Annotated in this window: 74 protein-coding genes and 1 tRNA gene (2 of these 75 cut by a window edge); 40 read left to right on the top strand and 35 right to left on the bottom strand. The window is 63.7% G+C overall.

All coding sequences use genetic code 11. The features are described 5' to 3' along the window. The 4 genes from HAHE_RS09505 to HAHE_RS09490 all read right to left on the bottom strand — a co-directional run. Positions 1 to 123, bottom strand: the 5' end (the start) of a protein-coding gene (locus HAHE_RS09505) for an FG-GAP-like repeat-containing protein (RefSeq protein WP_338690506.1). 6159 nt of this gene lie to the left of the window's left edge; 123 of the gene's 6282 nt are visible here — the first part of the coding sequence; the start codon lies at positions 121 to 123; its stop codon lies beyond the left edge, outside the window. A gap of 68 nt (positions 124 to 191) precedes the next feature. After that, positions 192 to 4562: a hypothetical protein gene (locus HAHE_RS09500; protein WP_338690505.1), complete on the bottom strand. Its 4371-nt coding sequence runs from the start codon at positions 4560 to 4562 to the stop codon at positions 192 to 194. 220 nt (positions 4563 to 4782) lie between these two features. Beyond that, positions 4783 to 6135, bottom strand: a complete 1353-nt coding sequence (locus HAHE_RS09495) for a hypothetical protein (protein WP_338690503.1) — start codon at positions 6133 to 6135, stop codon at positions 4783 to 4785. Further along, complete coding sequence (locus HAHE_RS09490) at positions 6128 to 6751, bottom strand: sigma-70 family RNA polymerase sigma factor (protein ID WP_338690501.1); 624 nt, start codon at positions 6749 to 6751, stop codon at positions 6128 to 6130. The genes HAHE_RS09495 and HAHE_RS09490 overlap by 8 nt, the downstream gene beginning before the upstream one ends. Positions 6752 to 6956: 205 nt before the next feature. Here HAHE_RS09490 and HAHE_RS09485 point away from each other — a divergent pair, with 205 nt between their 5' ends. From HAHE_RS09485 to HAHE_RS09475, 3 genes are all read left to right on the top strand, one after another. Further along, positions 6957 to 8402 carry a sulfatase-like hydrolase/transferase gene (locus HAHE_RS09485; RefSeq protein WP_338690499.1) on the top strand — a complete coding sequence of 482 codons (1446 nt, stop codon included), beginning with the start codon at positions 6957 to 6959 and terminating at the stop codon, positions 8400 to 8402. 1 nt (position 8403) lies between these two features. Continuing rightward, positions 8404 to 10983 (top strand): Ig-like domain-containing protein, encoded by a 2580-nt coding sequence (locus tag HAHE_RS09480; RefSeq protein ID WP_338690498.1) that lies wholly within the window; start codon positions 8404 to 8406, stop codon positions 10981 to 10983. Positions 10984 to 11077: 94 nt separating this feature from the next. Beyond that, entirely contained in the window at positions 11078 to 12682 is a 1605-nt protein-coding gene (locus HAHE_RS09475) for a sialate O-acetylesterase (RefSeq protein WP_338690497.1), read from the top strand. 9 nt (positions 12683 to 12691) lie between these two features. On the opposite strand, the gene HAHE_RS09470 is transcribed toward HAHE_RS09475, so the two are convergent. Continuing rightward, positions 12692 to 16759, bottom strand: a complete 4068-nt coding sequence (locus tag HAHE_RS09470; protein ID WP_338690495.1) for a hypothetical protein — start codon at positions 16757 to 16759, stop codon at positions 12692 to 12694. 337 nt (positions 16760 to 17096) lie between these two features. Between HAHE_RS09470 and HAHE_RS09465 the strand changes: the two genes are divergently transcribed. From HAHE_RS09465 to HAHE_RS09445, 5 genes are all read left to right on the top strand, one after another. Then, positions 17097 to 17741 carry a PEP-CTERM sorting domain-containing protein gene (locus HAHE_RS09465; protein WP_338690493.1) on the top strand — a complete coding sequence of 215 codons (645 nt, stop codon included), beginning with the start codon at positions 17097 to 17099 and terminating at the stop codon, positions 17739 to 17741. A gap of 115 nt (positions 17742 to 17856) precedes the next feature. Then, positions 17857 to 18204 (top strand): PadR family transcriptional regulator, encoded by a 348-nt coding sequence (locus tag HAHE_RS09460; RefSeq protein WP_338690492.1) that lies wholly within the window; start codon positions 17857 to 17859, stop codon positions 18202 to 18204. Further along, entirely contained in the window at positions 18197 to 19162 is a 966-nt protein-coding gene (locus HAHE_RS09455; RefSeq protein WP_338690491.1) for a permease prefix domain 1-containing protein, read from the top strand. Before HAHE_RS09460 ends, HAHE_RS09455 begins: the two co-directional genes overlap by 8 nt. A 131-nt stretch (positions 19163 to 19293) precedes the next feature. Beyond that, positions 19294 to 21195 (top strand): sulfatase-like hydrolase/transferase, encoded by a 1902-nt coding sequence (locus HAHE_RS09450; RefSeq protein ID WP_338690489.1) that lies wholly within the window; start codon positions 19294 to 19296, stop codon positions 21193 to 21195. 96 nt (positions 21196 to 21291) lie between these two features. After that, a complete protein-coding gene (locus tag HAHE_RS09445; protein ID WP_338690488.1) occupies positions 21292 to 23544 on the top strand; it encodes a peroxiredoxin family protein in 2253 nt (750 codons plus the stop codon). Between the two features lie 10 nt (positions 23545 to 23554). Here HAHE_RS09445 and HAHE_RS09440 read toward each other — a convergent pair whose 3' ends face one another. The 4 genes from HAHE_RS09440 to HAHE_RS09425 all read right to left on the bottom strand — a co-directional run bounded on the left by HAHE_RS09440 (position 23555) and on the right by HAHE_RS09425 (position 28968). Further along, positions 23555 to 25993 (bottom strand): sialate O-acetylesterase, encoded by a 2439-nt coding sequence (locus HAHE_RS09440; protein WP_338690486.1) that lies wholly within the window; start codon positions 25991 to 25993, stop codon positions 23555 to 23557. A 68-nt stretch (positions 25994 to 26061) separates the two neighbouring features. Then, entirely contained in the window at positions 26062 to 26838 is a 777-nt protein-coding gene (locus HAHE_RS09435) for a PEP-CTERM sorting domain-containing protein (RefSeq protein WP_338690484.1), read from the bottom strand. A 112-nt stretch (positions 26839 to 26950) separates the two neighbouring features. After that, positions 26951 to 28435: a hypothetical protein gene (locus HAHE_RS09430; RefSeq protein ID WP_338690482.1), complete on the bottom strand. Its 1485-nt coding sequence runs from the start codon at positions 28433 to 28435 to the stop codon at positions 26951 to 26953. After that, positions 28432 to 28968 carry a sigma-70 family RNA polymerase sigma factor gene (locus tag HAHE_RS09425; RefSeq protein ID WP_338690480.1) on the bottom strand — a complete coding sequence of 179 codons (537 nt, stop codon included), beginning with the start codon at positions 28966 to 28968 and terminating at the stop codon, positions 28432 to 28434. The genes HAHE_RS09430 and HAHE_RS09425 overlap by 4 nt, the downstream gene beginning before the upstream one ends. 188 nt (positions 28969 to 29156) lie before the next feature. Between HAHE_RS09425 and HAHE_RS09420 the strand changes: the two genes are divergently transcribed. The 4 genes from HAHE_RS09420 to HAHE_RS09405 all read left to right on the top strand — a co-directional run bounded on the left by HAHE_RS09420 (position 29157) and on the right by HAHE_RS09405 (position 40551). Further along, positions 29157 to 32567: a hypothetical protein gene (locus HAHE_RS09420; RefSeq protein ID WP_338690478.1), complete on the top strand. Its 3411-nt coding sequence runs from the start codon at positions 29157 to 29159 to the stop codon at positions 32565 to 32567. Positions 32568 to 32604: 37 nt separating this feature from the next. Then, positions 32605 to 33288: a hypothetical protein gene (locus tag HAHE_RS09415; protein ID WP_338690477.1), complete on the top strand. Its 684-nt coding sequence runs from the start codon at positions 32605 to 32607 to the stop codon at positions 33286 to 33288. A 54-nt stretch (positions 33289 to 33342) separates the two neighbouring features. Beyond that, positions 33343 to 33873: a DUF3592 domain-containing protein gene (locus tag HAHE_RS09410; RefSeq protein ID WP_338690475.1), complete on the top strand. Its 531-nt coding sequence runs from the start codon at positions 33343 to 33345 to the stop codon at positions 33871 to 33873. Positions 33874 to 34137: 264 nt separating this feature from the next. Next, the gene (locus HAHE_RS09405) at positions 34138 to 40551 is read left to right on the top strand and encodes a hypothetical protein (RefSeq protein WP_338690473.1); all 6414 of its coding nucleotides are present in this window, start codon (positions 34138 to 34140) and stop codon (positions 40549 to 40551) included. 81 nt (positions 40552 to 40632) lie between these two features. On the opposite strand, the gene HAHE_RS09400 is transcribed toward HAHE_RS09405, so the two are convergent. Beyond that, positions 40633 to 43809 (bottom strand): lectin-like domain-containing protein, encoded by a 3177-nt coding sequence (locus tag HAHE_RS09400; protein ID WP_338690471.1) that lies wholly within the window; start codon positions 43807 to 43809, stop codon positions 40633 to 40635. Positions 43810 to 44266: 457 nt separating this feature from the next. Then, positions 44267 to 44341: transfer RNA gene (locus HAHE_RS09395), tRNA-Glu, on the bottom strand. Between the two features lie 417 nt (positions 44342 to 44758). Between HAHE_RS09395 and tkt the strand changes: the two genes are divergently transcribed. Both tkt and HAHE_RS09385 read left to right on the top strand, forming a co-directional pair. Beyond that, positions 44759 to 46735, top strand: coding sequence for a transketolase (tkt, locus tag HAHE_RS09390; protein ID WP_338690469.1), 1977 nt, complete (start codon positions 44759 to 44761; stop codon positions 46733 to 46735). 205 nt (positions 46736 to 46940) lie between these two features. After that, positions 46941 to 49847 (top strand): PVC-type heme-binding CxxCH protein, encoded by a 2907-nt coding sequence (locus HAHE_RS09385; protein WP_338690467.1) that lies wholly within the window; start codon positions 46941 to 46943, stop codon positions 49845 to 49847. An 88-nt stretch (positions 49848 to 49935) separates the two neighbouring features. Here HAHE_RS09385 and tsaB read toward each other — a convergent pair whose 3' ends face one another. Then, positions 49936 to 50571, bottom strand: coding sequence for a tRNA (adenosine(37)-N6)-threonylcarbamoyltransferase complex dimerization subunit type 1 TsaB (gene tsaB / locus HAHE_RS09380; RefSeq protein WP_338690465.1), 636 nt, complete (start codon positions 50569 to 50571; stop codon positions 49936 to 49938). 125 nt (positions 50572 to 50696) lie between these two features. Here tsaB and HAHE_RS09375 point away from each other — a divergent pair, with 125 nt between their 5' ends. Both HAHE_RS09375 and HAHE_RS09370 read left to right on the top strand, forming a co-directional pair. Beyond that, positions 50697 to 51830, top strand: a complete 1134-nt coding sequence (locus HAHE_RS09375) for a citrate/2-methylcitrate synthase (RefSeq protein ID WP_338690463.1) — start codon at positions 50697 to 50699, stop codon at positions 51828 to 51830. A 3-nt stretch (positions 51831 to 51833) separates the two neighbouring features. Next, positions 51834 to 52583 (top strand): M14 family metallocarboxypeptidase, encoded by a 750-nt coding sequence (locus HAHE_RS09370; protein ID WP_338690461.1) that lies wholly within the window; start codon positions 51834 to 51836, stop codon positions 52581 to 52583. Between the two features lie 3 nt (positions 52584 to 52586). Here the strand turns inward: HAHE_RS09370 and HAHE_RS09365 are convergent, their stop codons facing one another. Beyond that, a complete protein-coding gene (locus HAHE_RS09365) occupies positions 52587 to 53414 on the bottom strand; it encodes a hypothetical protein (RefSeq protein WP_338690460.1) in 828 nt (275 codons plus the stop codon). 154 nt (positions 53415 to 53568) lie between these two features. On the opposite strand from HAHE_RS09365, the gene HAHE_RS09360 reads away from it, so the two are divergent. Further along, complete coding sequence (locus tag HAHE_RS09360) at positions 53569 to 55740, top strand: transglutaminase domain-containing protein (protein WP_338690458.1); 2172 nt, start codon at positions 53569 to 53571, stop codon at positions 55738 to 55740. Positions 55741 to 56069: 329 nt separating this feature from the next. Here HAHE_RS09360 and HAHE_RS09355 read toward each other — a convergent pair whose 3' ends face one another. Beyond that, positions 56070 to 56417 (bottom strand): P-II family nitrogen regulator, encoded by a 348-nt coding sequence (locus tag HAHE_RS09355; RefSeq protein WP_338690457.1) that lies wholly within the window; start codon positions 56415 to 56417, stop codon positions 56070 to 56072. Positions 56418 to 56599: 182 nt separating this feature from the next. On the opposite strand from HAHE_RS09355, the gene HAHE_RS09350 reads away from it, so the two are divergent. Then, positions 56600 to 57934 (top strand): radical SAM protein, encoded by a 1335-nt coding sequence (locus HAHE_RS09350; RefSeq protein ID WP_338690456.1) that lies wholly within the window; start codon positions 56600 to 56602, stop codon positions 57932 to 57934. Positions 57935 to 58040: 106 nt separating this feature from the next. Here the strand turns inward: HAHE_RS09350 and HAHE_RS09345 are convergent, their stop codons facing one another. From HAHE_RS09345 to HAHE_RS09300, 10 genes are all read right to left on the bottom strand, one after another. Beyond that, complete coding sequence (locus HAHE_RS09345; RefSeq protein ID WP_338690455.1) at positions 58041 to 59915, bottom strand: ankyrin repeat domain-containing protein; 1875 nt, start codon at positions 59913 to 59915, stop codon at positions 58041 to 58043. 60 nt (positions 59916 to 59975) lie between these two features. Next, the gene (locus HAHE_RS09340; protein ID WP_338690454.1) at positions 59976 to 60317 is read right to left on the bottom strand and encodes an SH3 domain-containing protein; all 342 of its coding nucleotides are present in this window, start codon (positions 60315 to 60317) and stop codon (positions 59976 to 59978) included. A 519-nt stretch (positions 60318 to 60836) separates the two neighbouring features. Further along, positions 60837 to 62201, bottom strand: coding sequence for an arylsulfatase (locus HAHE_RS09335; RefSeq protein ID WP_338690453.1), 1365 nt, complete (start codon positions 62199 to 62201; stop codon positions 60837 to 60839). A 142-nt stretch (positions 62202 to 62343) separates the two neighbouring features. Continuing rightward, positions 62344 to 63339 (bottom strand): hypothetical protein, encoded by a 996-nt coding sequence (locus tag HAHE_RS09330; protein ID WP_338690452.1) that lies wholly within the window; start codon positions 63337 to 63339, stop codon positions 62344 to 62346. 32 nt (positions 63340 to 63371) lie between these two features. Next, a complete protein-coding gene (locus tag HAHE_RS09325) occupies positions 63372 to 66380 on the bottom strand; it encodes a tetratricopeptide repeat protein (RefSeq protein ID WP_338690451.1) in 3009 nt (1002 codons plus the stop codon). Between the two features lie 151 nt (positions 66381 to 66531). After that, positions 66532 to 66996 (bottom strand): biopolymer transporter ExbD, encoded by a 465-nt coding sequence (locus HAHE_RS09320; protein ID WP_338690449.1) that lies wholly within the window; start codon positions 66994 to 66996, stop codon positions 66532 to 66534. 35 nt (positions 66997 to 67031) lie between these two features. Then, the gene (locus tag HAHE_RS09315; protein ID WP_338690447.1) at positions 67032 to 67490 is read right to left on the bottom strand and encodes a biopolymer transporter ExbD; all 459 of its coding nucleotides are present in this window, start codon (positions 67488 to 67490) and stop codon (positions 67032 to 67034) included. Positions 67491 to 67558: 68 nt separating this feature from the next. After that, positions 67559 to 68344 carry a MotA/TolQ/ExbB proton channel family protein gene (locus HAHE_RS09310; protein WP_338690445.1) on the bottom strand — a complete coding sequence of 262 codons (786 nt, stop codon included), beginning with the start codon at positions 68342 to 68344 and terminating at the stop codon, positions 67559 to 67561. Positions 68345 to 68479: 135 nt separating this feature from the next. Next, positions 68480 to 69133 (bottom strand): endonuclease III, encoded by a 654-nt coding sequence (gene nth, locus HAHE_RS09305; RefSeq protein ID WP_338690443.1) that lies wholly within the window; start codon positions 69131 to 69133, stop codon positions 68480 to 68482. A 27-nt stretch (positions 69134 to 69160) separates the two neighbouring features. Continuing rightward, positions 69161 to 69799 (bottom strand): 3D domain-containing protein, encoded by a 639-nt coding sequence (locus HAHE_RS09300; RefSeq protein WP_338690441.1) that lies wholly within the window; start codon positions 69797 to 69799, stop codon positions 69161 to 69163. Positions 69800 to 70035: 236 nt separating this feature from the next. On the opposite strand from HAHE_RS09300, the gene HAHE_RS09295 reads away from it, so the two are divergent. Continuing rightward, entirely contained in the window at positions 70036 to 71016 is a 981-nt protein-coding gene (locus tag HAHE_RS09295; RefSeq protein WP_338690439.1) for an alkaline phosphatase D family protein, read from the top strand. A 4-nt stretch (positions 71017 to 71020) separates the two neighbouring features. Here HAHE_RS09295 and HAHE_RS09290 read toward each other — a convergent pair whose 3' ends face one another. Next, positions 71021 to 71938: a M28 family metallopeptidase gene (locus HAHE_RS09290; RefSeq protein WP_338690437.1), complete on the bottom strand. Its 918-nt coding sequence runs from the start codon at positions 71936 to 71938 to the stop codon at positions 71021 to 71023. A 300-nt stretch (positions 71939 to 72238) separates the two neighbouring features. Here HAHE_RS09290 and HAHE_RS09285 point away from each other — a divergent pair, with 300 nt between their 5' ends. From HAHE_RS09285 to HAHE_RS09245, 9 genes are all read left to right on the top strand, one after another. After that, positions 72239 to 73336 carry an acyltransferase family protein gene (locus HAHE_RS09285; protein WP_338690435.1) on the top strand — a complete coding sequence of 366 codons (1098 nt, stop codon included), beginning with the start codon at positions 72239 to 72241 and terminating at the stop codon, positions 73334 to 73336. A 458-nt stretch (positions 73337 to 73794) separates the two neighbouring features. Further along, positions 73795 to 74112, top strand: coding sequence for a hypothetical protein (locus tag HAHE_RS09280; RefSeq protein WP_338690433.1), 318 nt, complete (start codon positions 73795 to 73797; stop codon positions 74110 to 74112). Then, on the top strand, positions 74109 to 74642 hold the full coding sequence (locus HAHE_RS09275) for a hypothetical protein (RefSeq protein WP_338690431.1): 534 nt from the start codon (positions 74109 to 74111) through the stop codon (positions 74640 to 74642). Before HAHE_RS09280 ends, HAHE_RS09275 begins: the two co-directional genes overlap by 4 nt. Before the next feature lie 123 nt (positions 74643 to 74765). Continuing rightward, on the top strand, positions 74766 to 75635 hold the full coding sequence (locus HAHE_RS09270; protein ID WP_338690429.1) for a helix-hairpin-helix domain-containing protein: 870 nt from the start codon (positions 74766 to 74768) through the stop codon (positions 75633 to 75635). Positions 75636 to 75774: 139 nt separating this feature from the next. Next, a complete protein-coding gene (locus HAHE_RS09265) occupies positions 75775 to 76458 on the top strand; it encodes a 3'-5' exonuclease (RefSeq protein WP_338690427.1) in 684 nt (227 codons plus the stop codon). Positions 76459 to 76795: 337 nt separating this feature from the next. Beyond that, positions 76796 to 80269 (top strand): hypothetical protein, encoded by a 3474-nt coding sequence (locus tag HAHE_RS09260; RefSeq protein ID WP_338690425.1) that lies wholly within the window; start codon positions 76796 to 76798, stop codon positions 80267 to 80269. A 162-nt stretch (positions 80270 to 80431) separates the two neighbouring features. Further along, the gene (locus HAHE_RS09255) at positions 80432 to 81412 is read left to right on the top strand and encodes a J domain-containing protein (RefSeq protein ID WP_338690423.1); all 981 of its coding nucleotides are present in this window, start codon (positions 80432 to 80434) and stop codon (positions 81410 to 81412) included. 1 nt (position 81413) lies between these two features. Then, positions 81414 to 81701: a MerR family transcriptional regulator gene (locus HAHE_RS09250; protein ID WP_338690421.1), complete on the top strand. Its 288-nt coding sequence runs from the start codon at positions 81414 to 81416 to the stop codon at positions 81699 to 81701. Between the two features lie 25 nt (positions 81702 to 81726). After that, entirely contained in the window at positions 81727 to 82662 is a 936-nt protein-coding gene (locus tag HAHE_RS09245; RefSeq protein WP_338690420.1) for an endonuclease/exonuclease/phosphatase family protein, read from the top strand. 15 nt (positions 82663 to 82677) lie between these two features. On the opposite strand, the gene HAHE_RS09240 is transcribed toward HAHE_RS09245, so the two are convergent. After that, the gene (locus tag HAHE_RS09240; protein WP_338690419.1) at positions 82678 to 83631 is read right to left on the bottom strand and encodes a hypothetical protein; all 954 of its coding nucleotides are present in this window, start codon (positions 83629 to 83631) and stop codon (positions 82678 to 82680) included. Positions 83632 to 84089: 458 nt separating this feature from the next. Between HAHE_RS09240 and HAHE_RS09235 the strand changes: the two genes are divergently transcribed. The 3 genes from HAHE_RS09235 to HAHE_RS09225 all read left to right on the top strand — a co-directional run bounded on the left by HAHE_RS09235 (position 84090) and on the right by HAHE_RS09225 (position 89712). Continuing rightward, positions 84090 to 85454, top strand: a complete 1365-nt coding sequence (locus tag HAHE_RS09235; RefSeq protein WP_338690416.1) for an MFS transporter — start codon at positions 84090 to 84092, stop codon at positions 85452 to 85454. Between the two features lie 97 nt (positions 85455 to 85551). After that, positions 85552 to 88074, top strand: a complete 2523-nt coding sequence (locus tag HAHE_RS09230; RefSeq protein WP_338690413.1) for a hypothetical protein — start codon at positions 85552 to 85554, stop codon at positions 88072 to 88074. A gap of 69 nt (positions 88075 to 88143) precedes the next feature. After that, positions 88144 to 89712 (top strand): MFS transporter, encoded by a 1569-nt coding sequence (locus HAHE_RS09225; protein ID WP_338690411.1) that lies wholly within the window; start codon positions 88144 to 88146, stop codon positions 89710 to 89712. A 42-nt stretch (positions 89713 to 89754) separates the two neighbouring features. On the opposite strand, the gene HAHE_RS09220 is transcribed toward HAHE_RS09225, so the two are convergent. Further along, a complete protein-coding gene (locus tag HAHE_RS09220) occupies positions 89755 to 90732 on the bottom strand; it encodes a substrate-binding domain-containing protein (protein WP_338690409.1) in 978 nt (325 codons plus the stop codon). A 194-nt stretch (positions 90733 to 90926) separates the two neighbouring features. On the opposite strand from HAHE_RS09220, the gene HAHE_RS09215 reads away from it, so the two are divergent. Continuing rightward, positions 90927 to 94337 carry a hypothetical protein gene (locus HAHE_RS09215; RefSeq protein WP_338690407.1) on the top strand — a complete coding sequence of 1137 codons (3411 nt, stop codon included), beginning with the start codon at positions 90927 to 90929 and terminating at the stop codon, positions 94335 to 94337. 120 nt (positions 94338 to 94457) lie between these two features. Then, positions 94458 to 95804: a PQQ-binding-like beta-propeller repeat protein gene (locus HAHE_RS09210; RefSeq protein WP_338690406.1), complete on the top strand. Its 1347-nt coding sequence runs from the start codon at positions 94458 to 94460 to the stop codon at positions 95802 to 95804. A 14-nt stretch (positions 95805 to 95818) separates the two neighbouring features. Here HAHE_RS09210 and HAHE_RS09205 read toward each other — a convergent pair whose 3' ends face one another. Both HAHE_RS09205 and HAHE_RS09200 read right to left on the bottom strand, forming a co-directional pair. After that, positions 95819 to 96256 (bottom strand): TA system VapC family ribonuclease toxin, encoded by a 438-nt coding sequence (locus HAHE_RS09205; RefSeq protein WP_338690405.1) that lies wholly within the window; start codon positions 96254 to 96256, stop codon positions 95819 to 95821. Beyond that, a complete protein-coding gene (locus HAHE_RS09200) occupies positions 96253 to 96504 on the bottom strand; it encodes a CopG family transcriptional regulator (RefSeq protein ID WP_338690404.1) in 252 nt (83 codons plus the stop codon). The genes HAHE_RS09205 and HAHE_RS09200 overlap by 4 nt, the downstream gene beginning before the upstream one ends. 114 nt (positions 96505 to 96618) lie before the next feature. Between HAHE_RS09200 and HAHE_RS09195 the strand changes: the two genes are divergently transcribed. Continuing rightward, the gene (locus HAHE_RS09195) at positions 96619 to 98367 is read left to right on the top strand and encodes a heparinase II/III domain-containing protein (protein ID WP_338690402.1); all 1749 of its coding nucleotides are present in this window, start codon (positions 96619 to 96621) and stop codon (positions 98365 to 98367) included. Here HAHE_RS09195 and HAHE_RS09190 read toward each other — a convergent pair. Continuing rightward, positions 98364 to 98714, bottom strand: coding sequence for a helix-turn-helix domain-containing protein (locus HAHE_RS09190; protein ID WP_338690401.1), 351 nt, complete (start codon positions 98712 to 98714; stop codon positions 98364 to 98366). The genes HAHE_RS09195 and HAHE_RS09190 overlap by 4 nt on opposite strands. 302 nt (positions 98715 to 99016) lie before the next feature. On the opposite strand from HAHE_RS09190, the gene HAHE_RS09185 reads away from it, so the two are divergent. From HAHE_RS09185 to HAHE_RS09160, 6 genes are all read left to right on the top strand, one after another. Continuing rightward, positions 99017 to 101383 carry a Calx-beta domain-containing protein gene (locus HAHE_RS09185; RefSeq protein WP_338690400.1) on the top strand — a complete coding sequence of 789 codons (2367 nt, stop codon included), beginning with the start codon at positions 99017 to 99019 and terminating at the stop codon, positions 101381 to 101383. A 169-nt stretch (positions 101384 to 101552) separates the two neighbouring features. After that, a complete protein-coding gene (gene modA / locus HAHE_RS09180; RefSeq protein WP_338690398.1) occupies positions 101553 to 102299 on the top strand; it encodes a molybdate ABC transporter substrate-binding protein in 747 nt (248 codons plus the stop codon). Beyond that, on the top strand, positions 102296 to 102970 hold the full coding sequence (gene modB, locus HAHE_RS09175; RefSeq protein ID WP_338690396.1) for a molybdate ABC transporter permease subunit: 675 nt from the start codon (positions 102296 to 102298) through the stop codon (positions 102968 to 102970). Before modA ends, modB begins: the two co-directional genes overlap by 4 nt. 151 nt (positions 102971 to 103121) lie before the next feature. Continuing rightward, positions 103122 to 104249, top strand: a complete 1128-nt coding sequence (locus HAHE_RS09170; protein WP_338690394.1) for a HAMP domain-containing sensor histidine kinase — start codon at positions 103122 to 103124, stop codon at positions 104247 to 104249. Positions 104250 to 104457: 208 nt separating this feature from the next. Then, positions 104458 to 105924 carry a DUF1593 domain-containing protein gene (locus tag HAHE_RS09165; RefSeq protein WP_338690392.1) on the top strand — a complete coding sequence of 489 codons (1467 nt, stop codon included), beginning with the start codon at positions 104458 to 104460 and terminating at the stop codon, positions 105922 to 105924. 97 nt (positions 105925 to 106021) lie between these two features. After that, positions 106022 to 107098 carry a substrate-binding domain-containing protein gene (locus HAHE_RS09160; RefSeq protein WP_338690390.1) on the top strand — a complete coding sequence of 359 codons (1077 nt, stop codon included), beginning with the start codon at positions 106022 to 106024 and terminating at the stop codon, positions 107096 to 107098. Positions 107099 to 107107: 9 nt separating this feature from the next. Here HAHE_RS09160 and HAHE_RS09155 read toward each other — a convergent pair whose 3' ends face one another. The 5 genes from HAHE_RS09155 to HAHE_RS09135 all read right to left on the bottom strand — a co-directional run. Beyond that, complete coding sequence (locus HAHE_RS09155) at positions 107108 to 108034, bottom strand: pepsin/retropepsin-like aspartic protease family protein (RefSeq protein ID WP_338690389.1); 927 nt, start codon at positions 108032 to 108034, stop codon at positions 107108 to 107110. A 145-nt stretch (positions 108035 to 108179) separates the two neighbouring features. Then, on the bottom strand, positions 108180 to 108878 hold the full coding sequence (locus tag HAHE_RS09150) for a type II secretion system protein (protein WP_338690388.1): 699 nt from the start codon (positions 108876 to 108878) through the stop codon (positions 108180 to 108182). A gap of 97 nt (positions 108879 to 108975) precedes the next feature. Next, the gene (locus HAHE_RS09145) at positions 108976 to 109638 is read right to left on the bottom strand and encodes a response regulator transcription factor (protein ID WP_338690387.1); all 663 of its coding nucleotides are present in this window, start codon (positions 109636 to 109638) and stop codon (positions 108976 to 108978) included. Next, a complete protein-coding gene (locus HAHE_RS09140) occupies positions 109635 to 112415 on the bottom strand; it encodes a sensor histidine kinase (RefSeq protein WP_338690385.1) in 2781 nt (926 codons plus the stop codon). Before HAHE_RS09140 ends, HAHE_RS09145 begins: the two co-directional genes overlap by 4 nt. Positions 112416 to 112475: 60 nt before the next feature. Next, positions 112476 to 115343: the 3' portion of a family 78 glycoside hydrolase catalytic domain gene (locus HAHE_RS09135; protein WP_338690383.1), read on the bottom strand. Its footprint extends 1965 nt past the window's final position; only the last 2868 of its 4833 coding nucleotides appear in the window; the start codon falls outside the window, past its right edge; the stop codon is at positions 112476 to 112478.

Below are 115343 nucleotides of genomic sequence, written 5' to 3'. Positions count from 1 at the left end.
CGCCCGGTAGGCACCGAGGTTCTTCGCGACGGTTACATCCTGGAACACCGGGTTGGCGCCAGCGGGAAACGCCGCGAGTGCCAACCAAGTGGCTGCCGTCCATCGGTTGAGAAGGTCAGACATGTCGTCGGGGGGTTGAGAAAAGAACGCCCGGATCCCCCCGAGGAGATCCGGGCGCCTGGAGTGGCTTGCTATTGATCCTCGACCCGGAAGAAGTCACGACCCGCATTGAGCTGTGCGGCCGGGATCCGGAAGCGGTTGGGCTGGCCACCGCCATCGTTCTCCTCGATCACACCCGGAACATCGGTGAACGGTGCGCTGAGGTCGTCGGACGACGTCACCTTGCGCCCGGCGGTTCCGCTGTTCACGTCGATGAAGAAGTCGGAGCCGATGAAGCCGGAGTCCACCACCTTGAGTTCGGTTCCGCTGCCGAAGACCTCGTTGGTCATCCCATACATGTGGTAGGACCCCGTGGCGAATGATGGCACCTCGGCATCGAGGGTGATCGACGTCGCGTTGGCGGTGTATTGGTAGGAGATGTAATAAGCGCTCATCGGCTCGCCGTTGTTCAGCACGAAGTCGGGTCGATCGAGCGGGATCGGGGCCATCGGATCGAAGACGTCGCCCCCATTGGTGACCACGAAGTTGATCAGGCGTTCGACCGCTGGATCCCATGAGCGGATATAAAGCCGCAGCTCGTAAGTCTCACCGATCGTCAGACCGGACAGTGTGTAGGTCTGGAATGATCCCGACGAGCCCGACGAGAATGTGAACGAGTCCAGCAACTGCTGCATGTCCGTTCCATCCAGGCCCACCGTAGCCGGGGTCCACTGATTGAGGTTGTTGTTCACCACCGACCGTGATCCGCCGTTCGTGTTCCAGTCGAAGTTCGGAGGCGTCAGGGTGTTCGTCAGGGTGTCGAAGGCCACACCATTGACCGTGACCGGATCGACCCCGCCGCAGATCTTGTGGGTGTAGGTCTTGCCCGGATCGAGCCCCGAAGTCGCATCGCTAGTGATCTCGACAACCTGGATTGCGCTCGGAAGGAAGCTGTTGATGTCGTTCGGGTCGGATCCGTTGTTCACTTCGACCCCGTCCTCGACCAGATCGCCATCGGTATCCACCTGGGTCGGATCACTGCCGGTGTCGTTGCCATCGACGAAGGTGCCGGTATTGGTTTCCTGAAGGTCGGTGAGACCGTCGTCGTCCGTATCCGCCAAAGTCGGGTCGGTTGCCGGCCGCGATCCGGTCGGGAAGACTTCCTCTCCATCGAGAAGGCCGTCGTTGTCCGAGTCATCGTCCATCGGGTCGATGAGCGGGTAGGTCGACTGGCTGAGCTCATATTCCTCGAAGTCCGAAAGACCGTCCGAGTCGAAGTCCGCCGGATCAGGACCAAGGGTCGTGATATTGCCCGCGAACGAAATCTCCCAGTCGTCCGGAAGGTCGTCGAGGTCATCGTCCTTGCTGACCGTGAGGACCAGTTCGAGGTCGGACGTCTCAGTCATTCCCACGCCATCGGTGCCCTGCACGCGGACGAAGAACTGCTGGCCTTCGACGGAAGCCCCGCCGGTGAAGTCGGCATTGACCTGAAGCTGGCTGCCGACGACCTGGAACAGTCCGTTGTCGGTATCGCCGGCACCGGCCACTAGAGCGAATGTGGAGCCCGGGTCGGGCACCGCGTCGAAGTAGCCGGAAAGGTCGGCAACCACGGTGCCGACCGGGTCTCCGGAAACGAAGGTATCGCCAACCGCTCCGATGGCATAGACTTCGTCTCCCGCGACTTCGTTGGTCAGGCCATACATGTGGAAGCTGCCGGTCGTTCCCTGCGCGGACTCATGGATTGCCGTGTCGATGACAAGTTCGGTGCCCTGTGCCTGGTAGGCGAACTCAAGGTAGTAGGCATCCTGATTGTCACCGGTGCCCAGGACGATTCCCGGGCGGTCCTCCGGCAGCGCTTGATAAGGCGTCACGACCTGAGCCCCGTTCGTGAGGGTCAGGTCAATCGGACGGCCGGAGCCCGCCGTATCCCACGCCCGGATGTAGAAGCGGAAAATGTAGTCCTCACCCGGGGTCAGGCCGCTCAGGGTGAAATGCTGCGCGGCGTTCGCGACGTTGCCATTACCGCTGTAAGTGAAGCTGTCGAAGAGGTCGAGAAGCCCGCTACCGGTGACGTTCGGCACCCAACCGCCATTGTTGTTGTCGATCTGGCTCCGCTGATACGTCTCAGTATCCCAATTGAAGTTGGGCGGTGTTAGACCCGGGTCGAGGACATCGAAGACCACGCCGTTGACCGTCGCCGGTTCGCTACCGGCGATGGCGTGGGTGTAGGTCTTGGTGGGGCTGATGCCCGAGAGTTCCTCGGAAAGCAGCTTCTGCACCGAGACACCCGCACCGACGATGGCCGGGAACGAGACCGGATCGAAGGGGTCGGTCCCCTGCACAACCTCGTAGGAATCGCGAGCGCCGTCGTCGTCCGTGTCGGGGTCGGTCGGATTCGTGCCGGTATCGGACGGGTCGACGTAAGTGAGCGTGTTGCTCTCGATATCGTCGTTGAGACCGTCGAGGTCGGTGTCCGCGAGCAGCGGATTGGTCGGCGGGCGGAAGCCGGTCGGGAACAGCTCTTCGAGGTCATCGAGATTGTCCGAGTCCGTATCCGCCAAGGTCGGGTTGGTCCCGGCAGCGACCTCCTCGGCGAAGGTCAGCGTGTCGCCATCGGTATCGCCATCGGCCGAGTTGTCGACGACCGGGCTGTAGGGACCACCCCAGCCGACCTCGTCGCCATCCGAAGCTCCGTCGCCGTCGGTATCGGCGAGATTCGGATTGGTGATGAAAGTGTCGGCACCGGCGACGACTTCCTCGTCGTCATCGATCCCGTCGCCATCGCTATCCGCGACGAGCGGATTGGTCGGAGCGCCGGGCGCGACGGTCGGAGCGTCACCCGCGACAGCGCCGATCTGATAGGGGTTCTGGAGGCCGTTCACCTCGTCCCCATCGATGAGATTGTCCGAATCGGTATCGTCGAGCAGCACGTCGGTTCCCGCTGCAAGCTCGGCCGTCACGTCGAGGCCATCGCTGTCGAAATCGTCCGCCGAGTTGTCGACATTCGGATCGTAGGGCGGATTGTTGTTGGTCTCGAAGAGATCACCCAAGCCGTCCGAGTCGGAATCCGGAAGGGTCGGATCGGATCCGGTATCGGAGGCGCTGACGAAGGTGTCGGTGTTGGTCTCCACATCGTCATCGAGGCCGTCGGCATCGGTATCGGCCAAGGTCGGATTGGTCGGCGGCCGCGAGCCCGCGCCAGCGACCTCGGCACCGTCGAGCAAGGTGTCGGCGTCCGAGTCATCGACCGAAATGTCGAGGAATGGGTAGGTCGAGACGATCAGGTTGTACTCGTCGATGTCGAGCAATCCGTCGCCGTCGAAGTCCCCGGAGGTCGCGCCCGGTCCGGGCCCCGCACCGAGACCGTTCAGGTCGGTGATGTTGCCGCGCTCGGCCAGTTCGAATGGATCCGGGATGCCGTCGAGGTCGTCATCCTTCGTCACCGTGAGCACCAGTTCGACCTCGGCGGTATCGAGCGAGCCGTTGTCGGTGCCCTGCACACGGACAAAGAACTGCTGGCCGTCGACCGAGTTGGCGCCGGTGAAATCGGAATTCACCTGGAGCTCGTTGCCGGAAATCTGGAACAGGCCGTTGTCGGTGTCGCCGGCACCCGCGACCAAAGCGAACGTCGTCGGCCCCTCCAGTCCGCCGATCGCACCGGTCAGTGTGCCGACGGGCGTGCCGATCGGATCTCCCGAATCGAAGGCGGTGTCATCGATGGAAACCGGATCCCGACGCCAGACGGTGAGGTTGTCGACAAAGTGGCCACCGAAGTTAGTGCCCAGTTCCATGTACATCGAACCGGACGGGCCGTCTTCCCACAGACGCGTGTCGTCGACCAGCACCTGCCCATCCACTTCCATGATGGCCCGGACACTCTGGCCAGTCGCGAAGGAGTCGGTGATGTAGGTGATTTCCACATGCCGGGTCACTCCGCCGGCAGGGGCCGGGGTCAACGTGCCTCCCACATTCCCTCCCGGAAAGTACTGCGTAGCGCCATTCCCCCGGAACAGGATCCCGAAGTCATCATTGGTCAAGTTTGCGCTGTCCGCGTTCACCGTCCCGACCTGGAACGAGACCCAATCGCTCGTCGTGTTGTTCGGCGGTGTCCAATCGAAGCTGACGACGAAGTTCGAGTTGTCGAGAATCAGAGCGCCGATCGCTCCTGCGCCCCAGTCATAGCGGTTGCCGCCGCCAAACGGGCCCGGCTCGGCCTCGAAACGCACTCCGTTATTGCCACCGGCCGGCAGATAGAGCTGCTGGTTGTTGATATCCTGTTGGAAGCCCCAGGAACGGAGCCGGATGTCGGCCGCGCCGAGTCCCGACCGGCGGCCGGTCAGCGGTGCGGCGTCGAAGTTGGTGGTATTCGCGACGTTGAAATTGTCCGCGAAGAGGATGGTTTGCGCGGGCGCGACGGGCGCCAGCGCCCCGGTTGCCGCGAGGGCAAGGATTCGAGGTTTCATGGGTTTTGGGTTCGGGTTTGACGACGGTTTGGGCGATTCACCGGCACGTCTGCGACATGGCAAGGCGACTCCACCTATAACAAGTCATCTCCCGAAACCCCCATTCCTGACAAGAAATGTTTCGTATGTGGACCGAGCGCCTCAGGGATCGGCCTCAGACAGGCCACGATCGATGATATGGCCATCTTAACCACATAGCTCCGAAGCCCTGATTTTCCGGTCAGTTCGACGTGCCTCGCCAGCCCGTCTCCTCGATTCGGGCGAGTTCGGCATCGAGGTCCTCGCCCTCGAAAAATGACAGCCAGCCCGTCACCGATACCGTTTCCCCCGGAGCGATGTCGGGGAAACCGGGATCGGCGTGCATGCAGGGACAATGTTGGATGGCGTTGAAGCGATCCGTCGGCTCCCAAGCGGTGATGATCCAACGTTTGCGGCTTTCGTCGTGGCACGCCACATAGCCGTTCTTGGTCACCTTGTTGGCATTCGTCTGCCCGTTGAATCCATCCAGGCGTGCCAGCAGGACGCACACCTGCCCGCGGAGCTTGGAGATTTTCTCAAGAGTTCCGTTGGTCACGCTGAGACTCATTCGAACGGCCTCATCCTCGACGCGCACCTTCGCGCCGAAGGCGAGCTTGTTGGGAAGCTCGCGGCGATAAGACAGGCTTCCGTCCGGATCGCGGGTCCACTCGAGCGGCTTGAGGTGGACATTCATCTTCGTCCACACCGTCGGCACATCGGTATGGGCGAGGTAGTAGTATCCGCCCGGATCGTGGAGCGCCTCCGGGAGATCGACAACCGCGTAGCTCCTCCGATCCCAAGGCGCGAACACGCTCACCTTCGTTTCCCGTTGCGGGTTGATCGCCGCCGCCTTGTAACCGGTCCTCGGGTGGCGTCCGCCGGGATAGGGCGCAATTCTCAGACCAGACCAGCGTTCCGGGGCATTGGCTTCGAAGATTTCCAGCGACGAAAGGGTGCTGCGGATCTCATCCCCGGCCATGCCGGTCGCAGCCTCGATTTCCTCGATGGAGTAATGGTGATTCCACACCATGTTGCGCATCCAGAAGCGCATTTCGTCCGGACCCGAAGGCTTGCGTACCCAAAGCGGTCCGTCCGGTCCCCCGGACTGCATGACGATGGTTCGGGCGTGCTCCCATGGCTTCAGGAGCAGCAGCGCGATCACCGCCGCGAAACCGACCGCCAGCGCGATACCGAGTGCGGGACCGCGACGTGCCGAACGTTTCGATTCGGACTGCTCAAGCGGCAGCACCATCTCGGAGTGGCGGTTGCCCAAGCGCGCCACATGGGTTTCCCCGATCACCACTCGGCGACCTTCTCCACGACCCTCGATCAGAAGGTGTCGGTGCTGGCTGAGTTCCAGGCGCACCGGATCGCAGGCCTCCTCAAGCTCGACATGGAAACGAAGGCGTTCAGCGCAGTAGTCGACGGCTGACTTGTCGCGACGGAGGCGCTCCTCAAGGCGTTCCCGGTCACCGGGGCTCAGCGTGTCGTCCAGCAGTCCGTCCACCAAGCGCCGCAGTTCCGGTTCCTGCTCGCCCGGAATCAGCTCATTCATGCTGCCCGAGCCTGGTCTGGACGCACTTCCGGAGCGCGGTCCGCAGGCGCTCCAACTGCTTGTAAAGCGCCGCCATCGTAGTCCCGGTTTCATCGGCAAACCGCGCCAGATCCTCACACCCGCTTGAGGCGTAGCGGGCATCCAGAAGCGCCCGCTGGCGTTGGGGCATGCCCTCGATGCACGCCTCGATCGCCTCCACCCGGCCGTCCGACCTCCGTTCCTGAATACTCAGGCTTTCCACCCGCTCGCAGACACGGCGGGCCACTTCCGGGTCCATGAAAACCATGCCGCGGGATTCGTGCTTCTTGATCCAGTTGAGTGCCTTGTAGCGGGCGCAGCGGAACGAGAACCGACGGAAGTCCTCCTCATTCCAGTTGGGATCGAACTTCTCCCACACGACCAAGGCCGTTTCCTGGAGGCAGTCTTCGACCGCTTCGCGACCTTTGACGATGGTCATCAGGTAGGCCCTCAACGACGACCGGCACGCGAGCAGATGCTGGGAAAAGCGCGATGCCCGCTCCGCTCTTGCCGAAACGATCTCCCGTTCCGGTGCTGAGACCGGCAGCGGAGAGACCAGAGGGAGGGCATTCCCTGACCATTCGGAAGAAAGGGCCATGTTGAGAAAGCCTAGCGGACCTTCAGGCCATGTCAGCCCAGAATTGCGCCAGTTTCTTCGCCCGCCGGGGAGCCGAGCTGGACTGATCGACTCGAATGGCGCTTCCCGGGTGGCGGGACAGCTGGATAGCATCGCCGCTGCATCGATGACCCCGGAACACCCGGGCGTCCGCCTCTCGTTCATCCCGGCAGCCCATCCCGACGAAATGAACCCACAACCCTCCCGCCTCACGCGGCTCGCGGCCGTGGCTGTCGCGCTACTTGCGTCCGCCTTCCCGCCCGAGACCGCTGCCTCACCGAACATCCTGTTCTTCTTCCTCGATGACATGCGCTGGGACGCGGCTGGGTTCACGGGAAACGACGTCATCACCACGCCGAACATGGACACCCTCGCGGCGCAGGGGACGGTGTTCGAAAACGCCTTCGTCACCACCGCGATCTGCATGGTGAGCCGCGCCTCCGTCTTCTCCGGGCAGCACATGGCGCGACACGGCATTTCGTCTTTCGGCACCAACCTGTCAGCCGCGCAATGGCAGGACAGCTACCCCGACCGGCTCGACGACGCCGGATACTACATGGGCTTCATCGGCAAGCACGGCCTCGGCAACGGCTTCACCGGGCTCTACGGCACCTATGACTTCGACAAGGGGTGGAACGGGCAGGGAAACTACTTCAATCAGACGATCGACGGTGAGTCCGCGAACGGGCGGCACATCTCCGAGTTCGTCGGCGACCTTGCCATCGAGTTCATTGGCGACACCGTCGATCCGGCGAAGAACCCGACCGCCGCGCCTTTCTGCCTGCAGATCAGTTGGAAGGAACCCCACGTGCAGGATAACTCCAGCGGCGGCGACTTCCTTCCCGACCCCGTCTACGACTCTCTCTACTCCGGCGACCTGATCGCCCATGCCAAGACCGACACGCAAGCCCAGTTCGATGACCTGCCTTCCTTCTTCAAGGCCTCGTCGGCCGAGGGAACGAGGCGCTGGGACCACCGATTCGGCACCGAACAGAAGCATCAGGACAATATCAGGAAGCACCACCGGCTGATCCATGGCGTCGATGTCCAGATCGGCCGGATCCTTGCCGCCCTCGATGATCCCGATGACAACGGCGATCCGGCCGACAGCCTGGTTTCCAACACGATCGTGATCCTCAGCTCCGACCACGGGTTCTTCCTCGGCGAGCGGCAGCAGGCGGGAAAGTGGTACATCCAGGAAGAGTCGATCCGGGTGCCGATGATCGTCGTCGACCCCCGCCTGTCCGCGGACCAGAAGGGCAAGCGGGTTTCCGAGATGGTCCTCAATATCGACATTCCCGCGACCATCCTCGACTACGCCGGAGTCGCACCGCCGGCCGTGATGCAGGGACGGTCGATGAAGGAAATCGTCGATGGCAGCCCGCCGTCGGACTGGCGCACCGCCTATTTCCACGAGCACCCGGCGGTCGGCGGCGGGGTCTTCCTCAACGAAGGGGTGCGGACAGGTTCGTTCTGCTACACCCGCTACCCGAACAACGGCAACGTTCAACAGCTCTACGACGTCACTCTGGATCCCTACCAGCGGACCAACCTCGCCGACGACCCCCGCTACGCCTCGGTCGTCACCGAGCTCGACGCGCTGACTTCCCAACTCAAGACCGAGGCCCAGTAGGATGACGGCGAGGCAATTGCTGCTCTACCTCACTTTCACCGGAGCTACGGCTTCGGCCGTAGAAATGTCGGCGGGAGGCTACCATGCCGTCCGTGTATCGGACGGCTCGGTGGTCGGTCTCGGCGACGGCACCTACGGCCAGCTCGGCACCGCACCCGCCGGCTCACCGGCTACGGTCGCCGGCCTGTCCGACATCACCGCGGTGTCGGCTGGCGGCTTCAGCACCCTCGCTCTGAAGTCGGACGGCACCGTGTGGTTTCTCGGCGAGAGCACGCTCCAGCACACCACCCCCCACGGCACCCCCGATCCTGTTTCGACCCCGATCCAGATTGCCGGACTCGGCGGTATCGATGAGATCGCTGCCGGACACCGGCACTATCTGGCGCTCGATGCCGACACCGGTGACTTGTTCGCGTGGGGTCACAATGGCAGCGGTCAGGTCGGCAATGGCGGCCGGCTCGACGTGACGGCTCCGGCTCTGGTGCTCACCGGGGTTTCTACCATGGCGGCCGGCGACGGATTCACACTGGCGGTCCGGTTCGACCACACACTTTGGGCCTGGGGCCGCAACCGGCACGGCCAGCTCGGACTGGGCGACACCGCCGACCGGACAAGCCCGACGCAGGTCGCCGGCATCACGACCGCCGAAGCTGTGGCCGCGGGCGGGCAACACGCGTTGGTCCTTCTTTCGGGAGGCTCGGTAAGCGCGGCCGGCGACAACTCTTTCGGGCAACTCGGGCTCGGACACACCGATCCGGTCTCCGGCTTCACGCCGGTCCCGGGTCTGAGCGGTGTTTCCGAGGTCGCGGCAGGCTACCATCATTCAGCCGTCCGAGCCGCGACCCAGGTGTCGGTCTGGGGCCGGAACTTCGAAGGCCAGTGCGGTGGCGGGAATGTCTCGGCCGTGAAGTTCTCCTCTCCCCAGGCCCTAGCGGGAATCACGGGAACGCCGGTCGGCATCCGTTGCGGCTATCACTTCTCCCTGGTGGAGCTCGCGGACGGATCGGTGATCGGGACCGGCAGCAACGGGGACGGCCAGCTCGACGGAGTGTCGGTCGCCGACCAGGACGACAGCCGGAAGATCCTCACACTCCAAACCGTTCCGCTCTCGCCCGACACCACAACGCCGGAGCTCGACTCCCTGAGTCCTCCAACCGGAAGTACGAGCATCGCCGTAGCCTCCGACCTCGTCGCTACTTTCAACGAGCCTGTCATGAAGGGATCAGGCGACCTTGTAATCAAGGAAGCGACCGGAAACCAGGTCGTCGCTTCCATCGACGTTTCCTCCGCGGCTGTCAGCATCAGCGGTGCGGTCGTCACCATCGACCCACCCTCTCCATTGGCCAACGGAACCAGCTATTATGTGGAAGTTCCGGAAGGTGCCATCGAAGACCTGGCCGGCAACGCGTTCGCCGGCACCGGGGGATCCTTGGCTTGGCATTTCTCCACCGCGGTCGATACCGGCGCATCCGCGTCGTTGCTCTCCCACTACACCTTCGACACCGAGAGCGCTGGCACCACACCTGACACCATCGGTTCAGCCTTCGCCACGCTCGGCAACCGAGTGCAGATCAACAGCAATCCGGGTTTGCCCATGGCCGGCAGCGGGGCGTTGGAAATTCTCGGATCCGGAGTCACCACTGGCCCGGGAGACGGGGCGGTGACCAGCAACAGCTTCGCGTGGGCGGGCGACGCCCGCACGGTGACATTCTGGTGGCGGGCGAGGACTCCGAACGTCGATGAAGGCGACGGCACCTTCGTTTCCTTCGGCGACAACTCCGCCAACGGCACGCGTTTCGACATCAAGGAGCAAGGAGCGTCCAACACACAGCTCCGCGTGGAGGTCCAGGGCCTAGGGCAGAACACCAATCCGACGATCGACGACGGCGACTGGCACTTCGTGGCCGTCACGGTTCCGGATGACGCTACCTTCGGTGACATCGCATGGTATGTCGACGGCGACCCGACCGATCTCAATCCGAGCACCAGCACGCTCGACATCGCGACCGGCACCGGCCCGATCGCCTTCGGAGACAGCATCCTGACCGTCGGTTCCAACACCCGGGTGCCCAACGGCTACATCGATGACTTCCAACTCTACGACGTGGTCCTCGATTCGACCCAGATCAGCTTCCTGCACGACAACCCGGGCATGGTGATCGGCGGCCCGGTCGAAAACTTCCTCAGCTATATCACCGATCCGGCATTTGCCCTCGATGTGGGCGAGCAGGACTTCACCGACGATCCGGATAGAGACCGTCTGGCAAACGGGCTGGAAGCATGGTTCGGCACGAATCCGGGCGACTTCAGCTCCGGGCTGGCGAATCTCACGACGGATGGTACCGTTACCATCTTTACCCACCCGTTGAATCCGACCCGTCCGGCCGACGTGACCGGATTCTACGAATGGTCACCGAACCTGACCGATTGGTTCCCCGGAGACGGCGTGGCCGGACCACCGGGAGGACCGACGCTGACCTTCTCCGTGGCCACGATTGGGGACACTTCCACCGTGACCGCGACGACCAGTGAGCCGGTGGGTCGCATCTTCCTCCGTGCCGGGGTCCGGCAGTTGCCGTGACACCTCCACGACTGGCGGATTGATTTCATACCATCCGCTGGCTAAAGCCGTTCGAACCACATGCCGCTCCACGGGCGGCGCATTTGCTCCTCCCATGCTCCAGCCCATCCACCTCCTCCACCACCTGTCCGTCTTCCTGCTCGTCGCTTTTGCAATCCCGGGGCTCGCGTGTGAATTGTGCGTCGACGAACCCGGAGGTCCGCCAGATGACCTCCAGCTCTTTCTGCTGATCGGCCAGTCGAACATGGCCGGCCGTGCCAAGATTCCGGACGACGCCGCGGGAGTCATCGACCGCTGTTTCCTGCTCAATGAGAAGAACGAGTGGGAGCCCGCCCGCAATCCGCTCAACCGTTACTCGACGACCGGCAAGGGAGCCGGGATGCAAAAGTTGGGGCCGGGCTACGGGTTCGTCCTGAAGATGCTGGAAGAGGATCCAAATCTCAAAATTGGCCTGATCGTCAATGCCCGCGGCGGTTCGAAGATCGAGTCATGGGTCGGCGAGAAACCCGACCTCTACTGGGCCGCCCGCAAACGGATGAAGGTCGCCATGAAAAGCGGCACGCTGAAGGGCGTGCTCTGGCACCAGGGCGAAAGCAACAGCGAACGGCCTGACGGCTACCTCGACAAACTGAAAACGCTGGTCGGCAACGTGCGCAACGACTTCGGCGACACCGACCTGCCCTTCGTCGCCGGCCAGATCAACAACGTGCCCGCGATCAACGACCAGATCGCCAAGCTGCCGGAAGTCTGCCACGCGACCGCCTTCGCCAGTTCCGAGGGCTTAAAAGCCACCGACCGCTGGCACTTCGACACCAAAAGCCAGCTGCTCCTCGGCGAGCGTTACGCCGAGCAAATGCTGAAGCTGCTGGCCGAGCAGCCGGCCGCCGCCAAACCGCCCGAAGACGTGAAGTTCATCGACACCCACGTCCATGCGATGGCGGTCAATGAAGGCGGACTGGACGCGGTCGCGAAGTGGATGGACGAGCGCAACGTTGAGCGCTGCGTCGTCAGTCCGCTCAACCACAAGGGGTCGCGTGCATGGACCGAGGAAGAACGGAGCGCGATGCTCGCCAACTACGCCAAATACAAAGGCAGGATCGATCGCATGTGCATCATCGACCCGGGTGAGGTCGGAACGGTCGACGAGGCGGTCGCCATCCTGAAGCGCGAGATCTCCGATGGTGCCATCGCCTTCGGTGAGCACTACGGCCGCGACCTAATGTTCGACGATCCGAAGAACCTGCTTCTTTACGAAGCCTGCGAGAAGGTCGGGCTGCCGGTGATGTTCCACATCGACCAGAACAAGAACATGGTCGAGCCGGGCATGAAGCGGGTCGACCGCGTGCTCGAGATGTTTCCCGACTGCAAGGTCATCGCGCATGCCTACTGGTGGCGTCAGCTCGGCAACGGAAGCTGCGACCGCCAGCTTCAGGAGCACCCGAACCTTTACGCCGACATGTCCGGTCACGTGGTCGTCAACGTGCTCAACCGTGACCGCAAGTACGCCCGCGAGTTCCTGATCCGTAACCAGGACAAGATCCTGTGGGCCACCGACGAAGGCTGGTGGTCGTTCGGCAGCCGAGACAAGCAGATGAACCAGCACTACACCTTCTTCGAGGAACTCGATCTCCCCGAAGCGGTCCGCTACAAGATCTACCGCGGCAACGCCGAGAAGCTGTTCGGGTGGGAGAAGGAGTAGCGCCGGGCGTCACGACCCCGGCACGAGCACCTTCAGTCGAACAAACAGCCGGGCGTCGGCTGTGAGCGTGCTGCGCTTCAGGCTGACTTCGACGGTGTCGGACGGTGAGCCGTCGGTGACGTTAATGATGACATTGTCGCCGTCATCGGCAGCGGCCGTCCAGCCGACGAGGTCGTTGCCGTACTCGACGGTGATCGTGGCATTGGAGTTCGCGACATCCAGCCGGTTGAAGGTGTAGGTGAAGTAGGTCGGGTCGCTGTTGTCGAAAGTTGGCAGCAGGCCGGTGGCATCCAAGTAAGGGCTCGCCGCACCGAGGGCCCAGGCAACCGCGTTTTCAACGCCGTCACCGTTGGTGTCGCTTTCGGCCGGCTCACCGCCTGACCAAGTGTCGTAGGGATTCCCGGGCGGCGTGCCGTTTTCCTGAAGTTCGATCATTCCCCGGGCGAGAGCATCGCCGGCGAGCATGTAGGTCTCCGCGTTCCAGTTGTAGTGGAATCCCTGGCTGTTCGGCGACTCGCTGGCATCGCGCCAGAAACCGCGCGCTTCCATGGTCTTCACGTTGCCGGCGAACTCAGGGTAGATCCCGGCATCACCATCGACGTCGAGCTGGGCCTGCGCGACCGCGGCATCGAGCGGTTGCGTGTTGCTCCAGCCGCCGTCGGCCGCGAGCGTGGCGAGCACGAAGGGTGCGGCGCCAGCGCCTTTGCCCGGATAACGGTTTTCATAGTAGATGCGGATCTGCTTGATGAAGCGCGCCATGTTTTCCCGGTAGCGTGTCGCGGCCGGTTCGCCGCGGTCGCTGTAGCCCTGCCACCAGACGAACCCGGCGATCTCGTATCCCTGCGCCGCCCAGTCGCCATACTCGGTGCCGAAGTTGTCGAGGACATCGGCCGCATTGAAGATGGTGAAGACTTTCCAGACCGTCGCCCAGTCGGCGCCGGCGCCCGGCTCGGTCGCGGCGCTGGCGGTGTGGTTGACCGTGCATTGGTACTCCACACCGTTATGGCGGACCTGGGTGCCGATGTTACCGCTCGCCTGATAGGCGCTGCCGTCGATCCACGGGCCGAAGGCCATCTCAGACTCGGCGACGAAACAGTCGTCGAACTGCTTGCCCGCATACCACACATACGGACTCGGCCCGCCAGTCGCGGTGTCCCAGTTTCTCGGCGACTGGCCATAGCCGGCATAGGTGAGGCCGTCGGTGTAGTCGAAGCTCGGCGTCGTCGGCGGCGCGTAGTCCCACATCAGGCTGCGGTTGCCGATCGAGCTCTTGATGAGAAGCACCGGCTCGTCGTGATACCAGCCCATCACGTAGCCGAAACCGATCTCCGGACCGATGCTGTCACTCGCGACATCGGGGCGCAGGTTGCCGTTTCCGGTATCGGAAACCACACCGCGGTATTTCACGTCGTTGCGGGTCGTCCAGCCGCCGCCGGATGCGACGAGATTGGGGAACTTGCTCTCGGCCCCGGTGACGGTGACCAGGGTGCCGGGCTTGGTGCCGTTGATCTGGCCGAAGCCGACCATGTTCGACTGGCCTGACATGATGTAGACCTTCACCGGCTTGTCGGTGACACCGGTATCGGCCGGATCGGGATCAGGCAGCGGGTAGCCGATGATCGGCTTGAGACCCGGATCGTTCGGGCTGTTCGGCAGCGGACCGACCACCGGGTCGACATCGATGATCGCGACTTCATACCAGTCCTCCGCTCCGTCGGCATCGGAGTCGGCGAGAAACGGGTTGGTGCCGGTCTCGGTGAGGCTGACCAGCACACCGGTGTTGGTTTCCACCGCGTCGCCGAGGCCGTCCGCATCGGTATCCGCAGAAGTCGGATCGGTGCCGGTGTCGGAAGTGCTGACATAGCTACCCGTGCCGGTCTCCACGAGGTCATCGAGTCCGTCGCCGTCGGTATCCGCTTCAAGCGGATTGGTCGGCGGACGGCTCCCGACACCCAGCATTTCGGGACCGTCGTTCAGCGTGTCGTCGTCGGTGTCGGCATCATTCGGATCGGTGCCGATCAGGAATTCCTCATAGGTCGTCAGGCCGTCAGGCTCCAGGTCGACCGCGGGATCGAGCGAAGTCGTGGAAGGCGGCGTGGTATTGGCGAGTTCGTACTCGTCCGGCAATCCGTCGAGGTCGGTGTCCGGCGGTGCGGTGGTCACTGCAACCTCATCGAATCCGACCCGCCCGCCCTGGGCGCCGTCGCCGTGGTTCGAAAGGATCTCGATGGCAAGGTAGCGGGCGGTCACTCCCGGCAGGTCGACTGCGGTGACGTCGGCCTGCGTCGCGCTCAGCGGACCGGTCGCGTTGAAGAGCGTCCAGCCGCCGCCGCTGAAGTCGTAGTCGCCCTGCGGACTCAGGCCCGTCACGGCCGCGGTGCCTTTGACCGGCGGCGTCGGCAGTGCGACTCCCGGGGCGTTGGCGTAGTAGATATTGAAGCTGTCCGTGCCGGAAACGCCGGACGAGTAGTTGGTGTTGAAGAGATACAGGGTGCCGAGCGCCTGCCCCGAACCGAAGTCGAGGCAAGTCCACGCCACCTTGCCATTCAGGCCCGGCGTGACCACGCCGCCGACCTTCAGGAAAGTGCCCATCCACTCGTCCTGGTAGGCGGCGCCGTCAAAGGACCACGTCTCCGGATCGTCTGGATCGACGGAGGCATCGATGCCCGAGCCGTTGTTCAGCGAAACCAGTCCGTTCGCATACTGGTCGCCGCCGTGAGAGCCCGTGATGCCGGTGATGGCAACGAGGCTGCTGGTCGCGATCTCGACCGTCAGTGTGGTGTCGTCGAGGATGGCCGGATCGTTATCGAGCAGGTTGCCGACGGTGTCCTCGATCGAAGCGGAAACCGGAACCCGAAGCTGAAGCGACCCGGTGGTGGTCGGCGTGACTTCCACCGTGAACTCTCCCGGCGTGACTTCGGTGATGGCGCCGAAGGCAATCGTTGAAGTACCCGCATTGTCGAAGTCTGCGTCGCTCACCGTGGTTTCGTCGATGTCCTCGCTGAAACTCACCGTGTAAACGACCACCGAGTTCACCGCTACGGTGCCACCGCCTTGGTCGTCGACGATGTCGACCGACGCCAGGGTCGGCGCCGTGGTGTCGGAGGTCACCGTGATCGTTTCCGCATCGACGATTGCCGCACCCGTATCGAGCGGATTGCCGGCGACATCGGTCATCGTGGCTCCCGCCGGCACCTGGAGTTGCAGCGTGCCGGTGCCGGTCGGAGTGACCTCGACGTCGAACACGCCGGGAGCTGTTTCCAAGATCGAGCCAACGCTGATCGGTGCGCTTCCCACGTTGCTGAAATCGGCAGGTTCCACCGTCGCTTCGTTCATGTCCTCGCTGAAGGTCAGCGTGTAGGTGACCACCGTGTTCTCGGTCACTCCGGCACCGGCTTGGTCATCGACGATGTCAGCCACAGCGAGAGTGGGTGGATCCGTGTCGACCACCCCTTGGGTGATGGCCACCTCGTGGAAGCCGACCCAGTTGCCGCCGTCGTTCGAGAGAATCTCCATGCCGATGTAGCGCGCGGTGGCACCACCGAGCGAGACCACCTCTTCCGCCGCCGCCGGCGAGGCACCCTTGTTCGGCATCGTCCGTGTCCCACCGAACTGGGTCCATCCGCCGCTGGCGAAATCGTAGTCGGTGATCGTCGTGGTCGCGGCCGGAGGAGCCACCGTGGGACTGGTGGCGAGATAGAGGTTGTACGCGTTGACGTTGTTCGACGCGCTCGAGGAATGCCGCCATGCCCAGAAGTAGGCCTCCTCAAGGCCGGCGACTTCCGCGCCAAGGTCGATCACCACCCATGCGATCTTGCCATTGGCCGCGCCGCTGAGTTTCCCTTGCTGGTTCCATCCGTCGGCGTAATTGTTCGTGGTGGTGGTCCAGGTCGACGGATCGTTGGCCGTCGGCTTGGTCATTTCCTCGCCCGAAATCAGGTCGGACAGCGTGCCGCCGTAGTTGTTCTTGTCCTGCGACGCGGTGACCGTGGTCGTGACCAACTGGCCGTTGGCCTGAACAGACGTGAACATCACGGTGGCTGCTGCGACCGCGAGTGCGAATCGTGGAGAAATCATGGATGGGTTTTTTGTTTGAGGATCGCGCGAATACCGCCGTGCCGAACGTCGCCTGCAAGAAGATTCCCGCAGCCCTGCCTGACCCATGAAGGTGCAGGTTTCCATCGGCCGGTGAAGAATCGCGTGGAGTATCAGCGGAGCTTCAAAGCGAGGCCGGAACCTGCTCCGGGCAGCGCACCTGCGATCAGGGACAAGACTCATGTCCTCCGGGAGGCTTTGGCTGCGGGTCGACGTTCCGACCGATCACAACTTGACTCCATGCCTCTGCGGATGAATATGGCGGGCTGTGAAGTTGGTTCATCGGCTTCTGTTTTTGTGCGCGGTGTTGGCGGCGGGCTTGCCCGTTACCGAAGCCGCTACGGTTCGCCTCGTCGCAGCGATTCCCGAAACGAGGATTGCGATCTCAAGCACCGCCGGAGGCGGTACTGCCCGCACCGACAGGACGGCTCCGAATCAGTATGAGGCAGCGGGCCAGACCATCCCGAGTGCCGCCCTCGACGGCGACGAACTCGATATCAAGACGCTCTACCTGACGGTGTCTGCGGGAGGTGCGATCCCGGCGACCGGAATCCACGAACTCGAAATCTGGATCGGCGAGTGGTCCTCGGCTACCAACACCGCGGGAACCGAACTGATGCGCGAGTCCTTTGATGTGGCTGGGATCCATTTCATCGACGACGGCATCTACGCCTTCGACTTCACCACGGTGTTCAGTTTTTCGGCCGACACGGATTACGCGATGCAGCTCTGGTGGACCACGGATGATGCGAGTCACTCGATAAGCTGGGCCCGGGACAATGGCGGCAACAGTATCGAAGGAGGATTCCTTTCGTTGAAGGACAGCGGACTCTCGCTGCCATTCGATGCGGCTCCGCAGGAGGTCAACGACCTCTTCTTTGCCTTCGAAACGGTCCCCGAACCGTCTGCCGTTTTGCTTGCGGGATTGGGCATCGGGCTGCTCGCGAGCCGCCGACGGAGATGAGCCCGGTTGCCTCGCTTTCGCCTTCCAAGAGCCGAGGAAGCTCGTAGTCGACGTGAACAATCCGATGGGAGAAACTGTCTTGCCTTTATATTATGCCTCGCATAGTATGTGCCGCATGGGTGGGTCGCGATTCTCGTCGGAGCTTGTCCGCAGCAGCACGGATCTGGTGATCCTCGCGCTGTTGCGGGACCGGCCGATGTATGGCTATGAGATCCTCGTGAGCTTGTCGGACCGCGGAAACGGCGAGTTCGAGTTCAAGCAGGGCACGCTTTATCCGCTCCTCTACCGGCTCGAGCGCGAGGACTGGATCCGGGCCAAATGGGAGACTCCCGCCAGCGGCAAAAAGCGGAAGGTCTACTCGGTGACCCCGGAAGGCACGAAGGTTCATGAAGCCCGGGTCGCGCAGTGGCACCGCTTCACCCAAGCCGTCAATTCCCTCCTCAAAGACTGCAACCATGAATGAGACGAGCCATCAACGCATCGACGGATTTCTGTCCCGACTCGAAGGCGCGCTCACCGGGCCCGCTTCACGGTCGCGCGACATCGTGAACGAGGTGAAGGCGGATCTCGATGACCACATCGAGCGGTTCCGCGCGAACGGGCTTTCCGAGGACGAGGCGGTGGACCGCGCGCTGGAGGAGATGGGAAACCCCTACGAGCTGGCGCATCAGGTTGGGCGTGAGGTTCCTCCGTTCGGCGGCGAGTGGCTCACCGTGATCCGCTACCTGGCGGCGGGCGGCCTGGCGATCTGGCTGCTCGTCCTGATGTGGACCTTCCGGGCTTGGTCATATGGAACCGACGGCGTGCGGGCCGTGTTCTGTGTCGTTTGTCTTCACGCGCCCGTGATCCTCCTGCTGTGGCCGCGAATCATCTGGCGCCGGAACTGGCTCTTCGGAGTGATTCCCGCCGGCGCTGCGTTTTTGGCGGCGCTCGTTCTGGGCGCCGGCGGAACGACCCACAGCTCGGAACCCGTCCCGCTTCCCCAGCCGGGCGATCCGGCTGTCGAACTCGCTTCGACCCCGGAGAGCGGTTTGCCCTTGGCCGGGATCATCCTCTTCACCACTGCCGCCATCCTCACCGCGGTGCTGTTGCTTGCGATCCAACAGCGGGTTCAAAGGCGGCGGGTGTTCCTGCTGCTGGTGGGCGGAATCCTGCTTGTCGAGATTCCCTTCGAGATCGAGGAGTTCCTCTTCAGAAAAGATCGTGAACTCGTCCGCGAGCACATCGCCGGCGTGGTCGATCGGACGGGCAGCTTTCCCAACACCGACGAACTTCGCAATGACGGCCCGGAGCTGCATGCCAAGGGCGTCTCGGTCTATAGCACCGAAGACGACTTCTCCCTGTTCTGGAACCGACCGCTCAGCTCGGGATTCGCGATCTGCTTTTCCGCCAAGGACAACCGCGTCTGGATCCAGGACTAGGGAGCCGATCGCCGCCGGTGCGACATCCACCGGCTCCACGGCTTTCAGATCCATGACGCCGAGGTCATGGCGAACCGGTTCCCCGGAACCATGCCGAGAAATCCGGTGCCAGACGGTCGTAGAGTTTCGCCATGTCCTTGTTTTCCCGCTTGGGTCCCGCGCTCAAGAGCTTGCTCGCGGTCGTGTTGGCTTCGGTCACCACGCTGATAACCACGGCTGCCTCGGAGCGGCCGAACATCCTCTGGCTGTCGGCCGAGGACATCTCACCGCACTTCGGATGCTACGGAGACCCGCACGCCGTCACACCGAATGTCGATGCGCTGGCGGATCAGGGAACGCGTTTCACGCACGTGTTCACCGCGGCGGGAGTGTGCGCGCCATGCCGCAGTTCGATCATCACCGGCATGTATCAGAACAGCGTCGGCACGCACCACATGCGCTGCAACGCCCGCATGCCAGAATGGCTCAAGCCGTTTCCCATCTATCTGCGCGAAGCCGGATACTACTGCACGAACAACAGCAAGACCGACTACCAGTTCAAGAAGCCTTCGACCGGGGAAATCTGGGATGAAAACGGTGGCAAGGCCGGCTGGCAGAACCGCCCGGACGGTTTGCCGTTCTTCGCGGTGTACAATTTCACCGGCTGCCACGAGAGCGGGATCGCCAGCAAATCGAAGTATGAAAGTGTGACGTCCAAGCTGAAGCCGGAGGAACGGCAGGACGCGGCCAAGCTCACCACCTTGCCACCGTACTATCCGGACACACCGGTGGTTCGGGAGGATTGGAAGCGGAACTACGAGTTGATCACCGCGTTCGACCGGTGGGTCGGAGAGCACTTGCAGCGATTGCGGGACGCCGGGCTGGAGGATGACACCATCGTGATGATCTGGTCCGACCACGGCGTCGGGCTGCCTCGGGCCAAGCGCTGGCTCTACGATTCGGGCACCCGGATCCCGTTCGTTGTGCGAATCCCGGAAAGGTTCCGGGTCGGCGGACAAGGCGAGCCGGGAACCACGAGCGATGCTCTCGTGAACTCGACCGACTTCGGACCGACGGTGCTGAACCTCGCCGGACTACCGGTGCCGGATCACATGCATGGCAGGGCGTTTCTCGGATCGAAGCTAACCCCGCCGCGCGAGTATGTCTTCGGAGCGCGGGACCGGATGGACGAGAGGTACGACATCATCCGGGCGGTGAGGGACAGGCGCTATCGCTACATCCGGAACTTCGAGGCGACCAAGCCCTACTATCAATACATGAACACGCCCGAGAAGGGTGCGACGATGCAGGAGATACGACGCTTGGAGAAATCCGGCGAACTGCCCCCGGCGGCGGCGTTGTTCACGGCCCGGAGCAAGCCGGCGGAGGAGCTGTATGATTTGGAGAAGGATCCGCATGAGATCAACAACCTGGCCATGGACCCCGGGTACGGAGAAATAAGGAAGCGGATGCTGAGCGCCATGACCGCATGGCAGGAGAAGGTCGGAGACATGGGTCTGATGCCTGAATCGGAAATCGAGCGCCTGGTGCGGACAACGGACTCAACCTACGAAGTTCTGCCCCGCGATGCCGATGCATTGAAGCAAATGACCCGGGCCGCGGTGCTGGCATCGACCGGTCCGGAGGTGTTCCCCGAATTGCTCAAACTTGCGGAGTCTCCGAATCCGACCTTGCGCTACTGGGTCGCCACTGGGATCGGGAACTTTGCAGAGGAGGCAGGCGAGAACGAAGTGTCGGTCGCGAGGCGGATGATCGCTGACAAAACTCCGGCGGTGCGGATCGCGGCAGCTCGGGCACTTTGCAGAAGCGGGGAAGTTGAAGCCGGCTTGCCGGTTCTCGTCAAAGAGCTCGGTTCGGACAACCCGTGGGCGCGTCTGGAGGCGGCGATTGTCCTGGACGAGCTGGACGAGGCGGCCCGCCCCGCCCTGCCGGCCCTGCAGAAGGCCCTCAAGGATCAGCCGAACAAGTACATCGTCCGGGTCGCCAACAAAGCGGTGAACGACTTGCTCGGAACCGATCATCAGGTCCCCTGAGAAGCCGGGAGCGACCCTGCGGAAAAGGTCGGGCGGGACCGGAAGTCGCGCGACTTGCAAGATCCGGCCGATTCGCGAGGTTATAGGCGCCACGCCATGTCCCGCCTCCTGATTGCATTCCTCTGCCCCGGCCTGCTCCTCGCGGAACCGGAGGCAATCGAGCCCGGCCACTCGCACCAAGGTGAGTCCTTCAACGAAGGCCCGCGTCAGGCATCCGGGTTGATCGGAGGGACCGGCGAGGTGACCCTGCCGATCCGTACCCAGTGGGACCAAGGCCAAGCCTACTTCGACCAAGGGCTCGGGCAGCTTCACGGATTCTGGTACTACGAGGCCGAGCGGTCGTTCCGCCAACTCGCCGCGAAAGACCCGGACTGCGCGATGGCCTACTGGGGCATGGCGATGGCCAACTGGGAGAACGAGGAACGCGCCAAGGGATTCATCAACAAGGCGGTCGAGTTGGTGGAGCACGCCAGCCCGCACGGCCAGGCCTACATCCGGGCGCAGGCGAACTACCTCGATGGCAAACCGGACGACGACAAGAAGCGGCGTCAGGAATTGCTCAATGACCTCGAGTCACTCGTCCACGACTACCCGGATGACATCGAGGCCAAGGCATTCCTCGCCTGCAGGATCTGGCAGTTTTCCTACAAGGGAGCCATCCTTCCGATCCACAGCCACGAGGCGGTCGACGCGCTGCTCCAGCAGGTGCTTGCGAAGGCCCCGCTGCATCCGTCGCACCACTACCGCATCCATCTCTGGGACAAGCGGAAGGCGGAACGCGCGATCGACTCGGCGGCCAAGCTCGGCTTCACCGCGCCCGAGATCGCCCACATGTGGCACATGCCGGGACACATCTACTCGAAGCTCCAGCGCTTCGAGGACGCGGCCTGGCACCAGCAGGCATCGGCGCGGGTCGACCACGCCCACATGCACGAGCAGCGGCTGCTGCCCGACCAGATCTTCAACTACGCCCACAACAACGAGTGGCTGGCGCGGAACTGGGTGAACCTCGGCAACGGACCGGCCGCCCTCGAGATGGCGAAGTCGCTACTGGCCAATCCACGCCACCCGAAACTCAACTCGATGGATGGCAAGGCGCACTCGTACCGCTTCGGCCGGATGCGCCTGATCGAGATTCTCGAGAAGTTCGAGCTATGGGAAGACGCACTCGAACTCTCCCGCGGCGAGTGGCTGGAACCGCTCGAAGTCCCGGAGCACGAGATCCCCCGGCTACGGCTCATCGGCCTCGCGCATTTCCATCTCGGCGACGAACCGGCACTCGGCGAAACCTTGGCGCAGCTCGACGACCTCTCGGCCCGCGCCGAGAACGACCACGAAAAGGCTCAGGCCGAAGCCAACGCCAAAGCGGAGGAGGAAAAGAAGAAGCCCGAGGAAATCGAAAAGCTCGTCAAGGAAGCCGGCAAGCAGCCGGGCCAGCAGATCAACCGGATCAAGAAGGTGCGCGAGGAACTCGAAGGCTGCATGGCGGAGCTCGACGGCGACACCGAAGCCGCGCTCAAGGCCTTGGCGAAGTCCGGCCGACCGAAACATGCAACCGCCCTCCGCCACCTCGTGCTGGGCGAAAACGAGAAGGCCGACGAGCTGAGCAAGGCCGCGGTGTCGGGCGACAAGCGCGAAGCCCTGCCGCTGGCGGCACGCGCCGAAGTGCTGCATGCCCTCGGGCGCCCGGAGGAGTTGCGCGAATGCTTCGAGCGCCTTCGCGACGTGTCGTCGCAGATCGATCCCGAGGCACCGCCATTCGCCCGGATGGCACCGATCGCGAAAGCACTCGGATTCCCTGCCGACTGGACACGTCCCTACGAAGCTCCCGCCGACTTCGGCGAGCGCCCCGACATCGACACGCTCGGCCCGATCCACTGGGAGCCGCCCGTCGCTCCGTCCTTCACGTTGCCCGACGAGAGCGGCCTGCCGGTCAGCCTCGAAAGCCATCGCGGCAAACCGCTGATCCTCATCTTCTACCTCGGCCACGGATGCCTCCATTGCTCGGAACAGCTCAATGCCGTCGCGGACCGGATCGCCGACTTCAAGGACGCCGGCCTGCCGGTTCTCGCGGTGAGCACCGACACGATCGTCGAGCTATCCAAGTCCCAAGCCAACTATTCCGAAGACGGCGGGTCCTTCCCCTTCCCGCTCATTGCCGACCCCTCACTCACCAGCTTCCGGGCCTACGGCACCCATGACGACTTCGAAGGCAAGGCGCTCCACGGCACTTTCCTTCTCGATCCGAAGGGCCGCATCCTCTGGTCCGACATCGCCGCCGATCCATTCATGGACCTCGATTTCCTGATCAAGGAGTCGCACCGGCTCCTCCGTCTCCACGCCGACTGAAGTCGCGCGATCAGGGGAGCAACCGGACGCGGAAGTATGCCTTCGCGGCCGGATCCGTTCCGGCTGTCGGATTGGAAACGCCCTGAACCCGGATGTCGTCGAGGCGGATCCCGCCGTTCGCCGCACTCATGTCGTAGCCGGAAAGCCGGAACTCGATCGGGCCGGTGGAAGTGAAATCCGGGAAATCGATGGATTTGAACACCACCGGTTCATTCGTGCTCGCACCGGAGGTGTGGGACACATCGCCGAGCACGGTCAGGGACGATCCGTCCCAAGCCGCCAGTTGGACATTGTACTCTTCGTTCGCGAAATTGCAGTCCGTGTAAAACGAAAGGGATTCGAACGTGGTCTGATATCCCGAATCGGGCGTCACGGTGAATGCGAGGTAGTTGGTGGGCACCGTCTGGTTGGCACCGGCGAAATTCATTCCCACTCCGGGGGTCGCACTCGTCGAAAAAATCACGTAGTCGCCGCCATCGGGAACTCCGATCGTGCCCCCGTCAATGTCGCGTATGTAGAACGATGCATAACCGCCCCCCGTGTAGCCGCTGTTCGTGAGAATCGATGTCGTGCTGAAAGGATCCGTGTCCGCCGAGGGAGCGCTTGCGGCGAAGGTGGCGAAGTCGGGCTCTTTGGCAGCCGTCCACGGCGGCCCCGTAAAGGTGAAGTTCGAAATCAGGTTGCCGGCCGAATGCCCGAACAACGTGATGTCGTCGAAGCGGGTGCCATGGGTGGAGGTCGACGCACCGTAGAGATAGAACGTCCACGTGACGTCCTCGGTGGTCACGAAGTCGGGAAAGTCGATTTCTTCGAGCGACACGGCCGCGTTCCCAACCGTGGGAACCAGACCCTGAACCACGAACACCTCTCCACCTCCCGTGGTCGTGTAGCTCACGTCGACAACGCCCGTCGTCGCGTACTGGTTGGAGTAAAAGGAAAGCGACTCATACACGACCGCATCCCCGCCTGACTCGATCGTGAACGAAAAGTAATCGCCCGCAGCAGCAGCCGTTGCCTGGCTGGCTGTGGTCACGTCCGCGAGGTTGAATCCGGGGGATCCGGACTCACCGGAGTCGAAAAGCGTGTTTTCCAGAACGAACGCCGCGGCCCCGCCACCGGTCAAACCCCCGCCCTGCACGAGACGGTTCGCTGTGGTGACGATATCCGTATCCACCGAATCGAAGGCCGCCGAATTGAAGTCTCCGTTCGTCCCCTCCTGGGCATCATAGCGGGCCAGCACCCCGGGGCTGCTCTCTCCTCCTCCACCCATCGAATCGAGAGAAGCCGACCAGTTGGTGGTGGAGCCCGGATCACTTGCCGGGTAGCCGCTCTCAACCGTGGACCACGTCGCGAGGTTGGTGCTACGTTCGATGTCGTAGCTGTTTCCCGCGAGACTCGGCCAGGTGAGCGTGACCTGGTTCCCGGTCAGATCGAAGTCCGTGATGGCGAAAAACGAAGTCCCGCTGACCGGGTCGGTGCCCGCACCCACCTCGAACGCGTCGCCCTGACCGTCGCCATCGGTGTCCGCGTTGTTGGGATCGGTGCCCAACGTCGCTTCTTCGTCGTTGAGAAGTCCGTCGCGATCGGGGTCATTCGCTTCCAACGCCAGCATCTGGCTGGCAAACCCCTGACCCAGCGCGATCTGGCCGTTGTGATCGAAGTGGATCGTGTCACCCGAGCGGACATCGAAGCCGTCGGTATTGACGAAGCCGACCTGAACCATGTTCGCGGCCACCGCCTCCTGTGCTTGGCGAACCTTGTAAGCGCCGGTCCCCGGAGTCGTGATCTGCGAGCCATACTGGCTGTCGGAAAGACTACCGACGACGAAGGGCGCGACCTCGCCACCGAAGACGTCCTGCCGTACCCGATTGACCAAGCTCGTCAGGTTCGCCTCATACTGATCCGCAGCACCCCCGGTGTCCGCCTCCCCCTGGTGCCAGATCATGCCACCGAACTCGTAGGTGTCGCCGTTGGAAGTCAGCGCCGTGAGCGCCGCTTGGGCGGTGGCGACGAAAGTCGCATACATGTCGCCCGTCGCGGACCATTGCGTGTGCAGATTGGTTCCGCCGTGGGTGTACTTGACCACCGCGATGTTGACCGACGGATCGGCGTCGGCCATCGCCCGGCCGAATGCCACTTCGGAGCCGAACTCCTTGGCGAACACCGGGTTGGTGGTGCCGTGTCCGGAGCCCGGAGCCAGGTCCGTCCACTGGTCTTCGAGAATCCAGCCCGCATTGCTCACCGCTTGGGTGCGATGCCAATAGAACGCCACGTCCGTTTGTGCCGCTGACAACGGGGGCAGGAGTTGTGCGGCGTCGCCGCGGCCATTGCCGTTCGACTGGCCGCCGAGGAAGTAGACCCGGTAATGGGCGGCGATCGCCGGGGTGGTGGAACAGAGGCTGGCAAGCGCCAAAGAGACAGGCAGGAAGCCGCGGACGAGGCGTGACATGGCTGGGTTGGGTTCTTGGGAGCGTCCGGACGGCGAACCGACCGGCAGTGACCTGGAGCGAGGCTGGTTCAGGAAGCCGAACGGCGTCTGCGCATGAGGCCGAAGGTACCGAGCCCGAGCAAAAGCAGCGATGCCGGCTCCGGAACGGCAACGGTCTGGCCATTTAGCACGATGTCATCGAAGCGGATCCCTCCGTTGGACGCGCTCATGTCGTAGCCATAGAGCCGGAACTCGATCGCACCGGTGGAGCTGAAGTCCGAGAAGTCGATCGACTTGAACACCACCGGTTCGTTCGTACTGGCGCCGGAAGTATGCGACACATCGCCGAGCACGGTGAGAGATGAGCCGTCCCATGCGGCGAGTTGGACGTTGTACTCCTCGTTCGCGAAATTGCAGTCGGTGTAGAAAGACAGCGATTCGAAGGTGATCTGATAGCCCGAATCAGGTGTCACTGAGAAGGCGATGTAGTTGGTCGGGATCGTCTGGTTGGCTCCGGCGATGTTCATCCCGACACCTGCAGTCGCACTGGTTGAGAAGATCGCGAAGTCCCCGGCGTCGGCGACACCGACCGTGCCCCCGTCAATGTCGCGAATGTAGAACGACGCATAGCCACCGGAAGTGAAGCCGCTGTTCGAGAGGGTGGAGGTCGTGCTGAAAGTGTCCGTGTCGGCGGACGGGGCGTTTGCGGCGAAAGTCGCGAAATCAGCCTCCTTGGCAGCGGTCCACGGCGGGCCGGTGAACGTGAAGTTCGAGATCACTGCGCCGGGCGCGGTGCAAACGAGCGCGATGGATACAGCGGCAAGGCGTCTTGCAAGCGATGCTTCCGAGGGGGTTTTGATTGTCATGTTGGTCGGGGGGCCTGTTCGGTCCACCAACCAATAAGAATCTCTCTCCAAACGTTAACAGGTCGGCCGGAAAATCTCGGACGCGCTGCGGAAGATGCCTGCGGGAGGCCGGTCACCGCCCTCCTTCGTCCGCTCCGGACAAGGCCACGTTGCTTCCAGTGAGCGTGATGTCGTCGTAGCGGATCCCGGCGGACTCCCGACTCCCCTGAGGCGAGTCCACCCCGTATCCGTAGAGGCGGAACTCGATGGGGTCTCGGGAGGTGAAGTCTTCGAAATCGATGGTCTTGAAAGCCACCGGCTCGTTGGAGCTGGCCCCGCTGGTGTGCGAGACCGAACCCAGTCGGGCTTCGGACTCGCCGTCCCATGTCCGCAGTTCGATGTGATAGCGGTCGTTGGGTGCGTGCACACCCGTGTAGAACGTGAGCGAGGAAAAAGTGAGTTCATGCCCCGACCCGGGAGTCACCGAGAACGCGATGTAGTGGGTCGGCTCCGATTGCCCCGCATTGCCGACATTCATCCCGCTGCCGGGTGTGCCGCTCTTCGAGAAGATCAGATAGTCGCCCGGGTCGTCCACACCCACGGTTCCGCCATCGATGTCGCGGATATAGAAGGATCCGTAACCTCCTGCCGTGTAACCGCTGTTGGAGAGAAGCGAAGTCATGCTGAACGGGTCGACGTCCTCGGACGGCGACTGCTCGGCGAAGCTGGCGAAAGAACGCACGCGGGACGTCTCCGGTGGAAGGTTGGCGAACGAGAACCTGGAGATGGCTCCGGCGAAGCGGTCGATCCGTTTCCGAAACGAAGCGGATCGATGAGGGATCTCGGTCAGCTGACCGTCGGCCTCCACGCGGCGCGCCATGCCGGCCTTGAGGATCTCCTTGGCCCCTTCACCCGACCGCGCGGCGACCTCCACCGAGCCCGCCATCACATGAACCTCGTCCGGCGCGCCGGCCGCCGAGACAACTCCGAATTCAGTACCAAGATCGACAACCACAAGCTCCGGCGTTTCCGCGGTGAATCCCTTCGCCTGCGCCGGCACCCGGAACCACGCGCTACCCTGCTCCACCGCCACCCGGTTCGCCGCCATCACCTTCAGCTCGCAAGGGGCCTCGGCAACAAGACGAACGCCGCTTGAGAAGACCCCTTCGAATGCCCCTTCCGAAAGCACCAACCGGGATCCGACCGCCAGCTTCCGTGCCTCGGGGGGCTCGCCTTCGCCCTCGTAGGTCAGCCGGTAGCGGGAGTCAGGATAGGTATCGAAAACGGCGACCTGAGGCGGGGAGGATGGCGCCAGAATGATTGCCATGGTTGCCACCAGACCAAGCAGCACGGCAGCGGCCGCAAGCAGCGAACGCTTGGCATTCCGCCGTCGCTGACGGGCCATCACCCGGTCCGCACGCAGTTGACCCGCCCGGCCGGCGCTATCGGCGATGGAAAACCGCGTCTCGAGCGTGTTGTGCAGGTCCACCAGCTTGACGTAGGTCCGCAAGGCTTCGCGGTCGCTCCGCAAGACCGCCTCCAGTTCGGCGGCCTCCTCACGCGAAAGCTCGCCATCGAGTAGCGACAGGATTCTTTGCTCGATCTCTTGGCGATTCATGTCGACTGACCCTCAAGGGTGTTTTCGATGCACTGCTTCAGGGCCTGGCGAACCCGGTGCAGGGTCACGCGCAGCACTTCCGCGGATGTGCCGAGCCTTTCGGCATGCTCCTTGATCGACTTACCCGGCGTGTAGCGCACCATCAACAACTCCCGTTGCTTCTCGCCTAGTTTGCCCATGCATTGATCGAGTGCGGCGAAGATCGGTTGCTTGGAATCCTGTGGCACCAACTCTTCCGCCATGTCCTCGACGAACTCATCCGAGAACGGCAGAGCGCCCACGCGTGAGGCGATTCCGCGGTAACGCATCACTTGGAATCGCGCGATCGTCGTCGCCCACGCCAGGAAATTCGTGCCCGCCTTGAACCGCTTCCGCTTCTGCCAGAGGACGATGTTCGTCTCTTGCAGGACATCATCCACATCGGAACTCCCGGGCATCAGCAGGAGAATGAAGCCTCGCAACGCCCACTGGTGCCGCGCGATCAGGCCAACGTAGTCCTGAAGTGCTTCCTCCTCATTCCTGCGGCCCTTCATTCCCATCGGTTCCCCAACCAATAAGCGGTTGTCCCGAAACGTTAACAAAGCCCGACACCTCGTGTTGCGCAAATTGTAGGGCAAAAGCCGCATTTCGGAGGACCTTACGGCTTCAGTTCCCCCATAGCTGGCTTAGAATCAGTGCGTATTTACTATGTAATTTTGAATAGTAAACACGCCAAAGCCCAATGAATGCATCACGTTTTACCAAGCTCCGGGAGCGAGGATTCGCGTTGATCGTCACGGTTTCACTCCTGGTGGTCGTGGGTCTGCTGCTGGTCGGAATCCTCGGACTTTCGACGGTTGCCACGCGATCATCCAGCCAGACGCTGGCCGAGGCCGAGGCCCGGGCCAACGCGCGGATGTCGCTGATCATCGCCCTCGGTCAATTGCAGAAGACAATGGGCCCGGACGCCAGGGTGAGCGCCCGTGGCGAAACGCTCGCCCAGGACCCGAGACTCGGTGTCGAGGTCGCGAGCAACTCCCCCAAAGCCTGGTGGGTCGGCGTCACCGGCAGCGATCCCGGCGGCGGACTGGACGGAGACTCGGCGCCCGGACCGGGAAATCCGGCGGTGGTTTGGCTGGTCTCCGGACTGGATGCGGGCGGCGACCCCGCCAGCCAGATCGCAAATCCTTCGCCATTCGATACTCCGGTGCCCATGTATGGCGACAAGACGATCGACACCGACGCGCTGACCGGCGGCGCGCCGATCATGGCGGGCAGCGTGACGATCAAGAGCGACGTCAACAAGGACTCCGGCGGCTTCGCCTACTTCATCGACGACAACGGGATGAAGGCGCAGCTCGCGGCGTCGAATCCGAACGTCCGCAACGACGTCGAGCCGCCCTTGGGCAATGGCGCATTCCCGGGGACGTATGACCTCGGAATCCTCGAAGGCATGGAGGAGCTGAGCGGAACGCCCTTCGAGGAGTACGGGCGTCTCTTCTCGATCAATGATCTGCCCCTGATCGGCGCCGACCGGCGCATCGCCCGCGAGAAGCGACTCGGTTACACCACCCTTTCCCGCGGTGTCCTCTCGGACGTGCGCGAAGGCGGCCTGAAGAAGGACCTCACCATCGCCTTCGAGAACCGGCAGGTCTTCGATGCCGTCTTCCCGCAAGGGCGCACCGGCTTCGGAGAAGACTACCTGGTGATGGACTCCGAGAAATACGATCAGGCCCGGGACCTCCAGGACAACGGCTACATCCACTGGGAGATGTTCCGCGACTTCTACAACATCAAGAAATACATCAAGGGCGGCGGCCGCACGTCTCCCGAGCATCTCGATCCGATTTTGATCCACAAAGGAGGACTTTTCAGCGGCTACAACACGCCCTTCGGCCAAGGCCGTCTCGGTCCTCACACCATCGGCGACAACGGCAATGTCCACTCGCTGCACCGCGCGATGCCCTACGGCGACTACAGTGTGATGCAGACGAACAAGAGCGCGGAGAACTACAAGCACAGCCCGGTCATTCCCATCCTCCAGCGGATGCAGATGAACGCATGGCTGGAGGAAACGTCAGCCGGCCGCCAGCGGAAGCTCAAGACCAACGTCCAGCTCTGGACGTCCCACTACAATCCCTTCAACATCGATATCCGGCTCGTCGGCGATGCCAACAATGCCGGCCCCCGGGTGATCACCTACCCGCAGGTCCGCTTCTCCGTCCCCGGCCTGTCGGTCCGGAACCAGCAGGGCAAGGTGATGGCCTTCGACAACGTCTCCGGGCTCGGAGGAAAGCGTCAGTCACACGTTCCGCATGAGGTGATGCTCGGTGCCGGACGAAGCCATGTCTGCGCCTTCAAGAACGACGGCCGGATCGGTGCCGAGAACGACCGCGGCTTGTTCGAGGACAAGGTACGGAACCTGACTCTCGAAAGTGTCTATCAGGACTACGATCTGGTCAGCGGTACAACAGCGGGCAAGCAACTCGAGGTGGAGTTCTACCTCGCCGCGCCGTCCATGACCCACGGTGCCGACCACCTCGGCGGATCGCACGAGGTCTCGCAGGTGTTCTGGGCTCCGTTCGCATGGGACGCGGTCGACCGGAAGCCGGGCAAGTCGATGAAGTTCACCTCAGGCCGTGGCTTCAACGAGAACACGATGGCATCACTCGGCTTCAACCTGCGGACCACCCGCGAGGGCAGCGGCGCGTTGCGGCCGCTGATCGATTCCAACATCCGCGCGATGCTCTGCAACACGAAGTGGGACTCCCCGCTCGGGGTCGACCTGCTCGCCTCCTACTCGCCGGAGAACCTCGGTGAGATGGACGACCCGTTCATGCCGATGGACACCCGCGACAATCCGAAGGGCTACACTTACTGGGGCGCAGGCCGCGATCCGGTGGATGGCTACGACCGCGTGATCCTGTTCGACATTCCGCGCAACGACCTCGTGTCCCTCGGACAACTCCAGCACGCGAGTGTCGGGCGATTCAGCTACGAGCCGACCTACATCGTCGGCAACTCCTACGCCAACCTCCGGATCCCGCTCGAAGACTGGCGGGCCTCGGTGCGCGACAGCTTCAGCACGCGCGACCGTGGACTCGACACCTTCGCCATCGGCGGGAACTTCAACCTCTACGACGCGTCCTACATCGTGAACGAGGTGCTCTGGGACAGCTACATCTTCACCACCATTCCCCAGGTCGCCGACAACCGTGGCCCGGGGCCGGATCCCCAGCCGACCGACGCCCACTTCGCCGCGCTGCTGAATGGCGAGGAGACGCTCGCGAATCCGCGCTTCATTCCCTACGAACCGCCGGGCTCGAGCTTCAACAGGTCGACCCTCCAGATGTCGTCCCGTGGTCGCGGCGAAACCGGCGCCTTCTACCACAACGCCGGCCACCTGCTGGTCGACGGGCTGTTCAATGTGAACTCGACCTCGGTCGATGCTTGGGAGGCCTTCCTTTCGGGTACCCACAAGCTCCCCTACCAGAAGCTCGAGGCCAACGGATCGGTTCGCCGGTTCGAGACCGACGTCGAAGGCGTCCGCTTCCCGCGGGTGCAGTCGGTTCTCGGCGGCCCGATGGAAAAGGACAATCCCGACGAGAACTACTGGACCGGCTTCCGCGACCTCGAACAGGAAGAGGTTCGCGAACTCGCCGAAGCCATCGTCGCCGAGATCCGCGAGCGCGGACCGTTCCGTTCGCTCGGCGAGTTCGTGAACCGCAAGCTTGAGTACGGCGAACACGGGGAACGCGGAGCGCTGCAGGCGGCTCTGGACAAGACCGTGAACGCCGGCATCGACGACGATTTCGAGTCGGACGCCGGACACCCGCAGGTCCCCGCATACAGCACCCAGGGCGCCGGCTTCCCCGGACAACTGCTCCAGGGAGACATCCTGCAGGTCCTCTCTCCCTACATGTCCGTCCGCTCGGACACCTTCACCATCCGCTCCTACGGGGAGTCCCGTAGTTCTGACGGCAAGATCCGGGCCCGCGCGTGGTGCGAGGCCACGGTGCAGCGCTTCCCCGATCCCGTCCCCGACGAGGGCGCGACCGGCAACGCGCTCGCCCAGCTCGTCCGCCCGACCAGCAAGTTCGGCCGGTCGTTCCGGATCTCGTCGTTCCGCTGGCTGAGCGCGAATGAAATTTGACGTGGCACCGGGCTCCCGTGGTTTAAAACTCCCCCAGATGACGCCCCGCAGGATCCCGCTCGCCCTCGTGCTGACGCTATCGCTCGGAACGTGCGCCCTCGGGCAGGACCTGAATCTCCGCACGCTGGCGCTGAAGAAGGGCGAGATGCCGGAGATCTTCGTCAAGGCGGCGAAGAAGAACGAGATCGCCCACAAGCTCGACTGGCCGGCGCGCCAGCCGTCCGAAGTGCTCAAGGTCCCGGCCGCCGGCTCGATCGCGATGCTTACCCGGGAGGTCGATGACGAAGGCGCCGAAACCTTCAAGGCGGCGCAGCAGGTCGAGGTTCCGGCCGGCGCCAACGGCGTGCTGCTGCTCGGTTGGAAGGCGGGCGACAACACCCGCATCGTCGCGCTGAAGGACGACTTCGTCGGCGCCCGCTTCAACGACTGGCTGCTGGTCAATTCGACCGCCAAACCGATCGCCTTCCGCGCGGGTGAGGATTCGAAGACCCTGGTCGTCCGGCCGGGCAGCTCGGAGACCTACAAGCTCGATGTGAATGCCGAGCGAGGCGCCGAGGTGCTCGTCCAGGTTCCGGAAGATGGCGAAGCCAAGACGATCTACTCGACCTACTGGCCGGTCCGCGAAGGTCGCCGGGCGATCGTGCTCTTCGTCGACGACGGGAAGAAGATCCGCGTCAAACGGATCAGCGACCACCTGCTTCCGCCGAAGCCGGAGGAGTAAGCCGGCCTCCGGTGCCGACTTGCGAAGACGTCGGTTCTCACAAATGATCTGACCATGGGTAGGCACGGAGATCGGAACTCGAAGGGATCCCTCGGCTGCGGCTGCTTCCTGATGCTCTTCGTTCTAGCTGGATGGGGTTTCACCTTCCTCATCTTTCCGAAAATCCCGGACTACGACGAAGCCATGCGGGATGGCGAGCGGGTGCCGGGCACCGTGGTCCGCATCGAGACGGTCGAAAACGTGACGATCAACAACAAGCATCCCCGCAAGGTGGTGTACCGCTACGGTGAGGATCAGGAGGGCACGATGACCATGGCGCTGGATGAGTCGGCCAAGGAGGGTCAAACTGTGCAGGTCCGCGTTCTCGGGCAGTACGCCTACCCGGAAGGCATCCGGCCTCTCGCCCAGCCCGGCTGGCTGAAGGTCGTCCTGATCGGAGGCGCGCTGCTGGCCGTCCTTTTCATCGGTTTCGGCATCCTCCGCCTGCTCGTCATCGGAGGCGCTCTCTTCGCCGCCGGCCGTGGCCTTGCGAAGCGCCAGGACCCAAACCAGCCACCGCCCCCTCCGCCACCGCCAGCGGCGTAGAGAGTTTTTGGCAAAACAGGTGTCACAAACCGGCGCATTGCCCGCAAAGGCCCTCTGTGGACCTGTGCCGATTTGCGTCGAAAAACCCGGATCATCGGAGAGGTGGAGTCCAGCCGCCCTGCCGAAATGCCATCACCGGAACGTCGATCGGGAATTTCTTCCAAGAAACCGCCCGGTTGCGGTTCTATTCTCAGGATCCCCTCATGACCCGGCGTGCCCGGATTCCACGCTGACCTCCCACTCGCATCTCACCCCGAACCCACCATGAAACACGCATCGTTCCACCCACGCCGCCTGGCCCTCGGGCTCGTCACCGCGCTCGCCTTACCGACCGCGCTTGCCCAGCAGGAAATCGGCTACGTCGAGGACTTCGCCTTGGCCGTCGACCGCGAGGCGGCGCTGGCCCAGCTGATCCCCGGAACCGAGGATTACTATTACTACCACGCGCTCCATTTCCAGAATACCGGGCAGGCGAAGGAGCTGGGTGAGATTCTGGCGCAGTGGGACAAGCGCTTCCGCAATTCGGCCCGGCGCAAGATGATCCTGAACCGTCAGGCGCTGATCGATTACTCGAAGGACCCCAAAGGGTCGCTGGAATACCTGCGTCGGGAACTCGGCCTCCAGTTCAACCACCAGCAGGAAGGCAAGGCCAAGGCGGTGAAGCACCCGAGCGAACTCGACCAAGGGCAGATCGCATGGGACCGGTTCCTCGCCGACGCGCTCGCCTCCACCGATACCCTCAGCCCGCTCACCGAGGATGCGTTTTTCCAACTGCTCAAGAGCGGGCGGAAACTGAGCACCCAGGAGCGCCGCGACTTGCTGGCCCGCGCGACCCTGCCCGACCTCCCCGGGTTGGTGGCCTTGATCGCGACCGACCTCGCCGCGAAGGAAAGCCGAGGCTTCGGTGAGTTCCGGATCCACCGTGAACTGACGCTGGCGCAGTTGGAAGAGCTCGCACGTCTCCGGCCGGAGCTGCTGCGCAACGAGCCCTACGTCCACACCCGCCTGGTGAAGCTTCAGCCCGGCGCTGATGTCAACCCGGCGGCCGACCCGGACGCCCGCGAAGCCTACCTTGATGCCGCATGGAACTTCGTCGAGCCGCTCGACCCTGTCTTCAACTCGCTGAAGGCCCACCTCCTTTATCAACGTCTGGTCCATGACCTGTCGCGCGGCGTTTACGACCGCAACCGGCTGATGGAATATGTGAAGCTGCCGCGCAACTCGCCCTGCATCCGCTCCGAATGGCAGCGCGACAACAAGGAGCTGTGGAAGCATGCGGCCGACTGCAACCGCGACTTCAGCTCGGTCACCGGCATGCCGCCGATCGGGGGCGACGAGCCGCTGATTCGCAAGTACCTGCTGCACTTCCTCAAGGACGCCAACGATTTCAAACCGTGGGCACCCTACCTTTCCGAAAGCTGGCTCAAGGGCGTGATGGCCGAGACCAAGATCGTCAACGGCATCGGCGATCCGGAGCGCTGGGCCTCGATGATGAGCCCGGCGCAGTTCCAGGCGCTCAAGGACCGCGTCGACATCGAGTTCGACTCCGCCCACTGGAAGGCGGTGGCCAAGGGTGGCGATCCGGCGGCCAACGCGATGCAGTTCGGCGTCGAGGACCCGGTGAAGCTGAAACTCCACGTCAAAAACGTGCCGCAGCTCATCATCAAGGTCTTCGAGGTCAATCCGCTGAGCTACTACCTCGAGCACGGGCGCGAGGTCAGCACCGACCTCGAGTTGGACGGGCTGATCGCGAACCACGAGCAGACGCTGAAGTTCGACGATCCGCCGGCGCGCCGCATCGAGCGTGATTTCGACTTCCCGCAGATCGGCAAGCGCCGGGGCATCTGGGTAGTCGAATTCATCGGCGGCGGCAAGAGCAGCCGCGCGGTCATCCGCAAGGGCGGGTTGCAAACGCTGAACCGCATCGCGGGTGCGGGCGTGGTGGTCACCGTGCTCGACGAGGCGCTGCAGGCGGTTCCGGAAGGTGCCGTGTGGTTCGGCGGACGACGCTTCGAGTGCGACGACAAGGGCCGCGCGCTCGTTCCCTTCTCCACCGATCCGGGAAGCCGCTCGGCGGTCGTCGAGGACGGCACCGGCTTCGCGTCGCTCGCCAGCTTCGGGCACCCCTCGGAAAACTACGCGCTGCACGCCGGCGTGTTCGTCGATCGCGAAGCACTGCGGGCCAACGGCATGGCCAAGGTCGTGGTGCGGCCGAATCTGACCGTGGCCGGAGAGCCAATCACTCTGAAGCGCCTCGATGCGGTGCGGTTGATCCTCGTTTCGACCGACCTCGACGGGGTCACCAGCACCACCACCATCCCCGACTTCAAGATCTCGACCGACCGCGAGGCGGTGCACGAGATGCGCGTTCCGGACCGGCTGGCGCGTTTGGAGGTCCGGCTCGCCGCCAAGGTCAAGGTGGCGAGCCAGGGCGGCGCGGATCTTGAGCTCAGCGACGCCGCGGTGTTCGAAGTCAACAACCAGCTCCGGACCGAACGCATCGACGACCTCTACCTGAGCAAGATCGACGGCGGCTACGTGCTGGAACTGCTCGGCCGCACCGGTGAGCCGCGTGCGGGACAAAACGTCAACGTGCACGTCCGTCGCCGTGGATTCACCAACACCCGCAGCTTCACGCTGCGCACCGACGCCGCCGGCGGGATCGAGCTCGGCGCCCTCGACGGCATCCTTTCCATCGACACCGAAGCTCCGGGCGGCCACCGCCGGTCATGGCGGATGGATGCCGCAAGCCGCACCCACCCGGGTACGATGCATGTCGTAGCAGGCGCCCCGGTCCGGGTTCCTTACTTCGGCAAGCTTGAACGCGAACAGGTCGCGCTATTTGCCGTATCTCCGACCGGGATCACCGCCGATGCGTTCGATGAACTGAAACTGAAAGACGGATTCCTCGTCGCCGACAAGCTGAGCCCGGGCGACTACCGTCTGCTGCTCAAGCGGAGCGGGCAATCGGTCATGCTGCAGGTCGCCTCAGGCGAACAGGCCCTCGGCCATGTCTTCAGCCCTGCCCGGACGCTGCAGCTCAGAAACCGCCCGCCGGCACACATCGCGTCGCTGGAGACCGGCAAGGACGCGCTGTCGATCAAGGTGGCGAACCCCGACAAGCTGACCCGCGTCCACGTTCTCGCCACCCGCTTCCTGCCGGACCACGACGCCTACGCATCTCTCGGATCCGCTCCCCGCAGCGGCCTCTACGGCGGACGCCCCGGATGGTTGCCGAACCTCTACGTCAGCGGCCGCACCATTGGCGACGAGTTCCGCTACATCCTCGAACGACGCTATCAGGAGAAGTTCCCGGGCAACCTGCTCGAGCGCCCGGAGATCCTCCTCAACCCATGGGCGATCCGCGACACCGAAGCGGGAACAGAGACGCTCGCCGACGGTGAAGCCTACAACCGCGCCGCCCCGGGCGATGCGGCAGCAGGAGGCTTCGCCGCCAAGGAGAAAGGCCAAGCCGGCGGCGGAGCAGGCGGCAGCCCGCGCACGGTCGACTTCCTTGCGGAGGCGCCGCTCGCTCTCCTGAACCTTCAGCCCGACGAAAACGGCATGGTCCGCATTGAGCTCGATGCCCTGCGTGACCGTCAGTACGTGCAGGTGCTGGTCATCGATCCCGAAGGCGCCTCATGCGAGCAGGTCGCCCTGCCCGACCGCGAAACGAAGATCCGCGACCTGCGGCTCATCAACGCGCTCGATCCGCAGAAGCACTTCACCGAACAGGACTCCGTGACCCTTCTCAAGGAAGGCGACGAGCTCGTCATCCCCGACCTGCTCACCGCCCGTTTCGAGGTCTTCGATCACCTCGGCGCGGCTTATCGCTACCTGCTGGCGGTGCGCGAAGATCCGACCCTGCGCGAGTTCGAGTTCATCCTCAATTGGCCGAGTCTGACGCCCGAGCAGAAGAGCGAGAAGTATTCGAAGTACGCCAGCCACGAACTGAGCTTCTTCCTTTCCCGCAACGACCCCGAGTTCTTCAAGACGGTCATTCTTCCCTACCTCGCGAACAAGAAGGACCGGACGTTCCTCGACGACTACCTGCTCGAGCGGAAACTCGACGACTACCTCAAGCCCTTCGAATATGCGCGGCTCAACGTGCCGGAGCGGATCCTGCTCTCCCGGCGGGCGCCGAAGCGGATCGACGGCATCCGTCGCGACATCGGCGACCGGCTCTCGCTGCGACCGCCGGACCCGACACGCGACACCTTCCTTTTCGAGTCGGCCCTTTCGTCGTTCGGCATGAGCGGTGGCCGCCATGGCGCGGTCGACCGGGCCCGGCTGCAGCTGGCCGGTCAGATCATGGACGAGATGGCGCCAGCCGCCGAGGCTCCGGCGCCCGAAAGTATGGCGCGGCTCCGGCAAAGCCTGGGACGGAAGGCCGGCAACAACGTGGGGGCGGCATGGAGCAACGAAGCCCCAGAGGAGGAGCTAGAGGAAATGAAGCGCGAGCTCAGCGAGAAGCAGGACATGGCCGAGCGCGCCGCGGACAAGTCGGTCACGAAGGCCCTCCGGGACTACAAGAAGAACGCCGGCAAGGACGCGGACGACGCGTTCGCGGGCATGGACTTCTTCGCTCCGCCCGAAGCCCTCTACCGGAAGATCGAGACGACCAAGGAATGGGCGGAGAACAACTACTACCACCTTCCGATCGATCGGCACACCTACGAGCTGATCACCGAGAACAAGTTCTGGCTCGATTTCGCCACGCACGACGGCAAGGCCGGCTTCGGCTCGCGCCATCTCGGCGAAGCGGCACGCTCGTTCCATGAGGCGATGCTCGCCCTCGCGGTGCTCGACCTTCCCTTCAAGCCCGGCGAGAACAAAACCGAGATCGACGGTGCGCAGCTCACCTTCAAGGCCGGCGGACGGGCGATTGCGTTCCATCGTGAGATCCGGGAGGCCGAAATGGCCAAGCAAGCGCAGCCGTTGCTGATCAGCCAGAGCTACTTCCGCAACGACGACCGCTTCCGCGTCGAGGACGGCGAGAAGGTCGACAAGTTCGTCAATGACGAGTTCATCACCAGCGTGGTCTACGGCGGCCAGACGGTCGTCACCAACCCGACCAGCTCGCGCCGCAAGCTCGACCTGCTGGTGCAGATTCCCAAGGGCGCCATTCCGGTCCTCGGCCACCGCGCGACCGCCACCCATCGCCTCGCGCTCGAACCCTACACGACCCAGCGGCTCGAGGTGTTCTTCTACTTCCCCGCCGCCGGCCGCTATCCGTGCTATCCGGCGCACGCATCCAAGGCCACCGAAGTGGTCGCGAATGCCGACGCCTTCGAGTTCAACGTCGTCGACGAACCGACCAAGGTGGACGAAACCTCATGGGCCTACATCAGCCAGTGGGGCACCGAGGCGCAGGTTCTGGACTACCTGTCCAAGCAGAACCTCCACGCCATCGAGCTCGCCAAGATCGCGTGGCGCTTCCGGGAGAGCGCGGACTTCATGAAGAAGGCCCTCGTCGCGCTCGACCTGCGTGGCACCTACGACGCCACGCTCTTCAGCTACGGCATCCACCATAACCACGCCCCGGCGGTGCGGGAATACCTGCTGATGCAGAAAGGCTTCCTCGACCGCTGCGGTGTCTATCTCGCCAGCGAGCTGATCACCATCGACCCGATCCAGCGCCGCGCCTACCAGCACCTCGAATACAAGCCGCTGGTCAACAACCGCGCCCACGTCGTCGGAGCGAACCGCAAGATCCTCAACTCCGCGATCCTCGGCCAGTATCAGGGCTTCATGAACATCCTCTCCCAGAAGGCGACGCTGGATGACGAGGACATGCTCAGCGCCACCTACTACCTGTTCCTGCAGGACCGCGCGTCGGAAGCGATGGCATGGCTCGACAAAGTCAACGCGAAGGCCCTGCCGACGCGCATCCAGCTCGACTACTTCAAGGCCTACGCCGCCTTCTATCGCGCCCAGCCGGCCGCGGCCCGGACCATCGCCAAACGCTACGCCGACCATCCGGTCGACCGCTGGCGCGAGCGCTTCACCGCGGTGATTGCTCAGGCCGACGAGATCGCCGGCAAGGGCCCGGCGGTCGTCGATGACGAGAACCGCAACCAGCAACAGGAGGAACTCGCCGCACGCGAGTCGACGCTCCAGCTGAAGGTGGAGAACAACGAGGTCGCGCTCAACTTCGCCAACCTCACCGAAGTCACGGTCAACTACCACGAGATGGACCTCGAGTTCCTCTTCAGCACCAACCCGTTCGTTTCCAGCGACAGCGGCGGCTTCTCGGTCGTGCGCCCGAACAAGACCGAGCGGGTGCAACTGCCCGAAGGCGGCAAGGAGCACCGCTTCAAGCTGCCGAAGGAATATCAGGCGAAGAACGTCCTGATCGAAGTGGTCGGCGGTGACAAGAAGCGCTCGCAAGCCGTCTACGCCAACGAGCTGGACACCGCGGTCAGCGAGAACTTCGGGATCCTGACGGTCCGCCACGATGCCGACGGCCGCGCCTTGCCGAAGGTCTACGTCAAGGTCTACGCGATGACCGGATCGGGGCCGAAGTTCTACAAGGACGGCTACACCGACCTGCGCGGAAAGTTCGACTACGCCAGTGTTAGTACTACCGACATTGCCGATGCCTCAAACTTCAGCATCCTCGTGATGAGCGAGGATCACGGCGCCACCGTACTGCAGGCACCGGTGCCGCAGCGTTGAACGAAAAGGGGGACTGCCGGCCATGCGGCAGTCCCCGATGATGATACGGAGCCCTCGAGGGGTCGGATGTCCGACCCGTCGTCAGGGAACCGGCGTTTCCTCGCTGATCTGGAAGAAGAGGCTGTCGGGCGGGCTCACGAGTTCGATCGTCCGGCTGGTCTGATCCGTGCCGGGTTCACCTGCGATTCCGGTTTCCACATCGCCCCAGATCTCAAGGTCGGAACTCGACTGGATCGCATAGGTCAGCGTCGGATCCGAGGCCCACGTCAGCGTCACGGTCGGATTCGGAGTCGCATCGAAGTCGAACACGAAGTCGAGCAGCTCGAGTTCGACCGGAGGCGGACCCTCCGTCAGCACCCAGCTGGTGATGTCATGGTTCTCGGAGACTCCGCCGGTTCTCGACCCGAAGCCGACAAACGCCGTTCCGGTACCGTTGACCGCCCCGATGGTCGATAGGTCGACATCGAGATCCTCGACGATGGTCACTCCATCGAACGACACGTCGAGGTTCCCGGGGAAGTAGCGGATCTCGACGTTGTAGGGTGTGACGCTGAAGTCATCACTCGACAGATCGTTCGCCGATCCCCGCAGCGTGATGCCCGGAACAGCCGCAAGGTCGACCTCGGCCAGGACGGTCGTACCGGCACGGACCTGGAAGACCGCCGCGCTGGGCTGGCCCGCGTTCTGATAGCTGTCGAACGAGAAGTTGAGGGAGTTCGCGTCGAGACCTGCTTCCCCAACCGCCGGCGCAGCCCCGGTACCCGTCGGATCGTTCTGAACCATGAACGAGATGCCGTCCGCGCCGTTGACGCCGAGGAAGTGCATCCCGAAGTTGGTGACGAATCCTGTCGAGAGGTCCACGCGGCGCCGGAACCATGCCGTGCCGTTGGCATCCCCGAAGTTGGGCGTCAGACGGAGCCGGTCCGCATCTCCGGGCTCGGGCACGCTGAGGAAGTCGTTGAGAATGGAAGCATCGCCCAGCAGCGCGAGCTCGTCGCCCGCCAGATCGAAGTCCGGGTAGTTGATCTCGGTGATCGTCGAAGTTCCCGGATCGATGGTGAACGTCATCGTCACGAAACCCGCTGCCGTGGTGGCGGTGAGCGTGTAGGTCGTTGATACCGCCGGCATCACTTCAAGCTGCCCGGAGGCGCCGACCGTTCCGATGCCCTGATCGATTTCGACGCTCGTCGCACCAAGCACGTTCCAGGTCAGCACCGCGCTCTCGCCATCGAGAAGCACCGGGCTGTCACCGGTGAAGAGATCGATGTGCGGGATGATCGCGGAAGGCTGGGGCAGCGGAATGTCGGGAAGGGCCGTCAGCCGCGGAAGACCGGCGTAGAAGTAAACGTCGTACGCGGGGTCGAAGAGGTCCTTGTCGACATTGTCGATCATGGTCCAGCTGGATCCGTCGCTGCTTCCCTCGAGACGCCATGCGACCGGGTCGCGCTCGGGTCCATCGTTCGCCGTGGACCACGAGTAGGCATCGAAGGTGACCGGCGAGCCGAAGTCGAAAATGATCGGCTGACGGTTCTTGTCGTACCACTTGGTGGCCGTGCTCGAGTCGACGAGGAATTCCGGGCCCTCGGACACGATGGTGTCGCCGCCCGGGTTGGTAACCGTGACGGTGGACATGTCGATATCGACGCCGTCATTGGCGAACTCGAACTCGGACATCTGCACGCCGGGGGCGGCTCCGAATCCGGGCACGCTTTCGGCGAGACGGACCGGCGTGTAGCGGACGTAGCGATACGTCGCCTCGCCCTGGGCAATCGAGCGGACAAGCGTGCTGGCGCTGGCGCTGCCTGCGATGTTCCCGTTCTCGGCGTCCAGCACATAGTAGGTGTCCGAGTCAGCCGGAGGAATCACCGGCGCGGTGCCGGTATCCGGCGGTACGATCCCGACTCCGTTGTCGATCGTGAGGGTGTCGGCGTAGAGGGTGTCATAGGCGAGGTCGAGCGAAGTGCCGTTCGCCACGATTTGCGGACTGCCGGAGAAGGATTGGATCACCGGATCCGGAACCGCGATGACCGAAGGCAACGGAAACACCTGGGTGTCCACCTGCCGGCTGTTGGTCGGGATGTAGTTGAAGGGCGTCTGCGCATCCCCGATGAAGAAGTCGATCCGATCGATGACCGTCCAATCGAACTGGTCATCGCTGCCCTCGAGCAACCATGCGACCGGATCCCTTTCGACCGCATCGTTGCCGGTCGTGTAGCGATACGAGTCGATCGTAACGGAGGCTCCGAAGTCGAAGACGACATACGACTTGTTGAAGTCGAGCCACTTGTTCGTGTAGTCGCCGTCGATCAGGTTCCCGACGCCCTCGGCGCCCGGTGTGTTGCCGGCCGGGTTGATCGCACCGGTGGGAACGACCTCAACTCCTCCGTTGAAGAAGTCGAACTCGGTGACCTGGATGCTGTTCGCACCGCCGATTCCCGGGAGGGCCTCCCTGAGCCGGATCGGAGTGAAGCGGACGTAGCGGAACGTCCTCGTGGTCTGCGGAACGGAGCGGACGTTGAAGGTCTCGAAGTCGGTCCCCAGCGTGTTGTCCGCGTAAAGCGTGTACTGGGCGTCGGCACTGTCGTCGGGATCCACCGCCGTGGTTCCGCCGTCCTCCGGCGTGACGAAGCCGACGCCATTGTCGATCTCCACGGCATCGGCATCCGCCACCGTCCAGCCGAAGTCCAGCGTGCTGCCATCGGTCGTGATCTGCGGGGAAGCGCCGAAGGACACGACAGTCGGCGGCCCGGGCGGCGGATCGAGCGGAAACTCGGGAGTGAAGGTGTAACGGTCGGTCGTCGTGTCGTAGGCGACCTTGGAATCGATGAAGTTCCAAGTCACTCCGTCGCTACTTCCCTCGAGGGTCCACGCCACCGGGTCCCGCTCCGGGGAATCGTTCGCGGTGGCAAAGCGATACCCGTCCGTCAGCGTCGGCACGCCGAAGTCGTAAATAAAAGGCTGGGTGTTGAAGTCCAGCCACTTGGTTCCCGTGTCGCCATCATTCAGCTTGTCTTCCTCCTCGGCTGCACCGGGGCTGTTCCCCCCCACATTGGTGACGGTGGCGCCTGTCTGGAGAACTCCCTGATAGTAGAGTTCGAACTCGGCCATCTGAACGAAGGTCGCACCACGGGTCGCGTCGGTGGTGAAGCGGTAGTAGCGATAGGTTTCTTCCAGTGCCGCGTAGAGCGGAGCGGCCGTCACGGCCAGGGCCAGTCCAAGAGCGCCGACTGGCGAGAAGCGCGGGTCTTTCGCGTTCATTTGATTTGGTTTTTATTGGTTCAAGGTGGGCAAGGAGGGCGGCTATTCGCCGCGATGACCCTGCCTCTCCACGAAAGAAGACACGCCCGCCACTGCTCCCACGGTTGTGTCATCTTTGTCTGAAGTTTCATTTTTGTGCAGAAAACCGATCTAACGTTCTTCTAAGTGCCATATTTTTGCAAAATTGCGCCAACGTTCTCTGAGGTCTGAAAACTCAACGCGACCCGGAAGTGCCGTTCACACCCCGCACAGCCCCTTCGGCTACGGGGGCGCTAGTAGTTCAGACGTCGACTGCCTGCCTCATTCCCCTCTTTCCGGACCCCGCAAGATGGCGGAGCCCCCCTTCAACGGCCCGCATTACGGTTTTCAGCGAAGTCCCGCCGAAAACCGGAATCGGGCCCGAGTCTCCCGGACACGAAAAAGCCCGCCGGAAAGGCGGGCTGTTTTCAGAAGAGAGTGGCAACCCGTAGGGGAGTCGAACCCCTGTTGCCAGAATGAAAATCTGGAGTCCTAACCACTAGACGAACGGGTCACTTCTCTTCCAATCCGCCGGAGCGGGCTGGGCGGGCAAAATATTTGGGAGCGTCCGACTGACAAGGACAAAATCGGCCTTTTTCATCCGGATCGGTCACCCGTGGCAGGTCGGACATCGAAATTGGCGAAACAAGCGAAAACCGGACCCCGAGTAGAATGTCGTTGAGACGGTACACACCCACAGACGGCAGCTTTCGGTCCGCGGCGGCCGACCGTCCTCACAAGATTTTGTCCATTCCGACCTTTTCGTTGTTCCCCCAGCCCTCCGTGGGAGTCGCGAGATGCTTGACGCCGCATTTTCATGGCCCCGTTGCGAATTCTTCATCGAAGCTGCCAGATGCTGCCCCAAAGGCGGCTTGCCAGTGCGGTCTGTCCTCCTACGCTGCCCGCCCTGTCAGACAACTCCCTGATTGCTATGAACCAAGAGATCCTCTCCCAAGCTGCCACCCAGGCCCGCGGGCTGGCCATCGATGCCGTGCACGCCTGCTCGTCCGGCCACCTCGGACTGCCCCTCGGCTGCGCCGAAATCGGTGCCGTGCTCTTCGGCGGCGGCGGCCTCCGCTACAACCCGGAAGCCCCCAAGTGGCTCAATCGCGACCGCTTCATCCTCTCGGCCGGCCACGGCTCGATGTTCCTCTACTCGTGGCTCCACATGGCGGGCTACCACCTGTCGGTCGAGGAGGTGAAGAACTTCCGCCAGCTCGGATCCGAAACCCCGGGCCACCCGGAGTTCGGCGATACCGAAGGCGTCGAAGCCACCACCGGCCCGCTCGGTCAGGGCGTCGGCAATGCGGTCGGCTACGCGATGTCCGGCAAGCGCGCCGCGGCGAAGTTCAACACCGCCGACCACACGATCTTCAACCACCACGTATTCGCCCTGCTCGGCGACGGCTGCCTGCAGGAAGGCGTGGCCAAGGAGGCGATCGCCTTCGCCGGCCACAACGGTCTGGATAACCTGATCCTGATCTATGATTCGAACGACGTGACGCTCGATGCCATGGCCGAGCGCACCCAGAGCGAGGACGCGGAGAAATATTTCGCCTCGCAGAAGTGGGACGTTGTGACCATCGACGGCCACGACCTTGAAGCGATCGCCGGTGCCGTTGAAAAGGCAAAGGCCGATGACAACGGCAAGCCGAAGGTGATCATCGCCAAGACCCTGATCGGCAAGGGCATCCCGCAGGTCGCCGGCACCGCCGGTGCGCACGGCGAAGGCGGTGCAAACTTTGCCGACGAGGCCCGCGCCGGTCTCGGCCTGCCGGAAGAACACTTCTACGTCTCCGAGGAAGTCCGCAGCTTCTTCGCCGAGAAGGCCGAGAACTCGAAGCACGAGTTCCTTTCCTGGCAGAGCGACTACGAAGCGTGGGCGCAGGCCAATCCGGCCCTCGCCACCGAATTGCGCGCAGGCGTCACCGGCGAGATCCCGAGCGACATCGCCGACCAGATCCCGGCCTTCGCCGATGACGAAGGCGGCGCCACCCGCGCTTCGGGTGGCACCGTGATCCAGTCGGTCGCCAAGCTCGTGCCCCAGCTGGTCACCGGTTCGGCCGACCTCTACGGCTCGACCAAGAACTACATCAAGGACGGCGGCGACTTCGGCGCCGAGAATCCGGCCGGCCGTAACATCTGGTTCGGCATCCGCGAGCACGCGATGGGCGCCATCTGCAACGGCATCGCCTACGACGGCATCTTCCGCGCGTCGTGCGCGACCTTCCTCGTGTTCGCCGACTACGTCCGCCCGTCGATCCGCCTCGCCGCCCTCGCGAAGCTGCCCGTCACCTACATCTTCACCCACGACTCGGTGGGTGTCGGCGAGGACGGCCCGACCCACCAGCCGGTGGAAACGGTCAGCGGCCTGCGCGTGATCCCGAACCTCGACGTCATCCGCCCGGCCGACGCCGAAGAAACCGCCGGCGCCTTCGCCGCGGCGATGCGCCGCACCGACGGCCCGACACTTCTCAGCCTGACCCGCCAGAACGTTCCGGCCATCCCCGGACTTTCCTCCGGCGAACGCCGCGAAGGCGTGCTGCGCGGCGGCTACATCGTCCGCAAGGAGAAGGGTGAGCTGACCACGATCCTGATGTCGTGCGGCTCCGAACTTCAGCACTGCCTCAAGGCCGCCGAGGAACTCGGCGACGGCGTGCGTGTCGTCTCGATTCCCTGCTTCGAGCGTTTCGACCGCCAGGGCGACGACTACCGCGAGGCGGTCCTGCCGAAGTCCTGCACCAAGCGCGTGGCGATCGAAGCCGGCGTGTCCGGCCTCTGGTGGAAGTATGTCGGCAGCGAGGGCAAGGTCCTCGGCATCGACCGCTTCGGCATCAGCGCTCCGGGCGGCACTGTGATGAAGGAACTCGGCATGACCGCCGAGGCCGTCGTCGCCGCCGCGAAGTAATCGCGCTCCGCACCCGCTTCCTCACCAACGCCGCCCCACACCGGGGCGGCGTTTTTTTGCGTCAGCAAATGGACCGCGCGAGCCCACTCGCGCCCCGGAACCCCTGCCGCCTGGGATGCGCGAGTGGGCTCGCGCGGTCCTTCCGCCTGAAAGCCCCGTCCCGCCGGTTTCGTTCCCTCTCTTCTGCCCAAGCCCGCCCAAACCCATGAAAACCCTCGCTCTCCTCCTCTGCCTCGCCCTGCCCCTCGCCGCCGCCAAAGACCCGCGCGACGACCCGAACCGCCCGGTCGCGACGACCGAAGCCCTCTCCCCCGCCGAAACCGCCGGGCGCATGGAGCTTCCGGACGGCTTCCGTATGGAGTTGATCGCGGGCGAGCCGGACATCGTCCAACCCATCGCCTACACCATCGACGACCGCGGGCGGCTGTGGGTCGTCGAGTGCACCAACTACCCGAACTCCCCCGGCGAACCCAAGGACCGGATCGTCGTCCTTTCCGACAACGACGGCGACGGCACCTTCGAGGACAAGCGCACCTTCTGGGACAAGGCGCACTTCAGCAGCGGTATCGCGGTCGGCTTCGGCGGTGTCTGGCTGGGCTCGCCGCCCAACCTGTTGTTCCTGCCCGATCGCGACGGCGATGCGGTGATGGACGGCGAGCCGGAGATCGTGCTCGACGGCTGGGGCGCCGGCGACACCCACGAGACCCTCAACAACTTCATCTGGGGACCCGACGGCTGGCTTTACGGAACCCACGGAGTTTTCACTCACTCGAAAGTCGGAGCACCCGGCACGCCACCGGCCGAGCGGGTTCCGATCAATGCGGGCATCTGGCGCTACCATCCGACCCGCAAGGTCTTCGAACGCTGGTGTGAGGGGGTGAGCAACCAGTGGGGGGTCGATTGGAACGACCGTGGTGAGGCGTTCTTCGCCGCCTGTGTGGTTCCGCACATGTGGCACGCCATCGAAGGCGCGCACTACACGCGGCAAGCGGGAGGGCACTTCAATCCCAACCTCTATGAAGACATCAAGACCATCGCCTGGGGGCGCTACGAGAAAGCCGCCTACTGCGGCGCGATGGTCTATCTCGGCGGCGCGTTTCCGGATGAATGGCGTGACCGCTTCTTCTTCCACGACATCCACATGAACCGTCTGCGCTGCGAACGTTTCGTAGCCAACGGCTCCGGATTCCGCAGCAAAAAGGTCACCGACTTCGTGGTCAGTGGCGATCCGTGGTTTCGCGGGCTGTCGCCCCAGTACGGACCCGATGGCGGCGTGTTCATTTCCGACTGGTACGACGCCGTGCCGTGCCACCAGCAACGCGCGTTCACCGACCGTTCCAACGGCCGGATGTACAAGATCACCCATGATCGGGTGAAGCCGAGGAAGGTCGATCTCACGAAGGCTAGCGACGAGGAGTTGGTCGAGATGCAGCTCGACGCGAACGACTGGTTCGTTCGCCACGCTCGACGCCTGCTCCAGGAGCGCGGAGCCAAGCCCGGGATCACCGGAAGGCTCGAGAAGATCCTTCTTTCGTTTCCGGACGAGACCCGTCGGTTGCGGGCGCTGTGGGTTCTCCACTCCCAAGGCGCTCTGACGGAAACCACCCTGCTGCGGGCCATGATGGACCAGTCGGCGGCCGTTCGCGGCTGGGCGGTGACCTGCGCATGTGAAAAGGGCGAGCCGACGGCGAAGCTCCGCGAAAAGATGCTCCGGATGGCCAAGGAGGATCCATCGCCGACGGTCCGGCTGCGACTTGCCTCGGCCGCGCAGCGGCTCTCAGCGGATGAGGCATGGTTGCTGGTCGAAGCGCTCGGGAATCACGAAGAGGATCTCGATGACCCCAACCTTCCGCTGATGGTTTGGTATGCGGCCGAGGCCGCAGCACGGTCCGAGCCCGGGAGGGCTCCAGCGGTGGTCGCCAAGTCCCCGATGCCGAAACTTCAGAGATACCTTCCGCGACGCCTCATGCGCGGACTTCTCCAGAACGAGGCGCGCTTCATGCCTGCGATCGACGATCTCTGCTCGGTGCTCCACACCGCCGAACCGCCCCGTCGCATTCATATCCTCGCCGGACTTCTGAAGGGAGCCGAGGGGCACGCGAAGCTGCCGCAGCCGAAAGGATGGACGGCGGCTTATGAAGTCCTGCACAAGGACCAGAATCCGGAGATCCGGCAGCAGGCGCTCACGCTCGCTCTGCTTTTCGGCAATGCCAAGTCGCTCCACGAACTGCGTGCCATCGCCGCCAATGCCGACGCGAGCGCCGAGTCTCGAAGCGAAGCGATGGAGGCCCTCTCATCGCGGACCGACGCCGCGAGCCTCGAACTGTTTCTCCGTCTGGCTTCCGCAAAGGGTCCACTCCGGGAAACAGCGGTGCGGGCGTTGGCCGTCTACGACGATCCGAAGGTCGCAACGTTGCTCGTCGACAAGCTTTCAGAACTCAACGAAGCGGAGACCCGCGGCGCACTCGAAGTCCTCGCCGCACGCCCGGCCTTCACCCTGAAGCTGCTCGAGGCCATCGACTCCGGCAAACTCCCGGGCAGCACCATCACGGCTCCCGTGGCTCGATTGATCCAAGGTCACAAGGACGCGAAACTTGACCAATGGCTTGAGCAGAAATGGGGCACCCTGAATCCGACCGACGAGCAACGCCAGAAAGAGATCGAGCGCTACCGGCGGTTCCTCGGGGAACCGGCGATCCTCAGCGCGGACGTGAAGAACGGAGCCGAGATCTTCAAAGCCACCTGCTCGGCCTGCCATGAGATGTTCGGCGAGGGCGGGCACATCGGACCCCACCTTCCCGGCAACTTCAGCGACGTCGAGTATCTGCTGCAGAACCTGCTCGACCCGAATGCGGTGATCGGCCGCGACTACCAGCAGAGCTTCGTCACCCTCGACGACGACAGTCTCGTCGCCGGCATCGTCACCGAGGAAACCGACGGCACGCTGACTCTGAAGACATTGGCCGGAACCACCACGACCTTGCCGAAGTCGCGCATCAGGAAGCGCGAGCTCAGCCCCCGCTCGATGATGCCGGAAGGTCTGCTGAATTCTCTGAGCGAGTCGCAGGTCCGCGACCTGTTCCTCTACCTCCGTCAGCCCGAGAAGCCATAAGCGACAGCGGACCGCGCGAGCCCACTCGCGCATTCAACCTTCCGGGCTTCCGGGGCGCGAGTGGGCTCGCGCGGTCCTCTGCCCCCCCTCACTTCCGCAGCAGCGGGTGCCCCTTCTTCGCCTCGGTGATATGCGGAGGACGAAGGTAGGCCGGCTGAGGCGGCTCGGCACGGAGCGGAGCACGCGTCGGCTCATCGAGCGCCAACCACGCCTCGACCAGCCGTCGGGCAGTCGGCTGAGCAGGACGAACTTCAATCTCCGGGGGCAGTCCCAGTTTTCCCAAATCTTCCAACGCGAATACCTCGCCAGGGACAAGACCCGGCAGCTCGGCGGCCTCGGCCAGCTGGGGATCCGGCAATCCGTCGCCAATCTCGGCCCACCACCCGGATCCGCGCCGCGCATCCCCAACGACGGTTCCCTCGGCAAAACCGAGCGCCAGCAGAGAGGACAGCCCGACCACCGGGCAGTCGTGGACGAGTCCGACGCCCTGACCGGCGGCGATCCCGACACGGGTGCCGCTGTAGCTGCCCGGACCGGTTCCGACGATCACCTCATCGAGCCGACTTTCGCCCAAAATCTCGATCGCCTGTCGCAGAGGCGCGAAGAGTAGCGCGTTGTGGTGGCGGTCGCTTTCGAAGCCTCCCTCGAAAACGACCTCTCCGTCACGCCACAGCACCAGAGAGGCACGCGGAGTGCTGGATTCGATCGCGAGGAGGCTGGCCACGCCCCAGCCCTAGCTCGGGGAATCGGGTCCGGCAAGGTTCGCGGATTCTCCCTTGCGTGGGCTCGGTCCAGTCGCTTTCTTCCTCGCGGTCCCCGTGCACGGAGGCCACACCCCCTTTTTCTGTCATGACCGAATACGCAAAAGGCCTCGAAGGAGTCATCGCCAACGAATCCGCCCTCTCCAACGTCGAAGGAAAGGCGGGCCGCCTCAGCTACCTCGGCTACCACATCGACGATCTGGTCGAGAACTGCAGCTACGAGGAAGTCGTTTACCTCCTCCACTACAACCGGCTGCCGAAGCAGGACGAGCTCGAGGCCTTCGAGAAGGCATTCCGCACCGACCGCGAGCTTCCTGCCGGGGTGATCGACTTCCTCAAGAACGCCCCGAAGGACGCCAACCCGATGGATATCGTGCGCACCGGCGTGTCGATGCTCGGGCTCTACGACAAACGCGCCACCATCGGTGAGCCGGACCTCGAGAAAGACGCCGCCATCGCGCTTTCGATCTGCGCCAAGATCCCGGTCCTGGTCGCCGCCTTCCACCGCTTCCGCCAAGGTCTCGAGTTGCCGCCGATCCGCGAGGATCTCTGCGAGGCCGCCCACTTCCTCTACCTGATCAATGGCGGTGAGGTTCCGACCGACCGCGCCATCCGCACGCTCGACGTCGCCCTGACCCTCCATGCCGACCACGGCATGAACGCCTCGACCTTCTCGGCCCGGGTCACGGTCGCGACCCTCTCGGACATGTATTCCGCCATCACCTCGGCGGTCGGCACGCTCAAGGGACCGCTCCACGGCGGCGCCAACGAGGGCGTGATCCACATGCTCGAGGAAATCGGCGATCCTGCGAAGGTCGACGAATACGTCGAAGGCAAGCTGACCCGGAAGGAGAAGATCATGGGCATCGGCCACCGCGTTTACAAGGTGCTCGACCCCCGCGCCCCGCACCTCCGCAAGCTCGCCGTCCAGCTCACCGAGGAACTCGGCGAGCCGAAGTGGATCCAGATGTCCGAGCGCATCGCCGAGATCATGCGCGAGCGCAAGGGGCTCAACGCCAACGTCGATTTCTACTCGGCCACCGTTTACTACTCGCTGGGCATCCCGACCGATCTTTTCACCCCGATCTTTGCGATCGCCCGCGCCTCCGGCTGGACCGCGCAGGTGCTCGAACAGCTCCGCGACAACCGCCTCTATCGCCCGATGACCCTCTACGTCGGACCCAGCGAGCTGATGCCGGTGCCGCCGATCGAAAATCGCTGAGCCGTGAGCGACTTCGACCCCGCCGCCTTCCTCCGTGACTTCCGTCGCGAGGCCGAGGCCCGGGGGTTTTCGACCGAAACACTCCTCGAAACCGCAGCCGGGCCGATCCTTGGCTTCGTCGGTCCCGAGCACGGCCAGCCCGCTTACCTGTCGGCCGGGATCCACGGCGACGAACCGGCCGGACCCTTGGCCGCGCTGGAGCTCCTGAAAACCGGAGCCTTCGATGGGCCCCAGGCCTGGACCCTGTGCCCGGCGGTGAATCCTACCGGGCTCGCTGCCGGCACGCGCGACACAGCCGCGGGATTCGACATCAACCGCGACTACCTGCGGCGGGTCACCCCGGAAGCGCGCGCCCACGCCGAGTGGCTGGAGAAACGCCCCCTGCCCCACCTCTTCCTCTCGCTGCACGAAGACTGGGAAAGCAGCGGTTTCTACTTTTACGAGATCAACCTCGGGACCGACCGCCCCGCACGGGCGAGCCGGATCCTCGACGCCGTCGCGCCATGGTTTCCGGCCGAGCCGAATGCGGTGATCGACGACCACGACGTCCGCGAGCCCGGCTGGATCTACCACCCGGCCACCGCCGACCTTCCCGACCACTGGCCCGAGGCGATCTTCATGGCCGAGCTCGGCTGCCCGCTCTCGTTTACTTTCGAGACCCCCAGCAGCGCCGCCATCGAGGAGCGGACTGCCGCGCACGTCGCCGCCGTGCGGGCCGTGCTGGGAGGCGGGACGTCCTCGTCCCGCGACTAGTCGTCACCAATCCTTATGGTTCGGCGGAACGTGCTCCTCACACGAGCACCGGAGCATGAGCTGGCCCATGTTCCACCCCACCTGATGCCAAGAATAGGTCCCGCCTCTCGGGCACTCGGGCTCGACCTCGATGAATAGGCCGGGACCCACCAGCTTCTCCTTGGGTGCGAGTTCTGAGCTGTTCATCCCCTGATAGGAGCGCAACGCCTGCTGGACGTTGCGGATGTTCATGATGCACCCCGCCCGGTCCGACCCCCGCTTCCAGATGAAATACACCGGTGCCCATGCCGAGATGAGGACAGTGATGAAAAGCCCGGCGGAGATCAACAGGCGCCGCTTGATGGGCTGACGTCCCTGACCCGGCATCGGTGGCGGCAGGAAGATCCCGGCAGCCAGCCCGAGCATCATCGATGAGATGAAGACGCAGCCCAGATAGAAAGAGGCACCTTCCCAAGTGGCCAAATGGCGGATCCACACATCAAGCCACTCCCAGCTGACCCATCGGTCATCGGAGCACGTCAGACCGATCACCAGCATCGCGAACAACAGGAGCACGCCGAGCATTCCCCCACCCGCCAGAGAGAAGGTGAGGTACGGCCTTTTGAACCTTCCGACGACCTTCCGCCTCACCAACAGGTGGAAGATCAGATAGGCGAGAAACAGCGTGGGATGGAAGACGACCGCTACCGCGAGAAAGACCTCGAGTACGTCACGCCAATACAGATCCAGCGGCCCGCCACCGGGCGGTACCCTAACATACCGCAGCTGGTCCACGAGCCATAGCACGACAAAAGCAACCGGCCCCACCGCGGTGGCGACCAGTGGCGCCATGATGCAGCCAAGCCAGCCGCGCACATCCCTCTGCATCCGCGTCGAGTATCAGGCCGGTCCTGCCCTGACAATCTTCCGGAAGCTCTGGCTTTCAGGACTTCCATAGCACTCCAAATAGATGGCTCCCGCGGTCGGCATCGCTAGGCTCGGCAACATGAGACCCATCCTATTTCTGCTCGCCACCGCGACCTTTGCCGTGGCCGGGCCGACTGACGAATTCATCACTGCCGCGAAAGAGAAGCACGGCAACTTCGGAGAGAAGGCCGCGAAGTTCCTCGTCGAGCACATGCCCGAGAAGGACCGCGAATCCCTCTCGGCGGAGTTCCTCACGGAGAACCTCGATCTTGCGTTGAAGGCACGCGAGACCTTCCCGTGGGCCAAAGAAGTCCCCGAGGATATCTTCCTCAACGACGTCCTCCCGTACGCCGTCTTCGACGAGCCGCGCGACCCGTGGCGCGCCGACTTCCTGGAGAAAGCAACCCCGTTGGTGAAGGATGCCAAGACCGCCACCGAGGCCGCCCAGATCCTCAACCGGTACTTCTTCAAGCTGATCAACACCCACTACAACACCGAGCGCAAGCGGACCAACCAGAGCCCGAAGGAGTCGATCGAACAGGGTAAGGCGACCTGCACCGGACTCTCGATCATCCTCGTCGATGTCTGTCGCGCGGTCGGCATCCCCGCCCGCGCCGTGGGCACCCCGATGTGGACCAACGGCCGCGGCAACCACACTTGGGTCGAGATCTGGGATCAGGATTGGCACTTCACCGGAGCCGATGAATACAACGCCAAGGGGCTGAACCGCGGATGGTTTACCGGCGACGCCGGCAAGGCCCGCGCCGATGAGCCGATCCACGCGATTTACGCGACCTCATGGAAGAAGGACGGATTGAGCTTCCCGCTGGTCTGGTCGCCGCAGTCGAAGAGCGTGGCGGCGGTCAACGTGACGGATCGCTACGCGAAACCCGCCGAAGCCAAACCCGTCTTGGGCATCCGTTTCTTCGACGGCGACGAGCGAAAGGTCGTGCACGGATTCGTGGCTCCCGAAACCGGCGGACAGCTTCAGCATTTCCTGACGAAGGCCGGCACGGCGGACCTGAACGACATGCCCCGTGTCGCGGTCACTCCGGGGACCCGCTATCGGGCATGGTTCATGGTCGATGGCAGCCTGCTCGAGTCCGGACCGATCACGGCGACCGCGGGCGAGTCGACCTTCGACGCGCGTCGCGACGATTTGAAGAAAGCGGAAATCCCGGCGGGACCGATCACCGCCGAATCCGCGCCCTCGGCCATCCGCCTCAGCTACCTCAAGACCCTCGCCAGTGACCTTGAAGCCCGCGCCGGTGAATTGGCGGCAAAGGAAATCAAGCATGGCGACAAGACCCTGAAGTGGCTGGAGAAGACCTTCGGCGACGCACCGGCCGACGGCCGCAGCCTATGGATCTCGATGCACGGCGGTGGCGGCGCCCCGGCCCGTGTGAACGACCAGCAGTGGCAGAACCAGATCCGACTCTACGAGCCCAAGGAAGGGATCTACGTCGCGCCCCGCGCCCCCACCGACACGTGGAATCTTTGGCACCAAGGACACATCGATCCGATGTTCTCCCGGCTCATCGAGGACATGGTCGCGCTGCGTGGCGTCAATCCGGACAAGGTCTACCTGATGGGCTACTCGGCCGGCGGCGACGGCGTCTGGCAGCTCGGGCCGCGGATGGCCGATCGGTTTGCCGCCGCTTCGATGATGGCCGGACACCCGAACGAGGCCCAACTCGACGGCCTCCGGAACCTGCCGTTCGCGATCTTCATGGGCGGCAACGATGCCGCCTACGACCGCAACAAGATCGCGGCCGAGCGCTCCAAGCGACTCGACGAGCTCCACAAGGCCGACCCGGAAGGTTACGTCCACATGTCCCGCATCTACCCGGGCCTGCCTCACTGGATGAACCGCAAGGACGCCGAGGCCGTGCCATGGATGGCCAAGTTCACGCGTGAAGCATGGCCGAAGAAGATCGTGTGGCTGCAGGACGATGTCACCCACGACCGCTTCTACTGGATCCAGCTACCGGACGGAGCGGCGAAGAAGGACCAACGCATAGAAGCGACGGTCGACGGACAGACGGTCCACTTGAGCGGCGACGTGCCGAAGGGCACCCGCTTGCTTCTGAACGACGCCCTGATCGATCTCGACCAACCGGTGAGCGTTACGGTGAACGATCAGCCAGCAAAGACCTTCGAGCCACGCCGCAGCGTGAAGGTGATCGAAGCTGCCCTCGCCGCCCGACCCGACCCCAAGTCGTGCCCGACCGCAGAAGTGATCCTCAACTGACCACGCTGGCACGTCCGGCAGCCGCAGCGCGCCGGCAAGTCGGCAAGTCGGCAAGTCGGCAAGTCCGCAGCCGCACCACGCCGTTACAGCCGTGGCACGCCGGCACGATGACCCACCGTGCCACCTAAGAGAGCGCCGAAGGTGCGTCGGCAGTTAGCCACGGGGTTCACCCCGTGGTCCCGTCGCTTGCGGTATTCTTTAGCCCCGAAGGGGCGCAGGCAGAGTGGTCAGTTCTCAAGGACGGGACCTTCCCCGTCCCTCAAAAAGAACGGCCGCTTCCCGAAGGAAGCGGCCGACCATGAAACAGCAGAGAAAAACTGGGGGGCGGGTCAGTTGACCGCCACGGCAGCGGAGCCGGTCTCGCCGGTCCGGATGCGGATCGCTTCCTCGACGGGAGCGATGAAGACCTTGCCGTCACCGATCTTGCCGGTGTTCGCGCTCTTCACGATCGCTTCGGCCACCGATCCGGCCTGCTCGTCGTCGACGATGATCTCGATCTTCACCTTCGGCAGGAAGTCGACGGTATACTCGGAACCCCGATAGATTTCGGTGTGGCCCTTCTGGCGGCCGAATCCCTTCACCTCAGTGACGGTCATGCCCTGAATGCCAACCTCGGCAAGGGCTTCCTTCACTTCTTCCAGCTTGAATGGTTTGATGATCGCTTCGATTTTTTTCATGTTGGCGGTTGGTCTGGGAGGCAAATTAGCAGCGGGCGTGCCAAGTGTTCTTGGAAATTTTTTAGAACTCTCTGAATCTAACGCCACGCCTTGATCTTTGGCGAGAGGAAATCGGTTCAGCAGCCGCTTTCGTTCCCGTCCATTCCTGTCAGGCTGCCCCTGACACGCTTGGCGATACCATCATGCTCCCGACCTTCAAGCAGTCCCTGAAGCATACGACATCAAAGTGCCCCGTCTGCCGGAAGCCATGCCCGGGAGAGGTGTGGAAAGCCGAGGGGGAGAAGGGTCGCGTCTACCTCACCCGGACCTGTCCGGACCATGGCGGGCACGATGTCTGCATCGCCACCGACGCCCGCTTCCACTGGCTGGCCAAGGGCGATCCGGCGAATGCCTGCGGGCCAGGGTGTGCCTGCCCGTCCGGCGGCTCGGCCACCCCGGGCACGCTTGGCCAGAATGCCGGCAAGCCCGGTGGCCCCGAGGAACTCTCGACCTGCCTCGCGCTGATCGAGATCGTCGACTCCTGCAATCTGGCATGTCCGACCTGCTTCGCCGACTCTCCGACCGGCACCCATGCCGACCGCTTGCTGTATCATCCATTCGAACAGCTCAGGGAGCGGATCCTGGGCGTGCTCGATCGAAAGGGGAGCATCGAGATCCTCCAGCTCTCGGGAGGTGAGCCGACCCTGCACCCGGAATTTTTCAAACTTCTCGACTGGATCCACGCCGAGCCCCGGATCGACTACTGCCTGCTGAACACCAACGGTCTGCGGCTGAAGCAGGACCCTGAGTTCCTCGACGGACTCGCCGAGCGCGCCGCTCGTGGGGCCTTCCAGCTCTACCTTCAGTTCGACGGACCGGGTGAGGCCGGCCAGAAGGAATTGCGAGGCGCCGACCTGCGGGCGACCAAGATGGAGGTCATGCGGCTGTGCGACCGGAAGGCCATCCCCTTCACCCTCGCCATGACCGTCACTCCGGCGAACCTCGACCAGGTCTGGCCGACGATCGAGGTCGGCCTGCCCTTCGATGCCTGCCGCGGGGTCTCGTTCCAACCCGCCTTCGGCAGCGGCCGCGTGCCCGGACCGACGTCCCGCCGGCTGAATGCGGCCGACGTCGTGCTGGAATTGCTCGCCCATCCGGAGAGCCGGCTCTCCGAGCGCGACCTGACGCCTCTGCCGTGCGGGGATCCGAACTGCGCCATCATCGGCTACTTGCTGCGGACCCCGGTCGGGGTGCGCAGCATTTCCGAGTTCATCGACTTCACAGAAGTGCAGGGCTTCCTCCGCGACAAGGTCCGCTACGAGCTGGCCGACCTGATCCGGTGCGGCTGTGAGAACACCGAGCTGGGCGAGATCCTCCACCGCTACGAGATGAAGGAGCGCCACGCGTTCCGCGTCTTCATCAAGCCTTTCATGGACGAGTGGGACTGGGACGAGGACCGCATCGACCGCTGCTGCACCCATGTCATCCGGCCGGATGGCCAGCTCGACTCGTTTTGTCGGTACTACGCGCGGGGGTAGGGTTGACAAAGGTAGGGACAAGCGCCCTCGCTTGTCCGTCACCCCGCCCAAGTCGTCGGAGCTGTTCGGCCATTCAACGGTCGACCGGGGGCGGTCGACCCTACCTTCACGGCACAATCCGCACCCGGTCTCCGAGCTCGAGCAGGGTGAACAGCTTCGAAGCGTTCCCGGCCGGCACCCGGATGCAGCCGTGCGAGGCCGGGTAGCTCGGCACGTAGCCCTGGTGAAAACCGAAGTCGCTGCAACTCAGGCGTTGGAAGTAGGGCATGCCCGCGTTGTAGATCGTCGAAGTCCAGTGGCGGTAGCGGTTGGTGATCGCGAACTCTCCGGTCCGCGTCTCGTAGCCTTTCCTCCCGGTCGACACCTTGGTGTTGAAGATTTCCTCACCCGAGGTCCCGAACACCTGCAGGCGCTGGTCGGAAAGATCGATGATGACCTCCCGCTGTTCGACGTGGGGATCCTTGCCGAGCAGCAGCCGCATCATCGGCACGTCGCTGTTCCGGCCGGCGATGTTGATCGGCCAGATCCGGTGGCGTCGGGTCCAGACATTGATGTCGGCACCTCGTTCCAACAGGAGTCTCGCGGTCTCGACCGATCCACTGTCCACCGCCAGCATCAACGGAGTCACCCGCTGGTCCTTCTTCAACAGGAAGCGCATCGTCGCCCCCCGGACCATCTTGAGAAATCTCGGGTCGGCCGGGGTCTCGAGCGGCGAGTTCACATTGACTCCCGCCCCGAGCAGCATCCGAACGGAAGCCGGTCGGCCGCGCGCGATCGCGACGTGCAGGGGACGCGCGCCGGAAGCTCCACGCAGGTTCGGATTCGCGCCGGCTGCCAACAGCCGCATCGCAAGCCCGTCCCCACAGCGGGAAACAGCCGCAGTGAAGGGTGTCTCGAGAAACGGAGCTCGGCACGGGTTCGGGTTGGCACCATGAGCGAGCAGCAAAGAGACAATGTGCGTCCTGCCGCTACGGCAGTTCTCGTACAACAAGCCGTCGGGCACTCCGGTGTAACCGAGAAACAGATGGAGGAATCCGATCTCGTCATCCTCCACCGCCTGACGGACGAGGCAACGTCCACCATCTGGCGAGGGCCGCGCGCCGAAGCGCAGCAGCCAGCGGGCCCGGTCAGCATCGCGGCGGTCATAGGCATCGGCGAGCGCGACTTCCAGGCTGCCACCCGCCGGCACCGCACCAAGACGGCCAAGCTCGGCGGCGAAGCTGAAGTCTTCCTCCCGGATCGCACGCTCCAGCGGCGTGAGGCCTTCCGCATCCGGCAGGTTCGGATCCGCCCCCCGTCGTACCAGCGGGCCGACCTGGTCGCGCCAGCCTTTGCGGATCGCGATGACCAGCGCCGACTCGCCCGCCGCATTCGTGGCTCCGCAATCCGCGCCGAGAGAAACCAACTCCGCCGCCAACTGCTTGCGTCCCGCTTCCATCGCGACGTGGAGCAGCGGGTTGCCGTCGACGTCCTTCTGGTGGGGATCGGCTCCGCCTTTCATCAGGCTGCGGACCAAGTCGATCCTGCCGTTGCGGATGGCCCACGGAATGAGCATCGATCCGTCCGGTGTGAGTCCGTCGGGTTTCGCCCCGGCATCGAGCAAGCGGTCCACCAGCGCCTGCTGTTCGGAAACCACCGCCAGGGTCAGAGGAGTTACGCCATCCGGGGTCTCCGCGTGGACATCGGCTCCACCGTCGATCAACAACCACGCCGCATCCATCTGCCCGGCTTCGATCGCCCGGTGAAGCGGCGAGCGTCCCTGCTCATCCCGCTGATCGGTGAAGACTCCGGCCGCCAGCAGCAGTTGAAGGTTGGAGACGTCGTTCTCCTCGACCGCCCGCAAAAGGGCGGGCCCGCTCGCCTCGATCTTGCGGGCGCTCAGTTCCTTCATCGCCCGCTTGCCGGGCGAATCGCAGGATGCCGAAAGCAGGGCGATCCCGATCGCCAGCATCGACCAACCTCCTGTTCGGCGTGTCCGCACGGATGAGACTGCTAGCACCTCCGCGCCGGTTGCTCAAGGACACCCGATGCTTTCGGCAACTCAGCGCGGGCGCAGGAGGTAGCCGGCCACCCATCCGTGCTGGCCGGACTCGTTCCGGCACCAGTGCCAGCCGTGAATCTGCTTCAGCGACTCAAGGACGTCGCCACGCCGGACATGCAGCACGGTCGGATCGAAGTCCTCCATCGCGGAAAATCGCCCCTCACCGAGAGGTTCGAGGATTTGCTCGGGAACGTAACCATCGTTCTCGTTGCCATCCACCGCCCAGACCCAACCCGGCCACGCCCGGTCGACCGGTCCGACCGTCACCTCGTCACCCGCCCGCAATCGGATCGGGTTGCTATCCTTCTCCTCATAGTCCGCATTCGCCACGAATTCAGGCATGTTCGGATGCTGTCCCGTCGGATCGTCAGTTCCAAGAGCCAAGTCAGGTACGGACAGTTTGTCCCGAACATGCGGCACGCTCATGGCGGAAAAATCCGACCATGAAGGGGGCGCACCGAAGGGGCCCTTTCCAAAAAAATGCGCCCCGGAATCGAATCGCCCACCGAAAACTTGGCACCGGTGCTGCTAAACATTTTCTCGTGGATGGTTCCGTGGCAGGTCGGGGAGTTTCTCTGGGTTTGTCCCCCGACCTGTCACGGTGATCCACGACCGGAGAGGGATTTCATGGGTTTTTTCCCTCTCCGGTCGTGGTGATCCACTCCGCTCCACGAGCCACTTTGACGGCCGGGAGTTCGCCTGATCCAAAGGACCGCGCGTGCCCACTCGCGCCCCGTTAGTCCGGCAAATGCGCGAGTGGGCTCGCGCGGTCCGCTTGTGCAGTCAGCGGCCTGCTCTTACCACAAATCGGACGTCGCCGTTTGCTTCCAGACGGCTACGACATTTCGAAAAGTAGTCCGGTCACAGCCCGTCCAGCCCCGCCTGCTTGAAGCGGGGGCTCTCCACACGGGCCGCGTCCATCGTCGACATCATCTCCTTCACCCGGTCCGCGTGCTTCGCGGCGAGATCGTTCTGCTCACCGATGTCCTTGCTCAGATCGAAAAGCTGCGGCTTGCCGAACTTGCCACCGGGCTTGAGACCGTACTGGACCAACTTCCAGTCGCCAACGCGCAGCGCCCGTCGGCCACCTTGCTCGTGGAACTCCCAGTAGAGGTACTCGTGCTTTTTCTGCTCGCCCTTGCCGGTGAGCGTCGGCGCATAGGAAATGCCTTCGATCCCGGCAGGCACCTCGATCCCCGCGAGCTCACAGGCGGTCGGCATGAAGTCCCAGAACGCGGACGGATGCGAAGGCTCGCCGGGGGTCTTGATGCCGTTCGGCCAGTGGGCGATGAGCGGCACCCGGATGCCACCCTCGTAGAGGTCCCGCTTGCCCCCACGGAGCGGCGCGTTCGAGTCGAGCATCTGTGCCTTGTAGCCACCCTCGAAGTGCGAACCGTTGTCGCTCGTGAAAAGGATCAGGGTGTCATCGCTCACGCCCTTCGACTCCAGCGCCTTCATCAAACGCCCGACGTAATCATCGATCGCCATGACCATGCCACCGTAGTTCCCCTTCACGCCCTTGACCTGCGAGTAGTGGAACTTCTTCGGCATGTAGTCGACGTCGTTCGGGATGTCGGCCTCCCCTCCCTTGGGGGCCAGCACGGAAGCGTGGGGGATCGGGTAGGACAGCAGAAGGAAGAACGGGCCCTCGGTCTCGGCGATGAACTTCTCGGCACGCTTGGTGTAGAGTTCGGCATCGTACTGATCCCCGTCGTGGAGCGAGTTGCCCTTGAGGGTCACCTTCTCGGCCTGGTCGTAAATGAACTCGGGGTAGCGCCAGTGGCCGTCGACATGGCTGGTGGTCCCGTAGAAGACATCGAAGCCCTTGTTCAGCACGACCTTCGGATCCTGCGTATTTCCGGTGACGCACGACTTGCCGATCATCGCCGTGCGGTAGCCGGCCGACTTCAGCATCGAGGCGATCGTCGGATCCTGCGGGTCGGGGAGCAAGGTGAAGGCTCCGTTGCCGCGGATCGAGGCATGCCCGGTATCACGGCCGGTCATCAACGCGCAACGGGAAGGCGCGCAGACCGTCGTGCCGGAGTAGTGGTCGGTGAACCGCAGGCCGTTCTTCGCGAGGCCGTCGAGCACCGGAGTCTTGAAATGCTTCTGCCCGTAACAGCCGAGGTCTCCGTAACCGAGATCGTCGGTGATGATGAAAAGGATGTTGGGCTTGGCGAATGCCGAGGCGGCGAGCAGCAGGATAAAGGCGAGAGGACGGATCATGGCGGGTCGGTGTCGGATCTGGGTAACCCGCCGATACGCCGAAGTAAACCTGCCCTTTCGCCGCTGACCCGTTGAGCGTGAACTCTTGCACAAAAAAAGCGGCTGCGGGAACACCCGCAGCCGCCGTGAAATCAGGGAAGGCTTACTTGTCCTTTTTCTTCTTCGGATCTTCCTTCGGCTTCTCGCCCTCCTCTTTCTCGGGAGCGGGCTTCGGCTTGCTGTCGTCCTTGTACTTGAGCAGGCCCTTGGCCGATGCCGGAAGCGGCTGGCCGCCGCCGAGCGTCAGCTCGTAGAGCGAGGCAAGCGAGGCGGCTTCCCGGAGCTTGAGCATGCCGCTTGAGTCCGGGTCCTCGTCGGGCGTGCCGTACAGCTTGACCGCCAGCTTCACTGTCTCGTCTTCCTGGTAGAGACGCAGCGCGTTGAGCGCCGACTCGGATGTGATGCGCTCGGAAGCCCCGGTATCGGCGGTCATGCCGATGTTGTAGGCGTTGATCGCCTCGATCGGCCGCTTCTGGCCCTCGAGCGAAAGTCCGAGGCAGTAACCGACCTGCGCACGCTGGTAACCGGGAATGTTCTTCTCGAGCCACTCCTTGGCCATCAGTTCAAGACGCGGCCATTCCTTAACCCGCACCGCTTCCCACATCGTGTAGAGGTCGAGTTGCTTCAGGTGATGTTCGCGGGTCAGGCTGTTGCGGTCGTCCGGCAGGAAGGTCTTCTCCGCCTCGGCAAGCTCGTCGAGCATGCCCAGCTTGCGGAGGCATTCCATTTCGTAGAAAGCAGCGAGGCTCGAGTGGTTGTCGGGCAGCGTGATCAGCTTCTTGTACTTCTCGCGCACCGTCGCGAACTTCTCGCGGGCTTCCTCGTACTTGCGGCCTTGGTAGAGCTCCATGGCCTCGGTGTATTCCGGCGGTTCCATCAGCCAGATCGACTGTGGCTCGGAGATGCTCATCTTCTTCGAGTCGACGCCTTGTTCGGTCTCGAAGTAGAGGATGCTCGCCTTGTTGGCATCGGCGATCCAGACGCGCTCGTAGTCAGCGTCGCTGAAGACCAGCATGGCTTCCTGCTGGAAGCGCTGGGCGTGGGCCGCGGGTAGCGCCATCAGGATGGCGGCGAGGGCGGGAGTGAAACGGGATTTCATGATCGTGATCAGGTTCGGTTTTCTCGCTGGGCTCACTTCTTGGCTTCTTCAGCCAGTTGCTCCTTCGACTTCACGTCGGGGCTGGCGACGTATTGCTCGACCAACCGTTCGACTTCCTTCCACAGCTCGACTTCCTCGTCGGAAGCCTTGGCCTGTGTGTTCGCGTCACCGAGGACAATGCGGCGCGTCTGGTCGACGTAGATCCGGCCCAGGTTGTAGGCGCCCTGCTTGTCGGAGACGCCGTTGCTTTCGCTGTTGCGTGCCCAGAAGAGCTCCATCGCCCGCTTCACGGCGGGTGCCGAGATCCGGATGGCTCCCTTGTAGGAGTTCATCACGTTGATGTAGGCGGCCATCGCCTCCTCGGCCATGCCGAGCTTGTCGTAGGCTTCGGCCAGCAGCATCGCGACCTCCATCTTGTTCTTGTTGAAGCCGTCCTTCGGATCGAGGTACTTCCGCGCGTTGTCCTTGGCCTCCTGGTATTTGCCGGTGTCCATCTGCGTCGCGATCATGCGGAACAGTGCGCGGTCACGGTCGGCGCGGTCTTCGGAGTCCTTCAGCACGCGCTTGAAGTCGTCGATCGCCTTGGACTTCTCGGCGGCGGTTCCGCCCGCGAGCACCGCGGCGCGGCCGAAGAGGGCCGGGAAGCGGTAGCTCTTGTCCTCACGCTTGAGGGCCTCGTCGTAGTAGGGCAGCGCCTCACGCGGGCTGTTCGTCTCGCGGATGAAGTCACCAACGCGGACGAGGATGAAGTTCGAGAGGTCGCTCAGGTCGAACTCGTTCTTGAGGTCGGTGAAAAGGACCTTGATACCGGCCTCGGCCTGGATCCGCTTCTGCTCATCGTCGCCGGCCTTTTTGACCTGCTCTTCGAAGACCCCGATGAGAGCGATGCGCAGCAGCGCGCGAGCGGCCTTGTTCGAGGCCTTGATGCCCGGGAAGTTGTAGTAAAGCTCCTTGAGCTGCTCCGGGGTATTCCCCGCATCAAGGAATGCCTCTGTATAGGATCCGATCGCTTCCTCCAGTCCCACCGCACCGGGGCTGCCGGCGAGGTCGGCGATCACGTCGCGGAGGCGGTCGAGGGCCTCTTCGCCGCGGCCGACCGACTGCATCGCGTGGATCTGGCCGACGGCGACCTGCGCCTTGTAGGGGGACTCGTCGCCGTATTCCTTCCAGAACTTGTCGGCATACGGGATCGCATCCTTCATGCGGCCCGGGTCGTCCTTCTTCTTCGGCTTCTCGCCGAGCATCGCCACGAGGTAGTTGAGCGCCTCGCCGGCGACGATGTCGTTCTCACGGCGTTCCGCCAGTTCGAGGGCCTTGATGTAGTAGGTCTCGGCTTCGTCGCGACGGTTGAGGTTCTGGAGGACGTTGCCCTTCAGGTTGTAGGCCATGTCGATCACGTCCGCGTTCGGGAACTCGGTTTCGAGTCGGTCGAGCTTGGTCAGCGCGGCTTCGAACTCGTCGAGCGCGTAGTGGCAGTTGGCCCGGTCATACAGCGCGAACGGGAAGTAGATGTTCTGCGACGGATCCGGATGCTTCTCGAAGAAGCCGTCGAGGAGCTTGGCCGACTTCGACCAGAACTGCAGGCGTGAGAGGTTCGAGGCCTGGAAGTAGAGGGCGGCCTGTTCGAAGCCGCTCTTCGGATAAATCTCGACGTGTTGGTCGAGCAGCGGCTGCGCATCCTTGTACTGGCCGGTGTAGTAGTAGCTGCCGCCGAGGACGTGCAGGCAGATGTCGTGTTCCTTGGTGCCTTCCTTCAGCTTCGGCAGCATCTCGGTGGCGATCTCGATGCACTTCTCGTACTGGCCGCCGTAGAACAGCGAGGTGAGCATCAGGCGGCGGACCGCCGGCACATGCTTGGAGTCGGGGAAGTCGCGAAGGAAACGGGAGCCGTACTTTTCGGTCGGCATCACCTCGCCGATCACCGAGGCGGTGCGGACGAGGTTGTAGAGGTGGGTCTCACGCTTCTTGCTCTTGTCGTAGAAGAGCTCGAGCTGCTCGTAGCTGGCGTAGGCGCCGCGGACGTTGCCCTTGTTCTCGTGGAGGAAGGCGGTGGCGGAGAGCTGGATCACCTCGTTCGGGTCACCCGACTTGACCTGCGCTTCCAGCGCATCCTGCGATTTCTCAAGCGAGGTGCGCCGGATGGTCCGTGTGCCGTCCACCATCCCCGGACGGTCACCCATGCGGGTCACGCGCGACTTGATGTCCTCCTGCATCACCTTGGTCGAGGGGATGAGCTGGTAGAGCGCGAACGCGCTGGCCTCCATCTCGGCGTTGTAGGCCTTACCGGCGAGGCTGAGGAACAGCGAGCAGTAAGGCTGCATGTCGTACGGCTCGATCACGATGTCGGCGCGGTTGGCCTCGATGAACGAGAGCAGCGCCTTCTCGTCGCGCTTCTCGATCACCGCGTCGACGAGTGCCTGGAAGGCGGCGACGATCCCGGCCTCCGGGGTGCGATAGGCGACCTTGTTCTTCAGCGCGGTCTCGAAGTGCTCGATGCCCTCCGGGATGCGGTTCAGCTTCAGGTTGCAGATGGCCATGTTGATGAAGTACGGACCCGGCTCGAACTTGTCGCGGGCCTTGTCGCGCTCGGCGACGAACTTCTTGTACATCCGGATCGCCTCTTCCCAGTCCTCACCGCCTTGGGCGGCCTGACCCCAGTAGAGGAGCGAGCGCTTGTTGTAGACATTGCCGCCGCTCTCCGCGGTGGAGGCGTTGTTGGCATAGTCGCGATAGCACTTCTCGAAGGACTTCTTCGCTTCGTCCCAACGCTGCAGCTTCAGCTCGCAGTAGCCCTTGCGGTACCACGTGACACCGAATTGCGGACCGAAGAGGGTCATCGCATTCTTGTCGAAGCGGTCGACGCAGGTGGTCAGCAGCTTGAGCGCCGCCTCCCAGTTGCCCGCCTTCATTTCGTCGGTCGCCTTCGCGTTGAGCGACTGCGGGGTGGCATCGAGCTGGGCATGCGCGGCCGGGGCCGCGAGGAAGCCCGCCGCAATGCATGCGCCAAGCAGGGGCGCGAGGATTCGCCGGAGAGGATTCATGGCTGGTGGATCGGGGTGGTTTCGGGTTGGATGGTTCTTGTCTTAAAAGAGAAGCGCCGACTCGCGCATCCCGCAAGGGACAACGGGCCGGCGCCGCGGGATCTTGGAGTTTTCCGGTTGCGGGGTCTCACGTAGAGCGCCCGCCACGCGGTCACGGATCGACGAGATCCGTGAAGGTGACTTTCGAGATCTCGACGCCGGTCAGCGCGTTGAGGACATCGATGACGCGCTGTTGCTTGGCACCGCCATCGACATAGATCTGCACGAGAGGCTCGGTGCTCGCGGACTTCGCGGCGTCGGCATACGACTTGAGATCCTCGTAGAGCATCGGCACGTCGCGGTTCTCGGCGTCGCTGTCCATCGGGATCTGCGAGGCACCGGAGCCGACGAAGATCGCGCCGTTGGCATCGATCTTGATCAGCTTGGGCTCGATCTCCGGAGGAGTCTCGCTCGGCGCCGCGGCCGGCAGGGTCATAGGCACGTCCTGCTCGCGCGGGACAATGGTGGTGGTGACCAGGAAGTAGATGAGCAGAAGGAAGGTCGCGTCAATCAACGACGAGATGTCGAGCTTCGGTTCGTCTTCCTCAAGGGCTTCGTCTCTCTTATGGCGGGACATGGAAGTCGTGGGAGTTTTTTCGGTCCGTCGATGGCTCAGTTGCGCGGGAACGCGTAGGTGGCGAACAGGACCTTGTCGACGCCCGCCTTGGCGGAGGCACGGATGGCCTGGCGGCAGTACTTGAAGACCGCCTCCTGGTCACCGCGAAGGTGGAGCTTCGGCTCGTAGCCCTGCAGGTCGACCTTCTCCTTCTCCTCCTTGACGAGGTCGAAGATGTCTTCGTCCGTCTCCAGCTTTACCGTGCCGGTCTCGTCATAGAAGCTGCCGTCCTCAAGGATGTTGATCACGATCCGGCCGTTGCCGTCCTTCGCTTTCTTCGAGTTCTTGGCGATCGGCGGGGTCACCCGGGTGTCCTGCTTGACGATGATCATCGTCGCGTTGACCAAGAAGAAGATCAACAGGAGGAAGACCATGTCGATCATCGGCGACATGTCGATCTGGAGATCGTCGCCTTCGTTCGCTTTGGCGGCGCGGAGTTTGTTGCCGGAGGCCATCGTTCGGTTTGGTTCGGAGTTTCACGGGAGGGCGGATCCGCATGTCGGAACCGCCCGTTCCCACCGGATCAAACGGCGACGCCTTCCGGAATCTTGGCAAGATATGCGTCCTGATTGACGGTCTGGACCGACGCGTTGATCAGGTCCTCGGCGGCGTGATGGCACTCGGCGACGAGGTTGTTGAGGCGGTTCTTGAAGAAGAAGTAGGCGAGCAGCGACGGGATGGCGGTGATAAGACCCCACATGGTGGTCAAAAGGGCGACCGAGATCGAACCGGCGAGCTGGGCGGGGTCGGCCGAGCCGGTTTCCGCGAGGATGCCGAACGCCTGGACCATACCGATAACCGTTCCGAGAAGTCCGAGCATCGGAGCGGCCTGCGCGACGAGGGAGATGTAGTTGACCCAGGTCATCGACTTGCGGTTCTCGTTGATCGAGAAGTCGGCGATCGCGTCCTCGATCTGGTCGCGGCCGAGGTCTTCCGGGCGGGTCGCGTCGATGTTCGGAAGCGAGTAGGCCATCATGCGGCCGAGGTAGGAGGGATGGGAAGCGGCGAGCTCGATCGCGGAGCGCACCCGGCAGTTGGTCATGTGATCCATCAGCGCCATCTTGAGATCGTCCGGGCAGAACTTCGACTTCGTCAGGTTGATGAAGTTGAAGACGCAGAGGGCGATCAGGGCGAGGACCGCGAGACCGATGAAGATCATGGTCGCGCCACCATCGAGAACGTACTTCTGGAGGGCGTTCTTGTCACCGGGAGTCGCGTCCTGCGCCATGAGCATCGGAGCGGTGACAAAGACGGTCGTAATAACTGCGGCGGCGGTACGGCCGGCACGATTTTGGAGTTTTTCGATCATGATCGGGGATTGTTCTCGTATCAAAGTAGGGGCGGCATTCTCGGAATCCCTCCCTGCCCCGCAAGGAAAGATTTCAAAAAGAAACTACGGTACTCCAAGGAATCTTGGGGCGAATCCGGGTCGCAAATATCCGTGTCAGGACTTTGTGACTACTACGCCTTTGCGACGTCGTGGAAACATCTCCCGGCAGAGTGTACAGACGGTCCCGTCACATCCTCTGGCGGTGCAATGTTCGCGACCGTAGAAGATGATCTGTAGGTGCAACTCGTTCCATCTTCCGCGAGGGAACAGTTTCTTCAGGTCACGCTCGGTCTGATCGACATTCTTCCCGCCGGTCAGCTTCCATCTCTGGGCGAGCCGGTGGATGTGGGTATCGACCGGAAACGCCGGCACGCCGAAAGCCTGGGCCATGACCACGGATGCGGTCTTGTGGCCGACACCCGGCAGCGCCTCGAGCGCCGCGAAGTCGGCCGGCACCTCGCCGGCGTGCTGCTCGACAAGGATTCGGGAGAGATCGGAGATCGCTTTCGATTTCCGCGGCGAAAGTCCGCATGGCCGGATGATCTCGCGGATCTGCTCGACCGGGACACGCATCATGTCCTCGGGTCGGGACGCCAACTCGAACAGGGCCGGTGTGACCTGATTGACCCTCAGGTCGGTGCACTGGGCGGACAGCAGAACCGCGACCAGCAGAGTGTAGGCGTCGCGGTGATCGAGCGGGACCGGGGTCTCCGGATACAACTCGGCGAGCCTGCGATCGACATGCGCCGCGCGTTCGGCCCGGGTCATCGGGGGAGAACAAGAACGCTCCGGAAATCAGCGCATCGCGGTCGAGCCACTCTGCAGCTTCCGCTGGATCGACGCATACATCTGATGGCAGTGCGCGTGGTGGGTGCGCTTGGAGAGCAACTGGGCGCTGCGCTCGTACGAACCCCAGCGGACAATCGCGATCTCAACGTTGCGGCGGCCCCACTGTTTCATGTGGGCCTTGGAAGGCGTGTAGATGTCGATGGTGCCGGTGCCGGTGAGGGCGGAGCCGTAATCATCGACGACGAAGAGCTGCGGCATCCCCTTGATTTTGAAAGTCGTGCCAACGGGATAGACCGACCAGTCGGCGGCTGCGCTGCGGACGCGGCTGCTGTAGCGCAGCGGGGTGCCGGCGGCATTCATCGAGCCATACTGCAGGTGATCCGACTCGGTGCAGGTGTAGGCGGTGGTTCGAACGTGGCGCAGGCGGTCACCCGAATAAAGCGGCATCCCGTGCTTGTCCTTGGGCTTGGATTGGCCTGCCGAGACGACCCGGCTCGACGGTGCGTCGGTCGTGTAGCCTCCTCCTCCACTGTAGGAGTACCCACTTCGCAGCGACCGCTCTTTGGAGACGATGCTCAGATCATTCCCGCAGCTGGCGAGGAAGACGACGGACGAGAGGGCGAGGAAAAGATAGCGGAATCGCATGCGGGAATCTTTCGGATTCGTTGAACGTCAGAACGTTCTAATTTAACGAGGGGGCTTTTTTACGGGTCGAATTTCATTCCGGCAAACCAATTCTTCGGGCGTTAGATCGCGGGTATGGACGATGCGTTTACGCGAAATGGTCGCGTTTCTCCGGCCTAACACGTCTCCCGGCCGGATTCGGGACTTTCGCAGTGCAGGTGCTTGTCGTCGTGATTCCCGCTGCCAATCCTCCGCCCATGAGCCGTTGGTTTACCCTGCTGCTAACATTTCCCGTGATTCTCCAAGCCCGCGAGGTGCGCGACTCCGACCTTGCCGAGCCTCTCGAATCCATCGGGCTGATCGCGTGCCTGCGGCACACGAAAGAGGCGCCGGCTCTCGAACGCTACGCGGTGCAAGAGCCCGACCTGCTCCTGTGGATGGGCGACAATCTCTACTGCGACACGCTCGACATGGAGGAGCTGAAGTCCGCCTACGCCGCGCTCGCGAAGCGACCCGATTTCAAGGCCTTGGAGTCGATTCCGATGATGGCGACCTGGGACGACCACGACTTCGGCTGGGACAATTCGGGCGCGAGCTATCCGAAGCGCGACGAGAGCAAGGCCATCTTCATGGACTTCTGGAACTTCCCGGATGATCCGGCCGTGCGGGCCCGACCGGGAGTTTACAGCGCTCGGGTCTTCGGCCCTTCGGGAAAGCGCGTGCAGGTCATCATGCTCGACACCCGCTACTCGAAGGACAAGACGCGGATGCTCAGCGAGACGCAGTGGAAGTGGCTCGCCGAAGAGCTGGAGCGCCCGGCCGAATTCCGGGTCATCGTCTCGGGCCAACAGGTCCTGCTTACCGAAGATTCGGCATTCGAAGCATGGTCCAAGGCGGGCAAGGAGCAGCAACGACTGCTGGACCTGATCCGACAAAAGGCCACCGAGGGAGTCTTCCTCGTATCCGGAGACCAGCATTACGCCGAGATCTCGGAAGTGGCCGGAGGCTTCGGCTACGATGCGGTCGAGTTCACCTTCGCCGGCGTCAATCAGGACGAGAAGGAGTCGGCCAATCGGAACCGGGTCGGACCGGTCATCCATGCCAGAGACAAGGCGGGTTTCCTGACCTTCGAGTGGGGAGAAACGCCGTCGGTGACCTTTCGCGCCGTCGACACCGAAGGCACCGAGCTGGTCTCCCGCAAACTGTCGCTGGCCGACCTCCGTCCTGCGAATCCGTGACCCGCTAGAGCCCGAGGCCGAGCAGTTTGCCGGCGACCCGGTCGAGCGAGTCCCGGTCGTCGATCTCCGAAACTCCCGCCCACTTGCAGAACAAGGGATAGGCAACACCGAGCGAACGACGGAAAGTGCGGGCCTCGAATGATGCCGGATCGGCGGCCTCGGAGGACTCGTCGAGACCGGCGTTGTCCGCACGCTCCAACACACCGGCCGAGAGCTCGGTCAGGCGCGCCATCTTCCTGTAGTTCAGACGGTCCGGGGTGTCGGTCGGCTCGTGATAGTGCTCCCAGCGACCGCAGGAGAAAAACAGGTACGGCGTGCCGCTCTTCCGAAACGCACCGTGGTCGCTCATGTCGCCGACGTAGCGGTTGAGGGTGGCGACCAGCTTGAACTTGTCGGGCAGCTCGACCGACCCGACGAGATCGGGCAGTTCCGGATGGCTTTCGCACCCGGTGACGAAGGTGAGGCCGGCCAGCCCGGGGACCGCCATTCTCACTCCCGGGATACGGATGTCGTGGCCGACGAGATCGTAGATGATCGCAAGATGGACGCCGCGATCGTCCAGCTGGTCCTCGTGGAAACGGTTGCTGCCCATCGCGTCGGACTGGAAATAGGGCGGCTCCTCGGCGTCGAAGATCGCCACCACCAGATCCCGCTTGAACCCGCCCAGATCCGCCGCGCGTTTCCCGAGCGCCAGACAGATCGCCACGGCCGCACCATTGTCGTCGGCACAGGGGGCGGCGATCACGCTGTCGTAATGCGCGCCGATCAGGAGCGGCGGCAGCGTGCGGTCTGTTCCCGGGACGACCCCGACAAAGTTCGTGAAGTCGGTATCGTGCCGCCGGTAGGGCAGGGCGAACGAATCGCCGCGATACGGTTGGCAACCGATCTCCGCGAGGCGCCGGGCGACGAAGTCTTCGGCCACGGCGTGACCCGGAGTGCCGACCATCCGACCGGCGGGCTGGCAGAGTTGGCGGGTGTCCTATTCGAGCAGACGGGCAAGTGAGTGGATCGTGTTCATGGTGCTGTTGGCGAATTTGCGCCTCTACCATTCAAAGAACGCGCCCGCCCGCGTGGGGAACGCCGCGCATCTGTGGTCGCGACTGTGCCCGCGCAGGATCCATCCCGCTGCTACAAATCGGCGCCCGATCTCCCATCGCCGGGCAACCGCATCGTCCCACCCCGCACTTCTCCCCGCTGGATTCCTCCGCTACGCCTGTCCCCGATGGAACCCACCCGACGCCTCCGCTCGCTCGACGCGCTTCGCGGCTTCGACATGCTCTGGATCATCGGGCTCGACGCCTTCTTCCGCGGACTCGCCGCGGCAACCGATGTCCCGTTCCTCGATGCCTGGGCCCACCAGCTGGAACACGTGCCGTGGGATGGCCTGCGCGCCTACGACCTCATCTTCCCGCTCTTCATGTTCCTGTCCGGCGTCGCGATTCCGTGGTCGGTCGGCGCGAAGCAGGACGGAGGAAAGTCCCGCCTCAAGCTCGCTCTCGGCATCCTCCGCCGGGTCGTGCTGCTGGTGGTTCTCGGCATGGTCTACAACGGGCTCCTCGATCTCCGCTTCGAAACGCTGCGCGTTGCCAGCGTGCTCGGCCAGATCGGCATGGCTTACGGATTCGCCGCCCTGACCTGGCTGTTCGTCCGGCACAACGGCGGCCGCATCGCGGTGATGACCGGACTGTTCGTCCTCGTCGCGGTCCTCCAACTCCTCGTTCCCGTGCCCGGCCATGGGGCCGGAGTTCTCACCGAGGAAGGCATCATCAACGGCTGGATCGACCGCCACCTTCTGCCCGGAAGACTCTACGGCGGGAGCTTCGATCCGGAAGGCATCCTCTGCTTCGTATCCGCCGCGGTGCTTCCTCTCGCCGGAGCCTTTGCCGGCGAGCGATTGCGGAAAGCCCCGGCTCCCCGATTGGCGAACGTCCTCCTCCTCGCCGGTTGTGGCGGCGTTGCCATCATGGCCGGCTGGCTGTCCCAGACCTTGGGATACCCGCCGATCAAGGCCGGGTGGACCGGCACCTTCAATCTCTATGCCGGCGGCATCTCGCTCGTCCTGCTCGCCGTCTTCCACCTCGCCATCGACTTCGTCCGCTTCAACTGGAGCCTGCCGCTGCAGATCGTCGGCATGAATCCGCTGACGATCTACCTTCTCGCCCGAATCGTCCCCTTCGCCGCCATCGCCACTTTCTTCGCCGGAGGAATCGCCCGGCTCTCCGGCGACTTCGGCCCCGTCATCCTCGCCGCCACCACGCTCCTCATCGAATGGCTCGTGCTCTGGGTGCTTTGGAAGAAGAAGATCTTCCTGCGGGTGTGATACGATTTCCGATGGCAAGGCATGGAACCGCCAAGTCGCCAAGCACGCAAAGGAAAGCCATCCGTGGTTGATCCGATTCAGTAGCCGTTTCGCGATTCCCGATGAAGGGGTTGAACCGCGAAAATCGCGAATTCGCGCAAAATCTGTATAGTTTCAAATACCCGCTTGCTTCGGATTTCGCGGCCTTTCGCGACTTTCGCGGTTGGTTCGTAGCCCCTGTCCTGGTGTGAGGCCGGTCGTCGTGATCCGCTCGCATGCGGCTACGACCGTTCAAGTGCTCCAACATCCATCTTGGCGCCCTTGGCGACTTGGCGGTGAATCCAATCAAGCCACAACCGTTTGGGAAACGGGCCTCACTCCCGAGCCAATCAACCTTCGATGGCTCCCCTTCCGAAGCCTCGGCGAAGGCGGTTTCATCGCCTTGCATCGAGCCCGGCCCGAAGGCAGAGTTCTCCGGGATGGAAGCCTCGGACCATCATTTCAATCGTGAGGACCGGTCGCGGAAGTGGAAGCGGATCGCCGCGCACCTGCGTGATCACCCGGAAGATCTCGCGATCGCTCTCGAGAACATGGACCGGTGGGAAACGCTGGGTCGTGTCCACCCGGAGCCGATTCGCTGCTGGCGTGAACGGATCCGAACCGCGATGGCGTCCGATGCGGGCATGAACGCACTCATCGGGTTTCTCGAGGCGCCGAACCATGACTCCGAGCCGATCAAGTCGTGCTCGCCCTTTGTCGGACTTCCGCTGCGTGCCGATGCCCGTCCCGCGTCATGAATCTGACCGCCCTCCAGCACCTCATCCGGGCGGCGACCGCCTTGGCGGAAGACCTCGACTTCCTGGTACTCGGTTCCGCCTCCCTCCTCGCCAGCTTTCCGGAACTGGGTGAAGCCACCGCTCCACTCGCCTCCACCTACGACGCCGACATTTGCCCGGAGCCCTTCGATGAGCTGACCGGGACGATGCTTGAGGAAGCGCTGGGAGAAGACCGGGCATACTTCCGGCGTCATGGCTACCACGCCGATGTCCTCCGGAGCTCGATTCTCGACACCCTCCCCTCCGGTTGGCGCGGGCGATTGGTGGACGTCCCGGAATGCCCGAAGGCAAAAGCCCTCGACCCCATCGATCTGGCGGCCATCAAACTGCAGGTCGCCCGACCCAAGGATCTCGACCTCGTCCGGATGCTGATCTCAACGGGCCGAATCCCGGCAGAAGAGATCTCTGTGCGCCTCGACGCACTCGACATCCCGGTCGAGCAAAAGCCCCGCGTTCTGGCGAACCTGCGCAGCGTCACATCGTCGTCGTAGAAATTTGGAGCCTGCCGTGCGGCCGGAAGACCGGCGGCTTCATCCGTTCAAGCGATCGCCTTGCTCCCCCGATTTTTCTTCGTTCGACGTCGAGGATCCGATGCCTGATCTTCCCGCACTACCGTGATCCTCCGCCTCACCTTTGTCATCCTTTCCCTCGCCGGCTTCATCCGCGCCGAGCCGCTTGAACGCATCGAGGGCTGTTCGCTGGTCCCGACCGACTGGGCGGATGGCGACAGCTTCCTCGTCCGGATTCCGGAAGGCAAAGAGGAACTGACCGTGCGCCTCTATGGGGTCGACTGCATCGAGACCCGCGCCTCCGACGACTCGGATGCCCGGCGCCTGCGCGCCCAGCGCCGGTATTTCGGAATCTCCGACCACGGCGGCACTCCGCAGGCTTCGATCGATGCGGCGAAGGCGTGGGGCAAGAAGGCCACCGTCCGCACCCGGGAGCTGCTCGCGAAACCGTTCACGCTCCACACCGCTCGCGCCGACGCCCGGGGCGACGGCAAACACGCCCGGATCTACGGCTTCATCACCACCGCCGAAGGCAAAGACCTCGCCGCCCAGCTCGTGACGGAAGGACTCGCCCGGGCGTATGGCGTCTATCGCGAAACTCCCGACGGACTGAGCCGCGATGATTGGAAAGAGGAACTGGCCGACCTCGAATTCCAAGCCGCCAACCGTCGCGCCGGCATCTGGAAACTCACCGACTGGGACCGCCTCCCTGAAGAACGGCGGATCGAACGTGCCGAGGAAGCCGAACTCAAGATTGCGATCGATGGCGCCCAAGCGGAACAGGGGTCCATCAACCCGAACACCGCCGCCCGCGACGAACTGATGAAGCTTCCCGGCATCGGCGAAGTCACGGCCAACCGGATCATCGAGGGTCGCGAGGACGGCAAATACCAAACCGCCGAGGACCTCCAACGCGTCAACGGCATCGGCACCAAGACCCTTGAGCGAATCACGCCCTTCCTCACTTTCGAATAGCGGGAGGCCGTCACGATTCCTCCACGAGCATTCGATGGCTCGCTTTCCGTAGCCTTCGCGAAGGGGGGCTCTCCCTAACCCACATCGGGGATTTGCAGATGCGAACGGATGAGGCAGTATGGATGGCAGCCGAAGCGAAATGAGCGAAGCCACCCCCCGCCCCCGCCGAACCCCACGCCGCCGTTCCGCCCCCTCGTCACCGAAAGGGAACGACGCGCCACGACGGAGCGCACCGACCAAGGCGGAGACCGCCCTTCTTCCCGCCTTTGAGGGTCTGGGCCATGAGCAGATCCACGTGCCCGCCACCCGGACCGAGTGCATGGATGCCGTTGAACAGGTCATCGCCGCGGGACTCGGTGGGTTTGACACCGAGGCAAAGCCCACTTTCAAGGCCGGGCAGAAAAGCGATGGCCCGCACGTCGTGCAATTCGCCCTGGCGGACCGCGCCTTCATTTTCCAACTCCACCGCAAGGAGTGTGAGAAGGCCGCCGCCGTGCTGATCGCTTCAGGGAAAGTGCTCAAGGTCGGCTTCGGGCTGAAGAACGACCACGGGCAGATCCGCGACCGGCTCGGCATCGCGCTGAGCCCCGTGCTCGATCTCGACCAGGTCTTCCGCAAGTTGGGCTACACCCGACAGATCGGCGTCCGCGGCGCGATGGGCGCGCTGCTCAAGCTTGGCTTCAAGAAGTCGAAGTCGATCACCACCAGCAACTGGGCCGCGCCCGAGCTCCGTCCCAACCAGCTCCTCTACGCCGCCAACGACGCCTACGCCGCGCTGAAAATCATGGAAGCGCTACAGCGGGATGGGCATCTCGAACCGTAGGCGGTCGGGCTCCCGCAGGGTAGGGTCGACCGCCCCCGGTCGACCGTCGCGTCACCCACCGGCCTCGCGATCATCTCTCGTGTCGGAAATTCCCACGGGCTCTCCAGCCGCGGACAAGCAGGGCGCTTGTCCCTACCTTGTCTCTCTGATGCGTCACAAAGGCCAGAGTCGACCGCCGAGCCACCTGACGAGCGCGGAATCGCATTCGCGCCGGGCAGCCGCCTGACCATTTCCTTCCCGGCGGATCCTGCGCAAAGACCGGCCCGCCACTTGCTTTTCTGATGGCGCGATGCGGCCCGGCGGCCCATCTCTGCTAACCGCCCCCTGATTCCTCCCCATGAGCCCTTCCCCCTTCTCACGCGTTTTCGGCCTCGCCTTCTCGACCCTGGTCGCCGTCGCTCCGCTCGCCCATGCCGATCTCGACGTCGATGGCGTCCTCACCATCGAAGGCACCATCCCGCTGTCCGTTCAGGGACCCTTCGAGGTCGGGGCCGCCGAAAACGTGCAGGTCTTCATCGGCGACGGCTCCGGATTTCTGCCCGGCGGCGGGATCGATCCGGCCGCGCGCGGGATCTTCCTCACCAATGCCACCGTGGGCATTGTCAAATCCGGCACCGACTACGCCGTTGTTGCCAGCGGCGGCGCGAGTTCGGCCGGCATCCCGGGCCTGACCGTGGCGGGATCGATCACCGCCCGGGTGAACATGCTTGGCTTCGCGATCGATGAAACGATCACCGTGCCCGGCACCTCGAACCTGGTAAACGTCGCTTTCTCCGGCGCCGAAACTTCGGGCGGTCCCGGCGATCCATTCTACAGCATCACCGGCGCCGGATTCGGCATCGACATCAACGGCCAGACGATCGTCGGCGACCTCGACGTGAGGAAGCTTTCCGTCGTTCGCAGCAGCGGACCGGAAACAGCGCTGAGCCTCGGTGTGTTCAACGGCATCACCGGCTTCGGTAACGGCATGACCGATCTGGTCTCGATGGCCGACGCGACCGGATACGTCCTCGCCTTCTCCGACGGACTCGCCGGATCGCTCAGCGGCAATGTGGCCGTCACCGGAGCCGCCAATGCCGGCGCCTACCATTTCGAAATCAACACCACCGACACGCCCGTCGACGAGACCTTCGATACCGGCGGTGGCTTGGCCAACGTGATGGTCGAGGCCGGCAACTTCATCCGAATCGTCGGACTTGGCAGCCTGCTCGAAATCCTCGGCCAAACGCTCAGCGGCGACTTTCTGTTCCAGCAGGATCCGAGCGGTGACGTGTCGGTCCTGGCCATCAATGTCATCACCTCCTTCACCGACGGTCCGACCGACCTGATGACCCTGTTCGACGGGAGCGGCGCACTCTTGCTGACGCCCTCCGGTGCCGCCGGCCAACTCGGCGGCCTGCTCTCGCTGAACGTCCCCGATGCGAGCGTCTCGGACAGCTTCGAGCTGTCGATCAACAGCACCTCGCTCGCGGTGAACCGCACCTTCGACATCGGCGGGTCCCTTTTCACTCTCGACCTCGCGGCGGGCAACTACGCGCGGATCGGCGCCGCGGGCGTGGGCGTGACGCTCGGTGGCCAGGAGGTCGTCGGTGATTTCACTTTCGAACAAGACTCGGGCTCGGTCGTCGGCAGCGCGACTTCGGTCACGAGTGTCTTCGGCAGCCCGGGCAATGACCTTCTCAGTCTCACCGCTGGCAACGGTGTGCTGCTGCTGAATTCCACCGGACCAGCGGCGACTTTCAACGGCCTCGCCACCACTGCGGATCCGGATGCCTCGCTCAGCGGAACACTCGACCTCCGGATCAACCTGACCGGACAGGTCATCAGCGAGACGGTGACGGTCGCCGGCATCACCGGGATTCTCGAATTCGGCGCAAGCAACACCCTCGAGATGACCGCCACCGGTGCCCAGCTGGAGATTCTCGGATCGACTCTCATCGGGGATTTCCAGTTCGAGAAAACCGGCGGTGGCGATGTCGCCGGTGTGGTCTCCAATCCAGCTCTCGCCCTCGACGACGGCTCAATCGAACTCGTCACCGTGTCCGGCCCGACCGGCGTCGTCGTCATGAGCGCCGCGGGCACCGCGATCGAGTTCTCCGGCAACATCGCGACCTCGGTTCCCGGAACCAGCGCGTCCGGAATCTTCACCGCCGCCGCCAACACCGGAAGCTCGGCGGTCAACGAAACCCTGAGCATCGGCGCCGGGATCGTTTCGCTCGACCTCCCGCCCGGCCCGTTTCTCCAACTGACCGGCGCCGGTGCCGCCTTCTCCATCCAAGGCCAAACGCTGACCGGCAACTTCGTCTTCGAACGCAAGAGTGACGGCACCATCGTGGCGCTCGTCACCGGGGGACTCTACGTCCAAGGCGGCGGACTCACCGCGCTCAACGACCTCAGCGGCCCGCTTCTGTTCTTCAGCACCGGCGTCGCCGGCGCGCTCGATGGCATTCCCGCGCTCGCCATCCCGGGTCTCGTTTCGGCTGCGCCATTCGCACTTCAGATCAATACGACGAACACCCCCGTCGACCAAGCCGTGGAGGTCAACGGCTCGATCTTCTCGGTCTCCGTTCCCGGCGGAAACTTCCTCCGCCTCGTCGGCGAAAGCATCGCGTTGCAGATCGCGGGCCTCGACCTGGTCGGCAGCTTCCTGATCGAGAAAGTCGCACCGGACACGGTCGGCCTGCAAGCGGTTGACGTCGGCTTCTCGATGGGTCCCGCATTGCTGGATGCCTTCGGTTGCTCCGGCACTTTGCTTGCCAACAGCTCGGGCGTCGCGGGTGGTCTCTCGCTTGGTGGCTTCGCCTTCAACGCTCCCGAAGTCGGCCTCGCCGGATTCGCCAACCGCATCGAGTTCAACACCCGCCCGACACCGGTCATCGGCGCCTTCGAACTCGGTGGCGGAACCGAGTTCCTCAACCTGCCCGCCGGCCCGTATGCCGGAGTGCCTTTCGTCGGTGCCGCGGTCTCGCTGAGCCGTCTCCAGCTCGGCGGAGTGCCGAGCGGCTTCATCGGCGACGTGCTCGTCGACCAGTTCGAGGGCAAGGCGCGCATCCGTCTCGTTCAGGACGGATCCGTCGGCACGGGCACCACGCTCGTCCCCGGCACCGGCGCTTTGCGCATCACCGAAGGCAACCTGATCACCAGCCTGTCCGGATCACAGATCGACTTCGGGACCTCGCTCGATGATCCGGTCGTCATTACCGGCGGGACCTTCAGCGTCGATACCCCGGTGCCGCTCCGCATCCACCCGGCATCGATCAAGTCCGGCGACGTCCCGCTGATCGACTTCTCGTCCGGAGGTGGCCCGGTCACCCCGGCCGACTTCCAGGTTTCCCCGCCGCTCCCGACCGGCTTCAGCCTCGCCGTCTCCGGCGACATGCTGCTGCTCACCAGCGCCGTCAAAATCGACACCGATGGTGACGGCCTGAGCGACGATTGGGAGGAACTGTACGGCCCCGACACCACCAGCCTGAGTCCCATCGACAACAGCGACGGTGACCTCTACCCGGCCATCGTCGAGTTCGCTCTCGGGCTGAATCCGACCATCCCCGACACCCCGACGCTGACCCCTTCCATCGAGGAGAGCGGCGGCCAGAACTACCTGACCCTGACCTACACGAGAAATCCCGATGCCATCGGCCTGCTCGGTATCTTCACGCAGCGCTCCACCGACCTCGGACAAACCGACCCGTGGTCCAGCGACGACACCACTTGGCAATCCGGCACCGACACCCAGATCACCGACCGCTCCCTCTTCCCCACCGCCGCCAACCCCAGCGAGTTCCTGCGCCTCGAAGTGGTCAAACCGTGAGCTGATCTCAGAGCATCTTCATTTGCAGTCCTTGGCCTAACATCCAAGAAGGCGGAGAACTGCTGCATTCCGGATCCCCATTTCCGTGTGCTCCGTGTATTCCGTGGTTCCATCCATCCGCTGGACGGATCAAAATCGTAGGCGATCGATCTTCCAAAGCCCATGGCTGCAGAATTCAGGGACTACTACGAGACGCTCGGGATTTCGCGGGATGCGACTCCGGCGGAGGTGAAGCAGGCGTTCCGCAAGCTGGCGCGCGTCCACCACCCGGACGTGGCGCAGGACAAGTCGGGCGCGGAAGAGAAGTTCAAGGAAATCAACGAGGCCTACGAGGTCCTCAGTGATCCGGAGAAGCGCAAGAAGTACGACACGCTCGGGGCGAACTGGAACCAGCAGGGAGGACCACCTCCTCCGGGCGGAGGCGGCGCGCGCTGGCAGAGCAGCGGCGGCGGACCGATGCCGGAAGGCTTCGAGTTCGAGTTCGGCGGCACCGGCTTCAGTGATTTCTTCGAGCAGTACTTCTCGGGTGGTGGCACCCGGAGGGCGGCAGGATTCGGGGGCGGCGGATTTCATGGTGGTGGTGGAGCGATGCGTGGGCAGGACATCGAAGGCGACCTGATGGTCACGCTGGAGGAAGCCTTCGCGGGATCGATGCGCACCATCTCCCTGCGGCGGATGGATCCGCGCACCGGCCAGGTTGCCACGGATGAAGTTCAGGTCCGTATCCCCGCCGGGATCGGTGAAGGCCAACAGCTGCGCGTCCCGGGTCACGGTGGCCAGGGAAGTGGTGGCGGCGCGGCGGGCGATCTCTACCTGCGGGTCCGCATCGCGGCTCATCCCGACTTCCGGGTGAAGGGTCACGACCTCTACTGCGACCTCGTTCTCGCGCCATGGGAGGCCGTGCTGGGCACGACGCTTCCGCTGAAGATCCCCGGAGGCAAAACGGTGCAGCTCAAGATTCCTCCGGGCACGGGGTCGGAGGACCAACTGCGGCTCAAGGGCTACGGGCTGCCGAAAAAGAACGCGCCGGGCGACCTCTACGTCGAGATCTCGATCGAGGCTCCATCCGACGTCGGTGGTGAGGAAAAAGAGCTGTGGGAGAAACTACGGGATGTATCGAAATTCAAACCGAGGGAGGACTGACATGGACACGATCGAACCGGATCCGCATCGGACGCATTCGATGGAAGTCGTTGTGAAACTTACGGGCTCCTCGCGCCGGAAGATTGTCTTTTACTGTCGCCAAGGCGTGATCCGTCCGGCGCGCGACAGCGGAGAGGATTGGCTCTTCGACGAGGAGGCCGTCGCCCGCCTCCGCCACATCGAGACACTGCGCCAACAGCACCGGATGAACTGGGCCGCCATCAGGACGATCGTTTCGCTGCTCGACCAGGTCGAAGCCCTGCGGGAAGAGCTGCGATTCCGTCGGTGATAAAACGGCGAACCGCCGCCATTCCATGCAAAATCGAATCCATCCTGCGCTTGTTGCCCTCAAACTGCTGCTCGCGGCGGCGTGCACGACCGTGCACGCCGAGCCGCCATCGTCCCTCCGCGTCATGACCTTCAACGTGCTGCGCGGCGGGACGGCTCGGGGCCAGCCTCTCGAGCAGACGGCCAAGGTGATCCGCGAGGCGAAGGCCGATGTCGCGGGCTTGCAGGAGATCGGAGGGAATCTCGAGCCTCTCGCGAAACTGCTCGGCTGGAGTCACGCCGGCTTCGGCAGCAAGGGAATCGTCACCCGCTTCGAGATCACCGCGGAACATCAGGACGGGGTCCGGGTGAAGCTGGATTCGGGCCGGGAAGCGGATGTGTTCAACGTTCACCTCCGGCCGGCGCCCTACCAGCCGTATCAACTACTAAAGATCCCGTATCACAACTCGCCATTCCTCACAACGGAGGCCGAGACCATCAAGGCGGCGAATGCGGCGCGGGGCGACCAGGTGGCGGCGGTGCTGAAGAACGTGGCCGCACTTGCCGACGACGGCCTGCCGGTTTTCCTGACCGGCGACTTCAACGAACCCTCGCATCTCGACTGGACAAAGAAAGCGGCGGACAAGGGAACGCATCCGATTGCTGTCGCCTACCCGGCGTCCACGGCGGTGACTGCTGCGGGATTCCGCGACGCCTGGCGGACGGCGCACCCGGACGAGCTCACCCGACCGGGATTCACGTGGACGCCACTGACGAAACCCGACGATCCGAAAGACCATCACGACCGAATCGACTTCGTGTATTTCAAAGGCGACGGAATCCGCCTGGGCGAGGCACGGGTGATCGGCGAAGACCCGAAGCGCGCCGACGTGGTGATCACCCCCTACCCGTCGGATCACCGGGCGGTCGTGGCGGAGTTCGTGGACAGCAATGGACCTGCGGGCTCGGAGAGGGAACCGTGAGGCTATCAAACGCCTTCACTTCCTTTGCCAAATGTCGTCTTCGGCGAGGATGGACGAGGGCGTCTTGCCATCGAGCCACTTGCGGGCGGCCGGGTCCTCCTTGAGGTAGGCATCCCAGAAGGCCGTGCTGAGGGCGAGGATCACCTTGTGGTGCTCCGGATTGCGCTGTTCGGCGCCGCGGAGGGTGCGGTCGGAGAAGGCCATATGCTCGGCGTCCTTCAGGACGAGCTCGTACTTCGAGCCATCGGGCAGCGCGGGGTAGACCTCGCGCCTCGACTCCGGCGTGGTGCGGCCGACGACGCTGCGGTCTTCCGTTCCCGTCATGAGCATCATCGGCAGCGTGATCTGCCCGAAGGCCTTGGCGGCATCGCCAAAATTCGGCGGACTCGGACTCAGCGCGAGACCCGCATCGATCCGGCTGTCCGCGAACTTCGCTCCGGCGATACCGAAGACCTGGCCACAAACCGCCTGGGTGGTCACGGCACCGTACGAATGCCCGGCCATACCGATGTGTTCGAGATCCATCCGGCCCTTGAGGAAGTGTCCCTTCTGCGCATTCCACTTCTCAAGCTGGTCGAGGGTCGCCGGGACATCGCGCATGCGATCGAGGAAAGTCTCGCCGTTGGCCGCTTCCTTCGCGGCGGCCAGACGACGGGCGCGCGGCACGTCCTTCCACACCGACTCGTCACTGCCGGCGTGTTGCATCGCGACGACCACGTAGCCCCGGGCGGCCCAGTATTCACCGAGATAGGTGCCGACCTCCCTCGATCCGCCGAGGCCGTGGCTGAGCAGGATCACCGGCGCCGGCTTCTTCTCCGGCAGATAGACCTTCAACGGAACTTCGCGATCCGTGTAGCGGAACTCGGTCAGCTCCGTCTCGAACTCGCCGTCCTTACTCGCGGGATCGTAGGAGATCTCCTTCCCCGCGGCGAATACCGAAAGGACCAGCAGCAGAACCATAGCCTTCATGAGCCGATTCAACCCGATGGAGTGGGAATGGTTGCACGACGAAACCAAGCAACGCGCGACGAAGTGTGCGCGCGTCTGGCGACAGTGAGAATGAGGCAACCGCGAAACGGGCGAAACTCCGCGAAATTTCGGAGGGACTTCGGGGCTCTGGGGGAGGGGTTGGAGTCAGCGGCCGGGGGTCAGGGGCCAGTCCCAAGTCCCAAGTCCCAAGTCCCAAGTCCAATTTCGCGAGGTTTCGCGTTTTTCGCGGTTCGCTCTACTCCTGTTCGAAGCTCGATCGGCATTCGTGTGAATTCGTGTCGATTCGTGGTTCATCTTCGAACGGCAGGTCCCCCGCCCGGCAATGACACCCAAAGTTGACCCCGAACGGTCATACTGCTTCCTCACATCGTTCCGTGACAAATCCGCCACCGGCCCGGTGTAATCCGCGTGCCGTCCCCGCGGACGGTTGAGTCGTCATGAACCTCCTCAAGACCAAGACCGGACGGTTGGCCGCCTTTGGCGGACTGTACATGAGCGAAGGCCTGCCGCAGGGATTCGCGGGCGTGGCGCTGGCACTGGAATTCAAGCGGCGCGGGATGGATGCGGCGGCCTTGGGAACCTTCGCGGCGACGATCATGCTGCCATGGACGTGGAAGTTCATCATGGGTCCTTTCGTCGACAACCTGCACATCCGCCGCTTCGGCGCGCGCAAGCAGTGGATCGTCTTCGCGCAGGTCGGCATGCTCGCGTGTCTCGCGTTCGCACTGATGCGGATGCCTGAATTCACCGCAGCCGGTGCGGTCGGGCTCGGATTGTTCACCACATTGATGGTGCTGCATAACGTCTTCGCCGCGACGCAGGATGTCGCCATCGACGCGCTCGCGTGCTCGGTGCTGAAGAAGGAGGAACGCGGGCTGGCGAACGGCCTGATGTTCGGCTGCGCCCAGGCCGGCAACGCGATCGGCGGTTCGGGCGTTCTTTTCATCAAGGACCTGACCGGCAGCTTCGGCACCGCCAGCCTGCTCGTCCCGTTCCTGCTGCTCGCCATTCTCGCCTGCACCATCACGATGATCTGCGAGAAGTCGGCGGCACGGGAAATGGCCGAGGGCGAAATGCCGGCACCCGAGCCCGGCGACACCGGCATGCGGGCGGCGGTCGACCAGATCCGCGACTATGCGATCACCGTCGGCAAGACGATCTTCGGCACCCGCCGCGGCTTCCTCGGTTTCGCACTCGCGATCCTACCCTTCGGCGGGATGGCGCTGAGCATGACCGTGTCGACCGTCATCGCGCCGAGCCTCGGGATGGACGACAGCGAACTGGCGAAACTGAATCTGGTCGGTACCTTGTTCTGGGTCCCTGCCTGTCTGTCCGGCGGGTGGTTCTCCGACCGCTTCGGCCGGCGCCTCTCGGTCGCGACCTTTTCCATCCTCTCGGTGCTGCCGGGATTGTGGATGGGCTACCAGCTCCGACGACTCGGATGGGACCATCCGCCCGAGGGTGTCGACGGCGTGTGGCCGCGGCAGGACCAGCTCATCGGATACTGGTGGATCGCGACAATCATCTTCAGCGTGTTCAACGGACTGATGTATGGCGTGCGCGCGGCGTTCTTCATGGACATCGTGAATCCGAAAATCGCCGGCACCCACTTCACCGCGCTGATGGCGATGCTCAACCTCGTGACCGCGTACACCTACTTCTGGCAGGGTCAGGCTCTCGATACCGGCGCCTGGAACTGGACGCTGTGGCAAATCTTCCTGGTCGACACCCTGCTCGGCCTCGTCTTCCTCGCGATCATTCCCTTCGTCCAGCCGAAACAGATCCACTTGGACGAAGCGTGACCGATCCGTCACCGGCATGAGAGATTGCCGCGGTGGGACGGGACTGATTGAGTGTCGGCCGTCCGTGACTTTCCCTCACGGAACCCTCTCACCTCGCATGCCTGTTGTCCCGTTCTTCCCGGTCGCCCGATTGTTGTCGGCCGCTGCCATCGCCGCACTCGTTTCCGTCGAGTTCTCGTTCGCCCAACCGGTCATCGTCGGCCAGTCACGATCCTACGAGGTCTTCGAGTCGCACGACTTCATCGCGACCGTCGATGCCCGCGGAGACTCGCTGAGCTACCAATGGTTCAAGAACGGCACCACGGCCGTCGCTGGCGCAACCTCGGACGAACTGCATCTGACCGCCGTATCGACCAGCAAGCTGGGCGCCTACCATGTCGTCGTGACCGACGGTTCCGGTAAGACCGCCGCCAGCGAACCGGTGAGCCCGCAGTTGATCGAGCCCGATCCGATCAGCGTCACGCCCGGAACCAAGGGCTATGTGCGGGTCCCCGGCACCCCGGCGGCCTATCATCTCTACCTGCCGAGTTCGTATGCGACGGCTGCGGGTCCGCGACCTGTCCTGATCACCTTCAACCCGAGCGGAGGCGGAATGGTCAACCGCTTCCAGACGGTGGCGGAAGAACGGGGATGGGTCATCGTCGGGGTGGTGAACAGCCGCAACGGCCAGTCATTCTTCGATCAGGGCCTGTGGAACCAGCGCCTCGTCGAACATGTGCTCCTGCATCTCGACGTCGATCCGAACCAGATCTTCTTCGGTGGATTCTCCGGTGGCGGGTGGCTGTCCTTCCGTGCTGCGAAATGCCATGCGCCGATCAGCCGCGGGGTGTTCTCGATGGGCGGCTGGCTCGGCAACCAGCGCTCGTTGCTGAAGGACCGCTATCTCCCGGGGCTACTTGTCGCGCGTGCGAACGGAACCAATGATACCGGGGCCAACCTTTACATGACGGATGACCGCACTCACCTGCAGCGGTTCCTCGATGCCGGCGACATCACCGACTACAGTTTCTCGGGCGGCCACGCCGCCGCACCGGACGCGACCATCCGGCAGGTGTTCCAGTGGTTCGAGTCTCAGGTAACGCCTTCGAACCCGGCGGAGCGCCTGGCGGGAAAGGAAGCGGAAGCACGTTGGAAAGCGGACATCACCTCCGGCCGGACCGAGGAGGTGCTTGGTGAGATCATCGACGCATTGTACTACACACGCCGGACTCCGGAAGCGCTCGCCGCATGGCGGGCTTTCCACTTCCTACTCGACCATCCCGAATCCTTCCGCCACCGCGGCTCCGAATTCCTGGCGACCCACCCATTTTCCAAGGAGATCCTGCAGTTTTTCTACTACCTGCAGCCAAACGTCCGCCACGATCCCAACCGGTCGCGGCTCCGCTCGCTGAATCGGATGGCACGCTACTTCGGCACGAGATCCTGGGTGGAGCGCTCGAGATGGCACGATTTCCTTGAGTCGGTTTCGGCCGACCCGGTCGTCTTCCGGGCGACCACGCTGACGGCGCTGGACGAATTCATCCTCGCGCACAATTTGTGGGAACTCCCGGACCTTCCGTACCTCGGCGACTGGGATGGCGACGGGATGGTGAACTGGGTCGATCTCGCTCTTGGTGGAGATCCCCTCGTCGCGGATGCACCATCGCCCGCATCGGTCGGCATGGTCGACGACGCTCCGTGGGCAACCTTTCCTTCGGTTCGTTCAGGTCCTTACCTTGAACTCGAAGTCGAATCGTCCGCTGACTTCGACGCCTGGGTCACGGCAGCCCAGACCTCGATGGCACCGCAGCCGAACGGAGCGGAGATGGACCTGCATGTGGCCCTCCCCCAAGGACCTGAAGGACGTGGCTTCGCCCGGGTCAGCCCCAGCATCGACACGCTGTCATGGTCGGATCCGAACCATGACGGAATCACGCGGGAGTACGGGTTCGGCACCCTTTGGAACCTTCCGTACGAGTCGGATTCGAGTCCTGACCAGCGCTTTATCACTCCATGGCTGCCGGATGTTCCCTACTACCTCGAGTATCTCACCGATGCCCGCGTTCGGAAGGCGGAGCCCGACTGCATGGAAGACTATGCACACGTCCACCCTTTGCTGCTCGGCAGGCGGGGACTGCTCTACCACGAAATCTGGACCGATATCGCCGGTTCCGACATCGCCTCGGGCCTTGCGGTGGCCAACAGCCGGCCGGCCGATCTGACGATTCTAACCGTGAGTTCGGAAGCGGCATGGCATGCCGAGACCGACAGCCTTGCCGGCGACCGATACTTTGAGCGGACCCGCGGCTACTACGTTCCGGCGGTCAGCGGCCAGCATGTCTTCATGATCGCTGGCGACGACGCCAGCCAGTTCCGGCTTTCGTCATCGGCGAATCCGGCCGCGGCATCGACGGTCGCATCGCTGAGCGGGTGGACAGGGCGGCGCAACTTCACGCAGCAGGCGTCCCAAATCTCCTCGCCCATCTCACTGACCGCAGGCGTTCGCTACTATTTCGAAATCCTCCACAAAGAAGGAAACGGCGGTGACCACTGCACGGTCTTCGTCGAACCTCCTGGAGGCACCGCCGGCTTGATGGAAGGCGATGTCATCCAGTGCCTCAGCGAGTCGGATCTGGAATAGCGATCACGGGGTGCAAGTTGCACCGGACCGTCGACGGCATCTGGCATCCGATCTGCACCGGTCGGGGCGATGGCTTGGTACACTCCAACCGATTCACTGAGTGAGGCGGACCAGCAGAAGGGCCTGAAGGTCCTGTTCTACGAAAGCCTCAGCTCGCACGCGATGACCCTGCTGGTCACCGGCGCGTTCCTGCCCGGCATGGCGCTGGCCCTCGGCGCGAGCAACTTCATCATCGGCCTGCTGGCGAGCTTCGCGCCAATCGCCCAGATGGCCCAGATTCCGGCGATCCTGATCGTCGAGAAAGTCGGGCTGCGGAAGCTGCTGACGGTCGCCTTCGGGCTGTTCTCGCGGCTGGCACTGGTCGCGGCCGCGCTGGTGCCGTTCTTCGCGCCGGAGGGCTCCGCGGTGTTCCTCTTCACCCTCTTCATGGTGATCTTCTTCATCGGCGGATCTTTCGCCGGTTGCTCGCGGGCGTCGCTGATCAAGGACCTCGTTCCGGAAAAGCAGCGCGGCTCGATCCTCGCCTCGCGACTGGCCGCGGCGACCGCGCTCGGCGCCGTGCTGAGCGTGGCGGCGGGTTTCAGTATCGATGGCCTGACCAAGCTTCTCAACGAACCCGCGGCGTATGCGGTGATCTTCCTCGTGGCCGCCGCATGCGGTCTCTTCGGAGCGGCATCGGTCGCGTGGATGCCCGAACCGCGGATGCCGAAGCGCACGGACGGCGGCGGCTGGATCAGCAGTCTCGCGCGACCGGTGAAGGATCCGAACTTCCGACGCGTGCTGATCTTTTCCGCGGCGTGGAGCTTCACGGTGATCATGTCCGGCGCGTTCTTCACCGTCTACATGCTCAAGCGCATCGGCATTCCGATGAGCTGGGTGATCCTGCTGGCGGTGCTCAGCCAGGTGACCAACATCTACTTCTTCCGCCTCTGGGGCCGCATCTCGGACCGCTTCAGCAACAAGAGCGTGCTCGCCGTGTCGGTGCCGCTCTTCATCGTGCTGCTGCTGCTTTATCCCTTCACCACGATGCCGGAACGCTACGCGCTCACGGTGCCGCTGCTGATCCTGATCCACCTGATCGGCGGCATCTCGACCGCCGGCTTCAACCTTTGCGCATCGAACATCGCATTGCGTCTGGCGCCCCACGGAAACGCCACAGCCTATCTCGGCGCGAACGCTTTCGTCTCCGGCCTGGCCGCGACGATCGCTCCGATCCTCGGCGGTGCCATCGCCGGGTTCTTCGAGATCAAGGAGGTGAGCATTGATCTGTTCTACCGCGCCGACGCGTCGAAGGTGGACGAGGCGTTCACCATTTCGGCACTGAGCTTCCGCGGTATCGACTTCGTGTTCTTCGCTGCGGCGCTGACCGGCTTCTACGCCTGGCACCGGCTGTCGCTGATCGAGGAAGAGGGAACCGTCAGCGAGTCGGCGGTTCGCGAAGAGGTGATGAGCTCGGTACGGACCAGCATCTTCTCCACTTCCGGGCTTAGCATGGGCATGCGACGGATGACCGCGTTTCCGTACGAAATGCTCCGGAAATCGGCGCGTCGCAAGAAAGGTAAGGACGAGCTCCCCCGCACGTCCGACGAACCGGGCAAGCCGCCCGATGATCCGCCTGCCGAGGCGGGCGCGATCTGAAGCAGCCACCGCAGAACTCACGGGCAGGGTCCATAGAGAAGATCATGAAGGCGCCGCGCCGACGGTTCCACCCGTGACGAAGCTGGCCTTGGTGAGCAGCTTCCTCGGGTCATCCTTTCCTCGCACGACGCGGTTCGCCCAACGAACGGCATGCCGGACGATCGGGTCCACGTTCATGCGGACATGGGCAACCGTCGGCCGGCACCAAGAGAACGAGAAGTCGGACTCCAGGCAAACCAGCGAGACGTGCTTCGGGGCGAGAATGCCATGCTGGGCGAGGTGGGTTTGGGCCGCATGGAAAAGGAACGGTTCGTCGATCAGCAATGCGGTGGGCGGAGTTGCCGCAAAGAGCCGGTCGAGGCTCTGGATGAATCCGTCTGCGGTGTCGTCCCAATCGGGCAGGTTGTAAGCACCGGTCGGGATGCCGTGGGCCTCGAGTTCCGACAAGAATGTCTGTGCATCCTGCGCCGGATTGGGGAACCGGAAAAGCGAGCGGCCCAGAAGGACGACCCGTCGATGGCCGAGCCGTGCCAACTCCCGCACCGCATCGACGATCGCGTCACGACGGTTGGCCGACGCGGTGGCGATATTGATGTCGGTGTGCCTTCCGAACAAGGCGAAAGCCGGACGGGGCTGCTCGACGAACCACTGCAACACCGGCGGCGAACCGGCGACCACGATCCACGCATCCGCATCGTGGCTCTCCACGACCCGGCTGACCCGGGAGGGGTCCATTTTCATCTCCGTCAGGGTCTTCGGCGCAAAGGTCACCGTGTGCCCGCTTTCCTCGAGCTGGTGCCGGATGTCCACGATGCTCCGCATGCCGGTATCCGACGGTTCGAAAAGAAGGATCGCGACCCTCATCGCGGCCGCATCGGCAGCGGCGGCCGGGTTGATCGTCCGACGTCGGCCGGGCCCCTGCCCGATCAGAAGGCCCTCCTCTTCAAGCACTCGCAGCGCGGCCTCCACCGTCTTCCGGTTGATCTGGAACTCCGCCGACAAGCGGTGAACCCCCGGCATGGTCGCGGTCCACTGCCCTCTTCGCACTCCCTCACGAAGAAAGTTGGCAAACTGCTCGGTCGCGGAACGAAGCTGCCATTGGGACACCCGCAAACCTACCCCAATTCGACCATGGTTCGCAACCGCCAATGCACTCGACCGAGGCGGTGGTGTGCGGATCGTAAGAATGCATTCTTGGAGAATTCACTGAGACCATGAAAAGACCAAATCCCCACCAACTGAACCGCATGCTTCTGGGTGTCTTCGGCACCCTCGGCCTGACCCTCACGGCCGCTGCGCAAACCCCGGTCCCGATCACCAACGCGGGCTTCGAGGACCCCGTTCTTCCTTCGGACAATGATCTGGGCGACCCGACGGGCTGGTCCTCCTTCGGCAGCCCGAGTGATGACGGTTCGTGGAACCCCGGTATCGCCGCCTACCCGGCCGAGGCTCCGGAGGGAACGAATGTCGCCTACGTCTACGGAGGCGTGGTGGATGCCGGGCTCTCCCAAGTCCTCGCCGGCGGGACGGGCCTGTTCCAAGCCGACGCCAACTACAGCCTGAGCGTCGAAGTCGGGCAGTCGAACTCCTACCTCTTCGACGGCTATCGCGTCCAGCTGTTGGCGGGTGGCACGCTGCTGGCTGAAGACGACAACACCCTCTCACCCGCGGCCGGCACCTTCGTCACCTCGACGGTGAACTACACCTACGACGCCGGCGACGCCGCACTCGTCGGCCAACCCCTGGAAATCCGTTTGCTCGCAAAAGGCCAGTCGGGTGGATCCAACGGCGAGACCGATTTCGACGATGTCCAGCTCACCGCGACCCTGACCAGTCCGATCGCCAACGCCGGTGGTCCCTACACGGTGCCGATCAGCGGATCGCTCTCGCTCGACGGCAGCGGCTCGCTGCCGCCCGACGGCCAGTCGATCACCACCTACGAGTGGGATCTCGACAATGACGGCGACTACGACGAACTGATCAGCGGCGCCACTCCGGCATCCATTCCCTACGGCGACCTTCAGTCGACCTACGGCATGGTGGTCGGAGCGAACACGATCAAGCTGCGGGTGACCGACGACTCGTCGCCCACGCCGAAGACCTCCACCGCCGAAGGCACGGTGACGCTCGCCGCACCCGTCGCCGGCCAGCTCGGCATTCTCGATCTGAATGCCAACGGCGGGATCAACCCCAACACCGGCAACCCGTGGCAGGTCGGCGACAAGTACAGGCTCGCGTTCTACACCAGTGGCACCACAGCGGCGCAGTCCAACGATCCGGACTACTACAACGACTTTGCAACCTCCGAAGCCTGGCAAGCATCGAATCTAAAGGGCACCTACTGGAGGGCCATGGTGACCGTGAACCTCGATTCCGCCACCACCCAGGCACTGTCACCGAAGAGTGAGGCGAAAGCTAACACCGGAACCGGCGATCTCACCGGTGGCACGGGTGCGGGTGGCGCCGGTGAACCGGTTTACGTCGTGAACGGAACGACCTGCATTGCCCGAAACAACGCGGACATCTGGAACAGCTGGAGCAACCCCTTCGCGGGAGATGCCGTGATTCGCATTGCTTCCGGCAGCACCAATCTCAACTCCGACGGAAACCCGGTGACGGCCTCACAAAACGTGCACTACTCACCATACCTCAATCAGTTCGGCCTCGGTGATTCGGCAAACATCCACGGCGTGGATGTCGCCACAGGCTGCAGCAACAGCGGAAGCCATGTCAACGCGCTCGGGGACACCACTGACAATACCAATTACAACAACGGCAGCTCCAACGCCAACAACACCAGCCGGGTCTGGAACCGGTTCACACAGAACAACACGACGAGCCTGAGGGTCTACGCCATCTCCGTCCCGCTCACGATTGTCGATCTCGCCGAAACCGTCGCGCCGAGCGTCGTGTCGCTGGTCGACGACCGTGCCGGAGCCGATCTCAATCTCGGAGCCGCCTCGGTGGTCTACACCGTGACCTTCAGCGAGCCGATCGACGCCGAGACGCTCACCACCGCCGACTTCGGCAACGCCGGAACCGCCGGATTCACCGTCGACACGATCCGCGGCACGCTCGACTCGTCCGTCTTCGAGGTCACCGTCACGCCGACCACCGCCGGCACGCTCCAGCTCCAGGTGCTGGGCGGGGCGGTGATCGAGGATCCGGTCGGAAACGCGGTCGATACCGGTTCGCCGATCAACGACGACACCACCATCACGGTGATCGACGACAACACCGCACCGACGCTGGTTTCGATCGTCGACAACGTTTCGGGCGGACCGATCGTCGCCACCCAAACGGCCACACCGACTTACACCGTCACCTTCGACGAGGCGATCGAGCCGTCCTCTCTCACCACCGACGACTTTGAAAATGGCGGAACGGCAGGAGTCACGATCGACAGCGTTTCATCCACCGGCGATCCGGCGGTTTTCCAAGTGGCGGTGACCACCTCCACCGCAGGCACACTCATCCTGCAGATCGCGGCCGGAGCGGTGGTCGAGGATCTGTCCGCCAACGCATTGGATACCGGCGTGGCCCTGCCGGACGACACCACCATCACCGTGAATCCGGCACCCGAACTCGCGGGTCAGCTGGGTGTGCTGGATGTGGTCAACGCCAACGGCGGCATCAACCCGGTCACCGGACTGGCATGGGCGGCGGGAGACACTTACCGGCTGATCTTCCTGACCAGCCAGACGACCGACGCCACCTCGACGGACATCGCCACCTACAACACCTTCGTGCAAGGCGTTGCCGCCGCCAGCTCGACCTACCCCGATCTCGGCAACGGGAGCTGGAAGATCGTCGCCTCCACCGAGACCGTGGATGCCCGCGACAACACCGGAACCAATCCCGGTTCCGGGACCGGCGTGGCCGTCTTCCTGATGGACGGCGTGACCAAGGCCGCCAACGACAACGCCGACTTCTGGGACGGCTTCATCGAGAACACCGTGAGCCTCGACGAGAACGCTTCTGCCTTGGTTGAAAACCGGGTGTTCACGGGCAGCAACTTCAACGGGACCTCGGTCGGAACCGGCGGAGGCGACAAGCCGCTGGGCGTGCTCGACGGCGATGGCGTGCGGACCGGGCAGTCAGACTCGAACCAGTTCTGGTTCGTGCAATGGAAAGAGAACGGCAACAACCTCAACTCGGTCTACGCCCTCTCCGAGCCGCTGACGATCATCAGCACGGCAGCCGGCTCGCCTTACGATACCTGGACCGGCGGTTTCCCGGGTCTTAGTGATCCTTCGCCTGAAGGAGACGACGACGGCGGTGGCCTGCAGACCGGCATCGAATGGGTGGTCGGTGGAGACCCGTCCGACGGTAGCGATGACGCCGGCCTCGCGCCGACCTTCGACAACACGTCGGATCCGGACTTCTTCATCTTCACCTATCTCGAGTCCGACGACGCCGAGGCCGACGGCTTCACATCGATCGCGGTGCAGTATGGCAACGACCTCGTCGGCTGGACCGATGCGGTTCACGACGGCACCGACATCATCATCACCGAAACCGAGCTGGGCGCGGTTGACTCCGTCGAGGTGAAGCTGCGGCGCAGCGCCTTCGAGATGGACGGCCGGCTGTTTGCGCGGCTGCAGGTGCTGATCGCGGTTCCATAACCCGACGAAAGACCTTCAACTGTTGATGGCGCATGATCCCGGCCTGCTTCGGCAGGCCGGGATTCTTTGTGTTCCCCTCCGGTAGGAAAACGGCGGGAGCCCCGTAGACTCAAAATGCGAGTGCTGGCGATATTGCTCATCCCCGTCCTGCTGCCGGACATCCGTGCCGCGGATCCGGCACCTCTCGCCGACAACGCCACCACCGAGGAGTGGCCGCACTTTCTCGGACCGCACTTTGACGCAACCACCCGCGAACAACCACTGCTGGAGAAGTGGCCGGAGGCGGGGCTGAAAGTCGTGTGGGAAGCCCCGCGCGGCGAAGGCTACAGCTGTCCGGTGATTGCCGATGGGCGACTGTTCCATTTCCACCAGGTGGACGGCGGGGAGACCTTGGACTGCCTCGATCCGGCTACCGGAGAGAAGGAGTGGTCGTTTTCCTATCCGATCGAGTATCGCGATCGCTACGGCTTCAGTGCGGGGCCGCGGTCGAGTCCGGTGGTCGCGGACGGCCGCGTGTTCATCGCCGGCGTCACGGCGCAGCTGAACTGCATCGATGCCAAAACCGGCAAGCGGATCTGGCATCGGGATCTCGAGAAGGACTACGCGGTGCCGCAGTACTTCTTCGGCTACGGGCCCACGCCGTTCGTCCACGGCGACAAACTGATCATCAATGTCGGTGGCAAGGCAGATGGCGACAAGGGCGTGTGCGTCGCGGCCTTCGACGTGAAGACCGGCAAGACCTTGTGGGAAGTAACCGACACCTGGGGCGCGAGCTACGCGTCGCCGATGGTTGCCGAGTTGCGCGGCAAGACCTGTGCCCTGGTGATGGCGGGCGGCGAGAGCAAGCCGGCCCATGGCGGACTGCTGACGATCGAGGTGGAGACCGGCAAGGTGCTCGACCGTTTCCCGTGGCGGGCGCGGAAGTACGAGTCGGTGCTCGCGTCCTCGCCACTCGCGATCGATGACCGGCGAGTTTTCATTTCCGAGTGCTACGAGCTCGGCGGCGTGCTGCTCGAGTTCGATGAGGAACTGAAATCACGCCCGGTGTGGAAGCAGCGTGAGTTCGGGATGCACTTCATGATGCCGATCGTGAAGGACGGTCACCTGTTCGGCTTCGCAGGGAGGAACCCGCCCGACACCGAGTTCAAATGCGTCGATCTGGAGAAGGGCGAGATCGCTTGGACCAAGGACTACCGCTGGCAGGAGAACGGCATGATCGAGGGGCTCTTCCGCGGCAGCCTGCTGCAGGCGGGAGATCGCTACTTCGCGCTCGGGGAAGACGGAATCTTCATCGAACTCCGGATCTCTCCGAAAGGCACCGAGGAGGTCCAGCGGACGCGTCTCTTCACCGCACGGGAAGCGTGGACGCTGCCTGCCCTGCATCGCGGTTTGCTCTACGTCGTGCAGAACACGCCCGCGGCCGATGCCGGGCGTCGCCTGATCTGCTACGACCTGCGCGGAGAGTGACGGTCGTCACGCCCTCACTCAGGTGCCTGCAACGGATTCTTCCATGCCAACCCGGGAAAGCGGGAAAAGTCCGAATCGTTCGAGTGCAGCACAGCCCGGTTGGCGATGGCATGCGCGGCAAGTACGGCATCCGACGTAAGTGTCCCGGCGCCGCCTGAGGATGCGAGCAGATCCATGCAGCGCCGGAAGTGTTCCGGCTCCGGGACAAGCACCCGGACATGGGGCAAACCGAGCCAGTGCTCGACCACCTCGCGCGCCTTGGCGAGCGGTACCGCCGCCGGGCCGAGACGTGGATTCGTGGCAATCCGGACGAAGCCGAACAACACCTCGTGCGGAAGTCCGATAAGTTCCTCTCCCGCCATGCAATCCCGCCACCAGTCGGCCGCGCGGGCGTGCTGCGGCGTGTGCGGGTTGTAGGCGTAGAGCAGGAGGTTGAGATCCGGGATGATCATTTGCCCAGTTCGTGCAGGGTGTCGAAATCATCAAGCTCGTCCGCCAGACGATTCATGCTGACATTCGCGAACTCAGGCGGGAACGGGGCAGGAAACAACGGCACAAGCTCGGCGCCATCACCTTCCCGGCGCGCCAAAGCCGACCGAATCGCCAGATTCAGCACCTCCTTGAATGAGCGTCCGGATCGCCTGACCTCCTCCTTCAGCAAGGCCTCGGTATCCGGGTCGATCGTGACCGTGGTTCTCATGAAGACATCATGATGCACCTCAGTTTGCTGTCAAGACAGCACAATCCTTGGTTTTCCCCGGAGCCCAGCCTGCAAGCACGGCAAGGACCCTCCGGCCTCAGCCGTATGGGGGCAGTGAGATTCCTGCTCATCCTTTCGATCCTTGGGGGCATGGCCTCCGCCGAGCCCCACCCGCGCATCCTTTTCCCGCCGGCGATGGAGGCGGACGTGAAGGACCGGATCGCCAATGACCCGTTGGCCAAGGCAATCCATTCGACCGTGCTCGAACGTGCGGAAGAGGTGCTCGAAGAGCGCACCTGCGAGTATCTCATCCCCGACGGACGCCGCTTGCTCCGCGAGTCGCGTCGAGCGCTTTCGAACATCCTGAACTGCGGTATGGCATGGCGGACGACCGGTGATCCGCGCTTCCGCGAAAGGGTGATCCGGGAGCTCGATGCGGCGGTGGCGCTGAAGGACTGGAACCCGTCACACTTCCTCGACACCGCGGAGATGTCGGCCGCGGTCGCGATTGGCTATGACTGGCTCTACCACTCGCTGACCGAAGGGCAGCGCAAGCGCTACGAGGACGCGCTGATCCGAAAGGGCCTCCAACAGGTCGAGCGGGTCGTCGGCAAGCAGCACTGGTGGGCGCGTGGTCCGCGAAACAACTGGTCGCAGGTCTGCGGATCGGGCATGGGCATCGCGGCCGAGGCGGTCCGCGAACGGGAGCCGGAGCTGTGCGCGAAGATTGCCGACGAGTCGCAGCGGCTCGTCGAAGCCTGCAAGGCCTTCTATCTCCCCGACGGCGCCTATCCCGAGGGCCCGGGCTACTGGGCATATGGTACCAACTACCACATCATGGGGCTGGCCGCATGGCAGGCGCTCGGGCGGGATGTTGACCTGCCGGCCGTGCTCGGCCGCAGCGGCGACTTCATGATGCACGTCCACGGCCCGACCGGCCTGCCATTCAACTATGCCGACGGACCCGCCCGCCGCAGGCTGCCGACCCCGGCGCAGAGCTGGCTCGCCAGGCAGTTCGGTGACGCCGCCCAGGCGAACTACGTGCGCGGCGAGCTGGAGTCCGGGCTTGCGGAAGGAGAGGAAAAACCGGGCGGCTACTTCCCGCTTCATCTACTATGGTTACCGGAGCAGCCGGATGCCGACGCCTCGATGCCGCTGACCGCTTCCTTCGAGGGCGAACAGTCGCTCGCCTTCGCGCGGACCGGCTGGGGCCGTGACGCGGCGTGGATCGGGATCAAGGGCGGCACCGGAGCGGCGAGCCACGGTCACCTCGACGCGGGCGCCTTCGTCTACGATGCCGGCGGCGTCCGCTGGTTCGACGATCTCGGCAGCGACGACTACAACATGCCGGGCTACTTCGGAGACAAGCGCTGGAACTACTTCCGGCTCACCAACCATTCCCACAACACCCTGGTCATCGGCGGGAAGCCCCAGGACGATCCGCACACCGGTTGCACGATTGAGGGGTGGGAAACCGACACCTCGCTCCACCAGGCGCGCATCGATCTGACTCCGGTGTACCGGGGACAGGCGAAGTCGGTCACACGCACCGTGACCTTCGATGCGGCCGACGGCTCGGTCGTGATACGCGACGAGATCATCAGCCCCGAAGGTCCCGTCCGATGGGCGGCTGTGACCCGGGCCGAGCCTCGCATCGACGGCGCCGGCGTGACGCTCGTTCGGGACGGCAAGTCTCTCTCACTCACCCGCATCGACAACTCCGGAGGAGAGTGGCGGGAGTTTTCCATGACACCGCCGACCGCCGCCGAGAATCAGAACGAAGGATTCCGGATGATCGGATTCACCGCCGAACCTTCGGACCGGATGACGATCGAAGTCCGCTGGGAACCAGCCACTGACTAGCTCCCCATCCCCCGCTCCTGCCAAAGCTGCAGGAGATCCTGCGACCAGTCGCGATTGGCCCGGAAGGCATCGTCGGTCCAAACGAGCAGGTTCCGCCGCGAGTCGGCCGGGTCCTTTTCCTCGCGGATCATTCCGGCCTCGATGTAGCGCTGGATGATGCGCCCCACCGCCCAGCGGGTGAGACCGACGCGCTCGCTGACCTGGGTGACGCAGACCGGCTCCGCCCGGTACATCCCGAGCGCCACTTCGGTGAGCACCCTCAACTCGCCGAGGGTCGTCGTCGGAGGAAGGTATTTCTGGAGAAGAAGATAGAAGCCTGCCGCGAGTTCAACCGCCTCACGTTCCATCCGCGAAAACCCCATTCTCATCATCCGATACGTGCATATACGCACCTATGCTTCCTTTCTAACTTCAAGATACGCAGTGTGCTAGGGCGTTTCGCGACATGGTAGCCGGCTTTCGGCTCCTCCCCAAAGAACGCAACATGCCGGCCTCACACCCCCCCCGGGGGCCGGCATGCCCTCCCCCCGGGGAAGGCGGATCGGAGCTTTGGGAAAACGAGGGCACTTTTCGCGAATCTTCCGCAGCGCCGTGTTTTAGGAGCGGGTAACAGGGCCATCCACGCCCTCGAACCCCACTACCCTGCTCCATGAAACCGACTGCTCCCCTCTGGATCAGCGGCGGCCTGCTGGTCGTCGCCGGTGTCGCTCTGCTTCCACGGCCCTCCGCCGAATCCACCGCACCCGAACGCGAAACCGCAACCGCCCCGCGCGCCCGACTCGAGAGGGCCGCCATCCGAACCGCTCCGCTCCGAGAAACCCTGGCGCCCCGCGGCCACCTTTGGGAACCCCATGCCGAGACTGCCGCCGAGGCGCGACGTCACTCGATCCCCATCCGCGCCGAAGCCTTCGCTTCGATTCGGGAAGCGAAAGCGGGCGACCGTCTCAAGCTCGACCTCTCCCGACGCATTCCGAATCTCGACGCCGAGGTCGCCAATGACGCGGTGCAGGACGACGGCACTCGCGTGACCCATCTCATGATCGCCGGAACTCCGGAGGGCGAGTTGATCATTCAGGAAAACCAAGCCGCAGGATTCTTCCTGGCGCAGCTTTACTACGAGAACGATCCGGTCGCGTACGAGTTCCGCGAATCCGGTGACGGCCTCGTCGCCGAGCGCCATCCGGTCAGCGACCTGATCTGCTCGATGGTCGGAAACGATGGCGAAGTTCTCGCCATGGGCCTGCCTGAACCCGAGATCATGGAAGGCCGCGGCAATGGCAACGGCGGCGGTGGGAATGGAGGAGGTGGCAACGGCGGCGGCGGTGGCCGCACCATCTCGATCTCCGATGCCAGCATCACCGAGGGCACCGGCGGCAGCAGCGAACTGACCTTCACGCTCACCCTGAGTTCGTCCGACAAGAAGAACGACATCACGGTCGACTTCGCGACCAGCGACGGCACCGCGACCGCGCCGGACGACTACACCGCCACCAGCGGCACGGCGGTCATTCCACGGCGTTCGACCCAGACCACCGTCACCGTGCCGGTGAACCCGGACTCGCTGGCCGAAAGTGACGAGACATTGACCGTCACGCTCTCGAACGCTTCGGGCGCGAGTCTCGGCACCGCGACGGCCACAGGCACGATCCTCAACGACGACCAGGGGCCGACGCTCTCGACCTTCAACATCGTGACCTACGAGGGAGATAGTGGAACGACCACTGTCAACTTCTCGGTCGACCTCAGCCAGGCGGCTGCCTCGCCGGTCACGGTTGACTATGCCACCGCCGACGGCTCGGCCTTCGCCGGCAGCGACTACGTCGCGACTTCCGGATCGCTCACCTTCCTTCCCGGTGAGACGACCAAGCTCGTCCCGGTTCAGGTCATCGGCGATACCGACTACGAGTATGCCGAGGCCTTCTCACTGGTGCTCTCGAACGCCGTCGGCGCGCCGATCGATGTCGCGCAGGCGGGATGCCTGATCCTCAACGACGACCTTTCGCCGTCGACCGTGCCCCTGCTCGACAGCCTGCCCGGCGCCACCGCGGTCGCCTACCTCGACATGGACGGTCACGTCAGCAGCGGAACCCCTTGGAACGGCGGCAACACGATCGTCGCCCAAGGCATTGCCGGGACTTTCACCCAGGCGGCGATGACCGACATCTGGAAGCGGGTCGCCGAGGACTTCGCCCCGTTCCAGATCAACGTGACCACCGACGAGGCCGCCTATCTGGCCGCTCCTCCGGCGATGCGCACCCGCTGCGTGATCACGCCCGATAACGAGTGGTACGGAGCCGCCGGCGGCGTCGCCTACCTCAACTCGTTCACCTGGACCGGCGACACGCCGTGCTGGGTGTTCTCCGACATGCTGTCGAACTCGGGCTCGTACATTGCCGAAGCCTGCTCGCACGAGATCGGACACACGCTCGGTCTCCTTCACGACGGTCGCACAACTCCTTCCGAGGCTTACTACCAGGGTCATGGTACTGGCGAGACCGGCTGGGCACCGATCATGGGCGTCGGTTACTACCGCTGGCTGACGCAGTGGTCGAAGGGCGAATACCTGAATGCCAACAACCCGGAAGACGACCTTGCGATCATTACCGGACAGAACGGCTTCGGTTACCGCACGGACGATCACGCCGACAGCTCGGGCGCGGCCACGCCGCTCGACCGCAACGGACTCTTCGTCCACGGCGAAGGGCTGATCACCACCTCGTCCGACCTCGACGTGTTCAGCTTCACCATCACCGCAGCCGGCCCGGTCGGCATCCTCGTTGAAGCCGCCTACCCCAGCGCCAATCTCGACATCCTCGCCGAGATCCGCGACGTCAACGGCACGCTGCTGGCGAGCGACAACCACCCGGACATCCTGCGCTCCAACCCGGTCGTCACGCTCAATCCCGGCACCTACTACCTACACGTCAGCGGCACCGGGAAGGGTGACCCGCAGGTCGCGGGCTACACCGACTACGGATCGCTCGGCGCCTACACCGTGAACGGGCAGACGCCCTGACCATCCCCCAAGGCAACCGGCGGGCAAGCACCGCCACCCCGGAAGAGGAGGAGCGCCCCGCGTTCCTCCTCTTTCATCGTACGGCTGAACGGGAGTCATCACGGACCGCGGTGTTGCGTTCGACAGCGCGGTGCCGCTCTGGTTGGTTCGGGTTGACCACAACCACCCGATGACCCTCCACCCGCTCCGTTGGTTCCTGCCTCTGGCTCTCGCCGCGATCGCTCACGCCGACGAGTTGCGGGTGGCGGCGGCGGCCAGCCTCGATGAGGCGATGGGCGAGATTGCCGCGGCCTTTGAAAAGGAAACCGGCATCGCGGTCCGGCCGGTCATCGCCGGCTCGAACACCCTCGCCCGCCAGATCGAGCACGGCGCACCGATCGATGTCTTCATTGCCGCGGATGAACGAAGCATGGAGCGGCTGGTCGGAAAGAAGCTCGTGGAAAAGCCGCAAGCGCTGCTGACCAACCGGCTGGTGGTGATCATTCCGAAGCACTCTCCGGCGAAGATTGGAAGAGCCGATGATCTCCTTCAATTGCACCGGCTCGCGATCGGTGACCCCGGCGGAAACCCTGCGGGCATGTATGCGAAATCGTGGCTGGAGCGCGCAGGAGTGTGGAAGTCGTTGCAAAGCCGTTGCGTCGGCACCGCTCATGTTCGCGGAGCGCTCGCCGCGGCCGGAGCCGGCAATGTCGATGCCGCGATCGTTTACCGAACCGATGCCGCGATCTCGGACAAGGTGCGCATCGCGTTTGAAATCCCAGCCGACGAGTCACCCGAGATTCGCTATCCGGTCGCGGTATGCATGCGATCCACCGCGCCCGAAGAAGCGAAGCGTTTCGTCGCGTTCCTGAGGGGTGAATCCTCCGCCGCCATATTCAAACGCCGGGGCTTCGGTCTCGCGAATTCCGAGCCGTGATCCCCGCCGACTTCCGACTGATCCTGTTCACCGTCGGTTCCGCGGCACTGGCGGTGATGATCGCGTTGCCTTTCGCCATCGCCCTCGGATGGCTGCTCGCCAAGAAACGATGGCGTGGCAAAACACTCGTCGAAGCCATCGTGCTGTTGCCGCTTGTCGTGCCCCCGGTCGTCACCGGATTGGTCTTGCTGATGCTCTTCGGTCGCAACGGGCCATTGGGCCAGCCGCTCGAAGCATGGTTCGGCATTGAGGTGATCTTCACGTGGAAGGCGGTGGTCATCGCGATGGCGGTCATGTCGTTCCCGCTGCTGCTCGGCAGCATCCGCACCGCCTTCGAGGAAATTCCCGAGCCGCTCGAGAACGCCGCCCGCACCCTCGGTACGCGGCCGTGGCGGGTGTTCTTCCGGGTCAGCCTGCCACAGGCGAAGCGCGGCATCGCCTCCGGCGTGCTGCTCGGTTTCTCACGCTCGCTCGGCGAGTTCGGCGCGACCATCATGGTCGCCGGTTTCATTCCCGGCGTGACCGAAACCTTGCCACTCGCGATCTACCGCGGCGTGCAGTCCGGCGACGACTCGCGCGCCTGGATGCTTGCCGGCGTCTCGGTCGGCATCGCCGTGCTCTGCGTCGCCCTCCGCCAGTGGGTCGCGAAGTCCGCCGGACCCCGGCTCTAGGCCGCAGGCGGACCGCGCGAGCCCACTCGCGCCCCGGTGATTCCGCGCGATAAATCTGCTTGCGGCGCCGATCCGGCGAGTCACGCTCCCGCTCGCGCACAAAAGGTGAACAACCCGCGCCGCCCTTACGCGATCCGCAACCCCCACGCCGTTGAGCGATTTCTTTTCCAAGCTTTTCGACACCTCGGATTTCCCGGCGCGCTGGCACTGCGGTGACTGGGATCCGTTCCACGGGTGGCTCCACATCGTTTCGGACATCGCCGTCTGGGCGGCGTATTTCACGATCCCGCTGATGCTGATCCACTTCGCGCGGAAGAAGAGCAGCAACATCCTGCTCAACCGGGTCGTGTTCCTCTTCGCCGCCTTCATCCTGAGTTGCGGGACCGTCCACCTGATCGACGCGATCATTTTCTACCACCCGCTCTACCGCCTCTCGGGACTGACCAAGCTGCTCACGGCGCTCGTGTCGTGGGTGACCGTCTTCTACCTCTGGCGCAAAATTCCCGGAGCGCTCGAGCTGCCCGAATTGAAAGCGATCAACTCGCGGCTGACCGACGAACTCGAGCGACGGCGCCAGGCGGAGATCCGCGCAGAGATGGCCAACCGCGAGCTGAAGATGCTGTCTTCGATGGTCGCGCACGACCTCCGCAACCCGTTGTCCAGCGCCGTGATGATGGCGGACCTCGCCGTCGAAAGCAGCGAGCTCCGGACATCCGAGAACCTGAGCATGATCGCCGACTCGCTGCGCGCGATGAATCGCCAGCTCGAAAGCCTCAAGGTCGATCTGAAGGCCGGCACTCCGGCAGCCATCGAGGATGTCGATCTCGGTGCCCTCATGGGCGATGTGAAGGCGGCGGTCTCGTCGGTGATCCTGGTCAAACGCGGCACCTTGGTCTGGGAGGACCTCCCCGTCGCGAAAGCCGACCGCGATGCCATTTTCCATGTCTGCCTGAACCTCGTCGAAAACGCCCTCAAGTACAGCGGATCTGCGGATCCCGAGATCCGGGTGTCGGCGGTCCGGTCGGAAGACCGGGTGCTTCTGCACTTCGACGACAACGGGAGAGGCATCGATCCGGATGACCGCGAGCGCGTCTTCGGCGCCGGTTACCGGAGCGACGACTCGAGTGACCGCGACGGCCACGGCATGGGGCTCGCCTTCTGCCGCCGCATCCTCGATGAGCACGGCTGGAAGATCTCGGCAGCCGAATCGCCGCTCGGAGGCTCACGCCTGACCATCTCGCTCCCGGCAAGCGCCGTCGCGGGTAACGACGGGAATTGAGCGCTTCCGATGGCGATTGGTGGAACCGCAAAGGGACCATTTCGGAAATTGGAACGAGCCGCAGGCGGACCGCGCGAGCCCACTCGCGCATCGCCGGACCGATGGAGCGCGAGTGGGCTCGCGCGGTCCCTTTTCCTTGCGCCCGGAGTCGAGCTGACTTCCGTGTCAGTGGGCGATGTCCGTTTGCAAACGGGTGATCCCCATGGCAATGCAGACGTCTTCCCTGCTGATGAACTTCCGCGCCGCCACGACTCCGCTTCTCGCGCTTGCTGCATCCTTTGGGACAGCAATCGCCAGTTCCGCGGAACCACCAGCACCCGACCGGCCGCGTGTGATCGTGACGACCGACGGTGAAGCGGACGACCGCTGCTCGATGGTGAGGTTTCTCCTCACCGCAAACGAGTTCGAGGTGGAGGGCATCATCAACAGCAGCTCGCAGTTCCACTGGGTCGGCGGCGAGGGGTGGCACGCGTTCCATCCCGTCGATTGGGTCGAGAAATACATCGCCCTGTACGCGAAAGTGCATCCCAACCTGCTGCTCCACGATCCGAACTATCCTTCCCCCGAATACCTGCTGAGCCGTTGGAAGGTCGGCAACATCGGCCCGGACGGCGAAGACAAGAAGCGCACCGAAGGCGCCGAGTGGATCGCCAAGGTGCTGCTCGACGACACCGACCCGCGACCGGTCTGGATCCAGGCATGGGGCGGTTGCAACACGATCTCGCGGGCGCTGCGGATCATCGAGGAAGACCACCCGGAGCGGATGGAGGAAGTCGCGGCCAAGCTGCGTCTCTTCCTGATTTGGGAACAGGACGGAACCTACCAGAGCTACATCCGTCCGAACTGGGAGCGGTTCGGGATTCCGACCATCATCTCCGACCAGTTCGACTGCATGGCCTACATCTGGCCGAAGGTCCTGCCGGAGAAAACGAAGCGCTACTTCGAGGCCGACTGGATGGGCGAGCACATCCTGAAAGGTCATGGCCCGCTGTGCGACGCCTACGAGCACCTCAATGGCGCCTTCCATGCCGAGGGCGACACGCCCGCCTTCCTCCACACGATCCCCAACGGCCTGCGCAGCATCGAGTCACCCGGCTGGGGAGGCTGGGGCGGTCGCTACGTGAAGATCCGGGCGAACGTCTGGATGGATCCGCCGCCGGCTCCCGACTGGAAGCATCCGGACGGCCGATGGACCATCGACAAGAGCTGGGCGAAAAAACTGGAAAATGTTTCAAGTCCCGAGGATCAGGCGGTTCGCGCGCACTACTTCAAGCCGATCTCACGCTGGCTCGATGATGTTCAGAACGACTTCGCCGCCCGCGCCGACTGGTGCGTGAAGTCCTACGAGGACGCCAACCATCCGCCGGTCGTCGAGTTGAAGGACACCGCTCTGGAGATCGATGCGAAACCCGGCGAGACCGTGACGCTCGACGCCAGCGCCAGCCGCGATCCGGACGGTGACCGCCTCACGGCACGCTGGTGGCACTACCGGGAAGCCGGAACCTACTCGGGACCCGAACTGGCCGGCTCCGACAAGCCGAAGGTCGCCATCAAGGTCCCGGCCGACGCAAACGACGGCGACACCATCCACATGGTCTGCGAGGTCACCGATTCCGGAACCCCCGCGCTGACCCGCTACGCGCGCACCGTGATCCGGGCACAATCGAGCCGCTGAGCTGGCGCGAACGATGGATCCACTGGTCCTTCCACTCCTCCAGTAGCGGCTCGCCTTTGTCTCCTGACAGGGTAGCGTGCCCATGATGGATCGCTTCATGCGGAAACCCACCCTGCCCCACCTGCTCGCCGAGCGGCTGATGGAGGAGATCCGCGGCGGCGCGTGGCCATCCGAGCTGCCCGGCACCCGCGTGCTCGCCCAGCGCTACGGGGTGGATCGCAAGACCTGTGAGTCGGCGCTCGGGATCCTGACCGAGCGCGGCTTTCTCGATCCGCCGGCCCATGGCAAACGGAGACGGATCCACGCCGCCTTCCGGGATCGGGAGAAGGTGGTGCAGGGAAACCTGCTGCTGCTCCACTCGACGCGACAGGTCCTCGGTGCCGCCGAGCAGGACTACCTGTGGAAGATCGCGGGGATCTGGCGGGACCTCGTCGGTGAGGCATTCGTCGAGCGGGTCGACTTCGGCCGCTACCGTCGACCGGCCGCCTCGCTCGGCCGCCTGATCGACCGCCACGGCGCCAGCGCCTGCTTCATGCTCGTGCCGACGGCGGGTTGGGCGGCGGAGGCTGCGAAGCATCTGCCGACCTACTGCGCCGGTGGCGACATCGAGCCGGATTGGACGGGAACGCTCAGCGCGTTTTCCATTCGCGACTCCGTGCGCGACGCCGCTCTCAGGCTGCGAGAACTCGGGCACGAACGGATCGTCTCACCGATCGAAGGCGGTTGGGCGAAAGGGCGGAGCACGGTGCAGGACGGGATCCTCTCTGCCTTTGATGGAAAGCATCCGTGCTACACCCGGAACGATCTTGCTCCCGAATTTCCCGAACCCGTTGCGGAAGCGTGGCCCGGATACTGGCGGAAGTGCTTCGCGAGCCTGAAGCCGACCGCCTTCATCTTGCGGGAGGAAAGCCACCTGCTCTCGCTCTACAGCTTTTGTGCCCAGCACCGCATCCGGATCCCGACCGACCTCTCCGTGATCCTGCTCAGCCACGACGAACGTCTCGAGTGGCTGCAACCGAAACCGGTCATGGCCCGCTATCCCTACGTCAAGGCGATCAACCACTTCCGCTCGTGGATCTCCAACGGATTGCAACCGCTCGGACGCCACCTGCTCACGCTGCAGCTCAGCGAAGAAGGCCAAAGCATCGCCCCGCCCGCGGCAACCGGCGCCTGAGGAACGGGGTCACTCCTTGGCCGGAAGAATCAGCGTGTTGCTGTCAAAGTCGATGCGGGCATTGAGCTGCTTGAGCACCGGAGTGCCGAACACGCCTCCGAGCCGGGGTCCGTCGTCTTCCTGCAATCCGGCCTGGGTCGCCATCGCGGTGAAGACCAGCTTGTCCAGGACGAAGGCATCCCCAAGCCCGACGTCTTCCGCACGGAACTTGGGAACCCCGCCGGTCTTGTGCATGCCGCGGACCGTCGACGTTCCATCCACCGCTTCCAGCTCCAGCTCTTCCGCGATCGCCGGCTCGATGATGTTGGCATTGGCTCCGGTATCGAGAAGGAACGCGAACTCCTTTCCTTCGAGCTCGAGCACCACATAGGGAAAACCGAAACGCCCTTCCTCCAAAGGCACGACCGTCGCGCCCTGCTGCTTCATCGCCGTGGTATAGGTTCCCGCGGGGGCGTCCGTGGAGGGAAGCAGCAGGCGGGAGCCGCCGTAGTCGAAGACCGCGCGCACCTTCCTCAGAAGCGACGACCCCATCAATCCGGAAATATCGGCCGGTTCGCCGCCGACGGTCAGATGGTCGAGATGATCTACGGGAATTACCGTAGCTTTCGGCTGCGAGCCGAGCTCGATGCGACCACCGATCACGGTCTTGGAAATCGCGGCCGAGTAACGTGTGGCCTTGCCACCCGCACCCCGGGCCTCACCCGTTTCCTCCAGCTCCTTGCCGAGCGACTTGATGAAGCCGGTGTCGTACGCAAGCGAGTACGCACAGCCGGTATCGAGGAGGAAACGGGCAGGCCTCCCCTCCGTTTCGACATCGATCACGAACAGGTTCGACTTGTCGGTACTGTGGACCGGGACAGGCTGGAACGCGATCCGCGTCTCGGCAAACGCCACGGGCAGTAGGGCGAGAGCCGCGAGGAGGGGCAGGGATTTCATGGGGCAGGTTGGGACGTCGGCGACCGATTCGGTCGGTCGCTTGTCCGCACCCTGACTGCCGGAGCCCGCCCCGCCCAAACGGGATTCGCGGATTTCACTGGTCCAAATTCAGGACCAGTAAGTCGCGACTGAGGATATCAGGCGATCAGCGTTTGATGTAGCGGTCCCACTGGCTTTCGATGTCGGAGACGTTGACCGCTTCGACGTGCATGTCGGCGAAGACCGCGTGGACCTTGCCGTTCCCGTGGACCTCGCTCGCGGGAATGAGTTCGTTTTTGATATCGCCCTTCTCGAGGGTGAGGTTTCCCGTGTAGTAGCCATCGATGAAAATGATCTTGGTCGATGCCCGCTTGAGACGGGTCAGGTTGACCTCGGGATAGGGATTGCGGTTGCCGCGGCTGGGTTCCTCCCGCAGTTCGAGATTCATCCGGTAGGTTGCGGCGGGATTTCCGAACTCGTTGTCCGGCGCTTCGTTGCGGATCAGCGGGCAGCCGCGCTTCTCGAATTGGATCTGCCTGGCGTTCTCGATGTCCGTGTCCCAGTACTGGAGGAAGGGCGATTGGCCCTGATCACCACTGCTGTCGGGGTCGTACGGAAGGCCGCTGACCGCCGCCCAGTTGTCGGGCAGGTCGAGACGTCCGTTGCGCTCGAGAGAGGCCGTGTTGAAGACCATGCTCCAGTCGCGCATGTTGTTGATGCACTTGGCCGATCGTGCCTTCCTGAGTGCCTTGCTGCTGAGCGCGAAGACGAGCGACGACAGAGCCGCTACGATCACGATGACAATCAGCAATTCGATAAGGGTGAACGCCTTCCGGCTCCGAGCGGGTTTCGATGGGTTCTTCATGGGTCTGCCGGAATGCTCCGCAATCCGACCCATTTTCCGCCATCACACAAGTGGGTTACCCGGGGCAGGTTAGACCCTTCGGAGACCCCGCCGTTCCTCAGTTCATCCAGTGGTCCGGATTGCGGCTGTCCCGGTATTTCATCGCCGCTTCCGTCCGGGAACGCACGTGCAGCTTCTCATAGATGTGCCGGAGATGGACGCGGACGGTCTCGGTGGAAATGTCGAGCTGATCGGCGATCTCCTTGTTCGCGAGACCGTCGCAGAGGCAATCGAGGATCTCGGTTTCGCGCGGCGTCAGATTGAGTTCCTCGGTCTGGGATTCCGTCGGTTGGTGGAAGGCCTCGACGACCCGCCGCGCGATTTCGGGGCTCATCGGCGCGCCGCCTGCCCGGACATCGTCGATCGCGGCGCGGACTTCCGCGGGTGCGGAGCGTTTCAGCAGGTAGCCGGATGCTCCGGCCTTGAGGGCGGCGAAGATCTTGTCGTGGTCGCGATAGACGGTGACCATGATGATCTGGATCCCGGGCAGGTGCGACTTGATCCGTCCGGTCGCCTCGATGCCGGAAATGCCCGGAAGATTGATGTCCATCAGCACCACCTGGGGCCGGAAGGCGTCGACCTTCCGCAGCGCATCCTCGCCGCTGGTCCAGACGCCGACACACTCAAGGTGCGGAGTGGCCTCGATGATCTTTCGCAGGCTCGCGCCCAAGGCCGCGTTGTCCTCGACGATCGCGATCTGGATCTTGTCTGTCGTGCTCATGAAGTCGGTGCAGGGGGCAAGGGAAGGCGGATGGTCACCGTAGTGCCTTCGCCGGGTATGCTATCGATGCTACAGGCGCCTCCGCAATCCCGCATCCGCTGGCGGAGGTTGGTGAGGCCGTTGCCCAAGGTCTCGGCATATTCGAGGTCGAATCCCTTCCCGCGGTCGGAAACCGTCACGACCAGTTCGGCGTCCGTCAGATCGATCGACAGCGAAATCGAGTCGGCACCGGAGTATTTGACCGCGTTGTTGAGGGCCTCGCGCGTGGTGAGGAAGACACTGTGGCGACGACGCGGACCGATCATCAGATCGGGGACCGAGCGCGGGAATTCGAGGTCCAGGCCGACCTGCGCGTTCTCGAGGAACTCCCTTGCCGAGGCAGCGATGTAATCGACGAGCGAGCGCAAGGTGTCCTCCCTCGGCGTTGCCGCCCAGACGATTTCGTCGAGGGCTCCGACGACTTCCTTCGACTTCTGCGACAGCGTCTCCATGGTCGGACGGAGATTCGCGTCCTCCTCGTCCTCCGCTCCGAGGGCCGAAAGAATCGAGAGCTCGGTCAGGCTTGCTCCAAGATCATCGTGGAGGTCGCGTGAGATTCTCGACCGTTCCCCCTCGATCAGGCCCTGCACCCGCAGCGCTTCAAGGCTTCGGCGCATGCGCCGGCGGGCGACCACCCAGCCGCTGGCCAGTGCTGCCAGAAGAAGCACGACGATTGCCGAGGTGATGAACAGCGGAGTCTCCCAGAAATGGCGACGCACCACGATCGAAACGGTCTCGGGGAGAATGTTCATGACTCCGTCGCCATTCACACTCTGGACCTCGAAAGTGTAACTTCCCGGCGGCACCGCCTGATAACTCGCGGTCCGGTCCGAGCGGTTGAAAGAGGAATCGCGGTCCAGCGGGTCAAGGCGGATCCGGTAGGTCACCTTCTCAGGGGCACTGAGGCTGACACCGACGAAGTGGAAGACCAACTGAACGCGCCCGGGTCCGGTGACGATCGTTCCTTGGCCGGCCGGATGGCGGATGCCGTCGATCTCGACCGCATCGATGTGGAGGGACGGTGGAGCGAGGTTGATCCGGATCTCCTCCGGCCGGACACCCACCACACCGCGCGTGGTAGGAAACCACAGCGCTCCTTCACCATCATCGAAAACTCCCGGTTGCGCACCGCCGACGCACTCGCGGGTGTTCATGCCGTCGGAGCGATCCAGCCGGACCCAGCGAGGAACGATGGAGCTGTTGGTCAGCCGGCGGATGAGCTCGGACCGCGAGACCCGGATGATCCCCCCGAGCGACCCGATCCAGAACTGGTCGGTCCCGTGAAGCACAAGCCCGGTCAGGCGCTCGTCAGGCAGGCCGTCCGCTCTTGAGAAACGATGCCATTTCCCGTCCCGCCGAACGAACAGACCGGCGTCGATGGTCGTCACCCAGATTTCTTCGCCTTCGAGAACGAGGATCTCCGAAACGTAGCGGCGGCTCATCTCCGCCGGAGTCCCGATCAGCGAAACCGATCCGTCTTCGATGATCGCGATATGACCATCGACCGTGCCGGCGAAAACGCGTCCGTCGTCCGCGGCAAAAAGCGACGTGATCTCGTGACCCTGCAGCTTGGCATCGTCGGTGAAGACCGCGATCTGGCCGTCCTCGATCACGCACAATCCCCGGTCTCCACCGAACCAGAGGCGGCCGGTCGGATCTTCCGCGATCGCATTCACCTTCGCCGCCTGGGAAACCTCCGAAAACCGCAGGTCAAAGCCGGTGCCGTTCCACGAGAAGACACTGCCGTGGGCCGCGGTGAACCAAACGGTTCCGCGAGAGTCCTCGAAAATGCACGCGATCGGCCGGCGGTATCCGCCTTCGACCAGTTCGAGGTGCTCCACTTCGCCGTCACGGATGCGATCGATTCCCCCATCGCGCCCGCCAAGCCACCATGTCCCTTCACGGTCCCGGATCGCGGTCCGGACATCCGCAAGAAAGGGCCCCTCCTCAGTCTCGAGAAACGAAACCCGGCTTTTCCTGACCCGGATGAGGCCCTGCACGGGACTTGAGAGCCAGAGATTGCCCTCCTTGTCCTCAAGCATGTCGCTTACGGTGAGCTGGCCGTCGAGTTCGGGAATGACGGGGATCGCGCCCGCTCCCTCCTGCCCTTCGTGCAGCAAGGTGTCCCCGGACACGATCCATCGGTCCTCGTCCGAGTCCTCCAGGGACGTCGGCGTGCTCCGGTCATCCCGTCGCCCCCTCGCGATTTGGGCGCGTTGGTCCGCAACCATGCTGGCGACCAGATCCTCCGACGGATCGGCAACCTGAACCGGCCCATCCGCATCAAGTCGCCAAACGTCGTTCGACCGAATGAAATGGATCTGTTCATCGTGGCTGAAAAGCCGCGTCACGAGTGGAGGGTTCGCTTCGGCCGTCCCCTCGATCACCTCCACCAACTCGTTGTCCGTGATCCGGAACAGGCCACCGAGGGAGGTCGAAATCCAAACGCCATGATCTTCCGGAGTGAAAACACGGAAGAAGGCGAACCGTCGGCCGATGGCCGGTTCCTGTGCCCCGATCGAAGTGAAGCCGAGGCCATCGAAACGAGCGATCCCCTCGGCGGTGGCGACCCACAGGAAGCCGTCTTCGGTCTGGCCGATGGAGCGAACAACGTTTCCCGGCAGACCGTCTTCGGACTGCCAGACGTGAACCAGAAACCCATACCCCGCGGCGAGCGATTCGGCTGCCGGCGCACGGCAGGTCAGAATCGCGAACAACGCCGTGAGCAACCATCTCATCGAATCAAAATGTGATCCGGCGGCCCGGAGCTGTCGAGGCAACTGGACGAAGCCGGGCGGTCAGGGCTCCGATATCGCCAGACGGATGAAGTATGCGGTGTGATCCAGCAGGCTTACCGTCGTTCGCAGCATCGGAATGTTGTTCGCGATCTCCGGGCTCGTTGGTAGCACGTCCCAATTCACCAGCGCCAGTGAGAGGTCCTCGGTTCCAAGCACCGAGTAGACGAGTTCGGGACGCGGAGCCGGGTAGGCGATCGTCACGTCCTGGCCCTGCCGTTCGAGCTTGGGCAGCAGGTCGACCGAACTCGTGAGCGGATCGAATCCGAGACCGTATTCGGTGTCGTTGTCCAGCCCGTCGCGGTCCGGGTCGGCGCCATCGAGTGCGTCGGGGTTCGCGGACCAGTCCAGGCCGAAGTGCTGGACGCGCCACGCGTCCATCGACGAATCCGGTCCGTCGACGCGAACGATCGTGTGTAGTCCCGAGCCGATCCACGGCACACGGATGAACTCATCCTCGACGGTGGCCGCCACCTCGAAACCGTCGATGAACACCGTCGGATCCGCCGAGGCTCCCTTGGGAATCGAGACCGTCGCCAGCACGTTGAAGGGAAGATCGACATCCATGCGGTATGAGTCGGAGGTCTTCTCCCACTTGACCGAGATGTCCCCGCGATCGGTGGGAAAGACTCCCTCGGCCCGATCAAGCGAGGCACCGAAGTCGAGCGGCTTGATTTCGACCTTTCCATACTGCGGCTCCAGCGGACGGACGCCGAGAATGTAGCGGAGATAACCTTCCAGTCCCGCCGCACCCCACGCATGCGAAAGGCTCTCGCCGGTGGAATCGGCATCCCACGATTCCCAGGTGGCGGTGGCACCAAGGGAAAGGCATCGCGCCCAGCCAAGCCACGTGTCGTTGGTGAACAGTTCGATCAGGTGCTCACCCTCCTCCGCCTCACCGACCGCGCGCACCAGCCACGGCAGCGTCACCATGCCCACGCTCATCTCGAGCTCCTTCACTTTCGCCGTCACTGATGCTTCCTGCGCCGCCGGCACCATGCCGAGGGCGAGCGGGAACATGTTCGCGTGTTGGGAAACATGGGTGCTCGCCCCGCCTCCCGAGTCGAGGCCGTCGATGTAAACGCCGTCGCCATTGATGAGCTGTGCGTTCATCGCCACCTCGAGATCATCGGCGCGGGTCCAGAACAGGTTGCGGTCGGCGATGTTGCCGAGCTCGCCGGCGATCTTCGCCATGATCTGGTAGTCCGCATACGCCCAGCCGTTGATCACGGTCCGGGCGGCGGTCATGTCGTAGCCGAAACGCATGGTCTGCGGCCAATCGACGATCCCGAACTCATACGGTCCGCTGCCGCCGGTCAGGTTGGTGATCAATCCCGTGCCGGAGTCGCGGTGGGTGTGGACGTAGTCGGCAATGTCCCTGAAGCGGGCGTAGTTCGCTGAGAGAAACGCGAGGTCGCCGGTCTCGAGATAATAGTTCCAGACCCATGTCAGGTAGGCTTGCGTGTAGTCGGGGATGTCGCGGCCTCCGTCGACGTTGGGATAGACCGCATTGATCCGGCCACGGTCGGCGGGCGCCGACCAGTGCTGGTCCATCGATTGCAGGAACTCGTGCAGCGTCCTGCGGGTAAGGACCCTTTCGTTCATCACCGGCATGGCCACCGTGCTCTGGATCGCGGCGTCACCGAGGAAGCCTCCCTTCTCGCGCGTCGGAGTATCGACATACTCCTCCTGCGCGCAGGTCAGGATCGAGTGCTTCATCAGGTCCCAGACGGCATTCAGGGTGGCGTCCGGCGAGTCGAACGAGGAACTCGAAACGTCCATCTCGCTGTGCCGCTCGATGAAGCTGAAATTCGCCGGGGTCACCGGCATCGGGGCGTTGTCGATCTGGAAATACCGCATGCCGAGGTACTCGGCCGGCTCGTAGATGAAGTTGCCGCCGTCAAGGATCGCGCGGAATGTCATGTCCGTGTTCTGGTTCTTCGAGGTGTCGATCTCGCCCGATCCATCGAGTTCATAGCCACCCCGCATCTGGATCGTCGTGCCCGAGCTGCCACCCGAGAACCGGATCCGCGGCACGCCGGCGTAGACCTTTCCGAGGTCCACCACATACTTCCCGCCGCCGAGGTCAGCGATGCTGGCGGGAGCGAGTTCGGTTTCGACAATCCGGCTGAGATCCGGAGCGAGAGTGCCGGTCCAAGGACCCGCCGGGTGGGCGCCGACTGCGTGCGCGGAACCCCACGCCGCGTCGTTGAAGGACGGCATGAACCAGTCCGGCGTCAGCTCGCGGGCATCGATCTCCTCGATGCGGCCGACTCCTTCGCCGTTGCGCTGCGGTTGTCCGCCGACCCAGGACTCGGCCCGGGACGTTTTCCATGTGCCGTCGGTGCCGATCTCGCTCTTGGTGCCGTCGGTGTAGCGGACGATCGCCTTCATGATCACGCCGCGCTGACCCGCCGGGCGCCCCTGTCCCCCGCCGAACCAGTGGGTGAAGATCGCGAACTGGTTGACCGCGTCCGCGAGCACCTCGGAGCTGATGTCGAAGGCGTTGTAGTACTGGTACTGCGGGTGATGGTACGAGGGGCCTTTACCGATCAGGGTTCCATTGCAGTAGAGCGCGTACTTGTGCGCCGCGGCGATGTAGACGGTCGCACGCTCGACGGTCTTGTCCGGAGCCACCCATTGGTGCCGGAAATACGTGTAATCATCGTTATCCGGGCTGTTGCGGCGGATCCATTCGGCACCGGCCCAGTTGCTGTCGAGCGACAGGCCGACGACGAAAGACGCCGGAGCCGAATAGGGGCCCGCGTTTCCATCGCGATCCCAAGTACGAACTTTCCAGTAGATACGGCGGTCGCTGGCCAGCGGGGCACCGGCATACGTGACGTGGTTCTGGCGGTCCGAAGCCACCTG

Origin of the sequence: Haloferula helveola, from assembly GCF_037076345.1 — a bacterium.
GTDB lineage: Bacteria > Verrucomicrobiota > Verrucomicrobiia > Verrucomicrobiales > Akkermansiaceae > Haloferula > Haloferula helveola.
This window is presented reverse-complemented; position numbering and strand designations above follow the sequence as displayed.

Coding starts and splice junctions, on each gene's coding strand:
- HAHE_RS09500 (WP_338690505.1), bottom strand. CDS start 4,562: ATGAAACCTCGAATCCTTGCCCTCGCGGCAACCGGGGCGCTGGCGCCC.
- HAHE_RS09495 (WP_338690503.1), bottom strand. CDS start 6,135: ATGAATGAGCTGATTCCGGGCGAGCAGGAACCGGAACTGCGGCGCTTG.
- HAHE_RS09490 (WP_338690501.1), bottom strand. CDS start 6,751: ATGGCCCTTTCTTCCGAATGGTCAGGGAATGCCCTCCCTCTGGTCTCT.
- HAHE_RS09485 (WP_338690499.1), top strand. CDS start 6,957: ATGAACCCACAACCCTCCCGCCTCACGCGGCTCGCGGCCGTGGCTGTC.
- HAHE_RS09480 (WP_338690498.1), top strand. CDS start 8,404: ATGACGGCGAGGCAATTGCTGCTCTACCTCACTTTCACCGGAGCTACG.
- HAHE_RS09475 (WP_338690497.1), top strand. CDS start 11,078: ATGCTCCAGCCCATCCACCTCCTCCACCACCTGTCCGTCTTCCTGCTC.
- HAHE_RS09470 (WP_338690495.1), bottom strand. CDS start 16,759: ATGATTTCTCCACGATTCGCACTCGCGGTCGCAGCAGCCACCGTGATG.
- HAHE_RS09460 (WP_338690492.1), top strand. CDS start 17,857: ATGGGTGGGTCGCGATTCTCGTCGGAGCTTGTCCGCAGCAGCACGGAT.
- HAHE_RS09455 (WP_338690491.1), top strand. CDS start 18,197: ATGAATGAGACGAGCCATCAACGCATCGACGGATTTCTGTCCCGACTC.
- HAHE_RS09450 (WP_338690489.1), top strand. CDS start 19,294: ATGTCCTTGTTTTCCCGCTTGGGTCCCGCGCTCAAGAGCTTGCTCGCG.
- HAHE_RS09445 (WP_338690488.1), top strand. CDS start 21,292: ATGTCCCGCCTCCTGATTGCATTCCTCTGCCCCGGCCTGCTCCTCGCG.
- HAHE_RS09440 (WP_338690486.1), bottom strand. CDS start 25,993: ATGTCACGCCTCGTCCGCGGCTTCCTGCCTGTCTCTTTGGCGCTTGCC.
- HAHE_RS09435 (WP_338690484.1), bottom strand. CDS start 26,838: ATGACAATCAAAACCCCCTCGGAAGCATCGCTTGCAAGACGCCTTGCC.
- HAHE_RS09430 (WP_338690482.1), bottom strand. CDS start 28,435: ATGAATCGCCAAGAGATCGAGCAAAGAATCCTGTCGCTACTCGATGGC.
- HAHE_RS09425 (WP_338690480.1), bottom strand. CDS start 28,968: ATGAAGGGCCGCAGGAATGAGGAGGAAGCACTTCAGGACTACGTTGGC.
- HAHE_RS09420 (WP_338690478.1), top strand. CDS start 29,157: ATGAATGCATCACGTTTTACCAAGCTCCGGGAGCGAGGATTCGCGTTG.
- HAHE_RS09415 (WP_338690477.1), top strand. CDS start 32,605: ATGACGCCCCGCAGGATCCCGCTCGCCCTCGTGCTGACGCTATCGCTC.
- HAHE_RS09410 (WP_338690475.1), top strand. CDS start 33,343: ATGGGTAGGCACGGAGATCGGAACTCGAAGGGATCCCTCGGCTGCGGC.
- HAHE_RS09405 (WP_338690473.1), top strand. CDS start 34,138: ATGAAACACGCATCGTTCCACCCACGCCGCCTGGCCCTCGGGCTCGTC.
- HAHE_RS09400 (WP_338690471.1), bottom strand. CDS start 43,809: ATGAACGCGAAAGACCCGCGCTTCTCGCCAGTCGGCGCTCTTGGACTG.
- tkt (WP_338690469.1), top strand. CDS start 44,759: ATGAACCAAGAGATCCTCTCCCAAGCTGCCACCCAGGCCCGCGGGCTG.
- HAHE_RS09385 (WP_338690467.1), top strand. CDS start 46,941: ATGAAAACCCTCGCTCTCCTCCTCTGCCTCGCCCTGCCCCTCGCCGCC.
- HAHE_RS09375 (WP_338690463.1), top strand. CDS start 50,697: ATGACCGAATACGCAAAAGGCCTCGAAGGAGTCATCGCCAACGAATCC.
- HAHE_RS09365 (WP_338690460.1), bottom strand. CDS start 53,414: ATGGCGCCACTGGTCGCCACCGCGGTGGGGCCGGTTGCTTTTGTCGTG.
- HAHE_RS09360 (WP_338690458.1), top strand. CDS start 53,569: ATGAGACCCATCCTATTTCTGCTCGCCACCGCGACCTTTGCCGTGGCC.
- HAHE_RS09355 (WP_338690457.1), bottom strand. CDS start 56,417: ATGAAAAAAATCGAAGCGATCATCAAACCATTCAAGCTGGAAGAAGTG.
- HAHE_RS09350 (WP_338690456.1), top strand. CDS start 56,600: ATGCTCCCGACCTTCAAGCAGTCCCTGAAGCATACGACATCAAAGTGC.
- HAHE_RS09340 (WP_338690454.1), bottom strand. CDS start 60,317: ATGCCTGAATTCGTGGCGAATGCGGACTATGAGGAGAAGGATAGCAAC.
- HAHE_RS09335 (WP_338690453.1), bottom strand. CDS start 62,201: ATGATCCGTCCTCTCGCCTTTATCCTGCTGCTCGCCGCCTCGGCATTC.
- HAHE_RS09330 (WP_338690452.1), bottom strand. CDS start 63,339: ATGAAATCCCGTTTCACTCCCGCCCTCGCCGCCATCCTGATGGCGCTA.
- HAHE_RS09325 (WP_338690451.1), bottom strand. CDS start 66,380: ATGAATCCTCTCCGGCGAATCCTCGCGCCCCTGCTTGGCGCATGCATT.
- HAHE_RS09320 (WP_338690449.1), bottom strand. CDS start 66,996: ATGTCCCGCCATAAGAGAGACGAAGCCCTTGAGGAAGACGAACCGAAG.
- HAHE_RS09315 (WP_338690447.1), bottom strand. CDS start 67,490: ATGGCCTCCGGCAACAAACTCCGCGCCGCCAAAGCGAACGAAGGCGAC.
- HAHE_RS09310 (WP_338690445.1), bottom strand. CDS start 68,344: ATGATCGAAAAACTCCAAAATCGTGCCGGCCGTACCGCCGCCGCAGTT.
- nth (WP_338690443.1), bottom strand. CDS start 69,133: ATGACCCGGGCCGAACGCGCGGCGCATGTCGATCGCAGGCTCGCCGAG.
- HAHE_RS09300 (WP_338690441.1), bottom strand. CDS start 69,799: ATGCGATTCCGCTATCTTTTCCTCGCCCTCTCGTCCGTCGTCTTCCTC.
- HAHE_RS09295 (WP_338690439.1), top strand. CDS start 70,036: ATGAGCCGTTGGTTTACCCTGCTGCTAACATTTCCCGTGATTCTCCAA.
- HAHE_RS09285 (WP_338690435.1), top strand. CDS start 72,239: ATGGAACCCACCCGACGCCTCCGCTCGCTCGACGCGCTTCGCGGCTTC.
- HAHE_RS09280 (WP_338690433.1), top strand. CDS start 73,795: ATGGAAGCCTCGGACCATCATTTCAATCGTGAGGACCGGTCGCGGAAG.
- HAHE_RS09275 (WP_338690431.1), top strand. CDS start 74,109: ATGAATCTGACCGCCCTCCAGCACCTCATCCGGGCGGCGACCGCCTTG.
- HAHE_RS09265 (WP_338690427.1), top strand. CDS start 75,775: ATGAGCGAAGCCACCCCCCGCCCCCGCCGAACCCCACGCCGCCGTTCC.
- HAHE_RS09260 (WP_338690425.1), top strand. CDS start 76,796: ATGAGCCCTTCCCCCTTCTCACGCGTTTTCGGCCTCGCCTTCTCGACC.
- HAHE_RS09255 (WP_338690423.1), top strand. CDS start 80,432: ATGGCTGCAGAATTCAGGGACTACTACGAGACGCTCGGGATTTCGCGG.
- HAHE_RS09250 (WP_338690421.1), top strand. CDS start 81,414: ATGGACACGATCGAACCGGATCCGCATCGGACGCATTCGATGGAAGTC.
- HAHE_RS09245 (WP_338690420.1), top strand. CDS start 81,727: ATGCAAAATCGAATCCATCCTGCGCTTGTTGCCCTCAAACTGCTGCTC.
- HAHE_RS09240 (WP_338690419.1), bottom strand. CDS start 83,631: ATGAAGGCTATGGTTCTGCTGCTGGTCCTTTCGGTATTCGCCGCGGGG.
- HAHE_RS09235 (WP_338690416.1), top strand. CDS start 84,090: ATGAACCTCCTCAAGACCAAGACCGGACGGTTGGCCGCCTTTGGCGGA.
- HAHE_RS09230 (WP_338690413.1), top strand. CDS start 85,552: ATGCCTGTTGTCCCGTTCTTCCCGGTCGCCCGATTGTTGTCGGCCGCT.
- HAHE_RS09225 (WP_338690411.1), top strand. CDS start 88,144: ATGGCTTGGTACACTCCAACCGATTCACTGAGTGAGGCGGACCAGCAG.
- HAHE_RS09220 (WP_338690409.1), bottom strand. CDS start 90,732: ATGCCGGGGGTTCACCGCTTGTCGGCGGAGTTCCAGATCAACCGGAAG.
- HAHE_RS09215 (WP_338690407.1), top strand. CDS start 90,927: ATGAAAAGACCAAATCCCCACCAACTGAACCGCATGCTTCTGGGTGTC.
- HAHE_RS09205 (WP_338690405.1), bottom strand. CDS start 96,256: ATGATCATCCCGGATCTCAACCTCCTGCTCTACGCCTACAACCCGCAC.
- HAHE_RS09200 (WP_338690404.1), bottom strand. CDS start 96,504: ATGAGAACCACGGTCACGATCGACCCGGATACCGAGGCCTTGCTGAAG.
- HAHE_RS09190 (WP_338690401.1), bottom strand. CDS start 98,714: ATGGAACGTGAGGCGGTTGAACTCGCGGCAGGCTTCTATCTTCTTCTC.
- HAHE_RS09185 (WP_338690400.1), top strand. CDS start 99,017: ATGAAACCGACTGCTCCCCTCTGGATCAGCGGCGGCCTGCTGGTCGTC.
- modA (WP_338690398.1), top strand. CDS start 101,553: ATGACCCTCCACCCGCTCCGTTGGTTCCTGCCTCTGGCTCTCGCCGCG.
- HAHE_RS09165 (WP_338690392.1), top strand. CDS start 104,458: ATGCAGACGTCTTCCCTGCTGATGAACTTCCGCGCCGCCACGACTCCG.
- HAHE_RS09160 (WP_338690390.1), top strand. CDS start 106,022: ATGCGGAAACCCACCCTGCCCCACCTGCTCGCCGAGCGGCTGATGGAG.
- HAHE_RS09155 (WP_338690389.1), bottom strand. CDS start 108,034: ATGAAATCCCTGCCCCTCCTCGCGGCTCTCGCCCTACTGCCCGTGGCG.
- HAHE_RS09150 (WP_338690388.1), bottom strand. CDS start 108,878: ATGAAGAACCCATCGAAACCCGCTCGGAGCCGGAAGGCGTTCACCCTT.
- HAHE_RS09145 (WP_338690387.1), bottom strand. CDS start 109,638: ATGAGCACGACAGACAAGATCCAGATCGCGATCGTCGAGGACAACGCG.
- HAHE_RS09140 (WP_338690385.1), bottom strand. CDS start 112,415: ATGAGATGGTTGCTCACGGCGTTGTTCGCGATTCTGACCTGCCGTGCG.